The 115343-nt window shown below is 42.1% G+C and carries 122 protein-coding genes (2 of these 122 cut by a window edge); 77 read left to right on the top strand and 45 right to left on the bottom strand.

The features are described from left to right. From ACFSJY_RS18940 to ACFSJY_RS18915, 6 genes are all read left to right on the top strand, one after another. Positions 1-256, top strand: partial view of an aldehyde dehydrogenase gene (locus tag ACFSJY_RS18940; protein WP_386038188.1) — the final stretch only. The gene continues 1193 nt to the left of window position 1, outside the view; the window shows 256 of its 1449 coding nt (coding positions 1194-1449); the start codon falls outside the window, past its left edge; the stop codon is at positions 254-256. Positions 257-527: 271 nt separating this feature from the next. Next, positions 528-971, top strand: coding sequence for a RidA family protein (locus ACFSJY_RS18935; RefSeq protein WP_386038185.1), 444 nt, complete (start codon positions 528-530; stop codon positions 969-971). Positions 972-980: 9 nt separating this feature from the next. Next, positions 981-1517 (top strand): 3-hydroxyanthranilate 3,4-dioxygenase, encoded by a 537-nt coding sequence (locus ACFSJY_RS18930; RefSeq protein ID WP_386038182.1) that lies wholly within the window; start codon positions 981-983, stop codon positions 1515-1517. A 7-nt stretch (positions 1518-1524) separates the two neighbouring features. Next, positions 1525-2361, top strand: a complete 837-nt coding sequence (locus ACFSJY_RS18925) for a cyclase family protein (RefSeq protein ID WP_386038179.1) — start codon at positions 1525-1527, stop codon at positions 2359-2361. Positions 2362-2386: 25 nt separating this feature from the next. Then, a complete protein-coding gene (gene kynU / locus ACFSJY_RS18920) occupies positions 2387-3658 on the top strand; it encodes a kynureninase (protein WP_386038176.1) in 1272 nt (423 codons plus the stop codon). Beyond that, a complete protein-coding gene (locus ACFSJY_RS18915; RefSeq protein ID WP_386038173.1) occupies positions 3655-5007 on the top strand; it encodes an FAD-dependent oxidoreductase in 1353 nt (450 codons plus the stop codon). The genes kynU and ACFSJY_RS18915 overlap by 4 nt, the downstream gene beginning before the upstream one ends. Before the next feature lie 17 nt (positions 5008-5024). Here ACFSJY_RS18915 and ACFSJY_RS18910 read toward each other — a convergent pair whose 3' ends face one another. Together ACFSJY_RS18910 and ACFSJY_RS18905 are read right to left on the bottom strand one after the other, a co-directional pair. After that, positions 5025-5390 carry an MGMT family protein gene (locus ACFSJY_RS18910; RefSeq protein WP_386038170.1) on the bottom strand — a complete coding sequence of 122 codons (366 nt, stop codon included), beginning with the start codon at positions 5388-5390 and terminating at the stop codon, positions 5025-5027. 7 nt (positions 5391-5397) lie between these two features. Further along, a complete protein-coding gene (locus ACFSJY_RS18905; protein WP_386038167.1) occupies positions 5398-6072 on the bottom strand; it encodes an SDR family oxidoreductase in 675 nt (224 codons plus the stop codon). Positions 6073-6129: 57 nt separating this feature from the next. Here ACFSJY_RS18905 and ACFSJY_RS18900 point away from each other — a divergent pair, with 57 nt between their 5' ends. From ACFSJY_RS18900 to ACFSJY_RS18880, 5 genes are read left to right on the top strand one after another with little or no spacing between them, the layout of a single operon-like run. Further along, on the top strand, positions 6130-6681 hold the full coding sequence (locus ACFSJY_RS18900; protein WP_386038164.1) for a GNAT family N-acetyltransferase: 552 nt from the start codon (positions 6130-6132) through the stop codon (positions 6679-6681). Positions 6682-6727: 46 nt separating this feature from the next. Then, positions 6728-7141, top strand: coding sequence for a DUF4019 domain-containing protein (locus tag ACFSJY_RS18895; protein WP_386038161.1), 414 nt, complete (start codon positions 6728-6730; stop codon positions 7139-7141). A gap of 9 nt (positions 7142-7150) precedes the next feature. Next, positions 7151-7471, top strand: coding sequence for an antibiotic biosynthesis monooxygenase family protein (locus ACFSJY_RS18890; RefSeq protein WP_386038158.1), 321 nt, complete (start codon positions 7151-7153; stop codon positions 7469-7471). Continuing rightward, positions 7446-7889, top strand: a complete 444-nt coding sequence (locus ACFSJY_RS18885; RefSeq protein WP_386038155.1) for a DUF3291 domain-containing protein — start codon at positions 7446-7448, stop codon at positions 7887-7889. The genes ACFSJY_RS18890 and ACFSJY_RS18885 overlap by 26 nt, the downstream gene beginning before the upstream one ends. A gap of 31 nt (positions 7890-7920) precedes the next feature. After that, positions 7921-8706 (top strand): spermidine synthase, encoded by a 786-nt coding sequence (locus ACFSJY_RS18880; RefSeq protein WP_386038152.1) that lies wholly within the window; start codon positions 7921-7923, stop codon positions 8704-8706. An 83-nt stretch (positions 8707-8789) separates the two neighbouring features. Here ACFSJY_RS18880 and ACFSJY_RS18875 read toward each other — a convergent pair whose 3' ends face one another. The 6 genes from ACFSJY_RS18875 to ACFSJY_RS18850 form a co-directional block, all read right to left on the bottom strand. Continuing rightward, positions 8790-9632 carry a histone deacetylase family protein gene (locus tag ACFSJY_RS18875; protein WP_386038149.1) on the bottom strand — a complete coding sequence of 281 codons (843 nt, stop codon included), beginning with the start codon at positions 9630-9632 and terminating at the stop codon, positions 8790-8792. Between the two features lie 91 nt (positions 9633-9723). Beyond that, a complete protein-coding gene (gene kdsB / locus ACFSJY_RS18870; RefSeq protein WP_386038146.1) occupies positions 9724-10488 on the bottom strand; it encodes a 3-deoxy-manno-octulosonate cytidylyltransferase in 765 nt (254 codons plus the stop codon). A 1-nt stretch (position 10489) separates the two neighbouring features. Then, on the bottom strand, positions 10490-10669 hold the full coding sequence (locus tag ACFSJY_RS18865) for a Trm112 family protein (protein WP_386038143.1): 180 nt from the start codon (positions 10667-10669) through the stop codon (positions 10490-10492). Between the two features lie 10 nt (positions 10670-10679). Beyond that, positions 10680-11699: a tetraacyldisaccharide 4'-kinase gene (lpxK, locus tag ACFSJY_RS18860; protein WP_386038140.1), complete on the bottom strand. Its 1020-nt coding sequence runs from the start codon at positions 11697-11699 to the stop codon at positions 10680-10682. A 2-nt stretch (positions 11700-11701) separates the two neighbouring features. Continuing rightward, entirely contained in the window at positions 11702-13444 is a 1743-nt protein-coding gene (gene msbA / locus ACFSJY_RS18855; protein WP_386038137.1) for a lipid A export permease/ATP-binding protein MsbA, read from the bottom strand. 74 nt (positions 13445-13518) lie between these two features. After that, positions 13519-15906 (bottom strand): DNA internalization-related competence protein ComEC/Rec2, encoded by a 2388-nt coding sequence (locus tag ACFSJY_RS18850; RefSeq protein WP_386038134.1) that lies wholly within the window; start codon positions 15904-15906, stop codon positions 13519-13521. A 38-nt stretch (positions 15907-15944) separates the two neighbouring features. On the opposite strand from ACFSJY_RS18850, the gene ACFSJY_RS18845 reads away from it, so the two are divergent. The 6 genes from ACFSJY_RS18845 (at position 15945) to ACFSJY_RS18820 (ending at position 20433) form a co-directional block, all read left to right on the top strand. Then, entirely contained in the window at positions 15945-16454 is a 510-nt protein-coding gene (locus ACFSJY_RS18845; protein ID WP_386038131.1) for a DUF2062 domain-containing protein, read from the top strand. A 218-nt stretch (positions 16455-16672) separates the two neighbouring features. Then, positions 16673-17401 carry a 16S rRNA (uracil(1498)-N(3))-methyltransferase gene (gene rsmE, locus ACFSJY_RS18840; protein ID WP_386038128.1) on the top strand — a complete coding sequence of 243 codons (729 nt, stop codon included), beginning with the start codon at positions 16673-16675 and terminating at the stop codon, positions 17399-17401. Positions 17402-17426: 25 nt separating this feature from the next. Then, positions 17427-18377, top strand: coding sequence for a glutathione synthase (gene gshB, locus ACFSJY_RS18835; protein WP_386038125.1), 951 nt, complete (start codon positions 17427-17429; stop codon positions 18375-18377). 29 nt (positions 18378-18406) lie between these two features. Further along, positions 18407-18961: a YqgE/AlgH family protein gene (locus tag ACFSJY_RS18830; RefSeq protein WP_386038122.1), complete on the top strand. Its 555-nt coding sequence runs from the start codon at positions 18407-18409 to the stop codon at positions 18959-18961. A gap of 2 nt (positions 18962-18963) precedes the next feature. Continuing rightward, positions 18964-19407 (top strand): Holliday junction resolvase RuvX, encoded by a 444-nt coding sequence (gene ruvX, locus ACFSJY_RS18825; protein ID WP_386038119.1) that lies wholly within the window; start codon positions 18964-18966, stop codon positions 19405-19407. An 87-nt stretch (positions 19408-19494) separates the two neighbouring features. Next, on the top strand, positions 19495-20433 hold the full coding sequence (locus tag ACFSJY_RS18820; protein ID WP_386038116.1) for an AEC family transporter: 939 nt from the start codon (positions 19495-19497) through the stop codon (positions 20431-20433). A 69-nt stretch (positions 20434-20502) separates the two neighbouring features. Here ACFSJY_RS18820 and ACFSJY_RS18815 read toward each other — a convergent pair whose 3' ends face one another. Both ACFSJY_RS18815 and ACFSJY_RS18810 read right to left on the bottom strand, forming a co-directional pair. Further along, complete coding sequence (locus ACFSJY_RS18815) at positions 20503-21642, bottom strand: PilT/PilU family type 4a pilus ATPase (RefSeq protein WP_386038113.1); 1140 nt, start codon at positions 21640-21642, stop codon at positions 20503-20505. Between the two features lie 44 nt (positions 21643-21686). Further along, entirely contained in the window at positions 21687-22730 is a 1044-nt protein-coding gene (locus tag ACFSJY_RS18810) for a type IV pilus twitching motility protein PilT (protein ID WP_386038110.1), read from the bottom strand. A gap of 35 nt (positions 22731-22765) precedes the next feature. Between ACFSJY_RS18810 and ACFSJY_RS18805 the strand changes: the two genes are divergently transcribed. The 4 genes from ACFSJY_RS18805 to ACFSJY_RS18790 all read left to right on the top strand — a co-directional run bounded on the left by ACFSJY_RS18805 (position 22766) and on the right by ACFSJY_RS18790 (position 25408). Beyond that, positions 22766-23437 (top strand): YggS family pyridoxal phosphate-dependent enzyme, encoded by a 672-nt coding sequence (locus ACFSJY_RS18805; RefSeq protein ID WP_386038107.1) that lies wholly within the window; start codon positions 22766-22768, stop codon positions 23435-23437. Between the two features lie 35 nt (positions 23438-23472). Further along, a complete protein-coding gene (gene proC, locus ACFSJY_RS18800; RefSeq protein ID WP_386038104.1) occupies positions 23473-24285 on the top strand; it encodes a pyrroline-5-carboxylate reductase in 813 nt (270 codons plus the stop codon). Positions 24286-24368: 83 nt separating this feature from the next. After that, on the top strand, positions 24369-24917 hold the full coding sequence (locus ACFSJY_RS18795) for a YggT family protein (protein ID WP_386038101.1): 549 nt from the start codon (positions 24369-24371) through the stop codon (positions 24915-24917). Positions 24918-24967: 50 nt separating this feature from the next. Continuing rightward, positions 24968-25408: a DUF4426 domain-containing protein gene (locus ACFSJY_RS18790; RefSeq protein ID WP_386038098.1), complete on the top strand. Its 441-nt coding sequence runs from the start codon at positions 24968-24970 to the stop codon at positions 25406-25408. 41 nt (positions 25409-25449) lie between these two features. On the opposite strand, the gene ACFSJY_RS18785 is transcribed toward ACFSJY_RS18790, so the two are convergent. Continuing rightward, positions 25450-26361, bottom strand: a complete 912-nt coding sequence (locus tag ACFSJY_RS18785) for an EamA family transporter (protein WP_386038095.1) — start codon at positions 26359-26361, stop codon at positions 25450-25452. A 194-nt stretch (positions 26362-26555) separates the two neighbouring features. Here ACFSJY_RS18785 and ACFSJY_RS18780 point away from each other — a divergent pair, with 194 nt between their 5' ends. The 5 genes from ACFSJY_RS18780 to ACFSJY_RS18760 all read left to right on the top strand — a co-directional run bounded on the left by ACFSJY_RS18780 (position 26556) and on the right by ACFSJY_RS18760 (position 31456). Then, on the top strand, positions 26556-27140 hold the full coding sequence (locus ACFSJY_RS18780) for an XTP/dITP diphosphatase (protein ID WP_386038092.1): 585 nt from the start codon (positions 26556-26558) through the stop codon (positions 27138-27140). 16 nt (positions 27141-27156) lie between these two features. Further along, positions 27157-28308, top strand: coding sequence for a radical SAM family heme chaperone HemW (hemW, locus tag ACFSJY_RS18775; protein WP_386038089.1), 1152 nt, complete (start codon positions 27157-27159; stop codon positions 28306-28308). Next, positions 28309-28830, top strand: coding sequence for a tRNA adenosine(34) deaminase TadA (tadA, locus tag ACFSJY_RS18770; RefSeq protein WP_386038086.1), 522 nt, complete (start codon positions 28309-28311; stop codon positions 28828-28830). After that, positions 28808-29290, top strand: coding sequence for an arginine repressor (locus ACFSJY_RS18765; RefSeq protein WP_386038083.1), 483 nt, complete (start codon positions 28808-28810; stop codon positions 29288-29290). Before tadA ends, ACFSJY_RS18765 begins: the two co-directional genes overlap by 23 nt. A 204-nt stretch (positions 29291-29494) precedes the next feature. Further along, positions 29495-31456 carry a YHYH protein gene (locus ACFSJY_RS18760; RefSeq protein WP_386038080.1) on the top strand — a complete coding sequence of 654 codons (1962 nt, stop codon included), beginning with the start codon at positions 29495-29497 and terminating at the stop codon, positions 31454-31456. 383 nt (positions 31457-31839) lie between these two features. On the opposite strand, the gene mltF is transcribed toward ACFSJY_RS18760, so the two are convergent. Continuing rightward, a complete protein-coding gene (gene mltF, locus ACFSJY_RS18755; protein WP_386038077.1) occupies positions 31840-33195 on the bottom strand; it encodes a membrane-bound lytic murein transglycosylase MltF in 1356 nt (451 codons plus the stop codon). A gap of 241 nt (positions 33196-33436) precedes the next feature. On the opposite strand from mltF, the gene purL reads away from it, so the two are divergent. Beyond that, positions 33437-37363, top strand: coding sequence for a phosphoribosylformylglycinamidine synthase (purL, locus tag ACFSJY_RS18750; protein ID WP_386038074.1), 3927 nt, complete (start codon positions 33437-33439; stop codon positions 37361-37363). A 151-nt stretch (positions 37364-37514) separates the two neighbouring features. Here the strand turns inward: purL and ACFSJY_RS18745 are convergent, their stop codons facing one another. Next, on the bottom strand, positions 37515-38477 hold the full coding sequence (locus tag ACFSJY_RS18745) for an integron integrase (RefSeq protein WP_386038071.1): 963 nt from the start codon (positions 38475-38477) through the stop codon (positions 37515-37517). Positions 38478-38715: 238 nt separating this feature from the next. On the opposite strand from ACFSJY_RS18745, the gene ACFSJY_RS18740 reads away from it, so the two are divergent. The 17 genes from ACFSJY_RS18740 (at position 38716) to ACFSJY_RS18660 (ending at position 48949) form a co-directional block, all read left to right on the top strand. Beyond that, positions 38716-38952, top strand: coding sequence for a hypothetical protein (locus ACFSJY_RS18740; RefSeq protein WP_386038068.1), 237 nt, complete (start codon positions 38716-38718; stop codon positions 38950-38952). Positions 38953-39116: 164 nt separating this feature from the next. Then, positions 39117-39476, top strand: a complete 360-nt coding sequence (locus tag ACFSJY_RS18735) for a hypothetical protein (RefSeq protein ID WP_386038065.1) — start codon at positions 39117-39119, stop codon at positions 39474-39476. A 112-nt stretch (positions 39477-39588) separates the two neighbouring features. Beyond that, the gene (locus tag ACFSJY_RS18730; protein ID WP_386038062.1) at positions 39589-39903 is read left to right on the top strand and encodes a hypothetical protein; all 315 of its coding nucleotides are present in this window, start codon (positions 39589-39591) and stop codon (positions 39901-39903) included. A 111-nt stretch (positions 39904-40014) separates the two neighbouring features. Further along, positions 40015-40410, top strand: coding sequence for a hypothetical protein (locus ACFSJY_RS18725; RefSeq protein WP_386038059.1), 396 nt, complete (start codon positions 40015-40017; stop codon positions 40408-40410). 99 nt (positions 40411-40509) lie between these two features. Next, positions 40510-40884 (top strand): hypothetical protein, encoded by a 375-nt coding sequence (locus ACFSJY_RS18720; RefSeq protein WP_386038056.1) that lies wholly within the window; start codon positions 40510-40512, stop codon positions 40882-40884. 563 nt (positions 40885-41447) lie between these two features. Further along, positions 41448-41771, top strand: coding sequence for a hypothetical protein (locus ACFSJY_RS18715; protein ID WP_386038053.1), 324 nt, complete (start codon positions 41448-41450; stop codon positions 41769-41771). A 123-nt stretch (positions 41772-41894) separates the two neighbouring features. Beyond that, on the top strand, positions 41895-42158 hold the full coding sequence (locus ACFSJY_RS18710) for a hypothetical protein (protein WP_386038050.1): 264 nt from the start codon (positions 41895-41897) through the stop codon (positions 42156-42158). Between the two features lie 127 nt (positions 42159-42285). Continuing rightward, positions 42286-42723: a hypothetical protein gene (locus tag ACFSJY_RS18705; RefSeq protein ID WP_386038047.1), complete on the top strand. Its 438-nt coding sequence runs from the start codon at positions 42286-42288 to the stop codon at positions 42721-42723. Between the two features lie 494 nt (positions 42724-43217). After that, complete coding sequence (locus ACFSJY_RS18700; protein ID WP_386038044.1) at positions 43218-43691, top strand: hypothetical protein; 474 nt, start codon at positions 43218-43220, stop codon at positions 43689-43691. Between the two features lie 116 nt (positions 43692-43807). Continuing rightward, positions 43808-44206 (top strand): hypothetical protein, encoded by a 399-nt coding sequence (locus ACFSJY_RS18695; protein ID WP_386038041.1) that lies wholly within the window; start codon positions 43808-43810, stop codon positions 44204-44206. Between the two features lie 111 nt (positions 44207-44317). Further along, entirely contained in the window at positions 44318-44833 is a 516-nt protein-coding gene (locus tag ACFSJY_RS18690) for a hypothetical protein (protein WP_386038038.1), read from the top strand. 125 nt (positions 44834-44958) lie between these two features. Further along, positions 44959-45333 carry a hypothetical protein gene (locus ACFSJY_RS18685; protein WP_386038035.1) on the top strand — a complete coding sequence of 125 codons (375 nt, stop codon included), beginning with the start codon at positions 44959-44961 and terminating at the stop codon, positions 45331-45333. A 106-nt stretch (positions 45334-45439) separates the two neighbouring features. After that, the gene (locus tag ACFSJY_RS18680) at positions 45440-45874 is read left to right on the top strand and encodes a hypothetical protein (protein WP_386038032.1); all 435 of its coding nucleotides are present in this window, start codon (positions 45440-45442) and stop codon (positions 45872-45874) included. A 496-nt stretch (positions 45875-46370) separates the two neighbouring features. Beyond that, complete coding sequence (locus ACFSJY_RS18675) at positions 46371-46688, top strand: hypothetical protein (RefSeq protein WP_386038029.1); 318 nt, start codon at positions 46371-46373, stop codon at positions 46686-46688. 496 nt (positions 46689-47184) lie between these two features. After that, positions 47185-47709, top strand: coding sequence for a hypothetical protein (locus ACFSJY_RS18670; protein ID WP_386038026.1), 525 nt, complete (start codon positions 47185-47187; stop codon positions 47707-47709). Positions 47710-48257: 548 nt separating this feature from the next. Continuing rightward, positions 48258-48590 carry a hypothetical protein gene (locus tag ACFSJY_RS18665; protein ID WP_386038023.1) on the top strand — a complete coding sequence of 111 codons (333 nt, stop codon included), beginning with the start codon at positions 48258-48260 and terminating at the stop codon, positions 48588-48590. A 20-nt stretch (positions 48591-48610) separates the two neighbouring features. Beyond that, positions 48611-48949, top strand: coding sequence for a hypothetical protein (locus ACFSJY_RS18660; protein ID WP_386038020.1), 339 nt, complete (start codon positions 48611-48613; stop codon positions 48947-48949). A 155-nt stretch (positions 48950-49104) separates the two neighbouring features. Here ACFSJY_RS18660 and ACFSJY_RS18655 read toward each other — a convergent pair whose 3' ends face one another. The 3 genes from ACFSJY_RS18655 to ACFSJY_RS18645 are packed head-to-tail and all read right to left on the bottom strand — an operon-like array spanning position 49105 to position 55398. After that, positions 49105-50334: a DUF1552 domain-containing protein gene (locus ACFSJY_RS18655; RefSeq protein ID WP_386038017.1), complete on the bottom strand. Its 1230-nt coding sequence runs from the start codon at positions 50332-50334 to the stop codon at positions 49105-49107. Positions 50335-50357: 23 nt separating this feature from the next. After that, positions 50358-53567 (bottom strand): DUF1592 domain-containing protein, encoded by a 3210-nt coding sequence (locus tag ACFSJY_RS18650; RefSeq protein WP_386038014.1) that lies wholly within the window; start codon positions 53565-53567, stop codon positions 50358-50360. Between the two features lie 4 nt (positions 53568-53571). Beyond that, complete coding sequence (locus ACFSJY_RS18645) at positions 53572-55398, bottom strand: cellulose binding domain-containing protein (protein ID WP_386038011.1); 1827 nt, start codon at positions 55396-55398, stop codon at positions 53572-53574. A 297-nt stretch (positions 55399-55695) separates the two neighbouring features. Here ACFSJY_RS18645 and ACFSJY_RS18640 point away from each other — a divergent pair, with 297 nt between their 5' ends. The 7 genes from ACFSJY_RS18640 (at position 55696) to ACFSJY_RS18610 (ending at position 59099) form a co-directional block, all read left to right on the top strand. Continuing rightward, positions 55696-56037, top strand: a complete 342-nt coding sequence (locus ACFSJY_RS18640; RefSeq protein ID WP_386038008.1) for a Fis family transcriptional regulator — start codon at positions 55696-55698, stop codon at positions 56035-56037. A gap of 35 nt (positions 56038-56072) precedes the next feature. Then, complete coding sequence (locus ACFSJY_RS18635; protein WP_386038005.1) at positions 56073-56612, top strand: DUF998 domain-containing protein; 540 nt, start codon at positions 56073-56075, stop codon at positions 56610-56612. A gap of 54 nt (positions 56613-56666) precedes the next feature. Further along, entirely contained in the window at positions 56667-57050 is a 384-nt protein-coding gene (locus ACFSJY_RS18630) for a DUF6559 family protein (RefSeq protein ID WP_386038002.1), read from the top strand. Between the two features lie 33 nt (positions 57051-57083). Next, the gene (locus ACFSJY_RS18625) at positions 57084-57533 is read left to right on the top strand and encodes a GNAT family N-acetyltransferase (protein ID WP_386037999.1); all 450 of its coding nucleotides are present in this window, start codon (positions 57084-57086) and stop codon (positions 57531-57533) included. A 105-nt stretch (positions 57534-57638) separates the two neighbouring features. Then, the gene (locus ACFSJY_RS18620; RefSeq protein WP_386037996.1) at positions 57639-58115 is read left to right on the top strand and encodes a DM13 domain-containing protein; all 477 of its coding nucleotides are present in this window, start codon (positions 57639-57641) and stop codon (positions 58113-58115) included. 36 nt (positions 58116-58151) lie between these two features. Then, positions 58152-58523: a hypothetical protein gene (locus tag ACFSJY_RS18615; protein ID WP_386037993.1), complete on the top strand. Its 372-nt coding sequence runs from the start codon at positions 58152-58154 to the stop codon at positions 58521-58523. Between the two features lie 186 nt (positions 58524-58709). After that, positions 58710-59099: a hypothetical protein gene (locus ACFSJY_RS18610; protein ID WP_386037990.1), complete on the top strand. Its 390-nt coding sequence runs from the start codon at positions 58710-58712 to the stop codon at positions 59097-59099. On the opposite strand, the gene ACFSJY_RS18605 is transcribed toward ACFSJY_RS18610, so the two are convergent. The 5 genes from ACFSJY_RS18605 to ACFSJY_RS18585 form a co-directional block, all read right to left on the bottom strand. Beyond that, on the bottom strand, positions 59083-60450 hold the full coding sequence (locus tag ACFSJY_RS18605) for an ATP-binding protein (protein ID WP_386037987.1): 1368 nt from the start codon (positions 60448-60450) through the stop codon (positions 59083-59085). The genes ACFSJY_RS18610 and ACFSJY_RS18605 overlap by 17 nt on opposite strands. A 25-nt stretch (positions 60451-60475) precedes the next feature. Beyond that, positions 60476-61201: a response regulator gene (locus tag ACFSJY_RS18600; RefSeq protein ID WP_386037984.1), complete on the bottom strand. Its 726-nt coding sequence runs from the start codon at positions 61199-61201 to the stop codon at positions 60476-60478. Between the two features lie 89 nt (positions 61202-61290). Next, the gene (locus ACFSJY_RS18595) at positions 61291-61998 is read right to left on the bottom strand and encodes a hypothetical protein (RefSeq protein ID WP_386037981.1); all 708 of its coding nucleotides are present in this window, start codon (positions 61996-61998) and stop codon (positions 61291-61293) included. Between the two features lie 157 nt (positions 61999-62155). After that, positions 62156-62584: a DUF3019 domain-containing protein gene (locus ACFSJY_RS18590; RefSeq protein WP_386037979.1), complete on the bottom strand. Its 429-nt coding sequence runs from the start codon at positions 62582-62584 to the stop codon at positions 62156-62158. Positions 62585-62592: 8 nt separating this feature from the next. Continuing rightward, positions 62593-63426, bottom strand: a complete 834-nt coding sequence (locus ACFSJY_RS18585; RefSeq protein WP_386037976.1) for a MipA/OmpV family protein — start codon at positions 63424-63426, stop codon at positions 62593-62595. A 211-nt stretch (positions 63427-63637) separates the two neighbouring features. On the opposite strand from ACFSJY_RS18585, the gene ACFSJY_RS18580 reads away from it, so the two are divergent. The 4 genes from ACFSJY_RS18580 (at position 63638) to ACFSJY_RS18565 (ending at position 65341) form a co-directional block, all read left to right on the top strand. Next, complete coding sequence (locus tag ACFSJY_RS18580; protein ID WP_386037973.1) at positions 63638-64087, top strand: GyrI-like domain-containing protein; 450 nt, start codon at positions 63638-63640, stop codon at positions 64085-64087. A gap of 41 nt (positions 64088-64128) precedes the next feature. Beyond that, positions 64129-64386: a hypothetical protein gene (locus ACFSJY_RS18575; protein WP_386037970.1), complete on the top strand. Its 258-nt coding sequence runs from the start codon at positions 64129-64131 to the stop codon at positions 64384-64386. A 42-nt stretch (positions 64387-64428) separates the two neighbouring features. Beyond that, positions 64429-64794, top strand: a complete 366-nt coding sequence (locus ACFSJY_RS18570) for a hypothetical protein (RefSeq protein ID WP_386037967.1) — start codon at positions 64429-64431, stop codon at positions 64792-64794. A gap of 154 nt (positions 64795-64948) precedes the next feature. Continuing rightward, complete coding sequence (locus tag ACFSJY_RS18565) at positions 64949-65341, top strand: hypothetical protein (RefSeq protein WP_386037964.1); 393 nt, start codon at positions 64949-64951, stop codon at positions 65339-65341. A gap of 146 nt (positions 65342-65487) precedes the next feature. Here the strand turns inward: ACFSJY_RS18565 and ACFSJY_RS18560 are convergent, their stop codons facing one another. After that, entirely contained in the window at positions 65488-66189 is a 702-nt protein-coding gene (locus ACFSJY_RS18560; protein WP_386037961.1) for a response regulator, read from the bottom strand. Between the two features lie 257 nt (positions 66190-66446). Beyond that, on the bottom strand, positions 66447-66743 hold the full coding sequence (locus tag ACFSJY_RS18555) for a DUF2845 domain-containing protein (RefSeq protein ID WP_386037958.1): 297 nt from the start codon (positions 66741-66743) through the stop codon (positions 66447-66449). A gap of 327 nt (positions 66744-67070) precedes the next feature. Here ACFSJY_RS18555 and ACFSJY_RS18550 point away from each other — a divergent pair, with 327 nt between their 5' ends. Together ACFSJY_RS18550 and ACFSJY_RS18545 are read left to right on the top strand one after the other, a co-directional pair. Further along, a complete protein-coding gene (locus ACFSJY_RS18550; protein ID WP_386037955.1) occupies positions 67071-67850 on the top strand; it encodes a substrate-binding periplasmic protein in 780 nt (259 codons plus the stop codon). A 62-nt stretch (positions 67851-67912) separates the two neighbouring features. Continuing rightward, positions 67913-68587 (top strand): nitroreductase family protein, encoded by a 675-nt coding sequence (locus tag ACFSJY_RS18545; RefSeq protein WP_386037952.1) that lies wholly within the window; start codon positions 67913-67915, stop codon positions 68585-68587. On the opposite strand, the gene ACFSJY_RS18540 is transcribed toward ACFSJY_RS18545, so the two are convergent. From ACFSJY_RS18540 to ACFSJY_RS18530, 3 genes are read right to left on the bottom strand one after another with little or no spacing between them, the layout of a single operon-like run. Next, positions 68561-69166, bottom strand: a complete 606-nt coding sequence (locus tag ACFSJY_RS18540; RefSeq protein WP_386037949.1) for an acyl carrier protein phosphodiesterase — start codon at positions 69164-69166, stop codon at positions 68561-68563. The genes ACFSJY_RS18545 and ACFSJY_RS18540 overlap by 27 nt on opposite strands. Before the next feature lie 4 nt (positions 69167-69170). Then, on the bottom strand, positions 69171-69380 hold the full coding sequence (locus ACFSJY_RS18535) for a hypothetical protein (protein ID WP_386037946.1): 210 nt from the start codon (positions 69378-69380) through the stop codon (positions 69171-69173). Next, complete coding sequence (locus ACFSJY_RS18530) at positions 69380-69736, bottom strand: ribonuclease E inhibitor RraB (RefSeq protein ID WP_386037943.1); 357 nt, start codon at positions 69734-69736, stop codon at positions 69380-69382. The genes ACFSJY_RS18535 and ACFSJY_RS18530 overlap by 1 nt, the downstream gene beginning before the upstream one ends. Positions 69737-69809: 73 nt before the next feature. Between ACFSJY_RS18530 and ACFSJY_RS18525 the strand changes: the two genes are divergently transcribed. Continuing rightward, a complete protein-coding gene (locus tag ACFSJY_RS18525; protein ID WP_386037940.1) occupies positions 69810-70679 on the top strand; it encodes an RluA family pseudouridine synthase in 870 nt (289 codons plus the stop codon). Here the strand turns inward: ACFSJY_RS18525 and dapA are convergent. The 4 genes from dapA to ACFSJY_RS18505 all read right to left on the bottom strand — a co-directional run bounded on the left by dapA (position 70676) and on the right by ACFSJY_RS18505 (position 73618). After that, on the bottom strand, positions 70676-71584 hold the full coding sequence (gene dapA / locus ACFSJY_RS18520) for a 4-hydroxy-tetrahydrodipicolinate synthase (RefSeq protein WP_386037937.1): 909 nt from the start codon (positions 71582-71584) through the stop codon (positions 70676-70678). The two genes, ACFSJY_RS18525 and dapA, sit on opposite strands and share 4 nt — an antisense overlap. Before the next feature lie 21 nt (positions 71585-71605). Continuing rightward, positions 71606-71989: a hypothetical protein gene (locus ACFSJY_RS18515; protein ID WP_386037934.1), complete on the bottom strand. Its 384-nt coding sequence runs from the start codon at positions 71987-71989 to the stop codon at positions 71606-71608. A 5-nt stretch (positions 71990-71994) separates the two neighbouring features. Further along, positions 71995-72744, bottom strand: a complete 750-nt coding sequence (locus tag ACFSJY_RS18510; RefSeq protein ID WP_386037931.1) for a hypothetical protein — start codon at positions 72742-72744, stop codon at positions 71995-71997. A gap of 115 nt (positions 72745-72859) precedes the next feature. After that, the gene (locus ACFSJY_RS18505; RefSeq protein ID WP_386037928.1) at positions 72860-73618 is read right to left on the bottom strand and encodes a DUF4097 family beta strand repeat-containing protein; all 759 of its coding nucleotides are present in this window, start codon (positions 73616-73618) and stop codon (positions 72860-72862) included. Positions 73619-73709: 91 nt separating this feature from the next. On the opposite strand from ACFSJY_RS18505, the gene ACFSJY_RS18500 reads away from it, so the two are divergent. The 5 genes from ACFSJY_RS18500 (at position 73710) to ACFSJY_RS18480 (ending at position 78580) form a co-directional block, all read left to right on the top strand. Continuing rightward, on the top strand, positions 73710-74996 hold the full coding sequence (locus ACFSJY_RS18500; RefSeq protein WP_386037925.1) for a CinA family nicotinamide mononucleotide deamidase-related protein: 1287 nt from the start codon (positions 73710-73712) through the stop codon (positions 74994-74996). 151 nt (positions 74997-75147) lie between these two features. Then, positions 75148-75474 (top strand): hypothetical protein, encoded by a 327-nt coding sequence (locus ACFSJY_RS18495; RefSeq protein WP_386037922.1) that lies wholly within the window; start codon positions 75148-75150, stop codon positions 75472-75474. Positions 75475-75518: 44 nt separating this feature from the next. Further along, positions 75519-77216 (top strand): DUF342 domain-containing protein, encoded by a 1698-nt coding sequence (locus ACFSJY_RS18490; protein ID WP_386037919.1) that lies wholly within the window; start codon positions 75519-75521, stop codon positions 77214-77216. A 27-nt stretch (positions 77217-77243) separates the two neighbouring features. Then, a complete protein-coding gene (locus ACFSJY_RS18485; RefSeq protein ID WP_386037916.1) occupies positions 77244-78044 on the top strand; it encodes a YggN family protein in 801 nt (266 codons plus the stop codon). 134 nt (positions 78045-78178) lie between these two features. After that, positions 78179-78580, top strand: a complete 402-nt coding sequence (locus ACFSJY_RS18480) for an ExbD/TolR family protein (protein WP_386037913.1) — start codon at positions 78179-78181, stop codon at positions 78578-78580. A gap of 207 nt (positions 78581-78787) precedes the next feature. Here the strand turns inward: ACFSJY_RS18480 and ACFSJY_RS18475 are convergent, their stop codons facing one another. The 3 genes from ACFSJY_RS18475 to prmB are packed head-to-tail and all read right to left on the bottom strand — an operon-like array spanning position 78788 to position 81990. Then, complete coding sequence (locus ACFSJY_RS18475) at positions 78788-79936, bottom strand: MFS transporter (protein WP_386037910.1); 1149 nt, start codon at positions 79934-79936, stop codon at positions 78788-78790. Positions 79937-79975: 39 nt separating this feature from the next. Continuing rightward, entirely contained in the window at positions 79976-81064 is a 1089-nt protein-coding gene (gene aroC / locus ACFSJY_RS18470) for a chorismate synthase (protein ID WP_386037907.1), read from the bottom strand. Continuing rightward, positions 81064-81990: a 50S ribosomal protein L3 N(5)-glutamine methyltransferase gene (gene prmB / locus ACFSJY_RS18465; RefSeq protein WP_386037904.1), complete on the bottom strand. Its 927-nt coding sequence runs from the start codon at positions 81988-81990 to the stop codon at positions 81064-81066. The genes aroC and prmB overlap by 1 nt, the downstream gene beginning before the upstream one ends. Positions 81991-82088: 98 nt before the next feature. Between prmB and smrB the strand changes: the two genes are divergently transcribed. Beyond that, the gene (gene smrB, locus ACFSJY_RS18460) at positions 82089-82619 is read left to right on the top strand and encodes an endonuclease SmrB (protein WP_386037901.1); all 531 of its coding nucleotides are present in this window, start codon (positions 82089-82091) and stop codon (positions 82617-82619) included. 3 nt (positions 82620-82622) lie between these two features. On the opposite strand, the gene sixA is transcribed toward smrB, so the two are convergent. Then, on the bottom strand, positions 82623-83099 hold the full coding sequence (gene sixA, locus ACFSJY_RS18455; RefSeq protein ID WP_386037898.1) for a phosphohistidine phosphatase SixA: 477 nt from the start codon (positions 83097-83099) through the stop codon (positions 82623-82625). Positions 83100-83314: 215 nt separating this feature from the next. Between sixA and ACFSJY_RS18450 the strand changes: the two genes are divergently transcribed. From ACFSJY_RS18450 to ACFSJY_RS18440, 3 genes are all read left to right on the top strand, one after another. Continuing rightward, entirely contained in the window at positions 83315-86101 is a 2787-nt protein-coding gene (locus tag ACFSJY_RS18450) for an insulinase family protein (RefSeq protein WP_386037895.1), read from the top strand. A 114-nt stretch (positions 86102-86215) separates the two neighbouring features. After that, the gene (locus tag ACFSJY_RS18445) at positions 86216-90757 is read left to right on the top strand and encodes an EAL domain-containing protein (protein WP_386037892.1); all 4542 of its coding nucleotides are present in this window, start codon (positions 86216-86218) and stop codon (positions 90755-90757) included. 209 nt (positions 90758-90966) lie between these two features. After that, positions 90967-91191: a hypothetical protein gene (locus ACFSJY_RS18440; protein WP_386037889.1), complete on the top strand. Its 225-nt coding sequence runs from the start codon at positions 90967-90969 to the stop codon at positions 91189-91191. 161 nt (positions 91192-91352) lie between these two features. Here ACFSJY_RS18440 and ACFSJY_RS18435 read toward each other — a convergent pair whose 3' ends face one another. The 3 genes from ACFSJY_RS18435 to fadI form a co-directional block, all read right to left on the bottom strand. Next, positions 91353-91553, bottom strand: a complete 201-nt coding sequence (locus tag ACFSJY_RS18435; protein WP_386037886.1) for a hypothetical protein — start codon at positions 91551-91553, stop codon at positions 91353-91355. A gap of 211 nt (positions 91554-91764) precedes the next feature. Beyond that, positions 91765-93906 carry a fatty acid oxidation complex subunit alpha FadJ gene (fadJ, locus tag ACFSJY_RS18430; RefSeq protein WP_386037883.1) on the bottom strand — a complete coding sequence of 714 codons (2142 nt, stop codon included), beginning with the start codon at positions 93904-93906 and terminating at the stop codon, positions 91765-91767. After that, on the bottom strand, positions 93906-95210 hold the full coding sequence (fadI, locus tag ACFSJY_RS18425; RefSeq protein ID WP_386037880.1) for an acetyl-CoA C-acyltransferase FadI: 1305 nt from the start codon (positions 95208-95210) through the stop codon (positions 93906-93908). The genes fadJ and fadI overlap by 1 nt, the downstream gene beginning before the upstream one ends. Positions 95211-95438: 228 nt before the next feature. Here fadI and ACFSJY_RS18420 point away from each other — a divergent pair, with 228 nt between their 5' ends. The 10 genes from ACFSJY_RS18420 (at position 95439) to ACFSJY_RS18375 (ending at position 106733) form a co-directional block, all read left to right on the top strand. Further along, positions 95439-96395: an AAA family ATPase gene (locus ACFSJY_RS18420; RefSeq protein WP_386037877.1), complete on the top strand. Its 957-nt coding sequence runs from the start codon at positions 95439-95441 to the stop codon at positions 96393-96395. A 40-nt stretch (positions 96396-96435) separates the two neighbouring features. Further along, positions 96436-97443 (top strand): DUF58 domain-containing protein, encoded by a 1008-nt coding sequence (locus ACFSJY_RS18415; RefSeq protein ID WP_386037874.1) that lies wholly within the window; start codon positions 96436-96438, stop codon positions 97441-97443. Then, positions 97431-97934: a DUF4381 domain-containing protein gene (locus ACFSJY_RS18410; protein ID WP_386037871.1), complete on the top strand. Its 504-nt coding sequence runs from the start codon at positions 97431-97433 to the stop codon at positions 97932-97934. The genes ACFSJY_RS18415 and ACFSJY_RS18410 overlap by 13 nt, the downstream gene beginning before the upstream one ends. After that, on the top strand, positions 97931-98935 hold the full coding sequence (locus ACFSJY_RS18405; RefSeq protein ID WP_386037868.1) for a vWA domain-containing protein: 1005 nt from the start codon (positions 97931-97933) through the stop codon (positions 98933-98935). The genes ACFSJY_RS18410 and ACFSJY_RS18405 overlap by 4 nt, the downstream gene beginning before the upstream one ends. Continuing rightward, positions 98932-100776, top strand: coding sequence for a VWA domain-containing protein (locus tag ACFSJY_RS18400; protein ID WP_386037865.1), 1845 nt, complete (start codon positions 98932-98934; stop codon positions 100774-100776). The genes ACFSJY_RS18405 and ACFSJY_RS18400 overlap by 4 nt, the downstream gene beginning before the upstream one ends. Continuing rightward, positions 100770-102428, top strand: coding sequence for a BatD family protein (locus ACFSJY_RS18395; protein ID WP_386037862.1), 1659 nt, complete (start codon positions 100770-100772; stop codon positions 102426-102428). The genes ACFSJY_RS18400 and ACFSJY_RS18395 overlap by 7 nt, the downstream gene beginning before the upstream one ends. Before the next feature lie 74 nt (positions 102429-102502). Next, positions 102503-103069, top strand: coding sequence for a sigma-70 family RNA polymerase sigma factor (locus ACFSJY_RS18390; RefSeq protein WP_386037859.1), 567 nt, complete (start codon positions 102503-102505; stop codon positions 103067-103069). Beyond that, positions 103062-103775, top strand: a complete 714-nt coding sequence (locus ACFSJY_RS18385; RefSeq protein WP_386037856.1) for a DUF3379 family protein — start codon at positions 103062-103064, stop codon at positions 103773-103775. Before ACFSJY_RS18390 ends, ACFSJY_RS18385 begins: the two co-directional genes overlap by 8 nt. Before the next feature lie 112 nt (positions 103776-103887). After that, positions 103888-105348, top strand: a complete 1461-nt coding sequence (gene putP / locus ACFSJY_RS18380; protein ID WP_386037853.1) for a sodium/proline symporter PutP — start codon at positions 103888-103890, stop codon at positions 105346-105348. 164 nt (positions 105349-105512) lie between these two features. After that, a complete protein-coding gene (locus tag ACFSJY_RS18375; protein ID WP_386037850.1) occupies positions 105513-106733 on the top strand; it encodes an EAL and HDOD domain-containing protein in 1221 nt (406 codons plus the stop codon). A gap of 68 nt (positions 106734-106801) precedes the next feature. On the opposite strand, the gene galE is transcribed toward ACFSJY_RS18375, so the two are convergent. From galE to ACFSJY_RS18335, 8 genes are all read right to left on the bottom strand, one after another. Continuing rightward, positions 106802-107812, bottom strand: a complete 1011-nt coding sequence (gene galE, locus ACFSJY_RS18370) for a UDP-glucose 4-epimerase GalE (RefSeq protein ID WP_386037847.1) — start codon at positions 107810-107812, stop codon at positions 106802-106804. Between the two features lie 24 nt (positions 107813-107836). Next, positions 107837-108796, bottom strand: coding sequence for a DHH family phosphoesterase (locus tag ACFSJY_RS18365; protein WP_386037844.1), 960 nt, complete (start codon positions 108794-108796; stop codon positions 107837-107839). A 5-nt stretch (positions 108797-108801) separates the two neighbouring features. Then, positions 108802-109401 (bottom strand): adenylyl-sulfate kinase, encoded by a 600-nt coding sequence (gene cysC, locus ACFSJY_RS18360; protein ID WP_386037841.1) that lies wholly within the window; start codon positions 109399-109401, stop codon positions 108802-108804. Between the two features lies 1 nt (position 109402). Next, complete coding sequence (locus ACFSJY_RS18355) at positions 109403-111136, bottom strand: SLC13 family permease (protein ID WP_386037838.1); 1734 nt, start codon at positions 111134-111136, stop codon at positions 109403-109405. Positions 111137-111239: 103 nt separating this feature from the next. Continuing rightward, positions 111240-112655, bottom strand: a complete 1416-nt coding sequence (gene cysN, locus ACFSJY_RS18350; RefSeq protein ID WP_386037835.1) for a sulfate adenylyltransferase subunit CysN — start codon at positions 112653-112655, stop codon at positions 111240-111242. Between the two features lie 54 nt (positions 112656-112709). Then, on the bottom strand, positions 112710-113609 hold the full coding sequence (gene cysD, locus ACFSJY_RS18345; protein WP_386037832.1) for a sulfate adenylyltransferase subunit CysD: 900 nt from the start codon (positions 113607-113609) through the stop codon (positions 112710-112712). A 137-nt stretch (positions 113610-113746) separates the two neighbouring features. Next, positions 113747-114643: a UTP--glucose-1-phosphate uridylyltransferase GalU gene (gene galU / locus ACFSJY_RS18340; RefSeq protein WP_386037829.1), complete on the bottom strand. Its 897-nt coding sequence runs from the start codon at positions 114641-114643 to the stop codon at positions 113747-113749. A 32-nt stretch (positions 114644-114675) separates the two neighbouring features. Continuing rightward, a protein-coding gene (locus ACFSJY_RS18335; protein ID WP_386037826.1) for an NAD-dependent epimerase crosses the window boundary here: on the bottom strand, positions 114676-115343 show its 3' portion. The gene runs 340 nt beyond the window's last position; 668 of the gene's 1008 nt are visible here — the last part of the coding sequence; its start codon lies off the right edge, out of view; it ends in the stop codon at positions 114676-114678.

The raw sequence follows: 115343 nt of genomic DNA, 5'->3' as shown, positions 1-115343 counted from the left end.
CGAACAGGCTTTAGCACTTGCCAATGGTACAAACTACGGGCTGGCTTCTACCCTTTGGACAGAAAACATCAATCGCGCTCACCGCATTGCAGAACAAATAAATACAGGGATTGTGTGGGTGAATTGTTGGCTGCACCGTGATCTAAGAACACCGTTTGGTGGTATGAAAGCATCAGGACTCGGACGTGAAGGTGGCGAAGAGGCGATGCGCTTCTTTACCGAACCGAAAAATGTCTGTATAAAATATAACGATTAAGCAAAATACATCTATAAAAAATGAGCTTAACTTGCTACAAATTTAAATCATCAGGCGCCATATTTGCCAGCCAAGAAGGCTGCAAATGGACCCTAATTTAGCCACTTCCTATCCTTTGCGCGGATGCATACGTAGTCTGCGTAAGTTTTTGTGCAAACTGTTTGTGCTTCTAAGCGCAACATCACCTATTTTTCGACAATAATTATGATAATACGCATGACGTGCATCTGTACGACTGCAAACCGTGATAAAAATCACTCAGGAGCGTTTCGTGGGCGAACAAACATCAAATACACCAAAGGCGGTTAACACTGACAATGCGCCAAAACCAGTAGGGTTATATCCGCATGCAAGAAAAGTTGGCAACTTATTGTTTTTATCGGGCGTAGGTCCAAGACAAGCGGGAGTCACCAAAATCCCGGGTGTTGAATTAGACGAGCAAGGCAACATTAAGAGCTATGATATTGAAGCGCAGTGCCATAGCGTATTTACCAATGTAAAAAACATTTTAGAAGCGTCTGGTGCTAGCTGGATGGACCTTGTCGACGTTACTGTATTTCTAACCAATATGGATGACGACTTTGCGACTTACAATAAAATCTACGCACAATACTTCGCCGATAATCAGCCCTGTAGAACCACGGTTGAAATCAATAAGCTGCCAACGCCTATCGCTATAGAACTCAAATGCATTGCTGCATTTCCAAATGAGTAAGGAGTACTTATGTCATTTGCACTGCCGTTTAATTTACAACAATGGATAGAAGCTCACCGGGATGCACTAAAGCCCCCAGTGTGCAATAAGCAAGTATTCGAGCAAGATGACTTTATTGTCATGATCGTTGGCGGCCCTAACAATCGCACCGACTATCACTACAACGAAACACCAGAATTGTTTTATCAATTGGAAGGTGAAATGGTCTTGAAAATCATAGACCAAAGCGGTGAGCAGGATGAGTTTAAAGATATACCTATCAATGCTGGAGAAATATTCCTGCTTCCACCAAAAGTTTTGCACTCGCCGCAGCGAATGGCAGGCAGCATCGGTATGGTAGTAGAACAGAAACGCGCCGATGGGCAGCTCGATGCCTTGGAATGGTTCTGCGCGAATTGCAATACACCGCTATATCGAGAAAGCTTTGCATTAGCGAATATAGAGCAAGACCTACCGAAAGTGTTTAACAATTTTTATCAAAACCCAACCAATTGCACGTGTAGTGAATGTGGCACTATTGCAAGCAAAACAACGGCAAGTAAATAGGCATAACATGGAAGTACACATTCAACTTGGGACAATGCGTTTTTCAGTAAATACCGAATTTGGTCATAACTGTGCAATTAGCCAAAACTTCAATGAAAATCAACCTAATCATTTTGGCGCACAACATGCCTTAAAGGAGAGTATGGTTGCAGGCAGCTTTATTGGTGATACCGAAAAAGGTGGTTCATGTAATGTCAGTACAATAACACTTAACCCCCATTGCAATGGCACTCATACGGAGTCAATAAGGCATATTTGTGATGCGAGTGCGCCCTTGTCTGTCGCGATTGGAGATATCGCCCTGCCACCGATGTTACCGTGTGTGCTGATTAGTGTTGCGCCCGAATCTGCACGAGATTGCGGTGACGACTACACGCCTGCATTTGATGAAGGTGACAGTGTCATCACACGCCAAACACTCGAGCAAGCACTTTCTCAATACAACAACGATCAACTTACCGCAGTTGCCATCCGGACATTACCTAACAACGCAGAAAAACAGAACGCTGTTTATGATGAAGAAAATCAGCCTACGTTTTTTACACGTGATGCTATTTTATACCTTAATGAACGTGGCACAGAGCATCTCATTGTAGATATCCCATCTATTGATAGATTGCATGACGATGGTCTGCTCACCTGTCATCACCTATTTTGGCAAGTGTTTGAAAACACGCATCACCCAGCACAGCATAGCCTAGTCAATAAAACCATTACCGAAATGGCGTATTTTGACAACATGCTGGTAGATGGCTTTTATATGTTGAGCCTGCAATTTCCGGCCTTTGACCTAGACGCAGCACCATCAAAACCCGTGTTGTTTCCAACCAATCGTATCGATTAAATAAAAAGAATTAAGAAGAGTCATCATGAATAACACCCTAGCCTACGCCCAAGCGCTCGATACACAAGACCCGCTTAAACACATGCGAGATCACTTTGCCATTCCTAAACAGCCAAACGGCGACGATGAATATTATTTTACCGGCAACTCCCTTGGCTTGCAGCCAATACTCGCAAAAGAAGCTGTCATGGAAATGCTTGATGCATGGCAAACACACGGAGTAAAAGGCCACTTCGAAGGCGAATACCCGTGGATGCCCTATCATGAATTTGTCACAGAGTTTGCAGCACAAATCGTTGGTGCCCAGCCAAACGAAGTTGTCATGATGAACTCACTTACCGCCAATCTGCACTTGATGATGGTCAGTTTTTACCAGCCTCAAGGAAAACGCACAAAAATCGTGATTGAGGATCACGCGTTTCCATCTGACCACTATGCGGTTGAATCACAGCTCAAGCACCACGGCTTAAACCCAGAAGAACATTTAATACTTTGGAAGCCAAAAGCTGGCAACGAACTGTTAGATCACGACGACTTATACCAATTGCTTGAAGCGCATGCCGATGAAATTGCCCTCGTCTTATTGCCCGGCATTCAGTATTACACTGGACAAGTTTTAGATATGCCACGTATTACCGAAAAAGCACATAGTTTAGGTATGACGGTAGGATTTGATTTAGCTCATGCAGCGGGCAATATTGAACTGGCACTTCATGATTGGCAAGTCGACTTTGCTTGTTGGTGTAGCTACAAATATTTGAACAGCGGCGCGGGCTCAGTAGCGGGATGTTTTGTGCACGAGAAACATGCAACTAATACCGAGCTTAACCGATTCGCTGGTTGGTGGGGACATGACAAATCGACCCGCTTTAAAATGGGCAATGAATTTCAGCCAATCGCAACAGCAGAAGGTTGGCAGTTATCAAACCCACCAGTGCTCAGCTTAGCGGCGGTTCGTGGCGCATATGAAACGGTAATGCTAGCTGGCGGTATGACTAAGCTGCGCGAAAAATCACTGGCGTTAACCAGCTATTTGCGCGACCTACTCAAACATGAGTTAGGTGACGATATTCGCATTATTACACCAGAAGCAGAAACGGCGCATGGCAGTCAACTCTCCATCATGATCAACAAACCCGGTCTTGATGGAAAAAGCATGTTCAGTGCCATTGAAGCCAAAGGCGTGACCACAGACTGGCGAGAACCAAACGTAATTCGGGTGGCACCTGTACCACTGTATAACCAATTTCAGGATTGCTTTCACTTTGTACGCATATTAAAGGAATGTTTGGCATGAATAAGATTACCCTCATAGGCGGTGGATTAGTCGGCTCATTGCTGTCCGTTATTTTGGCGAGAAAAGGCTATGACGTTGACGTTTTTGAGTCGCGACCAGATATGCGCAAAGCAGACATATCTGCAGGCCGTTCAATTAACTTAGCTCTCGCCAATCGCGGTATTAAGCCTCTCGCAGATCTCGGCTTGATGGATGAACTTACCCCTATGCTGATTCCAATGAAGGGTCGAATGGTACACCCTGAAGCAGAAGGTGAGTCAGCAAATTTTCAAGCATACGGTAACAGTGCCAGCGACGTGATTTATTCCGTATCACGAGCACACCTTAATTGCTTTTTAATGGATAAAGCCGAAGCAACAGGCAAGGTGACGTTCCACTATGAACATAAAGTATCAAATATTGATTTTGATACTAATACATTCACGGCTGATTTCTGTGGTCAGCGAAAGAGAGTGCACTTCGAGCAAATTATTGGCACCGATGGCGCTAACTCGCCGGTACGAGATGCAATACATGCACAACCAAGCACACAACACAGCATAGAAGCCCTAGATCACAGCTACAAAGAGCTCACCATAGCGCCAGATGAAAACGGCGCTCATAAGCTTGATAAGCATGCTTTGCATATTTGGCCCCGTGGCGACTTTATGCTGATTGCCCTGCCCAATACGGATGGCAGCTTCACGCTTACTTTGTTTATGCCGAATAAGGGCTATACCAGTTTCGATAGTGTCGAAACACCAGACGAAATCACCCACTTTTTTGACAGTCACTTTGCTAGCATTAAATCTGATATCGATAATTTACTTGAGGATTTTCAATCAAATCCAACTGGCAAATTGGCCACTATCAAATGCGCACCTTGGCACTTCGAAGATAAGGCACTTATCATTGGCGATGCCGCACACGCAATTGTGCCTTTTCACGGCCAAGGCATGAATTGTGGCTTTGAAGATTGCCACACTATTGCGAGTTTATTTCCGGTTGTTGATAGCGCTGACGATATTGATTGGCAACAACTCTTTCAACGCGTTGAAGACGAACGTAAAGCCAATGCCGACGCCATTGCAGATATGGCATTAGAAAACTATGTTGAAATGCGAGACAGCGTTCGCCAGCATGAATTTTTATTGCAGAAACAGTTCGCCTTTAAAATTCAACAATGGTTCCCAGAGCGCTTTACACCGAGATACGCGATGGTGATGTTCGAGCATAGACCTTATGCAGAAGCCTACGCTCTGGGTAAAAAACACAAATTGCTGCTTACCGAATTGTCAGATCGCTACAGTTGCCCAAGCCAACTTAATGGCGATATCGTCAAAACATTGCTTGATAAATACGAGCTGTGAGCGTCAAGCTACACGAGTTAATATTCAAGCAGAAAAACAAGCTCCGCTAAATCTGGCTGCCACTGAAAGTCAGCCAGTTTTATTCGACTGCCAATAACCACTACCTGCTCTTCTTGCAGTAAACCTTTTTGCCGCTCGAAATGCTCAGAGCCAGGAGGAAAAGAAATCTTACCGGCGGAATTTATAACGCGAAACCACGGCACTTGCTGTCCATCAATGCCGCCATCAGGTACCAACCCTAAACACTTCCCTACCAGTCTGGCTCGGCCAGGTAAGCCAGCTAAATCTGCTACTTGCCCATAGCTAGCGACTTTTCCAGCAGGAATTTTTTGCACCGTACGCCAAATTTTGAGGTGCTTTTCGTCTATTTTAGGCGTTACCATGTATGACTTACCAAGGCAGCACTTCACCATTAGAGTGTTTAAAAACGCCGGTTTCACTCATATCTAACGCATTAATTAGCCCAACAATACGACCCGCCGCTTCCTCAGCAGGTATATCACCACGACCACCGACCATGTCTGTTTGCACGTAACCAGGGTGATATATGCCTACCGCTATTTCTCGGTGCGCTAAATCTTTGCTAAGCGATACAGATGCGATGTTTAATGCAGCTTTTGACATACGGTAGCCAAATCGTCCGCCTGACCCATTATCGGCAATAGACCCCATGCGTGAGGTAATCATGGCAATTTTGCCACCATCGTTGAGTTGCATCTGAAGCGCATGAACCACTTTTAGTGGGCCTAATGTATTAACTTCGAATTGCTCACGCATAGTGTCTAAGTTAAACGATAATAGGTTTTCATCACGTAAAATGCCGGCGTTACAGACAAGCACATCAACAGCGACTCCAGCCAATGCTCGCAGCATCATCTTAATGCCAATGTCGGTTGCAACATCAATATTTTCTATGACTTCGACGCCTGAAGAGGTTAGTGCATCCAAATCGTTCGAGCTTTGACGACAAAGCGCGTATACCTTATCACCTTGTGCACTAAATAGTTGCGCCATAGCTAATCCAATCCCGCGATTAGCGCCGGTGATGACGACATTATTTGTCATTGTATATATCCCTTATTTTTTCTACAGTTAAACGCCAGACAGTATAGAGTGTTTTGAATGGAATTAGCTACGCTTACCCCAGAGAATTTGACTTTTAGCACTGCGCGATTTTTCGTCCGGCCAATGACGACAAAGGACTTTACGTATTTTCACGCAATGCAAACATCAGAACAGCTAATGACGTACGTTGGCGAATTACTAAATGATGATGACATACGCACCAAATTTGATGCTCGATGTGGTTGTTTTTCTGAGTACCAGCAATGGTTTACCTTACTTGTCTTCGAATTAGACACGCAGGCTTTTGTCGGTAGCATAGGTTTTCATTTGGCCGATTTACATAGTTATCGCGTAGAAGTTGGCTTTGTTGTTATGCCCAACGCACAAGGGAAAGGCGTAACAACAGAAGTTGCTCAGCCATTGTTGGATTTTATTTTTCTAAAATTAAACGCTAAGAAGGTTATTGCTCTTTGCTCAACCGATAATATTTCTAGTCAACGGGTGCTTGATAAATTAGGCATGAGACAAGAAGGGTTGTTACGAGCAGACTTTCGCATTGGTAACAGTTGGCAAGATAGCTATACTTACGGTCTCGTCAATCCCTATTAACCTTAAACATTTACGCGAAAATGAGCCCGCTAGAAAAGGACATCAGATGAAACCGCTAGTCGCTATATTTTTTATTGTTGCCTCAACATTTGCATATGCCACCAGCGAACCGGCTACAGATAAAGCAGCGGCTAAACAAGCAGCATTAAGCTGGTTAGCGCTTGTTGATCAAGGTGAGTATGAAGCAAGCTGGCAACACACAGGTGATGTGTTTAAACAACAAATAACACCACAGAACTGGGTTAAAGCCCTTAACGCAACACGCGCCCCACTAGGGCATTTAACCTCAAGAGAATTAGTTGTATCGAAAGCGACAAAAGAGTTGCCGGGAGTACCCGATGGTAATTACATCGTTCTGCAATTTCAGTCTTCTTTTGGAAATAAGAATAGAGCCATTGAAACGTTAACGTTGCAAAAGAATGCCCAGCACTGGCAACCCGTAGGTTACTTTATTAAATAAGGAATATGGATGTTCGTTGTTATTTTTAGAGCCAAAGTAGTGGAATTTACACCAGAATACAGTGAACTTGCAGCCACCCTAAGACAGCTGGCTTTCGATAAGTACAACTGTATTGATTTTTCTGCGGTAACTGAAGGAAAAGACGAAATTGCCGTTTCATATTGGCACACTCTTGAAGACATAAAGGCATGGAAGACGGATACCACACACAAGTACGCACAGAGTAAAGGCCAAAAGCATTGGTACAGTGACTACCAAGTAGATATTTGCGAAATTAACAGAACCTATCAGCAAGGAGAGCATTTTGGAGAAAGTATTAGCGCAACTTAATATCGCGACCGCGCTTGCCCCCCTAGAAAGTGAGCAACTAAAAGAGTTTGTCGACAACCTTGATAGAATAAATGGCATTGCCGAACAATCTCCGGGCTTTATTTGGCGACTAAAAGATGACTCAGGCAACGCCACCAATATTAGCTATTTCGATAACCCCAATACCATAATCAATATGTCATTATGGGAATCTATCGGCGCATTGAAACACTTTATGTTTATGACTGACCATTTAGCCATTATGAAACAAAAGGCAAAGTGGTTCGAAAAGCCAAATAAAGCGACATACGTTTTGTGGTGGGTTGATAAAGGACATATACCAACCATTGACGAAGCCCTGACGCGTTTAGCCTTATTACAAGAGAGTGGCGATACACCGCAAGCTTTTAGCTTTAAAAAGCCTTACCCCGCCAATTAGCTTTGTTAGAGAAACTATTACTAAAAGCAATATGAAAAAACTATTGAGTGCAAAGCACTTAAACGCATTGACAGGCCGAACAATTGACAGTGAAACACTTGATAACACTCTGTATTCGGTGGTAGAAAATAGTGATTATCGCTGGCTTGCATCTGATATTAACGGTGTGCAATCACTAATGCAGCTTGATGCGCCCACTCAAATTCTCTCTCCGGTCGTCAGTGCACTTTTACTTCCTTTGTCCAAGCGGACTGCAAAAAACACGGTGGGTAAATCAAACGCTATATTAGAGGTGCTCAACTTAGGGCTTGGCGGTAGCGCTATCGAACGTTACTTTCTTCAGGACAAAAACACCACCGTTATCTCGGTTGAACTTTCTAAGCAGGTGATAAAACTCAACCGACAGTACTTTCATATCAACGATGACGCAGAACCTAACTTAACAATCATCAACCAGTGTGCGAATCAGTTTTTGTCTGGCAATCAGCAAAGATTTGACTTGATCACATGCGATATATTTACTGGCGAAGCACAGCCAGACTTCCTGTTTGATATTTCTTTCTATAAAAACCTTAGTCGAGCATTAAAAGATTCAGGTTACATCGCACTGAACTTAACAATCGCCAATCAAGAGCAACTAGTTACTTTGCTCAACACCACCCAACCATTCTTTAATCATCGAGCCATTGTCGACTTTTACCATTTTAAGAATATTGTATTTTATCTTAGCCACACGGCGTTCAATAAAGAGAAAATGGCTATGACAATGAATGACGAAATGGGTAACGAGGTAAAGCAGTTTTTGGTGATTGATTAACGTAAACGCTAGGCAAAAAAACTGTCTCTTTCTTTACTTTGGCAATTGTATTATTTCGAGTAGACAGGCAAGTGGAACTATTATTAGCGTTTGCGATATATCGCGTTAGCTGCCTTTACGACAATAGCGTGTCGCTCAGCAAGACGAGCATGGTCTTTGTCATAACCACCACCAATAACTGTGGCAACGGGAATACCACGACGAACACACGTGCCGATGACATTGGTATCGCGATCGAATATACCTCGCCAGCTAATATCTAACCGACCCAATACATCATCTTGCCAAACATCTACACCAGCATCGTACAGCACTAAATCAGGCTTTTCTTCATCTAACAGTCTTTCAAGTGTTTCTTGCACAACGTGTAAATAAGGTTGGTCAGCTAGCCCAACATCTAATCCAATATCTAAATCGCTATTAAATTTACGAAAGGGAAAGTTTTTTTCGCAATGAATAGAGCAGGTAAAGGCATTAGGTTCATCAGCAAGAATTGACGCAGTACCGTCACCTTGGTGAACATCTAGATCAAAAATTAAAATTTTATTTACGCGTCCTTCCGCCAACAAACTTTTAGCGGTGTAAGCAAGGTCGTTAACCATACAAAAACCAGAACCAAAATCTCTGTGGGCATGATGAGTACCGCCTGCCAAATGACAAGCGATACCTTTTTGCAACGCTATTCTTGCTGCCAGCAGCGTGCCGTTTGGCGCTGTAAAAGTACGGGTGATTAAACCTTCACTCCAAGGCAGCCCTACACGTCGCCACTCCTTTGCATCAACACTATTGTTATGCATCTCTGATAGATAACGTGTGCAGTGGGTAATGCTTAAATCTTCTATAGCTGCACGCTTAGGACGCACAATGTTAGCTTTTGCTATGCCCTCTCTCCGCAAATGCTCATATAGACGCACGAATTTAGACATAACAAATCTGTGGTCGGTTGGGAACGGACACGAATAATTGTCATGATAAACAAGAGGAAGCACTACAAGGTATCTTTAGACTAATATGTGACTATAGAGTCGCAGCAAATACGCGCGCCTTTTCTAGGTCTTCAGGTGTATCAACACCCTCAACTGGCGTACGACTTTGAGCTACCGCAACATGAATTTTTTCACCTTGCCACAACACGCGAAGTTGCTCCAGTGATTCAATTTTTTCTAAATCACTCGCCGGCCAAGAAACATATTCTTGAATAAAGCCTGCGCGATACGCGTAAATGCCAATGTGTCGCAGGTAAAAATCACCAATATCACTGGCTTCACCCGCCGCTAAAAAGCGATCACGATCATAAGGTATCGTTGCGCGCGAAAAATATAACGCTAAACCATTTTTGTCAGTCAGCACTTTAACAGCGTTAGGGTTAAACGCTTCTTCCGCGTCATGAATATGAACAGCTAACGTCGCCATTCTCGCCTGGTTTTGCTGCGCTAGGTTGTCAGCAACTTGCGCAATATTTTCCGCAGGAATAAAAGGTTCATCACCTTGTACATTGACAATAATTTGATCGGCAGTGAAATCGTATTTACTCACGACCTCAGCAAGACGTTCTGTACCCGATTGATGATCGGCTCGAGTACGACAAACTTCAGCACCAAAGCCTTCAACCGTTGCCGCGACGTCATCATTGTCTGTAGCAACAATAACGCGCTGTGCGCCGCTCGCTTGTGCTTTTTCAACAACCCACTGAATCATAGGCTTGCCATTGATGTCGGCAAGCACTTTACCCGGCAATCGTGATGATTGGTAACGCGCTGGAATAACGACGATAAACGACATACTAACTCTCTTGCTCTATGCGACGCGCTTCATTTTCAAGCAATACAGGAATGTCGTTTTCAATAGGGTAAGCAAGTCGGTCAAACTTACAGATTAACGCATTGTTTTCTCTGTCTAGCTCTAACTTTCCTTTGCACACGGGGCACGCAAGAATGTCCATTAATTTGATATCGAAAGCCATAGGTTACTCTTTATATTCTGCCCGCGACTGCAAGCAATAGATTTTCTAATTGTTGTTTATTATTGTCAGCAAAATCAGCGGAAACAGCAAGGTACCACCACTGTTCACTTGCGAATGCTTGACACTTAACTGCGTCTTTTTCAGTCATCACGAGGGGAAGCTCGCCCAATGAAGATAGCTCAGCTTCGCTGTATGCATGATGATCATCAAAACCAACGCATTGATTTGTCTTCAATTGATGCTGATGTAACGTAGTAAAGAACCGTTCAGGGTCGCCAATTGCTGCCACAGCATTGACTGACGGATACTGAGTGTTGAACGCTTCAATACTCAGCTTCTCTCCTGTTTTTATATTAATTATTTGTTGCGGTAAAAGTGACATATCTAGCTGCTCTGTTGCCACTTCACTTGTTCTATCTGTTTTTCCGTTGACAACTATTAAGTCAGCAGTAGGAAGTCGCCATTTTCCTTCCCTGAGCGGGCCTGCCGGTATAAGCAAACCATTGCCAAACTCTCGCTTGCCATCAACAACGATGATCTCAGCTTGGCGTTTCATTTTGTAGTGCTGTAAGCCATCATCAGCCAATACTAATTCACACCCCTGCTGTGCAAGTTTCTCAACCGCAGCAAGTCTATCGGGACCAACCGCAACAGGCACATGACAGCGAGAATAAATCATCATTGGCTCGTCACCCGCAAGCGCTGCAGTACTCGTATTATCAAGCAAATAAGGGTAATGTGGCGCTTTGCCACCATAGCCCCTGCTCACGAGCCCAACCTTAATGCCGAGGACCTGACAGAGTTCAATCAGATAAATGGCTAGCGGCGTTTTTCCATTTCCACCTACCCCGATATTCCCAATCACAATAACAGGGCATGCAGGTGGTTTTGAGGCTAAAATGCCTATTTGAAAGAGTATTCGACGACATGCGGAAAGCAATGCAAACAATAACGTCAACGGAAATAGTAAAGGCACCAAAACGTATTTAGCAGGATGCCCCTGAAACCATACTCGCTCAATCAGCCGCATAATTACTGACCAAATTGAAATTGGTGCAACTGCGCGTATGCACCTTCTTGTGCAAGCAGTGATTCATGGTTGCCTTGCTCGATGACTTGTCCTTGGTCGAGCACTAAAATTTTATCAGCATTCTCAATGGTTGATAAACGGTGAGCAATGACAATACTTGTTCTATTCTTACGCAAGGTTTCCAATGCGTCCTGAATATGACGCTCAGACTCGGTGTCCAACGCACTTGTAGCCTCGTCGAGAATCAAGAATGGCGCATCACATAATAACGCTCTAGCAATCGCTACGCGTTGGCGCTGACCACCAGATAATAAAGCACCGTTTTCACCAACGTCACTGTCTAAACCATCGGCAAGCTGTTCTGCAAATTCCGTGACATGTGCTTTTCGAGCGGCTTCTTCAATTTCTTCACGTGTCGCGTCTGGTTTACCATAAGCAATGTTGTTAGCGATACTGTCGTTAAACAAAACAACCTGTTGAGACACATAGGCAAACTGGTGACGAATATCCTTCAAGTGATATGCGTTTATATCTACGCCATCAATAAGTACGTTGCCGTGGGTGGCTTTATAAAAGCGAAGCAATAGCGAAATAGTGGTCGATTTACCACTACCTGAACGCCCTACTAACGCAATAGTTTCACCGGGCTCAGCAGTAAAATTTAAGTTCTGTAGTGAAGGCGTTTCTTCACCTTCGTAATAAAAATCAACGTTATCAAATGTGAGTTGGCCCTTTGATCTTGTTAATGTTTTCTCGCCAAGATCTTCCTCTATTTTTTCATCGAGAACGGCGAAGATGCTGGAACAAGCCGCCATACCGCGTTGAAATTCGCTATTTACCGTTGTGAGTAATTTCAACGGACGTAACAACATAATCATGCACGTTAACACCGTAGTGAAAGTGCCGGGCGTAAGGCTATCTTTCATGCTATCCAAATTGGCAACATAAAGCACAAAGCCTAGTGCGAAAGAGGCGATAATCTGAATAATCGGGACACTGGCAGACTTTGTCGCTACCATTTTCATACGCTGCTGGCGATTGCGATTATTGATGCCTTGGAAACGCTCGCTCTCGCGCGCTTGACCACCAAAAGTTAACACCACTTTGTGGCCATTAAAGGTTTGTTCCGCAGCGCTAGTTACTTCACCCATGGTATTTTGGATGTGCTTACTGACTTTTCGAAAGCGCTTGGATACATAGCTAACAATAACCGCAATTACCGGTGCTAACAGCAAAAAGATGGCAGAAAGCTGCCAACTGTTATAAAACATAACTATCAACAAGCCGATAACAAAAGCGCCTTGCTGTACCAAAGTTAGCAACGCTTTACTCGTTGCACGCAACACTTGTTCAGTATCAAACGTCAACTTTGAAATTAACGTACCGGTAGACTCTTTATCATGATACGCCACCGGCATATCCATTACGTGCTCGAACAAGTTCTGACGCATGTCAGTCACCACATTATTACCCATCCACGCTAAGCAATAATTGCCGACAAAGTGACAAATCCCTCGGACTATAAACATGATGACAACAAAATAAGGCGCTAGCGCCATAAATTCTGGATCTTTACCCGATAAGCCCTCGTCAATTAGCGGTTGGAGCTGAGAAAAGACAAAGCTGTCAATTGCGGCATAGCCTAGCATGCCTAAAATCGCGACAATTAATCCTGCTTTGTATGGTTTGGCATAGCCCATAAGGCGTTTGAAATCTTGCCAAGTTGAAGGCGTCGAAGAGGACATTCACACACTCATTTTTTTACAGTGGCGCTATTCTACCTTTTATTGCCACGGTTAACCAATTGATAAAGCGATTGTTAATTTGAAGTCCAATACGGCCTAACATCTTGCCGAAAGCGCGTAACCGACATTTTCTCATCGGCAAAGGTGATAGACACCATACCATTGTCGGCAGTGTTGTATGTTTGAATGCCAAAATGTTGGTAGCGAGCTTGCACTTCAGGTCGGGGCATTCGCCATTGATTAAATCGCCCTGCGCTATATATCGCTACCTTAGGTCGTAAAGTTGAAAGAAAAGGTTTCGACGAGGAAGACAGTGAACCGTGATGTGGGATGACAAGCACATCGACCTTGATATTTGGATATAGTGACAACAGTTGTTTTTCGACTTTCTTGGAAATATCCCCTGTAAGTAATAAAGACTGCTCCCCATCTGAAATGTGTAACACGCAAGAGTCATCATTTTCATCAGCCTTTTGTGCTAAAGGCCACAATACTTTCACCGTTAAGTCTTGCCAGTTAATTACATCACCGGCAATACAATTCTGCGGCATTTGTTTTACATACCCAACGCCCTGTTCAATAGATATCTTTTTAAATAGCTTTTCACTATAAGCACCGTTGAACATGACATTTGATATCTTGTATTGACTATTTATCACGTCCATACCGCCAGCATGATCACTATCATCATGGCTGACAACAAGCCAATCTATATGCGCTACTCCCAAATGCTTTAGATATGGAATAATATCTCGCTCTGCTGCGCTAAAGCCATTTGGAAACTTATTTCCAGTATCGTAAAGCAAGATCGTATTGTTTCGTCGAATAACCACAGCAAGGCCTTGACCTACATCGATAACATCTGCATACCATGTACTTGATTGTTGGCCGAACTTGAAGCCTGAGGCTGTTCCTAGTGTCAGTAAAAGTGCTCCGCTAGCCAGTAGCTTTTTCCGAGACACTGTTGGTTTAAACAATGTCGCTAGCAGTATCACCAAGACAATGAAACTGATAATAAGCACTTTATTGCTGCCTGTCGTAAACGCACTAAGCTGGTAACTGCTCAGCCATGATAGATATCCCCAAAGCAGGTTAAGTAAACCGTCAGCTAACTTAAATACTTCTAAACCTGCGCCAGACAACAATACCTCCATTATAAGCCCCAAAAACAGCAGCGGCATAACGAGAAAACTAACAACAGGCAAAGCGACCAGATTTGCCGGCAGCGACATCAAAGAAGCCTGTTGAAACAAAAATGCTGAAACAGGCGCCATAAAAACTATCAATCCCAATTGAAGAAGTACAAGATTAACAATTGGCGCTAGCCAACGATTACCTCGATAGATCGCATGTTTGAATCGCCAATAAAGGAAGCCAATAATAGAAACCGCTATATAAGACAGCCAAAAGCTCGGACTGTAAATGCTGGAAGGAATTAAGAGCACCGTTACAGATGCTGCAATTAATATCACTTGTCGCAGTGATAACCTTATTGCGCTCAGGTTTGCTAAAGCCAATACCACAACGAAAATGAGAGACCTTATGGTAGGAAGAGAAAACCCAGCTAAATAACTATATCCCCATGCTGCACAAATGCTAAAATACCATAAAAAACCAATCACATTTCTGCTTTGTAACGGCTGTTTTTTAGTATCAAGAATAAAGCGCGGTAAAATTCGCAGGGTTATCAAGCCAATAGTAAATACAAACCCAACAACTAAACCAATATGTAAGCCAGAAATTGCGACTAAATGGGCGGTGCCTGTTTTTTGCAGCACTTGCCATGTCTCGTGAGAAAATCCTGCTCGCTCCCCGAACAATAAGGCCAGTACTAAATGCCGCTGTGATATATTTTCAGTAGCACCTTCTATGCCGTGAAAAAGCGATGTCCTGAGGTTTGAACCTTTGTGCTCAATCGAAATGTCTGAATTTCGTTTGATGTGACCTGTAGCATGAATGCCCTGCTCCTTTAACCAACGAATGCGATTAAAGTTACCCGGATTTGCCGTGCCATGCGCTGGTTTTAGTTTAATAACGGCGTGAACAATTGCCCCTTGTTCAAGCGTGTTTGTGCCAGACGTTTTATCCGGTTGCCAATAAAGGCGAGCAATAATAGGTTCGTTAAGTGGTTTTGTATCGAGATGAGTTACTTGAGCAGTAAATTGCCACGTATCACTTTTTAGCGCGGGAATATTGATAACTGTCAGTTTTGCATCATACTTTTGATAACTGACAGAATTTACGTTTAACTGATTGTTTGACCATATCTGTTGATATTGATGGCCACTAAACCACAACCAAGTGACCCCCATTAAAAAGCAAAAAATGTTTCGCAATGTGTGATATTTAATTGCACCAATCAACAATACGATCAATAAACATTCATAAAAAAGCGCTGGCACTTTTGGGGTTAAAAGTGACAAAATAGCACCCATTAAAAAGCTTATTAGCCACCGTTCCATAGTGTTCAGCTAAAATTTCCTTTTTGTTGTAGAAAGTTATGCCTAAAAAAGCCATCAAACGCATCATGCCTGATCACCAAACGATCAAGTCCAATAAACACCTTCAAATTTTTGGTGACTTATTGCATAACCCCAACCTTTGGCACTTGAATCGAAAAAGTGTTGCCAAAGCATTTGCTGTCGGGCTGTTCTTTGCGTTTATCCCAGTACCATTTCAAATGGTATTAGCGGCTGGTACAGCTATTATAGTACATTCAAATTTGCCGCTATCTATTGCGCTCGTTTGGATAACCAATCCACTTACCATGCCAGCTATCTTTTATTTTTGTTACGTAGTGGGTACCTGGATCGTCGGTTCAGATAAGCAACCCTTCAATTTTGAGCCATCCTGGCAGTGGGTTGTCGATAGCGTTTCTACTATTGGCCCAGCATTTATCGTTGGCTGCGCCGCACTCTCGGTATTATTTGGACTGATTGGTTATTTTGGCATCCAGATTTTGTGGCGCCACTCAGTCGCAAAAGAGTGGAAAAAAAGGGCATCACGCTAAAAAGAAGGGTTAGACATCCTAATCGCTGCGCGTATATCACTAACGGCGCTGTTCATAGAATGTATACCCTTCGAATGCTCAATTAGTCTCAGATCCAGCTCGTTGCAATGCAATTAAAAGCATTTAGGGAAAATAGCACTGCTCCACCTTGTTTTTTATCCGTCGCGCCCCTATGTTCTAACTATCTAACAAACTGATTTTCAGGTATTAAACGCGGAATGCGCAATCCTCGAATTTATCTAGATTCTCCTTTAACCGCCAATACACAAGTTCAGTTGTCTGACGACGCTTTCGGGCATGTTGTACGTGTATTAAGACTAAACCAAGGCGACGCTATCACGCTATTCAATGGCTCAGGCAGTGACTTTCAAGCAACACTGACAGAAGTGAGTAAGAAAAAAGCGTTTGCGCAGGTCAATTCAGAAGAGCAAATTGAAAATGAATCTCCATTAAGGATTCATTTAGGTCAAGGTATTTCTCGTGGCGACAGAATGGACTTTACACTCCAAAAATCTGTCGAGTTGGGTGTATCAACTATTACACCATTGTTTACAGAGCGATGCGGCGTCAAACTTTCTGGAGAGCGCTTAGCTAAAAAACATGAGCAATGGCAAAAAATAGTAATTAGCGCCTGTGAACAAAGCGGCCGTAGCATTGTGCCTGAAGTAAAAGCACCTATTTCTCTTGAAGAATGGCTAAGCCAACAGACAAATGCGCTTAAGCTAAACTTACACCCTAGGGCTGAGCACTCAATTATGACCTTACCAGTTGAATCTACTAATGTAAGGTTGCTTATTGGCCCTGAGGGTGGTTTAAGTGATAAGGAAATTGAAGCAGCTTCCGAAGCAGCGTTTACTGGTGTATTGCTAGGGCCTCGTGTGTTAAGAACAGAAACCGCCGCGCTTACTGCAATCACTGCGCTGCAATGCCGATTTGGCGACCTATAGAATTTGACGATTAGCAGGAACTGATATGACGATTAAAATTGGCGTTGTGATGGACCCCATCTCACAAGTAAAAGTACAAAAAGACTCTTCCATGGCAATGATGTTTGAAGCACAGCGCCGTGGTTATGAGATTCATTATATCGAAATGAATGATATGTACTTAATACAAGGCCAAAGTCGCGCGAAAACCACCCTACTGACGGTTTTTGACGATACTGAAAAGTGGTATGAATTCGGCGACACACAAGACATTGCTTTAAGTGAATTAGACGCGATTTTAATGCGTAAAGATCCGCCATTTGATACTGAGTTTATCTACGCAACATATATGCTAGAGCGAGCAGAGCTTGAAGGCACACTGATTGTAAACAAGCCGCAAAGTTTGCGCGACTGTAATGAAAAGCTCTTCACTGCTTGGTTCCCAGAGCTCACTGCAAAAACACTTGTTACCCGTAATAGCCAACAAATTCGCGATTTTCACACAGAAAACAAAGATGTCATTATCAAGCCACTTGACGGCATGGGTGGCTCGTCCATTTTCCGCATAAAAGAAGGTGATGCCAACATCGGAGTGATCATTGAAACGCTGACAAATCATGGCAATCAGTACGCGATGGTACAAGAGTTTATGCCAGCGATTAAAGATGGCGACAAACGTATTTTAATTGTAGATGGCGAAGTCATGCCATACTGCTTAGCTCGTATCCCTGCAAAAGGTGAAACGCGCGGTAATCTAGCAGCTGGTGGTAGCGGCGAACCCCGCCCGCTAACGGCAAGTGATCAATTAATTGGTGAAACGATTGCACCGGAACTGAAAAAACGCGGTTTAATATTTGTTGGGCTAGATGTTATCGGTGATAGAGTGACAGAAATTAATGTGACAAGCCCTACGTGTATTCGCGAAATCGAAGCAGCATTTCCAATTAACATTGCCGGTAAATTGATGGATGCGATTGAAGAGCGTATCGGTAAATAGCTGAATAGAAATTCCAGAAAGAGGTATTAATGGAAAGTTTAGAGAACCAATTATTGATTGCTATGCCTTCGATGGAAGACTCCTTTTTTCATCGTACCGTGACCTATATCTGCGAACACAATGATGAGGGCGCGATGGGCTTAATCATTAACTTGCCTGTAAACTTAACCTTAAACGAGTTGTTAGTACAAATTGAAGCAGACAAGCCGAAAATACCATCGCTAGAGCAACTCGTGTTAACTGGTGGGCCTGTAGCTCAGCAACGGGGTTTTGTGCTTCACAGCCCTCAAAGTGGCTGGAGCAGCTCTCTCGCACTGAGCGATGAAGTTATGATAACCACGTCAAAAGACATTCTCATGGCACTGGGCACAGAACAAGCGCCACCAGAGTTTATCGTAACGCTCGGCTACGCTGGCTGGGGACCAGGACAACTTGAGCAAGAAATTAGAGACAATTCTTGGCTTACCACTCCTGCTGACAACGAAATATTATTCCACACGCCCGTAGAGCAACGTTGGCAAAAAGCGACGGAGAAGCTCGGCATTGACCTGGCGCATCTATCGTCTGATATAGGACATGCATAACCTTGGCAAAAGTTACTAAACCGCTGGGACAGCGCACTGCGATTAGTTTTGATTTTGGCATGAAATATATCGGTATAGCCGTTGGCCAAGAAATAACAGGCAGTGCGAGTGCATTGGGTAGTGTTAAAGCCAAAGACGGCATACCGCATTGGGATAATATTGGTAAATTCATTAATGAATGGCAGCCAGATTATTTAGTGATCGGCTTACCACTCAACATGGATGGTACAGAGCAACCGATAACAAAGGCGGTGAAGAAATTCGGCAACCGCCTATTCGATAAGTTTCATATCGCCATCGAATACAAAGACGAGCGGCTCACGACCGCATCCGCAAAAGAGCAACTGTTCGCACGTGGCGGTTATCGTAACCTAAAAAAAGACAATATCGACGCAGAGTCTGCAAAGCTAATTTTAGAAAGTTTTTTCGAACAACTTTATGACTAACCCTGTAAGCCAAATACGCATGAGCTTATCTGTAACTTCCGCCAAAACTAAACCATTGTGAAGCTTTACTAAGGTGCGTTTTAGTCAATGAATCTTATCCCTATTATTCTGCCGCTACTGCTAATCGCCTTGCTTGGCTTTGTTGCAGCTAAGAAAACTTGGCTTAGCCAAGAACAGTTCTCTGGGCTGAGTAAAATTACCTTCAGTATTTTTATCCCTGCATTTTTGTTTTATCGAATGGCGCAGGCTGACTTGTCAAATAAGCTAAGCCTAGATTTATTTGCATCTTTCTATTTGCCCGTGCTGCTATGCTTTGGCGTTGGCTTTGTATTCAACTATTTTCTTCACAGTGAGTACAAAAAACACTTTGCAGGTTCTGCCGTATTTGCTTTAGGCAGCAGCTACTCAAACAATGTGATTGTGGGCCTGCCGGTGCTGCTGCTGGCCATTGGCGATGATGCTTTGCCGATAATTTTCGTCATAGTCACTTTTCACAGCGCGATGTTGTTTGCGTTAACGAGTGCCATTGCCGCCATTGACGAAAAACAGTCCGCTGGATTCAACTGGTTTGGCTTTATCAAGCAGACACTTTCCAACCCTCTAGTAGCGGCAATATTGTCGGGGTTGGTAGTAAATCTTGCAGATATTGAGATTCCCTACACCGTAGGCAGATCCTTAGATTTATTGGGGCAACCGGCTATTACACTCGCTTTGCTCGCATTAGGCGCCTCTATTGCACGATATGATATTCGAGGCGAAAGACAGTTTATTGCGCTAGCAAGTCTAATAAAGCTAGTGCTGCTTCCCGGATTAGTATGGCTGTTTGCGACGAAGATTTTCATGCTTTCAACATTAGAGACTAGCGTGCTAGTTGTTCTAAGTGCCTGCCCAACCGGCGTTAATGCCTATTTGATTGCGCAAATGCACAAAGCACATCGAAAAGCAGTAGCAAGTACAGTGGTTGTCAGTACCATTGCGTCAATTATTAGCCTTCCTCTTTGGCTAATAGTGATGAACCTAGCTTAACCTTAGCTTCATTAAAAAAGGCCGCATTAAGCGGCCTTTTTTGTGTTTCATTATTGATTTGATTCTGTGCTATCGAAGATCGTCTTCTTTATCGTCTTCCATACCCGCAAGAGTCACACCCTGTAGGCCGCCTACACCACCTTGGTCGTTTGAACGAAGTTTAATCATCAAACGTAAATCGTTTGGTGAATCGGCATGATGCAGTGCATCTGCATAGTTGATTAGGCCTTGCTGATAAAGGTTAAACAAGGCTTGGTCAAAGGTCTGCATACCCAGCTCGTTTGATTTCTCCATCACCTCTTTAATACTACCAACATCACCTTTCTTGATTAGCTCTGCTATGTACGGTGAGTTAAGCAATATCTCGATTGCGGCAACACGACCATTACCATCTTTTGTTGGTACAAGCTGCTGTGCAATGATGCCTCGAAGGTTCAATGCCAAATCAAATTGGAGCTTCTGATGCTGCTCTGCCGGTACTAAGTGCATAATACGGTCAATGGCTTGGTTAGCATTGTTAGCATGCAGCGTCGCGATACATAGGTGACCGGTTTCCGCAAACGCTAGTGCGTGTTCCATAATCTCTTGGCTACGAATCTCACCAATTAGGATAACGTCTGGTGCTTGACGTAGAGAGCTTTTCAGCGCTGCGTCAAAGCTTTCAGTATCCAGCCCCACTTCACGTTGGGTGATCATGCTCTTACCGTGCTCGTGGACGAATTCCACAGGATCTTCAATCGTTAAGATATGACCGCGCGCGTTCTTATTTCGATATCCAATCAACGCCGCCATCGAGGTCGATTTACCGGTACCCGTACCACCCACGAATAGCACTAATCCACGTTTAGACATCACCACGTCTTTAAGCACTGGTGGTAAACCTAAATCATCCGCATCCGGAATGTCGGTGACGATTCGGCGAATAACCATACCCGCCATGTCACGTTGCCAAAACGCCGAGACACGGAAACGACCTATACCGTCAATTGAAATCGCGAAGTTGCACTCTTTCTCCGCATCAAATTCAGCTTTGTGTTTTTCGTTCATCGCATCATGAACCAAACCTAGTGATTGCTCAGGAGAGAGCACTTCACTGTCAATCGGTTGCAGTTCACCGTTAATTTTTGCACTCACCGGCAACTTTGCGGTGACGAACATATCCGAGGCATCTTCCTCGACCATCTTCTGTAGTAATTGATGAAAATTCATTTGAACTCCTTACAGCAAAAAGCCGGCTACTGCCGGCTATTTCCTTAGAAACCTTGGAATTGGTTTTTGTCTGCTGCTTTTGCTGCTGCGTCTTGTCTTGTAATCAATCCACGGTTAACCAGGTTAAGTAAACACTGATCCATGGTTTGCATGCCATGCGACATACCCGTTTGTATAGCAGAGTACATTTGCGCAACTTTGTCTTCACGAATCAAGTTACGAATGGCTGGAACGCCAATCATGATTTCGTGTGCAGCAACACGACCGCCACCGACTTTCTTCACTAGGGTTTGTGAAATTACGGCTCGTAGTGATTCTGACAGCATTGAACGTACCATCGATTTTTCTTCTGCAGGGAATACGTCGATAATACGGTCAATGGTTTTAGGCGCTGACGTGGTATGCAGCGTACCGAATACCAAGTGACCTGTTTCTGCCGCTGTCATTGCTAAGCGAATGGTTTCAAGGTCACGCATCTCACCAACTAGGATAACGTCGGGATCTTCACGAAGCGCTGAACGCAATGCCGCGTCAAAGCTTAAGGTGTCACGGTGCACTTCACGTTGGTTTATCAAACACATTTTGTTTTCGTGCACGAATTCGATTGGGTCTTCGATAGTGAGGATATGATCGTATTTGTTTGAATTAATGTAATCGATCATCGCCGCTAGCGTTGTCGACTTACCAGAACCTGTTGGCCCTGTTACCAGCACTAGGCCACGTGGGTTATCAGCAATGTCACGGAAAATATCAGGACAACCTAAATCTTCAAGCGTAAGAACCTTACTCGGGATAGTACGGAAAACCGCAGCTGGACCACGAGACTGGTTAAAGGCATTTACCCTGAAACGCGCGAGATTGGGTACTTCAAAAGAGAAGTCAACTTCCAAGTTTTCTTCGTATTCTTTACGTTGACGATCGCTCATAATGTCGTACACAAGTGCGTTCACGTCTTTGGCGTCGAAAGCTGGAATATTTAATTTACGAACTTCACCATCAACGCGAATAGATGGCGGAGTACCTGTCGATAAATGCAAGTCAGATGCATTATGATCAACACTAAAGGCTAATAATTCGGTAATATCCATAACAACCTCTTTTATTGGGTAATTTTATAGTTACGATGAACATTAAAGACAACTTGGTACAAATTCACCAACAAATTCAACAAGCATGTGAACAAGCAGGTCGTCACAGCACTGACGTGCAGTTGTTGGCGGTCAGTAAAACGAAGTCGGCGGACATGGTGTTGCAAGCTTATCAAGCTGGCCAACGCCACTTTGGTGAAAACTACGTACAGGAAGCGGTAGATAAAATCGCTCAATTGTCCCATCTGTCAGATATTTGCTGGCATTTTATCGGCCCTATTCAATCAAACAAAACAAAGCTTATCGCCGAAAATTTTGCTTGGGTTCACAGTGTCGACCGAGAAAAAATTGCTTCGCGTCTCAATGATCAACGGTCTAGCCAAGATACTCCCCTCAATATTTGTTTACAAGTAAATATTAGTGAAGAAGAAACAAAATCAGGCGTAACACCTGATGCATTGCCAGCACTTGCTGATTTTGTCGCCAACTGTGAACATTTGACGTTGCGCGGCTTAATGGCAATTCCACAAAAAGGTGCGACAGAAACCGCATTTAGTCAGATGAATCAACTATTTAATGACTTGAAAAAGAGGTATTCAACCATAGATACACTATCAATGGGCATGTCGAACGACTTAACCGAAGCAATAGCCAATGGTTCAACAATGGTACGCATAGGTACCGCTATTTTCGGCGCACGTAACTAACCCAGAGAGCTCTGTTTTACACTCTAGAGAACACTATGAATAAAATTGCATTTATCGGCGCGGGCAATATGAATCGCGCGATTATTCTCGGCGTCATCAATAATGGCTTCGACCCAGAAAACATTATTGTTTCCAACCCTTCACCTGAAAAACGTGAAGCTATAGCAAAAAGTCATGGTGTCAAACACACGCCTGACAATATTGAAGCCGCTGAGTTTGCTGACGTTATTGTATTGGGTGTAAAACCACACTTTATCGCACAAGTGTGTGAAGAAATAGCGTCTAAAGTTGACGTCTCTAATAAATGCATAATCTCCGTTGCCGCAGGGACAACAATGGCACAAATTCAAACAGCATTAGGTGGTGATAAATCTGTTATTCGCACGATGCCAAACACACCATCACAGCTTGGCCTTGGTGTAACTGGCGCATATGCTTCACCACAAGTTAGCCAGCAACAAAAAGCTTTTGCCGATGACATGATGAAAGCGAATGGCATTGTGAAATGGTTAACGAGTGAAGATGAAATCGATCATATTATTGCGGTTTCTGGCTCTGGCCCAGCTTACTTCTTTCTCTTTATGGAAGCGATGGCCGCTGAAGCAGAGCGCTTGGGCTTTAATGCAGACGAAGCACGCGCGCTCGTTCAGCAAACAGCATTAGGTGCTGCTCACATGGTCGTTGAAAACGACATCCCCATTGCAGAGCTTCGCGAAAATGTCACGTCCAAAGGTGGAACAACGCAAGCAGCACTAAACACCTTTACGCAAGGTGGCTTACCTGAACTTGTGAGTGATGCAATGCAAGCAGCTATCGCACGTGCCAAAGAGATGGCAAGTAACAAATAAATTTACAGTTTTTACTGATTTAGACTCGATCATCAGGTGCCAGTCACCTATGATTGAGCTGTTTTCCCTATTAGGAGTGTTTGATGGAAGCAATTAATTATTTGCTGAGATTCTTTTTCGACGCCATTGTTATGGTCTTAATCCTGCGCGTTTGGCTGCAGCTGGTTAAAGCTGATTTTTATAATCCTCTCAGTCAATTTATTGTGAAAGTAACTAATCCTCTTGTTATTCCACTTCGCCGTGTTATTCCAGGTTTTGGAGGCGTCGACTTAGCGACAATTCTGGTTGCCATCGTCTTTTCCACGCTAGAGTTTGTTGTCATTCCGGTTATCAATGGTGGCCCTGTAGATATACTCGCCGCGGCTTACTTCGGCATGCTAGCGCTTATTAAACAAGTAGGCTTCTTGTTATTTATCATTATGTTAGTAATGGCATTAATGAGCTGGGTGGTGCAAGGTTACAACCCTACCATGGTGATTTTCCAGCAACTAACAGAGCCGTTCTTACGCCCAATCCGCCGAGTGGTGCCAGTAATTGGGGGCTTAGACTTATCTATTTTGGTGGCGTTCTTGATTTTGAACGTCATTAACATTTTGTTAGGTAGCTCAATTCCTTATTGGCAAATGCTGTAACAAAGCCTGTTGACTATAATCAATAAGCCACCAACAAGAGTTTACAAGTGATGAAATTGAAAAAACTTTGGCTAGCAGCAATAACCTTAATGTTAGCCTTTATAAAAACCACTGCACACGCTGAAAATATGAAATCGATGGGTAGCATGGATATTCATTACATGGCAATTGGTGCAACCTTTTTGACCCCTAAAGTTGCACTAGCCTATGGAATTCAGCGCAGCAAATACAATGCGCTTATCAATATCAGTGTGTTAGACAACACTAAAGAAGGTAAGCCCGCAAAATCTGTTGGCATAAGTGGAACGGCACAAAATCTAACGGGTCAGTTTAAACGTTTGGATTTTGAAGAAGTACGCGAAGGCAATGCCATCTACTACTTAGCGCAAATTAACTATCGCGATAAAGAAAAAATTAAATTTGAAATAGACATTACCGACGGTAAAGAAAGGCACACACTTCAATTTAATCAAACCTTTTATGTCGATTAGTTAACGCAATATCGACAAGATAACCTTGCAAAGAGTCATCATTACGATGACTCTTTTAGTTTTCGTCCGCCAATAAATCGCTTGAACCAGCTCTCCCCTTTGGCGTTAATCACTAAACCAAACATAACCATGGCAATGCCAAGCCATTGCCCTTGAGTTATTTGTTCATTGAGAAACCACATGGCACATAAAAGCCCAACAATAGGCACTGCAAGCGTCAAAGGCGCCACTTGTCCTGCCGGGTAATGTGTCAGAAGATAGCTCCACAGGCTATAGCCTAGCATAGATGCACAAAGTGCTAGGTAAACTAAAACACCGAGTGACACTAGATTGAAATTCACTATGCTTGCCCAAATAGCGTCCTGTCCTTCAATAGCAAAGCTAGCAATAACAAAGGGAGGAATTGCGAACCAAGACGACCAAACCACTAGACCAAGGTTTGCGCGATAGCCTTTATTGTTTATAGCGCGGTTGACGACATTGCCCAGTCCCCAGGAAGCGGCTGATGCTATCGTTAAACCAAATCCTAGTGCGGTCATTTGCGTCGCTTGCTCACTTGACCCAATTACCGCAAGTCCAACGCCAGCGAGCATCATGGCCACTATTTGTGGAAGCTTTATCGCTTCTTTTAGAATCAGTGCTGAAAGAATAATGGTAAACAACGCCTGCGATTGCAGTACTAACGACGCTAACCCTGCCGGCATACCAAAAGCAATAGCAGAGAACAACAAGGCAAATTGTCCAAAACACAAACTTAATGCGTAGGCAGCCATCCATTGCCAAGGGATATCTGGCCTTTTAATAAACAAACAGCCCAGCAAAGCGACCATAATAAACCGCCCTGCTCCCATCATAAGTGGCGGCATATGCTCTACCCCCCAGGCGATCACGACAAAGTTGAAACCCCAGATAGATATAATGACTAACGCTAACAAGCTATCTTTTAATGACATTCGCTCTCCTTGAATAGATACATCTGTGGGAATGAAGGGGCAACTAAAATATCAACAAAGCTGACCAAAAAAAATACACAGTTACGCATCTAATTGCTGCTCAATCTGTGTAGGCTGGAATGCCGCGCTTTGCTATTCAGTGATAACGAATCGCTGTATAATGCGCGACAATTTCATTCCACAAAGACATCTTCATGACAACAATCGTTTTAGCGACAGGCAATCAAGGTAAAGTAAAAGAGCTTGGAAACCTGCTTTCCACACATAACATTGAAGTGGTTGCACAAAGTGAGTTCAACGTGCCAGATGTGCTGGAAACCGGCACTACCTTCGTTGAAAATGCGATTATTAAAGCACGTCATGCAGCAAAAATAACGGGTAAACCTGCCATAGCTGATGATTCAGGGTTAGAGGTAGATGCGTTGCAAGGAGCGCCTGGCGTCTATTCAGCCCGTTACGCTGGAGATAATGCAAGTGATGCAGACAACAATGCTAAGTTACTCGATGCGTTACAAGGTGTTGAAGAAGCAAAACGTACCGCACGTTTTCATTGTGTATTGGTATATATGCGCCATGCTGATGACCCAACACCTGTGATTTGCCATGGTGTTTGGGAGGGCTCAATGTTAACTGAGGCGCGCGGTGAACAAGGCTTTGGTTACGACCCTCTATTCTGGGTCGCATCAGATCAATGCTCTTCTGCAGAGCTTAGCCGTGATCGTAAGGGCCAGTTGAGCCACCGCGGTAAAGCCTTAGCTGAACTCGTTAAACACTTCTAAGCGTGTCGCTATTACTATGAGTTTATTGTCTGCACCACCACTTTCCCTCTACATCCATATACCTTGGTGTGTAGAGAAGTGCCCTTATTGCGACTTCAATTCGCACGCCTTGCGTGGTGACATTCCCGAAGACGAATATGTCACAGCGCTCATCAAAGACTTAGATGACGATATCACTCGGTTTTCGCTACAAGGTCGCACGTTACATAGCATTTTTATTGGTGGTGGTACGCCAAGTTTGTTTTCACCTGCAACGATTGAGTCTTTACTATCACAGGTATTTGCGCGTTTTGATAAACAAGAAAATATCGAAGTCACCCTAGAGGCAAACCCCGGTACAGTTGAAGCCAAAAAGTTTGATGGTTTCGCTAAGGCAGGTGTTTCTCGTCTGTCTATCGGCGTGCAGAGTTTTGGTTCAGATAAACTTATTCAACTTGGTCGTATTCATGACCCCAAGCAAGCGATTAATGCCGCTAAATTGGCGAAAAATTGCGGTGTAAAAAGCTTCAATTTAGATTTAATGCACGGATTGCCGTCACAACACGTTGGCCAAGCACTTGACGATTTAAAGCAAGCAATTGCATTAGAACCAGACCATATTTCCTGGTATCAACTCACTATTGAACCTAATACATCGTTTTATTCAAAGCCTCCTCAGCTCCCAGAAGATGAGACCTTGTGGGATATACAAGAGCAAGGTCAAGCATTACTGGCTGAAGCAGGATATACCCAATATGAGATTTCGGCATATAGTAAAACCAACAAGCAAAGTGCACATAATCTTAACTACTGGCGCTTTGGTGATTACCTAGGCATTGGCTGTGGTGCGCACGGTAAAGTCACCGACGTTAACACGGGCAACATTTACCGAACGGTAAAAGTGAAGCACCCCAAAGGTTATTTAACAAAAGGCAGAGACGCACTGGACCATTTAAATACCGTGAGTGATGATGAGCTTCCCTTTGAGTTTATGATAAATCAGTTGCGACTACGCGAGTCCTTTTCACTTGAACAATTTGAGCAAACCACAGGCTTAGCCTGTGACGTTATTTTGCCAACGCTATCTACCCTTGCTGATAAAGGCCTAATGTCGAATCAGAGTGAGCAATGGCAAGTCACTCAATTAGGTCACCGCTACTTAAACTCTGTGTTAGAGGCTTTTCTATAAATGACTGAGTTAACCGAACAAGACCGTAAGTTCATGGCAAGGGCGATGGAACTTGCTACGGAAGCAGAAAAGCACAATGAAATTCCTGTTGGCGCTGTTGTCGTTTATCAAGGAGAGATTGTCGGCGAAGGTTTTAATCAATCAATTATGCTCAACGACCCTTCTGCTCATGCTGAAATGTTAGCGATTCGCCAAGCCGGTCAAGCGCTTGATAATTATCGACTGATTGACTGCACCTTGTATGTGACACTAGAACCTTGCCCAATGTGTGCGGGTTTATTAGTCCACAGCCGTGTAAAACGCATCGTGTATGGCGCAAACGACGAAAAAACAGGCGCAACAGGTACAGTATTCAACCTCGCGCAAAGCCCGTTGCTAAATCATCAAATAGATGTTGATGCTGGCTTGATGCAAGACGAATGTTCCTCTATGCTGTCTTCTTTTTTTAAGCGTCGAAGACAAGAAATCAAAGCCGCCAAAAAGTTAGCTAAGCAAGAACATGACACAAGCGAAAACCAATAGCGAACAGCAGTTACTGCAAGTTTTTAAATCGTTAATCAAACAAGGTACCTACCGCTCACAAGACGAGCTGGCGCAAGCTTTAGCACAGCAAGGTTTTGATAACGTATCTCAATCTAAAGTATCTCGAATGCTCGCTAAGTTAGGCGCGGTGAAAACCCGTAATAGCCAAAATGAGATTTGCTATAACTTACCGGATGCCTTGATTATCCCTAAAACCAAGCACCCTATTGAAACTATCGCGCTTGATTTAAAACACAACAATTATCAGATCATCTTAAAAACCGGTACTGGCGGTGCGCCATTAATGGCACGTGTTTTAGATTCATTAGAAGAGTCTATCGGTATCATGGGTACTATCGCTGGCGACGACACCGTACTTATCATTCCAGAAGACATCGAAAACATTGAAGAAATATCTGCTGCCATCATTGATATGCTAGGCATTCCAACCAAGCGCTAGTCGCTTGGTTGCTTGAAAAACATTCTCCAACACCGATTCAAAAAACTTCCTCATTATTTGCACATTCCCGTAACCCATTAAATAGTAAAAGGTTTTAAGGAAAAACAGGCGTTTTTCAATATTACGTGAATTTCCCCCTATTCATTTTTCTGCACATTCTGCGCACTATACTGATATACCAAAGACAAAGATGTAGGGGTAGCTATGACACTTTCTAAATTTGCCTTATCAGCAATCACTTCGGCAATTATTTTAACGGGCTGTGGTGGCGGTGGCGGCGGCTCATCAAGCAGCTCAACGAATGATTCAACAACCACACCTACGCCGACGAATAACGCTCCTGTAGCGAACGCAGGACAAGATCAAAGCGTAGTGGCTGAAACTCAGGTATCGCTCTCTGGTGCAGCAAGCAGTGATGCCGATGGCGACTCGTTAACCTACAGTTGGGCAATCAACTCTGCACCTTCTGGCTCTGCAGCGGCATTGAGCAACGCCACCAGCGAAGTCACAACGCTGACACCTGATGTTGCTGGGGAATACCAAATAGCCTTAACCGTCAACGACGGCACTATTGATTCTTCTCCCGATATAGTCGTTATTACCGTGAGTGAACCGACAACCAGTGAAAATAGCGTCCCTATTGCTAATGCTGGTAGCGACCAAGCGATTAGCCTTGGTCAATCGATAACGTTGGACGGAAGCCAAAGTACAGATGCTGATGGTGATGCATTGTCTTACTCGTGGCAAATAGCGAGCAAGCCTGATAGCAGCGCACTCGTGTTAACAAACAACACCAGTGCAAACATAGACATTACACCGGATATTGCTGGCACTTATAGCTTTTCACTTATCGTGAACGATGGCCAAATAGACTCAGTGGCAGACAGCGTTTTAATTAATGTGTCTGAAGCTTCCGCCGGAAACAATGCCCCTATTTCAATTGCGGGCAACGATCAAACAGTGAATGTAGATGAAAGTGTTGCCCTTGTTGGCAGCAACAGTAGCGATGCTGATGGCGATTCACTCGCGTTTACCTGGTCGATATCGTCTTTACCACTTGGCAGCAGAGCAGAACTTAGTGATGCTTCATCTGCTGATACCTCTTTTACGCCGGACACCAGTGGTGAGTATGTGCTTACCTTGCAGGTAGACGATGGAGAATTAACGGATTCATCTCAAACAACTATCACTGTGCAAGCAAATAACCTCGATATTACAGACAAGATATTTGTTAAACGCTCGGACACATGTGCTGATTATGTTGGCACTTACCAATCAACGGTAGAAGACATTCGCCGAAGCATGTCTTTTTCTGGCTCGGTCGAAATCACAGCAAGTGCTAGCGAGTGCACTGTGGTGATGAACCAGATCCCAAATCATGATTTCAATGACAACTCAGGTCGCTTTGCGACTGACGTTAGTGAGCTCAATGAGAACTACCGCTTAACAGTGAACCCCACATTTTCGGGTACTGAACGTTATCTAGAACTTGGGGTAACCGAAGGTGTCATGCTTAACGGTGTAACCTTAGATATATTGCCGGCCGCATGTTATGCCGTTGGCTCTGAGCCACTGGGCGAAGAGAAAATTGGTTGTGGTCAAGACCAAATTGATAACCCTTGGCGCTACGACCCTATGTCGCCCTTAAACACATTCGGTACTGACGCACATAACGCCCATACCCAACCAACAGGAAAATATCACTATCACGCGAACCCTGTTGCTATGTTCAGCCAAAATTGCGCAGATGGCAGCCCATCAGCCGTTATTGGCTTTGCCGCGGACGGATTCCCTATTTTTGGTAGCTGTTTTACCGACCCATCAACTGGCGAAGTTCGCAAAGCAACTGCGAGCTATCAACTGAAAGACAATGGTGGTCCTCGCCAAGACGTAGCAGGCTACACTACACCTGTTGCAGGTGAAGGAGCTATTGCCAGTGCGAATTATGATGGCCAATTCCGTGGTGACTGGGAATACGTAGACGGCACTGGCGATCTCGACGAATGTAACGGGATGACTGTTGAAGGACAATATGGCTATTACGTCACTGACAGCTATCCATGGGTGATTAACTGCTTTAAAGGCTCAGTAAATAATACGTTTGGGCGCAGTGAAGAACTTGAGCGCCGAACACACAGCCATGGCGATGTAACGCACAGCCATTAAATTTCCTGCAGTAGTAACGACAAGGACGTCGACCTTCTGCACACAGTTTCACAGGCAAAGCATGTCGTAAACAAAAAACCGCGTAAGTGTTGAGCTAATGGTTGTGTGGGTTGGGATATAGGTAAGTAAAATTATCGATTAACAATAAAACAGGCAACTGCCTGATGGCATTAGGATTCCATCAGGCACTGTTTGAAATACGTCTGGCGACGATTACAGATCTTACGTTGTGTATCACGTAACATCTTCTTGCGTTGAACGCTTAGCTGAATTCTGCGGCGATTAAGCGGCATAAACAACCTCCTTTTAGTCATTGAATATCAAACTCCGTCATTATGAAAAAGAAATATTACCCTTTCATGACAATTAATGACAAAACCTGACTATTCAGTCAACTGTATATCAGGTTCCTTATTTGTAACAGGTTTTTTCCGTACTTTTTCGTCAAAGTAAGAGAGAGTGTGGTAATAGCGACGAATGTTTTCGACATAATGCACGGGCTCGTCACCACGGGCATACCCGTATTTTACCGTTTTGTAATATTTCTTTTGTTTAAGAAGCGGTAGGCGTGATTTCACGTCTACCCAGCGATCAGCATCACCACCTTGGCGTTGCGTGATGATGCGCGCGTCGTTAACGTGACCAAAGCCAACATTATAAGACGCTAATGCAAACCACATACGATCAGGGAAAGGAATACGATCAGGAATTCGACCAATAAGTCGCTTAAAATATTTAGCACCACCACGAATACTCTGCTCTGGATCAAGACGAGACTTCACACCCATTTGCTTCGCAGTCGGCAGTGTTAGCATCATCATGCCACGAACGCCCGTCGCAGAACGTGCCTTGGGGTTCCAGTGTGATTCTTGGTAGCTGATTGCCGCCAACAACTTCCAATCTAGGTCTTGGCTATACTTTTCAAATAGGGGCTGATAAGTCGGTAAGGTATTCTCGATTGCCGCCAAGAAAGCATGCGTGTCGACGTAATTAAATTTCTCTACGTGGCCGTAGTACTTATCATCCAGCGCTAGCAGCGTACCGTCATGATGTACTTCACCAAAAAACTCTATCAAGCTTCCTAAAATAGAGTCATCACTATGTTTGCTGGTCAGCCACGCTAGGGGTTCAGGCTTTTTGATAGTAAAGCCAATACTAACGTCGGGGTAATAACGACGGTTAATCGCCAGCACATGACTATCAACCACGGTGTAGTCAATTTCTCCGCTTAGCACTTTAAGCAATAACTCTTCACCGTCGAACTCGCTCGTCTCTTGCCAACTCAACGTTTCATGTTGCTGCTGTAAGCTATTCAAATTCTCGACATGGCTCGAGTTGGCGGTCACCATTAAGTTACCCGTTAAGTCTTTGATGGTTCGCGGACGTTTATTTCCCTGCTTGAACACTAACTTTTGGCTGATCGCGTCATAACTAGGAGCAAAGTTGTATTGGTCCAGACGATTTGGCGTCACAGCTAAACCTGCCGCCAAAAAGTCTACTTCTCCAGAATCAAGCCGTGGAAAAAGCTCATCTAGGCTATAACTTGGCAATACCTTTAGCTTTACACCGATATAGTCGGCATATTTTTTCGCTAATTCATACTCAAAACCTGCCGGTCCTTCCGCACCTAAATAGTAAGAATTCGGTCCGTAAAGCGTTCCAACGGTTACGTAACCTCGCTCTAAAATTCGATTTAGACTTGGATGGTCAGGTTCTGTTTTACAACCAGAAATAGACAAAACAACTACTAGAAAGAACAACTGAAAAAAGTTGAACATCTGGTTGGTTTTTATATTTTTTGCTCTCATACCAAACCATTGTGTCGCGATTCGTATGTCAATTAAAGTGTTTTTTTATGAAGGCGACGCAGCGCCCAATTTTTCTGGGGTTTTCAAAGATGTTTTGCTTATCATCGCTCACCTTTTCCACTATAATACGCGCGATTTTTTTCTGATAAATCCAACCTTGGTGACTACACATATGGCGATGTTGATTCAAACCCTTCGCGGTGCTCCAGCACTATCTGAATTTCGTATCAATAAATTACTTAATCAGTGTGCTGAATTAGGCCTTCCTGTTAGCGACATTTACGCAGAGTTTACGCACTTTGCACACTTAAATGCTGAACTTAGTGAAGAAGAAGCAAACGTTTTAGCGAAACTTCTTACTTACGGCCCAACTATCGAAGAGCACGAGCCATCAGGCACATTGCTATTAGTAACACCTCGCCCTGGTACTATTTCTCCTTGGTCTTCTAAATCAACTGACATCGCTCACAACTGTGGCCTAGCGAAAGTTGAACGTTTAGAGCGTGGTATTGCTTACTACGTAACGGGCGAAACGTTAAATGAAGAACAAGAGAAAGCATTAAACAACTTAATTCATGACCGCATGATGGAGTCAATTTTCGCTGACTTCAACGACGCACAAGCATTATTCGCAACCGCTGAACCAGGTGAGTTCGGCAGCGTTGACGTGATGGCAGGTGGTCGTGACGCACTAGCAAAAGCAAACGTTGAACTAGGTTTAGCACTTGCAGAAGACGAAATTACTTACCTTGCTGAAAACTTTGAAAAGTTAGGTCGTAACCCTCACGACATCGAACTATACATGTTCGCACAAGCTAACTCTGAGCACTGTCGTCACAAAATATTCAACGCTGACTGGACAATCGACGGCGAGAAGCAAGAAAAATCATTATTTAAAATGATTAAAAACACCTACGAGACAAACTCTGACTACGTATTATCAGCGTACGCTGACAACGCAGCAGTAATGGTAGGTTCTGAAGGTGGTCGTTTTTACGCTGAACCTGACACACTAGAGTACGGTTACCACCACGAAGATATTCAAATTTTAATGAAGGTTGAAACGCACAACCACCCTACGGCAATTTCTCCATACCCTGGTGCAGCAACAGGCTCTGGTGGTGAAATTCGTGACGAAGGTGCAACCGGTGTTGGTTCTAAACCAAAAGCTGGCCTTGTTGGTTTCTCAGTTTCAAACTTACGTATTCCTGGTTTTGAACAGCCATGGGAATCAGATTTCGGTAAGCCAGACCGCATCGTTAACGCATTAGATATTATGATTGAAGGCCCATTAGGTGGCGCTGCGTTTAACAACGAATTTGGTCGCCCTGCGATCAACGGTTACTTCCGTACGTACGAAGAAGAAGTTAACTCATTCGGTGGCGTTGAAGTGCGTGGTTACCACAAGCCAATTATGATTGCAGGTGGTTACGGTAATATCCGTGATGAGCACGTACAAAAAGGCGAAATCAATGTTGGCGCAAACCTAATTGTATTAGGTGGCCCAGCAATGAACATCGGTCTTGGTGGCGGTGCAGCTTCATCAATGGCATCTGGCCAATCAGCAGAAAACTTAGACTTTGCTTCAGTACAACGTGAAAACCCAGAAATGGAACGCCGTTGTCAGGAAGTTATCGACCGTTGTTGGCAACTTGGTGAAGACAACCCAATTCTATTTATCCACGACGTGGGTGCTGGTGGTCTTTCAAATGCATTCCCTGAATTAGTGTCAGACGGTGGCCGTGGCGGCAACTTCGAATTACGTAACGTACCAAACGACGAGCGCAGCATGGCACCACACGAAATTTGGTGTAACGAATCTCAAGAGCGTTATGTATTAGCGGTTTCTGATGAGCAATTACCATTATTTGAAAAAATCTGTCAGCGTGAGCGCGCACCGTTTGCAGTAGTTGGTAAAGCAACAGAAGAAGAGCACTTAACGGTAACTGACTCACACTTCGAAGGCACTGATAAAGACACGCCTATCGATTTACCACTAGACGTTTTATTAGGTAAAACACCTAAGATCAAAAAAGACGTTCAATCAGTTGCTACTCAAGGTAGTGATTTAGACTTCTCAAACGTTGATGTTGCGGAAGCGGCAGATCGTTTATTACGTTTACCAGCTATTGCTGAGAAAACATTCCTTATCACCATTGGTGACCGCTCGGTAACCGGTATGGTTAACCGTGACCAAATGGTTGGTCCTTGGCAGGTGCCAGTAGCTGACTGTGGTGTAACGGCAGCAGCACTTGATTCATACCACGGTGAAGCAATGGCAATGGGTGAGCGTACGCCAGTAGCTCTTCTTAACTATGGCGCATCAGCACGTTTAGCTGTAGCTGAGTCATTAACGAACATCGCAGGTACTGATATTGGTGATTTAAACCGTATCAAGCTTTCTGCAAACTGGATGTCACCAGCAGGTCACCCAGGTGAAGATGCTGGTCTTTACGAAGCTGTTAAAGCAGTTGGTGAAGAGTTATGTCCAGCATTAGGTCTAACTATTCCAGTTGGTAAAGACTCAATGTCGATGAAAACCAAGTGGGAAGACAACGGCGAAGAGAAATCTGTTACATCTCCAATGTCATTAATCATCACAGCGTTTGGCCGTGTTGAAGACATTCGTAAAACAGTAACGCCAGAGCTTCGCACTGACCAAGGCGAAACACGCATTGTTGCAATCGACCTATCAAAAGGTAAGAACCGTTTGGGTGCTTCATGTATTGCTCAAGTTTACAAGCAACTTGGTAAAGAAACGCCAGATGTTGATTGCCCTGAAACATTAAAAGGTTTCTTTAACGCAATGCAAACGCTAGTGCGCAAAGAAATGCTTGTTGCTTACCATGACCGTTCAGATGGTGGTTTATTCACAACCGTAGCTGAAATGGCATTTGCTGGTCACACAGGTGTAACCGTTGATATCGACAAGCTTCCAGGTAACGACTTAGAAGTATTATTCTCAGAAGAGCTTGGCGCAGTGATTCAAATTAAAGAATCAGACGTTGATGCAATTCACGCTATTTTTGAAGAACATGGCATTTTAGATTGTTGTGCTGATGTTGGTCGCTTAAACGATGTTGATATGATCACTTTCAAGCGTGGCGAAGACGTTGTACTTGAGAACTCTCGCACTTACTTCCGCACAGTATGGGCAGAAACAACGCTTAAGATGCAGTCTTTACGCGACAACTCAGAATGTGCACAAGAAGAATTCGACGTTAAATTCGATACTGAAGATCCAGGTCTAAACGTTGAATTAACGTTCGACATTAACGAAGACATTGTTGCTGATTTAATTGCGAAAGACGCTATTGATGAAACTAACCCACGCGTAGCGATTTTACGTGAGCAAGGCGTTAACTCTCATGTTGAAATGGCAGCAGCGTTTGATCGTGCAGGTTTCATCGCAATTGACGTTCACATGTCAGATATCTTAGAAGGCCGTGCTGATTTAGCTGACTTCCAAGGCCTAGTGGCTTGTGGTGGTTTCTCTTACGGTGACGTTCTAGGTGCTGGTGAAGGTTGGGCGAAATCAATTCTATTCAACCCGAAAGCACGTGAAATGTTCAAAACATTCTTCGAGCGTGAGAATACTTTCTCATTAGGTGTGTGTAACGGTTGTCAGATGCTTTCTAACTTAAAAGAAATCATCCCAGGTGCTGACTTATGGCCACGTTTCGTTCAAAACGAATCAGAACGTTTTGAAGCCCGTTTCTCATTAGTAGAAATTCAAGAAAGCCCGTCAATCTTCTTCAAAGGTATGGAAGGTTCACGTATGCCGATCGCGGTTTCTCACGGTGAAGGTCGCACTGAGTTTGTTTCTGACGAAGCAGTTGATGCAGCAAACAACTCAGGTACGGTTTCAATGCGCTACGTAAACAACTACGGTAATGTGACAGAAACATACCCTGCTAACCCGAACGGTTCACCAGATGGTATTACGTCATTAACAACAACTGACGGTCGTGTAACGATTATGATGCCTCACCCAGAGCGTGTATTCCGTACGGTTGCCAACTCATGGCACCCAGATTCATGGGGTGAAGACTCTCCATGGGTGCGTATGTTCCGCAACGCCAGAAAGTTTGTTGGTTAATTCTGTCACCAAAGAATGTAATTACCACGTTGGTTAAGCTCGCATAGATTACTATGCGTCGCTTAATCCGCCTTGTACTAACAGCTTTGATTTAAGAATTACCTCAACATAAATCATTTTGAAAGCCCGCTTAATGCGGGCTTTTTTGTTGCTATAAATCAGACAATGGGCTGCGAACGCCATTTGCGCCAGCTTGCAGTATATGGGTATAAATTTGTGTAGTTTTAACATCACTGTGACCCAGCTGGTCTTGAACCGTTCTAATATCCGCGCCCGACTGCAACAAGTGCGTAGCAAAAGAATGCCTTAATGTATGAGGTGTAACGTGCTTTTCTATACCAGCTTTTTGAGCGGCTGCTCTTACTGAGCGCTGAATTTGCTTTTCGTTTATGTGGTGGCGTCGAAGTAAGTTTGATTCAGGGTCTATACTTAACTTCATAGAAGGAAAAAGATATTGCCAAACTAAGCTCTTATTCATTTCGCCGTATTTTTCGCGCAGTCTGTGCGGCATCCAAACGCCACTATAATCTTCGTTCTCTATGTCTAAAGACAAGTAATATCGCGTTTGTTCAATTTGCACTTTAAGTGCAGGAATTAACTCTTCTGCCAACGTAACAACTCTGTGCTTACCGCCCTTTCCATTAAAAATGCGAATGCATTTAAAATCCAAATCAATATCGGCTACACGAAGCCGAACAGCTTCCAAAAGCCTCAAACCGCTGCCATATAGCAAACTGATAATTAAGTGATATTGAGGTGAGACATTTTCCATGAGTTTCTTTACTTCTGGACGAGTAAGCACAACGGGCAACTTAGTTTGACGTTGGCTTTTTACAAAGCCTAAATCAACATCTAAAGGCGATGCTATAACGTCTTTGTAGAGAAAATTTAAAGCATTCAATGCTAACGCCTGTGTCTTGGGCGCAACATTTTTAACTAACGCTAGATGATCTAGAAACTGTTTCACTTCATCGTTGTGTAAATCTTTTGGATGAGCCATATCATTGTGTCGAATAAAATTGGCGATCACTCTTAAATATGACTCTATCGTTCTTTTCGCATACCGGCGAACGTACATGTAATCGTGAATAGATTGTAAGAAGGGAGATTTCATTGTTATTCCTTTAACATTTACAAACCACTGTTAATATTTACATGCTTTTGTGATTTTGCAAATTTTCAGGATCGCGGACACTTTGTCCAATTCTGGAGAATCAAAAACGATACGATTAAATTAACTATGAAAAATTAGGGAGTTAAGCTATTGTTCGAAATTATTTAAAATACTACACGACAAATTAGAGTCAGAAAGTTGGACAATTTGTCGTCTAATAAATTGTTATAGGTAAGCCATGGATTACCAACAGATAGTAAAACTTGAAATAGGTGATGAGTTGTCTATCGACAACAACAAACACGGAAAGGTACTTGCGAATATAGAATCAGGTAAGTTCTCCGAAGCTTATAGAAAAGAAGATTGGGAATATTTGCAAAGTGGTTTACTAATTTACACAGATTTTGGAGGTGTAATTCATTATTCTAGCGAACAACTCACAACCGAAAATTTTAACACCAAGAATCAAAAATAGGGCTTTGCGTAATAAACCTATAACAAATTGCTCAATGCTCATTCCGGCACCTTTGGTGCCTCCATTGGACGCCTGCTACGCAGGCGCCCATTAGCAACGCGTTATATTGCCAAAGGATTTCTGTGAATTATTCAAGGATAGTAATATTTTCAATAAGTAATTATTTGCTGCTTGTACTTGCCTCAACAATCGCAACACTTATTGTAGGTGCTGGTAATGCTACTCAAAGTTATTCATTTATCGTCGCACTAGAGGTTGTGGGTTTCATTATTTCACTAATTCTATTTACTTACCTTGCATACAAACAAATAAAACAACCGTATAAACACGCATTTTATGTTGCTATTCTTTATTGGTTAATTAGCCTAAGCATGGGTTTACTAATGGAAATATTTCTTAACGTGCCTGTAGTTCCATTGGCCTTTTTATTTCCATTTTTACTAAATGTTATAGCTGTATTGTTAGGTACGCTAGGCGGTATTCAATTACGCCAAAAACTAAGCACACGTATAAAGGCAATATAACAAGCCAATTAAGCGCGGGACTGCTAAAGCTTGGCTCAGTTCCACTTCGCTACACAGTTTAGCCAAGCATTATCAGCCCCTTATTGGGGCGTTATGTTTTTCGGTGGTATAGGTGAAATTAGCAAAATACCAAAAAGTAGAAGTTGCTATTTTTGGAGTAGTCGCGCCAACTTTGCTTCTTATCCATACGATCCTTTCACTTCTGTCAGGTGAAGCTTTTTTCTGGGGGCGTGGGTTAACAGTAATCTATCATGGCAACGAAGCGTATTATGTTTCCTTGCTTTGGTTTGGCGTAAGTGTTGCTATGTATGCTTTCTTCTTTTTGCGCCCATTAAAATTACTAAGTTATTCCCAACGTAAATTGCTAATTTATTTATCATTAGTACTAGGCTCTATTGGTTTACTATCAACATTTGCTTATGTATAAAAACATAACAAGCCAATTAAGTGCGGGACTGCTAAAGCTTGGCTCAGTTTCGCTTCGCTACACAGTTTAGCCAAGCATTTACCAGCCCCTTATTGGGGCGTTAGCTAGCACATGAGACCTCTATATAAATTCTTAATCATTGTTGAAGCCATAATTGGGTTTGGTCCTCTAGTCTTATTGCTAGGGCTTGGCTTGATCACTATTCCCATTTCAATCATGGGTATTTTAGATGGTTATTATGGCGCACTGATTATGCTACTAATAGAGGTCGGCGGATTTTTAGGTATGTTCGCGTTTATCTCCGTTTTAATGCATATACTAGAGCCTAATAGGTATTTTTTATCTTTTATTAAATTACGTTTATTTATAATCTGCGGCTTTTGCTCAATTTTGGGATTTGTGTTTATGTCAGGTATAAATATAGAGCTTATTTGGCTTTTAATACCTGTAGTTGTAGCCACACATTTTATTTATTTAGGCCGCAAATATGTGTTTGCTGCTAGCTAACAAGTTACTCAAAAGGACGCAAAACGCTTGGCTTGCGCTCCTTCGTCGCTAATTTTAGCCAAGCATTTATGCGCCCATTAGTAAGGCGTTAGGGCTACTATGAAATTCGCTTTATACATTCTGGCTTTCATTATTACTGGATGTGCATCAACATCAGAAAAAAGCATGGACGAAGTTAGACAAGAATTAAGACTAAATGCATTATCAAAAATTGATGTTCTTGCATGTCTTGATAGCGGTGGCGTAATTCAAAGCGTTTGTATGTTTGGGGCACCGTCTTGCGTATATCGCTATATGGATGCGGGTAAAGAGTGCAGCGATAGTTCTGAATGCCAAGGGGATTGCCGAATTGAAGATGAATTTTTAGAAGCCGGAACAAAAACAACTGGCCGATGCAGTGTAGACAGCGATCCTTGCGGTTGCTATCAGCTTATTGTTAATGGTAAAGCGGAGCATGGTTTGTGTTCTGATTAGCCCTAACAAGCTGTTCATGGATGGGACTCGTAATGGCTTGCTCGGGTTCGTTCCTCACCAAGTTTAGCAAGCCAACACTCGCCCCATAACAGGGCGTTAGTTTGCTATGTAAACTGAGGTTGTCAATTAGATATGGAAGTTAAACATTGAAGCCAAGAAAAACTGATCCAATGTCCATTAATACTTTGCCCAAAGCTTGCAAACATCCGATATTGAGGGCTTATTCGATTATTTTTGGTTTATTAATTGAAGGAATAGTTGTATTTAGTCTGATTAAAGGGGAACTGCCCTCTAGGTATGAACCCATATCACAACAAAATGCTCCTGTCTTTTTCTATTCTGGCATTGTAATGATTTCAGTTTCCGGACTTTATTTCATATTTCCAATAACTTATCGTAAAGTAAGAAACACAATTAAAAGGTTTCACATTCGCCTCGTGCGCAAACTAACAAGCCAATAAAGTAACGGGACTGCTAAAGCTTGGCTCAGTTCCGCTGCGCTACACAGTTTAGCCAAGCATTTATCAGCCCCTTATTGGGGCGTTATATTGCTATGGAAAGCTATGAAGTACCTTCTAATTATTTTTGCACTGCTTGGTTCAACTATTTACGCCGATGAACTAAGTGAGCAAGTGTTGAAGATGAAATCTGAACTAAACGGCTCATGCAATTACATTCCTACAGAGAAATTAAAAAATAACAAGGAACTCAGTTGTGTTGTTTCAAAAATTGCTAATCGGTGTAATAAAATAGATGATTGTTATTCATATTGTTTAGCTACTGATTTGGATGAAAAAGTCGGTGGTGGCTGTGCTCATATTTGTAATTACTCTAATCAGGAAAATTGGTGGTTGCCTGATGAAGTGAAAGACTGTCCTTTGAAGTAAACGCAACATAACAAGCAAATTAACGTTCGGACTAATAAAGCTTGGCTTAGTTCGCTGCGCTCACAAGTATAGCCAAGCATTATTAGCCCATTATTTGGGCGTTAGGCGTACAAGGAGTAGCCAGTGAAAGCCAAGTTGTTTTTTTCAATTATGGGCGTGATTTGTTTCTTTTTAATTGGCTGGTTTAGCGGTCATGTTAGGTATTATTTTCATGGTGCAGAAATGGAGTATTCGCATAATATATACTCAGTTAGTTTTGGTGTTTTATCTTTTGTATTCTTATCTATTGCACTATTTTTGCTAGTGAAGTCGCACATTAAAAGTGGCTCTAATACACAAATAAAGAATACACCTTACTCTTTAGCTAAAGAAAATTCTGACGCCTAACAAGGCAATTAAGTCACGGACGCAAAACAGTTGGCTGTGCTCGTGCCTCGCTTATTTTAGCCAACTATTTTTCGCCACTTATTGAGGCGTTATGTTTTTCGTCAACCGCAAGGAAGTCAATTAGTAAATGAGCTCAGAAAAATTCAATAAGTATGAAATTAAGATGGCAATTCCCGAAATGGAATTTCGTAAGACATACACCTTCCGTATTCGAGTTTTATCGTTAATTCTTTTCTTAAACTATTATCTTATTTGGTTTGGTTTATACAACTTCGTCGGTGAAAATGAAGCTATATGGTATCAAAGATCAGGTTCGTTAATTGTGTTTCTCAGCGTGTTAGCTGAGTATTTTCACTTAAAAATACAAAATATGGTGAACAACACATTGATTGATTATGGGGATGGCAAATATATGACCAGAATGCAAAACTTCAAAAGTAAAAACTTACCATCATCATATTCAGACCCAACATTTAATATCATATTTTCTCCACAAATAGTTATTTGTGGTTTACTCGGTACTGTTATATGGGGATATGGTGACCTTTTTTATAACTACTTATAATCAAAACATAACAAGCCAATTAAGTGCGGGACTGCTCAAGCTTGGCTCGGTTCCGCTTCGCTACACAAGTTTGGCCAAGCATTATCAGCCCCTTATTGGGGCGTTATATGCACAGGGAACTATGTGAACTCTTCAGATAAAAATTTGCTTGCAATACCACTAAGAATATTCTGCATATTGTTCTTGTGTTATTGGTTGCCGAACACGTATCAAAGTTTTATTAATTCAAAACTTTCTTTTCGTGGCATAACTGTAGTTCAAGCTCAAGAACCAAGCTTATATTGGTTTTGGTTTACTGTTCAGTGTCTTGTATCTTTGTTTTTTATTTACCTAATTATAAAGCCGCCAATTAATACAAATTGGGCAAATGAGTAACGTGCATATAACAAGTTACTTAAAAGGACGTAAAACGCTTGGCTTGTGCTCCTTCGTCGCTAATTTTAGCCAAGCATTTATGCGCCCATTAGTAAGGCGTTATGTTTTCAAGGAAGATTGTGCACGCATTTAAATCTTTAGCCATATGGTTTTATACCGTCTTTGGTGGCGGACTGCTTTTAGCGTCGATTATATTGACATTAATGCACCCTTTAAAAGATATCTCAGAGTTGGAACGTGCTACAGGCATAATTTCAGAAGTTCGCCATAAAAATTACCGTGGTGACAAAACATATTTTAAGCTCAAATCCATAGAAGATAGTTACTTTTTGTATTTAGTAAAAAACAAAAGAAATAAAATTAAAAACAGTTATTTAGCGGATATTTGGTATGAGCCAAGCTTTGATAAAGTACATAGAATTAAACAATTAAAAATTAATGGAGAACTCTTAATTGAATACGATTATATTCATTGGAAAGGTATTCGAAATAAAACTCTAACACTTATCGGGGTTTTATCCTTAGGGTTTATATTCTTATTTAAGAAGTACAATACACGTATATTTTCGATAAAGAAGCTATTGAAAACATAACAAGTTACTTAAAAGGACGCAAAACGCTTGGCTTGTGCTCCTTCGTCGCTAATTTTAGCCAAGCATTTATGCGCCCATTAGTAAGGCGTTATATACCTAGGGATAACCTGAGTTAAATGGATGCATTGAGCAAGCTTCAAGAAAAAAATAAAATCCACTCTAAGCATCAGCGCAATGCTAGCTGGAGCACTGTTTGGATGTTTTGTCTATTGAGCCCTTTGCTATTTAGCTATGGCTACGAATTTTATTTTTCGGTTATACGAAATACTGAATTTGAGCCTATTCACCCAGCTATAGTTTTAGTCGGCTCACTAGGCTTTGGTTTACCGTTAGCAGCTATAGGCGATCTAATGCTTTTTAAGCGCGTCATGAAATTGCTTTTGCTAATTGCTGCAGAATCATGGTTCATTTGGTTTTGGGTTGTTTCTGAATTATCTTGGTTAGCGTTTTTGCCACTAATTCCTGCTTTTTTCATGTTGCAAATTCAGTTACCCAAAATAAAGGCTGGTAAGTAAACGGTATATAACAAGCTGTTTAAAATGGACGCCTTACTGCTTGGCTGGCGCTCATTCTTCGCTAATTATAGCCAAGCGTAATCCGCCCATTAACAGGGCGTTAGAGTACTCATGAGATTAGCATTCGCTTTAATATCAATATTTCTTTTAAGTTCCTGCTCAGGTGAGGCAGAAAAATACTTAGACTTCAAAAACGCTTTCAAATTCTCAGACGATGTAGGGCACTTTAAATTTATTGAAACAATCGATTGGGAAGTCAATGGAAAGCAGTGCAACTGGCCTATCCGAAAGTACGAAGTAATTGAAAGCTTCAAGGGTAGCTTAAAGGCCGGAGATACTATTGAGCTTCACGGCGACGTTGATTCATATAAAAATATGGAAAAAGAACGTATCTTGTTTATTCGAAAGACAACCCGAGAAGATACATTTTCTACTGAAGAATGTGACATAAAAATGTTTACAGATTTCAAGGGGATCTCACTTTCATGTTGCACAGTTGAAATAGACGCTAAAACTAATAAAAAGATGGTCTTATTCTTCGAGATGATAAACTCAGAACAAAGAGGGCCAGATATTCCAGTTGCATTAGAAAGTGTTTATGAAACCTTAAGAAAGTATGGAGACTAGTACTCTAACAAGTCAATTATGGATGGGACGTCTAAAGCTTGGCTGGCGCTCATTCTTCGCTAATTATAGCCAAGCTTAATACGCCCCATATTGAGGCGTTATATTGCTAATGGAGTCAGCATCTCTTGATACACTTTTCGTTTGTAGCATCTGATTCGATCAAGCCAGAATTCCTTAATGATCTTGAAGCAAGAATTGGGCTTCAAGAAACAGTAGCTCTAGAATCGTTTGATGAACTGGTAATATTACTAAAGCTATTTGGAACATGTTTAAAATCAGTGGATTTACCTGACATTGATGATGTAGAAAATTCTTGGGTGTTATCGCAGGGAATTAGGCACTTCGAAGATTCTGAGTTCGACGTTTTCTATCAAGAGTGGTTAAAACAAACTGGTCGCGACAATAATCTGGATGAGTATGCTCAATTACTTCATCTTAACAGCTTTGGTGTTACACTAAATCAAGCTAATCATAAGGTTGTGTTGCAAGAAGCAATATAACAAGTCGTTTAAAAGGACAAAAAACAGTTGGCTTTTGCTCCTTCGTCGCTAATTTTAGCCAACAATTTTTTGCCTCTTAACGAGGCGTTATGTACCTAGGTCGAATATGAGAGTATTTATATTTATTTTTGCTGTGATGATATCTAGTTTTGCCCACTCAAATTCTGAGTTAGATGCTGAAAATGAAGGTGAAGCAGTAGGAATCATATATGGTTACATTAAAAAAGTAGATGTTTTAAAGTTCATGTGCGAACGGAAAGTACCAGAAAAAGGAGTTCTACTTTCAGAAGCTATTGATAAATGGATGACTAGAAATAGTTCTGTGGTCGCTAATTTAACTGATGGTCTAGATAGAACTCCAACAGATATGCGTGAGCAGCTATTCGAAATGGCGAAGCAAGTTTCAAATAATAGAATCATTCTATTTAACAAAATGAGTCTGTCCGAAAAAGAAAATGCTTGTGTCTCATTAGCTGAACATTTGAATTCTGATTCTTACAAAAATGAGTACCCATTGGCCTATAAGATCATGAGTGAATAGGTACATAACAAGCCAATTAAGTACGGGACTGCTAAAGCTTGGCTCAGTTCCGTTCCACTTCATAGTTTAGCCAAGCATTTATCAGCCCCTTATTGGGGCGTTATATGCCTATGGAGTCATAAAGTTGAAATGGAATTTAGTGTCAAAAAAGGCTTATTCACGGTTTGATGCTGTAATTGTTATTTGCTTGTATTTTTGTTCTGATTATCTTGCTAACGCATATTTTGATGGTGAGATTTATTTGAGAGCTATATCTATTTCTCAAAACTTAAATCCTATTGGTTATTGGATTACTCTTTTATTTTTCGCTGCAACTCTTTGTACGGCATTGTTTTACTTTATGTTTTATGACTTCAAAGCCAACAAATTTTACTTTGGTAATAAAGGCATATAACAAGCCAATTAAGCGCGGGACTGCTAAAGCTTGGCTCAGTTCCGCTCCGCTACACAGTTTAGCCAAGCATTTATCAGCCCCTTATTGGGGCGTTAGGTGTTTATGAGAATTTTGATTCTAATCCTCCTACTTTTAACTTTTTCCACATTCGCCAAAGAATGTAAAGTGGAGGGGAAAGCTATTTGGTGGTCTTATGATCTTTGCCTAACAAATTATGAAACAGATGACACACTGCACCCTGAAGTGTTGAAGTGTGTAGATATACTTGAAAAAGAAATTGAAACATTAGGCGCGTGCAAAGCTAAAATGCAATTTAAATCGAAACTATGTAAGCAGTATTCAAACAACGAAATAGAACTCAGCCACTGTTTAAATCACAATATACATTTAGGTCCTACAGTTCAGGATGGTGGTATATAAACACCTAACAAGCCAATTAAGCGCGGGACTGCTAAAGCTTGGCTCAGTTTCGCTCCGCTACACAGTTTAGCCAAGCATTTATCAGCCCCTTATTGGGGCGTTAGGTACAAGCGCTAACTTAGATATGGCCCTAAATATAATTTTCTTTTTACTCGCAGTTATATTTTCAGCACTAGCTTTGCTGAATGGTACTTTTTGTATTTGGGATTACTGTACAAACCAATACAAATTGTCATTAGAGTCTGTATTTTTCGGTTTCTTAGCGCTCTTGTTTTTAATAATTTGCTTAAAAAGGCTCTTTTCAAAAGTGGATTTCACGTCTAAAAATGAGCTTCAATTAAAGGACGTGGTATCCAAAGACGTGGATATTTAAACTTGTACCTAACAAGTAACTCAAGCGGGACAAATAAAGCTTGGCTTTTGTCACTGCGTTCCAAAATTATAGCCAAGCATTAATTTGCCCCTTAGTTGGGCGTTAGCTTTACAGGGGAATCTTTTGACTATTGAAGCTTTTGAATTAGCTCAAGCAATCCTAATTTCTATTGGAGGTGGTTCAGTAATCATTTTTGCGCTTTCAAGTTTTCTAGCTAAGGTTTGGGCTAAGCGCATCCTTCAAAATGAAAAACAAAAACATGATAAAGAATTATCTGAATACAAGGCTCAATTAGAGTCTCTAATTCAAAAAGACAACCTAAATTACCAACAAAAGTTGGATCTTTATAAAGTAGTTTCAAACCCATTAATTGAGCTCGTGGCACTACTCAGTAAAAACGGTTTAACAGCTGAACATGTACAAGAGTTTGACCGCCAAAGGTTGCATATAACTGCTCAGTTAGCTTTGTTTGCACCACAATCTGTCTTTAACGCGTTCAGTGATATGGTTGATTACCTTTATAATTCACTGGAACAAAATAACTACTCTTTCTTTGTATTTAGAGACAAAGCACTGTCATATTTATCTGAAATGCGAAAAGATATCGGTATTTATACAGATGAAGTTACATACAACGGTGACAGGTAAAGCTAACAAACGCATCAACGCACTGGACTAATAAAGCTTGGCTTGGTTCGTGCCTCATCAATTTTAGCCAAGTATTATTAGCCCGTTATGCGGGCGTTAGCTACCTAAAGGAGTCCTACCTTGCTCTTCGCTGTTTTATTTATTCCTTGTTTAATTTGGGTATTGATAGATCAAAGAATAAAGAGGAAGCTTTGGAACAGTCGTGGTGGCGATAAGCTTAGAGTTTTTAAAACACGCTATAGCTCATATAAGGAATTCAATAGCACCTTTAATCTATTGTTCTATTTTAACCTTTTCGATTCTAAAGTTATGGCTCAAGTGCGAAACCCTGAGCAAAAGAGGTTACTGAAAAAGTTAAAGGCTAATACCGTCATAGCATTGGTCAATATGGTTATAATATTTGCCGCTATCGACATTACTCGTGCATACGGTAGCTAACAAGTTACTCAAAAGGACGCAAAACGCTTGGCTTGTGCTCCTTCGTCGCTAATTTTAGCCAAGCATTTATGCGCCCATTAGTAAGGCGTTAGAAGTACCAAGGAGTTTCAATGGATACCGTAATCAAGGAAGAAATATCAAATACAGGCAAGAAAACTGGTTTTAAGTTCTTTTTCAAAAATTTTCACCTACTTTTTTTTAAGCCAAGTACTTTTTTTAAGGATTTGGATTTACTTAATATTCCTCTGTTAGTTCATATCTCTCTATGGCTAATAGGAATATCAAATGCTGTGGATCGAATTGATCAAAAGTTAATTAAAACTGATTTAGGGACTGCTACTAGTTCAAACCAAATGATGCTGGATGCAATTTCAGGAGGTTGGTTAGTATTTTTTCTTTTGGTTGCAGGGTTGGTACCTTTGGCGCAATCTTTGTCTGGTTAATTGGCGGATGGTTTTACAATTTGCGCCTATCTTGGAGCGGCGCAGGAGATTTTGATAAAGTAAATGGTAGGCTTATTTATGTATTTTCCAGTCTAGTATTCGCTATACCTCATATAGTAATTTTATTAGTGAGTGCTTTTTTATATCAAGATTACATCACTGCGTTTAACGCTGACGAGTATTGGTCTTCTTTAATAATTATTTTCCCATTTTGGGCAGTCTTTGTAAGCTATAAAGCAATATTAGCTAACTTCACTGTAGTAAAATGGAAAGCGCTACTTTGGTTTGTCATTTTGCCAATAGTATTCTACTTATCAGCTTTTGGTGTAGTTGTATGGGCATATTCAGTCATGGCGTAGAGGTACTTCTAACAAGCGCATAAAGCAACGGGACACGTAACGTTTAGCTCGGTTCCGCTTCGCTGCACATTTAGCCAAACATTACTTAGCCCCTTATGCGGGCGTTATCCTCCAACAAAAAAGGGCCTTTCGGCCCTTTTTTATGTAGTTATGCTTTAAGCGATTACGCCTGGTATTTCTTTACCGAAGCCAATATCAACACCACATGCTTGAGCGGCGGTATACAGCACATCGTGATGGTCATAACCAGTACCAGCGTTAGTCACAACGCCATGGTTAATTCTGGTGCCTCCTCCAGCAATGGTATAGGCTACAGGGCTTGCCGAGTGAGTATCAGCGTGCCCCATGTCTGTGGTTTCCACTACAACGGTACTATCTAGAATACCTGCAGACCTTAACTGTTGGATTAAATACGCGTTATAACTTGCCATATGGCTGCGCATTTCAGTGTAATACGGGTAATTCACTTTTCCGCCACCGCCACCATGAATCGACTGGTGATAGACACCCTGATAACTAAGCTCTGGAATTCTGAAGTCACACTGGCTGTTTCCGTACGCTAAAGACACTGAGCGTGTTAAGCCGCATTGCAGGGCAGCTACGGCAATATCTGCTTGTAATCTAGCTTGTTGCGAGAAGGTCTCGTGGGTGAGTGCAAATTCAGTATTGTCTGGTGCTATGCCGCAACTTGAGCCACCGGATAATTCATCCAAACGACGTTGTGTATCGGCGATAGCATCTAAATGGTCATCCATTCGTTGTACTTCATAACCCGCCAATTTACTTCGAATGGCATTAGCAGCAGACACATGCGCATTCATAATAGGTGTTTTTGCGCTGCTGCCCTGACTAGAACCAAAGACTAAATCAAACACGGTAAAAGGATTGTCCTGAAACGGTATTCTGTTTTTATTGTCCTTCGTCATGTAGTTAGCACCGTTACTGTGTACACCTAAGTTGATGTAACGAAACGGCATATCAGGCCCTAATGCATTACCCATGATGACGTCGTAACTGTCGCTGTTCCATTCCTTTGCCCAGATGATAGGCATTCGACCGTGACCGGCATTGCCGTGTGCCATATTCACTAAAAAGTTACAGTCGTTTTTTACCGAGTCGTATCCTTGTGACATTGCGCCCATGACCATGTCGTTACCCGTTCCAGTTGGGTTCCACAGGTCGGCAATAGCGCCACCAGGCGTGAAAATGCTGATGGTTTTATTCGGCAGCCCAGACTCTTGTGCGTCGGCATGACGCGAGAACAACATACCGGCGACAAGTGGTGAGGTGCGAATTAATGTGCTTGATATCCCAGAGGCTGCAACCATTTTTAACAAGCTGCGGCGCGACATAGCTAATTTATTTAATTGATCTTTATTCATCATAATTTCCTTTGCAGCTCAAACGATTACTCATCTCTTGACCACGCTTTGCGATATCTAACCGATTTTAGATAACCAAAGTTTTCTAACATGGCTCTTGGACTTTCGTTTTCCATCTTGTTTTTAAGCGTGTCGATTTCACATAAATAACCCGCTTGTTCCGTTTCCGATAGATTCGCATCTTCAGGATTATTTGGATCAATTTCGTCATGTCCCACGCCCATTGTGTAGCGGAACATTTGCTGTGTTAAACAATTTTGCGCTGAATTTAGTCCTGCCATCAGGTTAGCTAACCCCTGAGTGCCATTGAATTGCAGAACAGAATCAAGGTCAGCATAGCTCTCAGGAGCATACAAAGCACCCGACGCGTCAACCTGATTTCCTTTGTTGTCGCTGCTACGAACATTACCCACCGCGTCAAAGTCTTCCATACCAAATCCTAGCGGATTAATGTACTCAGCATGACAACTGCTACAAGGGCTGTCTTCTGTTAATGCGTGATACTTCATACGGTTAGTGGTTGTTGGGTCTTGCAGGAATTCAGATAGCTCGGCAAGTTTTTCATCACGCGCTTCAAAGGTACCTGCAGGTGGATCTGGCTGGTCTTGACATAACATGCGACGACGAACACGAACCGAACGAAGCACAGGGTGAGATTCAGCGGGCTCTGCCCAACGCGCCATAAACGCGCCGTTAGCTAAAATACCACCACGGTCTGCAGTATCGGTTTTTTGCATCTCTTGGCCTGTGACGCCAGCAATACCATAGTGGTTCGCGAGCGTTTCATTTAAGAAGGTGTAATTAGCGGTGTAGAGCGATGCAAAACGTTCATCCTGCTGCATCATGATCCAAGCAAACGTTTTGTTTAGTTCTTCTTTCATGTGCGGCACGAGATCTTGATAGTTTGGATACAAGGTTTCGTCTTTTGCTGCCACTTCTAAATCTGCTGTACCTAGCCAGCTACCGATAAAGTCGGCCAGCACCCCTTCTGCGCTTGAGGCCAAACGAGCAGTGTGCTCCATGATTTTTTCTTCATCGCGAAGTTCATCATTTGCCGCCGCTGCTAGTAATTCATCATCAGGTGTAGAACCAGTGAAAGTATAAGCAAGGAAAGTCGCCATTTCGTATGACGTTAACTCAAAGGCATCGCTGTCCAACTCTGGGTTTGCTGGGTTGGCTTCACCCAACTCATGACGGTAGATAAATTGTGGCGATGACAATAGGCCTTCTAGCGCCAACTGCATGCCTGCCCCTATATCACCACCATTAAATGTACCTAAAGCAATTGATTCATAGGTCGTAGCTTCATCCGATGTTAAAGGCCGCCTAAATATTTTAGGGGCTACATCAGTAATCAGGGCGGTGGCACAACTGCTATCCAGTGCCGAACACGATAGGACATTAGAGAAATTCTTATCTGCCGACCATTGTGCGAGCTCTTCCGCCACCAACAAGTAGTTGTTATAAGTAGTGGATAGTACGCTCGCATGTGTGTTGTTTGTGAAGAAGCCGACTTGGCTATCTGGCGACAATCCGTCAGCAACGTGATAATCAACATTTAACAAGTCTTCAACGGTATTTTGGTATTCTCGTTGTGTCAGGATTTTAAGTTGTCTTGCGCCATAGGCAACAGGTGTAACACCGATATCACAGGTTAATGTAGCTGGCCATAGTGTTTGAATAAACGCAGCGATGTCTTCTGCACATTGCTGACCACAAGACGCTGGATTGCTGTAGGGCATGGTACGGACGATAGCATCTATCATTGCGTCAACATTTCGTTCAGTGTTTAACGCTGGGAAGCTGCCCAAGCCGCCGCCCTCTGAACCATGGCAACCAGCACAGTTAGCGTTAAACAGTTCCATACCTCTGGCGACAGCATTGGTTTCGGTCACGGTTACTGTGACCGCTTCTGTTGGCAGCGACGGTACGCTTTGGTTAAGCGCAATGACTTTATAATTAAACTCTCCGGTATCAGGCAGGCCTTCAGACATTAAGGTTGCACTAGCAGCAAGTTCAGCAACCGTGTGCCAATCACCACCTAAGGTTTGGCGTCTAACAAGATAAGCGGTTTCATTATTGCTGTTATCACGCCAATTTAAGTGCGCTTGGCTGTCTGACGGTTCATATTGCACAACCAAACTGTCTGGCGCCATTGGCGCCTCTGCTTTCTCTGTTTCGACAAAGTTATTTGAGCTGACAGAGGTAAAGTGCAAGTCAAAGTAAACCGGTACTGCCTCACCAATGCCTGACAGCCCAGCGACAACACGCAAGGCTTCAATGCCATAGGCCATATCAAAGCTATTACTGTCTACAATAAGTGGTCGTAACGTTGAGACCTTCACAGTGCCTGCACCCAGTTTCGCCACCAATAAGTCTAGTGACATTGGCTGGCTTACACCGTGAATGGTTAACTCACCAGTCACTGTTTGCGTAGCAATATCGCCCGTTTGCATGGCAGATATTTCAGAGGTATCTACTTGCGTGGTGAAATAAGCAGTCGGTAAAAGCTCAGTAGCAAATAATAAATCGACAACGCGGCTGTTTCGAATATCAATGCCCGTATCAATGTTGTTTAAGTTAACCGCTAATACCACATTCCCACTAGCATCAATACTGCCTGATAGAGCGTCACCGTTAACATCATCACCTTGGAATGCATTGACTTCTGCGGTATGCAGTTTTTTCACCGAAACATAGCGCAGTGATGACGTATCACTATTTAATGACCACAAACCAGTATCGGTTTGATTGTCGCCGCCGCTATTATCATCACCGTTGCCTGAGCCCGGCGGCGTACCAACAACGCCATCACAAATATCGCCACTTAGCGTTAATTCAACTTCGCCTTCGTAGCCATTTTTACTGGCGACGAATCCCAGCCCTAACCTTTCATTTGGATTTAGGACTGAATTCGCGTTTTGCTTGGTGATCGTACATCCCGTACTCGAACAATCATAACTGGCATTCCAACCATTATTAATTGAAATTCCGTCAGGCCAAGTTAGGTTGAGTGTCCAATCATTTTTAGCAGTTTCATCATTTTGAATGACTATTTCGGTTTTAAATCCGCTGTTCCAATTATCGGGTATGGAGAATTCGCATGTTGCTGCATAAGCGTTCTGCGATAGCAACCCCACTCCAGCAAGCAACAAAAGAGATACACGAGGAGACGTCAAACTAGAAGCATTGTTTAGGTTACAGTTCAACAAGTGGTGAAGGTTAAATAATTTCATTGTTTTACTCCTCGCCTGCTTGTTCTTGTGCTGGTACGTCTGTACTGAACACTAAGTTAAAGTTGACTGGCACCGCATAACTAATTGACGTTAAATTGGCTAACGTTCTTAACGTTTCAATGCCCGCTTCAAGCCCAAAGTCAGTTGCATCTAGCAAGATAGGTTGACTGTTTTGAACCAAAATACGCGATGAAGATAAGCGGCTTACCTGCACTTGCGTATCTATTTGGATATCAGCGCCATATAAATTTAACACCGCGCTAATGCTCATTGCCTGCGTCGTACCTGTAGGTACTGCTTTAAGTGTCTCGTAGTCTAACGACAAACTCACCTGCGCAACTGGATAGGTATCAACAGCAAATAGATGCTCAGTCATTCGAGTATCACGAGTGTCTACCCCTGTATCGACGCTACTTAAGTCAATTTGTAAGGTTGCTTCTCCTTCAATTGATATGTCGCCCGTTAAGGTGCGGAATGTATGTGTTTCGACCGTGTGTTCCTTTTTTGTAGAAACAAAGTAGAGCGATGAGTTGTTGCTGTCTAACAGATAAGGTAGGCTTATTTGAGGCTCTGAAACCGAAATCGTTATCGGCTCGGCACTTGAACTGGCAGCGCCATCACTCACGATTAACGTTACCGAATAATTGCCTTGCTCTTGATAAATATAGGTAGGCTGAATATCTGTTGATGAATTGCCATCACCAAAATCCCAAAGATACGTTAACTCATCACCATCAATATCGACCGACTGGGCAGCATCGAAGGTAACACTTAACGGCCCTTCGCCAGAGGTTACGGAGGCAATCGCAACTGCCGTTGGTGCATTGTTAATGGTGCCATCGAACGAACATAGGCCGCCTAATGCTGGAATTGTAGGTGCCGTATCAGGTGCAGATTTTTCTGCATTAAAACCAAAATTAATGGTTTGCCCAGCGGCAATGGTTGAATTGTACTGCTCGTTCACAACAGTATAGGGGTTGTTCCCTGTATGGTTACCATGCCATACGCCGGTAATTCTCGTGGCGTCGTCAAACTGCATAAGCACTTGCCAGCCTTCAATGGCTTGATTCGCGGTATTACTGATATCAACACGCGCTCTAAACCCAGAGTTCCACTCTTGCTCAATGGTTAGTTGACATTGCGCTGATTCTGGCTGTGGCTCTTCAACGGTGATGGTTAACTGTGACTCCAGCGTTTGCTCACCACTTGATGCGCTGAACGTAACGGTATACTCGCCCGCAATATCAAATGTGTGCTGTGCATTTTGAGTATCAGCGATAGATTCGTCTTCAACACGCCAAACATAATCCACGTCGTCATCACCTGCCCCTTCCAATTGCGCGGTGAAGTCGACAGTTAAAGGTGCTACGCCTGATAATACGGAAGCGTCGATGTCAATAGAAAATGGACTTTCGTCGTTGTCACCACCTGAGCTGTCACACACACCACTTAGCGTAGGCTGCGAGACAAGTGAGCCATTAGGCTTTGTTCCGTTAAAACCAAATGATTTTGAAGCGCCAGGATTGATCTTGCCATTCCAGCCTTTATTAGTCAGCATGTAAGGGTTGCTTCCATTTAAATTCGCATTCCATGCACTACCAATGGTCTCGTTCTGGCTGAATGCTAGGTCAACTTGCCAGCCATCAATAACTTCAGTGGTGTCGTTGGTAATAACCAATTGACCTGTGTAACCGTTTTGCCATTCATTCACTACGGTAAATTCACATTGTGCTGCTTGTGTTTGAAAGGCCCAGAGAGGAACCGTGATAAGCAAAAATGATGTTGGCTTAAACCAACATTTTTGCCTGTTAAGGTGGGGACAGCTGCTCATACATATATCCTTATTATGATGTATTCAACATAGTCAAAGAGTATAGTTATGAATTGTGCAAGGATTATGGACAAAAATTGAAACAGTAAAAATTTATGATTTACGGGAGTACGGAAAAATATAGCAAACAAAAAAACTATTTGTTTTTTAGTAAGCTACACGTTAAATATCGAACATGTAATCACATTTACATAGTGATAAAAAATTAAGCGATTTTTCAATGGGAATGCTCAGTTCAGACTATTTATTCTTTTCAGCGTGCTTATAGCAACCCATTAGTTAGGTGTTCATGACGACATGCGTAAATCAGATAAAAAACTCGATAACCAGCTTCGCACACTGCTCACTGACGTCTGCGAAACGGCCTTGAAAAACATTCATGGCTTTGAATGGCTGACTCACGTTGTCAATTATTCAAACTTCCCTGCTAGTTTAAAAATTGTCTGCGTATTTGATACGAATGAAAATCTTGATGCTTACCTGCAATCAGACATAAAAACCTCGCTGCAGTCGTTAATTCAGCACGAGTTGAGCAGCATAGGAATTAAAGTTAAAAATTTGGCAAAGCATATCGTTTTTGATACCGAGGAAAATTGTGACATTCAGCACAATGGCAACTGGGCCAAGCGCCTTGGTTAGTGAATCTACTCAGTGAATAACACGTAGACGTCGACATGATAATTTTATTGATACTGCTTTATGTTTTTCTCTGGGCTGGCATTTTTTATTTTGGACACAAACGCCCCAAATACAGCCACATTAAGCACTCTATCAGTGAACTAGCAGAAACTGGCTCTACCTACGAAAAACAAGTGTCATACGGGCTATTTTTCCCCTTTGGTGTTGGCATAATGATACTGGCATATTCGTCAGTTCAACAAAATAGCGCCCCACACGCGACATTCCTGCTATGGGCGGTGGGGCTGAGTTATCTACTTTCTGCATTTTTTCCATGTGATCCAGAAACACCAGCCATTGGTTCTTGGAAGAACATTATTCACAATATTGTTGGTGCTGGCTGTTATGCGGCAATGCTATACCAGCTAAATGATATGATTGATGTTCAAAACAGCTGGATAGCAAATATTGCGTTTATTTCACTATTATCGCTACTCGCCACCTTTCTTATAGGTTGGCCTAGAGGCTTGTTGGGAATTGTTCAACGAATTGCAGAAAGCAGTGTTTTTTTAACGATATTGTTAGGGCTACTATAGAGCGCACAGTAACAAAAACTGATGATGTAGGTTGGCAAAAAGGAGCGAGCCAAGATGTTAGATACTTTTCAAAACAAAGCTTCAATTAAAAATATTGCGAGAACGATTCCCCGTCAGCTCATAAAGCACGCGTCAAAGAAAACGCATTACACCGCTAAAGAAGTTGAGTTCGTTTTTTTAAAGCAATTTGAGTCTGCTACGAACATTCATTACGCGTACGCCATGTTTTGTGCAGCGGGGATATATACTGAGGTGGCAAATAAAAACAACTTTCAAGCCACGTACAAAGAGCTCCGTAGTGAAGTTTCAGATGCTTGTTTTGAAGGTTGGCCGCATTTTAATTTCGATTCTTTTCTGAGCGATTTAGACGACACCTCGCTTCCAGAGACAATAGCTGATGTTGTCGAAATTGGTGCCGACTTTCTTAAAGGGCTTTAGCTTTTTGCTCTTATGAACAAGGACGATAAAACAATGATAATTAGGCCTTACAGCCAAACTGATTGGGCTGCGCTTTGTGCAATACACGACCCAGCGCGCATAGATGAACTTAAAGCGGCCAATTTAGAAGCCGCATTTTTACCACTAACTATTGCGGCAGAGCGCGAAGCACTATTCGAGTACGATGTATTGGTTGCAGAACAAAATGGTAAAGTAAAAGGATTTATAGCGTATGATGATGCAGAAATTGCTTGGCTGTATGTGCATCCCAACAGCTATCGCCAAGGTATCGGAAAAGCTCTTATTCGTCATGTATTATCGGAATCAATAACGCCGTTTAATATCGAACTGTTAAAAGGTAACGGACGCGCATTACAGTTTTATCAAACCTTTGGATTTAAGATAAAAGGCACCTTTACTGGTGACATGCCGGGAAATGAAGCCTTTAAAGTCACGGTCTATGAACTAAGCAATGCGTTGTAATACAGCTGACGGTTATCGCCAATAGGTTGAGCTGAAATGCGCGGTGAAAAAATACCAATTGAGGGATTCAAGTAGCCGATTATTCTTACCAACTAGAGTATTTTTATGAGTATACGTAAATTAATATTTTTATTGCTGTCACACGCAGCAGCTGTTTTTATTGGCTTTGCGGCCGGTATCTATGCCTTACCTATACTCACCGCCCCGCCTGCACCAAGTGCGGAAATGATTTCCCAACGTTCAAGCAATGCCATGTTTACAGCTAAGTTCGTAAGAGAATTGGCAGACAGTGACGCCCTGCACTGGGGCGAAGGCAACGTTTCTATTGCGAATGACTATATTACCTTGATGGGCGAGATTGCTCCTGGCCCTGAATATAAACTTTACCTTTCACCAGAATTTATTGAAACAGAAGCTGATTTTGAACGTGCAAAGCATACGATGGTGCAGGTTGGTGATATCAAAACATTTGAAAACTTCGTTGTGCCCGTGACCGATGGTGTCGATGTCGCTAACTACAATACGGTTATTGTGTGGTGTGAAGCGTTTGGTGAGTTTATTACATCTGCAAAATACCGTTAGATAGCAATGAAATAGTGACAACAAGGAGAACCCCACATGGCAGTTTGGCTATACCTAGCAGCAACTCTTATAGTCTTTATTGGTATAGCCCATTCATACTTAGGTGAGCGCTATATACTTATTCGCTTATTTAAGCGGGATAATTTACCCAAGTTGTTCGGAAGCGACAGGTTTACTATTCAAACTCTGCGTTTTGCTTGGCATATCACCTCGCTTGCTTGGCTTGGTCTTGCGGCTGTTTTGATACTACTTGCATCTCCCAATACCAAGCCATATCAACTCGTATTAATTATTGCAGTAACATTTTCCATTCATGGTGTCATCGCATTAGTGGCCTCTAAAGGCAAACACCTCTCTTGGGTAGTGTTCTTTGCCATAGCGTTTGCTTGTTTCCTAGCTGTAAATTGACAGACCATTTGTATAAATCTGTCAACAGCCAAAGCAACAAAACCCATATATATCAACATATTAAATACTTGACGGTTGTTTACGCACACCTATTAATCTGCCGTTATAAACATTTATACAAATCCATACAGCAACTGACAGGTAATGAACGCACTATTTCCTCACTAAATGAAGAGGAGAGATACCATGTTTACTACATCAAAGATGGCTACAGCAGCTACAATTCTGACACTAACTTTAAGCGCATGTTCTAATACAGGTGCATCACACCGCCCTATTGTGGACGGTGGTGACTTAGCGAACTACGAAAATGACTTACTCGCTTGCCAAGAAGTGGCAAAACAGCGCGGCTATATCAATGCAGATACACAAACGGATATGGCTATTGGCGCAACTGCCGGGGCTTTAGCAGGTGCAACAGAAAGTGGTGAAGATTTATTGGCTGGCGCTGTTATTGGTGCAGCGATAGGCGCTGCTGGTGGTAGCTACAAAGCCAAGGACGAACGTAAGTTTATCGTGATTAAGTGTATGCAAAATCGTGGCTACAATGTCGTTGAGCCTACGACTTCTCACTGATTACTTTGTTAGTTTTCAAAGACAAATGATGGGGCCAAGCCAGTATAAAGCTTGCCCCTCCTTTTTTTGACTGTCCGATTTTAACACTGCCCTGATGAAGCTCTATAAAACGCTTTACTATTGCTAAACCCAAACCAATACCACCCGATTTGCGATCTCGGCTTTGATCTAGTCTAACAAAAGGTTCAAAAAGCGCCTGCCACTGACTTTTTGGAATGCCAGGACCATCGTCATTCACAGCGACCACCACATCTTTACCTATAACGCTCACATCAACGTCAATATGTTTGTTTGCGTAACGTACAGCATTGCGTAACAAGTTATCGACCACTCGAGAAATCGCGTCTTTGTCGATCTGACAGTCGTTCAGTTTCTCGCTGCCTTCAGAATCAACATGTACATGAAAGTGTAAGTCCGGTTCAGTCACCACAAAACGCTCGGTGACCTCTTCTATCAATTCAGCTAGATTGACTTTCGTAATGTTTAGCTGCGGCTCTTCACGGTCAAACCTTGCGTAAATCAACAGCTCATCAACCAACGCATCTAGCTCTTCAATATTTTGGTCCATGGTATCGATATATTGATGAATAAGTGCTTTGTCATCTTCATCACGAATGATTTCCATCGCAAAGCGAATACGCGCAATTGGTGTACGTAGCTCATGCGATACAGCATGTGAAAGTTCTTTGTGAGATTTGATTAGGCGCTGAATGCGCGACGCCATTGAATTGAAGCGCTCAACTAAGTTGAGCATTGGACTGGGTACTTGAGTGCTTGCCCTTGCGCTGAAGTCACCTTTACCAAATGCGGTAGCTGCCCGAGTCATCGACATCAAGCCTTTTGAGATAGGCCACACCCAAATAAATACAATAAACGCGAGAGCGATAAACAAAATCAACGCATAAACTACATCTGATTGGACGAATGGCTCACCGTAGATAGGCCCCAATACCATTATCTGGTCGGTATTGGTAAGCCGCTTGAAAAACCAACTTTCGCCAGCAATATCATTGAACAGCGGTACAATACCGCCAGCGCTCAAATACTCAAGTTGTTGAGAGGAAAAAGCGACTTCACTCGCTTGCTCTATCACTTCCAGTGAGTTGATTTCAACTAACTGCACTTGGTAACCAAAAGAGGTGGCCAGCGCTTCTAAATGCGATGGACGCTCATGTTCTGGATGTCTTCTGAGCTCGGTGTCTAAAAGGAAGAAAGTGCCTTTATGTAGCTCGACGTCTGAGGTTAGCTGCTCTTCAGTAGAAACCGTATTATATAGCTTGTCGATGCTCCAGCCGAGACCGACTAGCGTAAGAATCAACAATAAATATAACCGAAAGAACAGCTGCTTCATTTAAAACATCTTCCTACACACATGACTACCAAGCGTCAGAAACAAATAAATACCCTTTTTTCCACACCGTTTTTATTTTTTGTGGCTTAGTCGAATTGTCCCCTAGCTTTTTGCGTAAACGCGACACCAGCATATCTACTGTACGGTCGAGTCCGTCATAACCAAAGCCGCGTAAATTATTCAAAAGATCATCACGCGTTAAAATGCTATCGGCATGAGAGGCAAACTGGAACAATAAAGCGATTTCATTAGTAGTAAGTTCTACCGGTTCATTCGCCAAATGCACTTCTTGTTTGCCTTTATCTACACGTAAATCACCGTGAACAATAACACCGTTTTGGTATATTGGTTTGTCTGACGCTGAGGGCTGACTATGTGTGCGTCGAAGCGTGGCATTAACTTTGGCTAACAGCAAACGTGGTTTGACTGGTTTACAAATATAGTCATCCGCGCCCACCTCAAGACCAATAATTTGATCAATGTCGTCAGTACGGGCGGTTAGCATTAAAATAGGGGTATCTATTTGCGGCCGCAATTCGCGACAGATATCTAAACCATTCTTACCTGGCAACATAATGTCAAGAATAACAATATCGGGTTTTGCACTTAGTATCCTTTCTACTGCATTATCACCATGCCCTTCAACAGATACCGTAAACCCTTGTCGTTGAAAATAATCTTGAACTAAGGATGCCAAACTTTCGTCGTCTTCAACGAGGAATACATGTCCTTGATTTGCTTGTGTGGTCAATGAATCTCTCCCGGTTCATTTTAAACCTCGCACTCAAGCGTCATGCTCAAGTGCGATTTTGATAAAATGACAATAATGTCATTGTACAACTAAAAGCGAGTTGCGAAATAAATTCCTGCACTTTTTTCAAAGATATCATCAGCTTTGTAGCCATTGTCTTCAGCATCAAAGTCTGAATAACTAACAAACATGCCAACATCCATTGTTTTTGACAAAGCGTAGTTTAACCCGACAGAGCCAGCATTTGCCGAATCATCTTCAAAGTCTCGTAAATCGCTGTATGTGTAGCTAGCAAAAGCGCTAACATTGTTTATTAGGTTTTGTTGAATGCCAACGGTGTAGCGAATTTCTGAGCGATCATCTCGTTTATCTTCTCCCCAATGAACATAAGCGGTAGAGAAGTACGCCGCTGTATCACGATTAAATACATACTTACCGGTAATATCAGCATAAACGCCGTTTGAATCATCTGCACCACGAACCTCTCGCTGGCCTTCAAAACCAATACCAAATGTAAGCTCTAAACCTTTACCGTGCCCGTTGTTCTCGCGTTCCATAAAACGGTAGCGTAAATCGCCTAAGCTGATACTAAAATCGTCTGTAACACCATATGCAATGCCTGGCGCAACAATCCATTCATCTTCACCATCAGTTTGCTCGCCAAACATTAATGCACCAGAGAACATAAGTTCACCGTCCGCTAATGTTATAGGACGTTCAATAACATTTTTGGGCGTTTGTGCCATCGCTGTAGATGTAAGACCAAGTAAAAGTAATGTGCTCGCTAATTTTTTCATGTTTATTTCCTTTAACAATTTATGTGAGTGACTTGTTGAGGAAAAGGATAATCAGCGGTTGTGTCTTAATCTTTAGTGGTTCTGTGGGTTTGTGTGGCTTTCTGTCAAAAACTTTGGGAGTTGTCAAAAACTGTCAAGACGTTGAAACATTTAGGCGCTAGAAAAAGCGTAGGAATCGACGGCGACGCTTTGCTCGAATACGTTGTTCTAATGTGCCAATCACATTCACTGTCGCTTCAATTACCACCGTGTTGTCTCCAAATGGTTTGAGCACGTAAGTGATTGGTTTATCCGACTGGAATGTCAAAACATGACTGCCTGACCAATTATTGTCCCAGCATTGCAAAGGCACGGTTTCTTCGGCTTCATACAAACAATAATGGCCTGCAACAGGCATTTCCCAAATCAACGCTGCTTTCACCTCACACAAGTAGCTATCTTTCTCTAGCTCACACACATTGGGGCTAGCGGTAAGAATAGGCTGTTTCATGGTCAGCGAAGCTTGCGACGGTGCCTCTGTTTGCTGAGCGTGCAACAAGCTAGGCATGCTAAATACCGCAAAGAGGGCCAATAATAGTCGCTTCATTGCGTGGCTTAGAACGTCCATAACACCCCAACACTGATGTTATAGGCTTCGTTCCGATTGTTAACAATTGGACTGTCATTAATGGCATCACTGAATGCAGAGTAGCTCGCGGCAGCAATAACTGACCAATCTTCGTCAATAGGTCGTTCAACATAAAGCCGAGCCGTCGTGATTAAAGCGCTATCTGCTTTGTATGCCGGACGATAACTGGTCGCCTCTTCAGGGCTTACCCCGTAGTAGTAGTCAGTGGCATTTTCATCGATATAGGTGACAGAAATACCCGGCACGAACATGACGTACTTAGTGAAATAAGGGCGCGATATGTCAGCTCTGGCAATGGTACCGTTATGTTCATTCAACGCATCGTGAAGCAAGGTCAGACGGAAATCATACTTTTTCAAAATACCAAAGTACTCAACCCCCACTTCCATTGAGCTTTCACGTGTGTTGATGCCATCAAGCAGGTTTCCGTTTTCTTGCTCTTCTTCAGATATTTCAAAGAAATGAGATTCTGCCACAAGGTTGAGTTGTCTAGTCTCACTTTTGTGAAGGGTGTAGCCGAAGGTAAACGGCCTACCAGAATATGGGGCAACTTCTGCGAAAAAATTATCAAAATAGATGCCTCCAGATGCAACGACATTGATACCAATTTCTTTGTCATATTCCGCAAGGCTCTCGATCAAGCTTTGTTGATAAAAAGCGACGACGCCAAGATCAAGTTCCCAGTGGAAACCACTCTCTTCATCGTTGTCTAACTCTTGATGCTGTGTCTCATTAGCGTTGGTAAAAAATGACGTGGATATTATCGCCATTAACAAGGCTAACCGTTTTATTATGTTCATAGCTTTCCATGTTTTCCTTGGCGATGAATTCTTATCGTTGTTGTTTAGCCAAGGTTAATAAAGTGTAAAGTTTAGCTCTTCATATTTCTAGCGCCAAAGCGCTAAGAAACTGACTTTTAAATACATTCTTACATTTAATTTTGAACAAATCTTGTCTAAGCTAACGCAGCAATTCCCCTAGTCAGTAAGCAACATCAAGTTTGGAGAAGCAATGAAAGTAAAGCACTTTGACGGACAGGTAGTTCATGGACTTAGCGCACGCACCAACAATGCTAATGAATTCAATCCTGAAACAGGAAAAATTCCAGCTTTGTGGCAGCAATTTGACCTGCATGTACCTGTTAACTATCAAGCTGGAGAGCGCGTATATGGTGTATACGACGATTACGCATCAGATTTTCAAGGAGACTTTACGGTGTTGGCCGGCTTTGACGGCCGTGAGTTACCCAAAGGTATTACGCTCGAAAAGCGGAATATTCCCGCCGGTAAATACCTCGCTTTTTCAAAATCTGGTGACATGCCACAAATAGCCATTGATGCTTGGACAGACGTTTGGCAGTACTTCACCAGCGACAGCTGTGCACACGAAAGGCTATACAAAACAGATTTCGAATATTACCCAAACGGAAACACCATCGAGGTGTACATCGGTATCAAGTAGTAAAATAAAGCAACGACCCACTGCATTTCAAGGAAGAGCTTATGGATTTAGACACTCACCTCGCCAAGCTAGAAAAACAAAACAGAGACTTATTCGGCCCCGCGCATCTATTCGCCATCATCGTGATTTGTGCCGCTGTGACGATTACATTGGTTGTCACAGTTGACCCTGTATTCGGATTAAGTAGTGCTTGCTTTTTGCTCTTTACTAGTCACTACTTTTACAGCCAATATGCGATAAAAAAGCTAAATAACCGCATTACCCTCTTGCAAACAAAACTAGAACAACGGGATAATTGACGGGTTAACACAACTCAAGATTTTGATAACAAGGATCGTTTGATGAAATACCTATTTGTGTTGGTGCTTGCTTTGTGCGCCTACAAATATTTTGAAGCTACAAAAATAGAGCAAGCCCAACAGTCCATGCCTATAAAAACATACAAAGATGTTTTCGATAAGCTGCAAGTGGCCGATGTGAGCAATCATGAGCTTTTAACGGCTGCCAGCCACTTCGCCCTAAACCTATGTGACGACGACAGCTATCAGTCAGCCGGTGGAGAGACTAAAGCATCCTGTATCGCTAAATTTGAAGCGTTTAGAGAGATGTGTGCGGAGCGTATTTTCACGCAACCAATATTCACACAACAAGATGAGCCGCAAATTAAACAACTCACAAAGCGCTTTGTTAACTGTGTCGGCACTTAACCAATCACCCAGTCGTTAGATGCGCATCAAATCAGTTTGAATAAAACTAATACGCATCGGCGACAAATAAACATAGTCGAGATGTAGTGCGTGAATATAAATGCCTTTATCATAAGTTAATTACGCACTAACACATCTAGAAGGCAAAAAATTCATGTTAACTGAAGCTGCACAGTCAGAGTGGTTATTACAACAAAAGCAATACGACAGCTACGAAAAATGCTCCCTTGGCATAAAGCTTATATCCATAATCATCACGGCCGCATTTTTTGCTTTTGATCAAGCCGGTTTTCTCTCTCAAGCGATTTTGCTGATACTGTGGTTCCAAGACGGCATATGGAAAACATATCAAGCGCGTATTGAGGGACGTATTTTGTCTCTTGAGCAAGATACCGAGCCTTTTCAGTTTCACACACAATTTCAAGAAAACCGACCAAGCACAGGGAGTCTCATAAAAGAATATGCGCGAAATGCATTTAAGCCGACAACAGCATTTCCCTATATCGTGCTAATGATTTTAGTTTTTATGAGCGACTTTGTTTTTTAACAATCAAGGACGTTTATTAGACGAGCGGGTGGAAATACAAGGATATACAACAGAGAAAGGCAATGATGATATGAACTAAAAAAGCACCTTTACGGTGCTTTTTTAGTTTAAACAACTCGTTTGGTTATGTTAATTGAAGGATGTAGCTATGCAGCATCATCTTCAACAAATCGATAACCAACGCCATATACTGACTCGATAGAAGCACGGTCAGCGCCTATAGCAACAAGCTTCTTACGTAAGTTTTTAATGTGGCTGTCTACAGTTCTATCACTGATATCTCGATATGTTTCGTACACCAAGCTAATTATTTGTTCCCGATTGTAGATGCGATTAGGGTTGCTAGTTAGCAGCTTGAGTAAGCTAAACTCAACAAACGTGACCTTTTCTGTCTTTTCTAGGTACTTAACAACGAGTTTATTCTCGTCAAGTTGAAGCTGATTTTTTTGAATTTCTGGCTCTGCATCTTGGGCATTAATTGCGGCAGTTCTTCTTAATATGGCTTTAATACGCAGAATTAGCTCTGGTGCAGAAAAAGGCTTACATACATAGTCATCAACTCCCGTCTGCAAGCCTATCAACCTGCTAACCTCATCTGACTTTGCCGTTACCATAATAATAGGTACCTCAGAAAAGGTACGGATTTGCTTTGTTAACGTCACACCATCAACTACAGGTATCATCACATCCATTAGTATAAGGTCTGGCTTTGCATGACGCACGGTAGACACAACATCTTCACCTGTTTTAAGCCACTGCGTGTCGAATGCAGACGCTTCCAAAAACTGGAACATAATTTGTCCCAAATCTTCGTCGTCTTCTACCATCAAAATTCGTTGTTGTGTCATTGGTTGTTTACCGCACCTGCTCAGCAAAATTTAGTATATATGAAACCGAAAATAATCAGCGTCAGATATCCTATTCAGTGGAAAATAAACGTAAATCTTCTACAAAAAGCACATAAATCATACTTTATTTTTATTCAAATAAACCAATAAAAACAAGCACTATGCAAAACAAAGACGCCCTTTCCACATTATTTCCGTAATTTTGCACAATTCACCTTAATTTACCACATTGGTTAACACCTTTTTCACCTATCGATTCACGACGATTCAACAATGCTAAACAATCTGCCACCTTTAAATGTGAAGATAATCAAAGGTGCTGAGGGTGACTTTTTCAATTTATACAGCAGCTTTTCAACTTTTACTTGGTCGGCCCCACTCACCACATCACTATCGAGCGGTGTTCCGCAAATAGACATGACTTTAAACTTTTCCATGCCTCCTCGAACATGACCACCTTTACACCGGATAGTCGCTCGTTCTCGTTCAGCTGCTGCAATCGACTCTGTCCACAAAGCCAATACACAAAGTGTCACCAAGGTATATTTCATCATGTTGCTCTCTACTGCTACTTGCCTTACTTTGATATAGAACAGATTTTTCCATAAATCTTTCTCTCGCGTACTTTCATACTAGTTTACATTTACACGGTGAACATTCGCTGAATAAACTAAACCACGACATTATTCGTTTTTGTTCACGCACGCGGTACAGGCACACATCAAAACAATCACGAAAAACTACTAAACCATTAGTAGACACGATTGTATAAAAAACAGCTAACACCTTGTTAAATAGGTTCTTTATTGTCATTGATAATGGATGTTTTCATCGAATTTTCATGCTAAGTTCGTTAGTGGTATTTCACACGAACATAGGTTTTGATTATTTTTCGCCCGTTGGTATTTATATTGGTTTTGCTTGGCTCTGCAACTGCCGTTGCTCAACAGCTAAGTAATGCGCCTGTCACTATTACAATTGCGAAGCCTGAACAGGCCTATCCGCCATATCATTGGTTAGAAGATGGCGAAGTAAAAGGGCTAGTGCCTGATATTATCGCAGCAACATCCAAAGCGATCGGCAACGTAAAAGTGGAATATAAAGTTATGCCATGGAAACGCATGTTTGAGTTGGCTAAATCGGGCACTATCGATGCCATTATGCCAATCAACCTGAATGCCGAACGTCAATACTATTTAAATTTTGTATCAGAGCCATTGATTATGGAGCGAATGAACTTTGTTACCACCAATGCTTTCGATGTCGACTTTTCAGGTAACTTAAACGACATTTCTCAATTCGATGTTGCTGGTATTGCCGGTTATTATTATGGAGAGGCGTATCAAGCAGCAAAATTCAATACTATCGAGCTTCCAAATGAAGAAACTCAGGTAAAAATGCTACTTGCAGGACGATTTCCGTTAGCACTATTAGATATAAATATATTGCCTTTCTACATCAATAAGCTAGGCGGAGAAAAAGAGCACCAAGTCAAAGTTCTAGAGCCACACTTGTATGAAGCAGCACTGCACTTAGCTTTTGCTAAAAATGGTAAACACGCGTTACAAGCAGAGACATTTTCTCAGGCGCTTGTGAAGCTAAAAAGTTCTGAACAATATCAAGACATCTTATCTACTCACTTAACAACAGCCGTTGATTAGGGCTTGCATCATTTTGCGACTCAAAGGATACTCGTGCCAAACAATAAAAACGAGATATCTTTATGAAAGCACATGATTGCTCTCCTTTAACCGACTTTGTCGAATATCCACCAGAAGAAATGCTGTCCCGCTCAGAAGCGTTTTATCAAGATATTAAGCGTCGTCACAGTATTAGAAAATTCAGCGAGCGTCCTGTCGCCAAAGAAATTATCGAAAACTGTATTAAGTCCGCAGGTACAGCACCAAGTGGAGCTAACCATCAACCATGGCAATTTGTTGCTATCGAAAGTTCAGACATTAAAAAACAAATTCGTGAACAAGCAGAGTTGCATGAACAGGGTTTCTATAGCGGTCGCGCGGGTGAAGAATGGCTTGATGCGTTAAAGCCACTAGGTACAGATGCACAAAAGCCTTATTTAGAAATTGCTCCTTGGCTTATTGCCATTTTCAGTGAAAAGAAAGGTGGCATTTCTGCTGAAGAAAAAAACACTAACTATTACGTGCACGAGTCTGTTGGTATTGCAACAGGATTTCTGATCAGCGCGTTGCACAATGCCGGTTTAGCGACATTAACTCACACGCCAAAGCCAATGTCTTTCCTAAACAAAATTTGTGGCCGAAGCGACAACGATCGTGCGTACATGTTATTGATAGCAGGCTACCCTGCTGAAGATGCTACTATTCCTGCACATGCGCAGGTGAAAAAGTCACTAGATGACATTGCGACTTTCCTGTAATTGCTGATACGTATTCAGAGAAAAATCAATAAGCTCAGGAAAGAAATCTAAGAATGCCTGTTCATACACCTGGTATGCAGGCATGACTTCTTCACCAGCACCCATCAGTTTGTTTTCAAAACGTATCCGTCGACTAATGCCATTAAGCGCATCTGCAATAGCGACAGGCTCTCTGTAGGCAAGTAACCAGTTGCCTGAAATCATACGAGTAACCATTAAGGCCATTTTCTCCGGCATATGTGTCTTATTTGCAGCTAACTCTTCGTAACATTGCTGAGCAAAAACCTCTAAGGTATCACTGGAGAATTTCTCAAAGTGTTTCGCGAGAAAGTGATCGAATGTGACATCAGCAATAATGCCACTAAAACGTCTACGTTCTTTTGACAACAGGCTTTTCAATGGTTCTACGCTAGGGTGTTGATCTGTGAATTTATCGATATGGCGATGCAAGTAAACACCAACTTCCATTGGTGGAGGCAAATAATCAAGCTTGTTGCCTTTGACGAAGTCTCCCATCAAATTGCCAACGCGCACTTGCGACTGGTTAGGGGATAAAAACAGATGGGCCAGGTAATTCAAAAGTTTACCCAATATCTAAAGCGATATCTGTGCACCCTTTTTTGCAAGATACCTTAGCCCGCTGTTCGTCGTTTGAAGATACAAAGACAAGCATATCTCTGCATTGTTTGCAGTTCACGCGCTTACCCGCAAGTACTTTTTTGATAGTCGCTTTTTGGTCGTTAAACGACTTCTTACTTTGCTGTTGCAGCGCCCCGAGCGATGTTAGATCCACTAGCTTAATGCCTGACAATACCAACCATCATATTGCCCTTGGAAGTGTTCACTATGTTCGATAAGCAATGCCTGGTATGCAATGATGTTATCGTACGACAACAACATTCTTGGATAAGCAGTAATTTCCCATGGTAGCTGGTCGTTACCTTGGTAGGTGCAAAATGAAAGCTTCTGTCCATGTTCGAGCAATAAGTGGCCGAATTTCAATGCTAATTCTTGGCTCGGAAATATAACGGAAAACTCAACCTCGTATTCTTGTTCTAAATCGATACCTTGCTCAACCATTTGTTCAAGTTGGCGCGCAATTTCATCTTGCTGAATATCGTCTTGCAAATCTGTAGGCTGCTCACTCATGTGGACTTCCAATAGGTAAATATACGTCTACCTGATATTATTGGGCACAATTAAGAAAAATAAACTCTAATCTGTGAAAACTTTCGAAATTCATCACCATCATCAAGGTCCCAGTGAGAAAGCAATAGATATTCTCAAAGCACTTACTGATTTATCTACCTCAGAACTTAAATCGGCTATTTCGAAAGGCGCATTATGGCTTGAGCAAAAAAGCAAAGTAAACAGGCTTCGGCGGTTCAAGAAAGAAGTTTCTGCCGGTGACTCATTACACTTTTATTTTAACGAAAAAGTGTTGAGTGAAGTCCCACCAACAGCAAAATTAATTGAGGATTGTGGCAACTACAGTGTGTGGTATAAACCCTATGGTATGCTTGCTCAAGGTTCAAAGTGGAGCGATCACTGCACGATAATGCGATGGGCTGAACAGCATTTACCTAATGATAGAGTTGCCTTTCCTGTACACCGATTAGATCGCGCTACTTCGGGTATTATTGTTATTGCCCATGCAAAAAAAATAGCACGAGCATTCGGAAAGTTATTCGAAACACATGATTTGGTAAAACAATATCAAGCGATTATTCATGGCAAATTATCAGCATCTCCATTGACGAGTGTTGCTCCTGTCCATGATAAACCTGCCAAAAGTACCTTTAAAGAGTTGGATTATCAAAGCGGAACTGATGTGAGCCTAGTTGAAATAACGATAGAGACTGGTCGTAAGCATCAAATAAGGCTGCATAGTTCAAGTATGGGACACCCGATTGTTGGTGACCGTTTATATAATCCACATTTTAGGTCGCATGAAACGCTGAATTTGCAACTTTGCGCGACCTTTTTATCGTTTGTCTGCCCTACTACTCATCAAGAAAAACAATATACGCTCCCGAATGAGCTGCAGTTAGATTTCCTAGGAGTAGCAGCGCAGCTTACAGCTAGCAATTAGCTTGCGTAAATAAAGTCGCTATCGGACAACAAAGACAAATTTTCACCGACTAAGTCGGCTGACTCAAACGCTTTTAGTAACGCAAGTCCTTCTCGACGTTGAACCTCAGTTAATGCTTGATAAGGCAGTCTAAACACTTTTTCTACGGCATTGGTCATCATTAAAGCGGTATTAATCGCAATCGGGTTAGGTTCGCAAAATAGCCATGACATTAATGGTTGAAGGCGCTCATTTAATGCATCATCTTTATTGTCCATTAATGAGCGCATAAGCTCCGGTACAATATTAGACGTCACAGAGATTACGCCATGCGAGTCAACATGATGTCTACCATCATGAGACTCATCGTCATTACCTGACCAACACGCTATCCCTCGTTGTTCGTAATACGCAATACGTTCATTACCAGCACACTCTTTAACACCAACGAAGTTTTCCAAGTCTGCGAGAGGCTCAATGATATTTGGCGTCAAATCCTGCCCCGTGCGTCCAGGTACATTGTAGATAAATGCAGGACCAATGTTTAATACTTGCTTGAAATGCTCAATGACACCACGTTCAGACGTACGGCCGTAGTATGGATTTATTTGAAGCGCCGCATCCATTCCGGTAGCAAAGCCATTTTCAGTGGCTTTTATGGCCTCACGTGTATTATTACTCCCCGTATTTCCGACGATAAGTAAATCACTACCGAATTTATGCGCACTGTGGGCTATTAGCATCAAATGCTCTTCCCAACTCAAAAGGTGCCCTTCCCCTGTCGTACCACCAACAATAATACCATCTACACCAGCCTTTATTTGGCGCTCAACGAGCTTGTCATAGGTGTCTAAATCAATATCACCTTTGGCATTAAAAGGCGTTTTAATTGCAGTTATTAAACTAGCATTTTTAATGGTTTGCATTACGGGGTCCGCTACAGTGATTTAACAGTGCCCGATATTATCAATTACCCTTTTTAGGATAAAGCTCTCTTTTGACAGGATGTGTTCATAAGCAAAGCTGTCTGCGGTTAATTGTGTAACTTTGTAAGCATGGTAATTATCTGGATTTGCTAAATCAGCAGACATCATCTTTTCATCAAGCACTTCATTTTTGGTCATTGTGAAATGAATATCACCAACAAGTCCCCAATCACCTAGCTCGATTTCTTGTTGAAGAATATCGCCACTGTTAGACATTGTCATAAAGCAAAATTCAAAACTGCCATCACCAAAAAACTCAGCATGTTCTACAAATGGATTACCACTATCGTCAGTATCATTCCTGACCCACTGACCAATCAACATATTGCGATTAAAGTTGCTCACCTTACCTACTCTTCAATTTGGTATTTCTTTTTCAACGACTGAATTAAATTCTGATTGTCACGAAGAAATACGTTGAATTTTTCAATCACTTCAGGGTATCGAATTGACGAAAAATGATAATAGTAACGTTGATTATATATGTTTTCTGCCAATACAAGCTGTTCATTCGAGGACAATTTTTGTAACGAATGACGAATAACATTTTTATCTATGTTGGTGGCTTCTGCATTACCAGCTATAACATGCTTAACAACTGAAACTGGTGAAGATTCCTCGACTATTTGTAGCTTTCCAGCTCGGACTTCTGTTAGCCACAGCGTTGGATGAAATCCACGTATAGTGGCCAAACGAGTGACATTGTTTCGCGTATACGCTTCATTATTTTTCAATACATAAGTGCCTGCTGTCAGCTGAATGATGGGCTCAGAAAAATGAATACCAAGCTTATTGGTGTGATCTTCCCGCCATCGAAAATTGTCGGGAAACTTAAAGTCAATATTATGCTCGATGTACCATTTATCAAAGCGCTTCACCGGCAATGCAACAAACTTATACTTGTAGTTGTTCTTTTCGAAAAAACTAGCGAGTAAGTCTCTAGCAAAACTTGGTTTATTGACATTTTCGCTCTCGAAATCGAATAACGGATAATAGCTAACGTCTTCGACCCCAACGAGATACTCCTTATCCTGCCCAACTGCGTGAAAAGCTGCGCAACAAGTAGAAAGAAAAAACAGCAGGAATAGTTTTTTTTGCATGAAATATTTATATTTTTTTAATCACCTAACTTGTTCAGTCTAGTCACTTTATTTGCAACAAGCATAAAAAAGCCGCGTCTTTCTCAAAACGCGGCTGTAAACTTTAGCCCGAGATCTAATTTTCAAAGACTTTAATACCACCATTAACGCTTTCAAGTGACATAGATGTAGTGCCGTTGCCAACAGTGCCTGTCATACTTCGACCTGAGAACATACTTTTTTCAATATCAAAGCTAAAATCTGATTTGATGCTGCCGTGCATAGTTTCAGCGTCTACACGAATGTCAGGGTTACTTGGCAAAAATACCTTGATACTGCCATTGACGGTTTCTATCTCAATATCTTTCACTGCAGTTAAGCTAGTGTAACGCGCTGTGACACTGCCGTTGACTGAATTTAGTTTTGCGTCTCCGTCCAATTCAGAGACATCAATAGAACCATTGACTAGATCAGCATCCAACTCACCCGATACTCCCTCTATTTTTAGAGAGCCATTAACTAAATCAACATCTGTTTCAGACATGTTGTCAGGTAACCAGACATCATAATTGACATCACCCGAGTTATTGTTACCCCAACTACTTTGCTTGTACTTAGTTTCAACGTCCACTTTATTGCCATTTTGAACCATATCAATTTTGATACGTTCAAGTTGAGATTCAGATTTTGCACTTACAGTGGCGATAACTTTTATTTGGTCGTTGTCCGATTTATAGATGTTGATTGCACCGTTAACATTATCAATATCGAAAGAGGCGCCTTGCTGGACATCAAACGTTTTCTCAATCACTTTTTCTTCATCTGCCATCACCAGTGGTGATACTGCAAAACTTGTTACAAATAAAGTAGCTAGCGTCTTAGTTGCTGTCTTCATGTTTGTTCCCTTGCTTGTTATCTTTTATTGAATTCATAGTTTATGATGCATGCACTTTGCAAAAGGTTTAAACGTTTTAAGGAAAAATTTAATGTTAAATATTCAGCTGCTATTGACTGGTGATGAGCTAATGTCTGGCGATATTGTTGATAGTAATTCGGCAATGATAGCGCAAGAGCTTGCCAACATTGGTTTAGCCATTAAAAAGAAAGTCACCGTAGCTGATGACATCCAAGATCTTATAGGCGAGATTGAACGTTTAAGTAGCAATGCTGATGTACTTATTATCAACGGTGGACTTGGTCCTACCATTGATGACCTTACAGCCGAAGCGCTCTCGCAAGTGTCAAGCAAACCTATCGCTCAACATCCTGATGCGTTAGCTCACATCACCCAATGGTGTGAGAAGCGAGGTTTCGCGTTAAATAAGCCAAATTTAAAGCAAACCATGCTGCCGTCAGGTTGCAGCATTATTGCTAATGCGATTGGCAGTGCGGTTGGATTTGGGTTAGTTCATAACAATTGCCACATTTATTGCACGCCTGGCGTACCTGCGGAACTGAAGAAAATGGTTCGGGATGAGATAATTCCGATGCTAAAAAAACAGTCGCCAGATACGAGTCATCACCATGTAACACGTTTTCAAGTGTTTGGCGTTGGAGAATCTAGCCTACAAAAAATCGTAGATGAAGAATTGCCAGATTGGCCTGATGATATTGAACTTGGCTTTAGAGCATCCATGCCGCTACTGGAATTGAAACTAACCACGAAAACTACCAAAGCACTGGCGAGCAAAGCACTCTGGATAGAGAAAATTAGCCATTTGTTAGGCGACCATCTTGTTGCCGAGATCGTAGACGGTCCAAAACCATTTGGTGAGCATGTTCAATTACTGCTAAAGGAACAAGGCAAGAAGGTAACATTTGCCGAGTCATGTACGGGTGGAATGATAGCCAGCAACATGACCCGTGTAGCAGGCTCCTCTGCAGTATTTGACGGCAGCTTTGTAACATATGCCAATCAACAAAAAACTGACATGGTTAATGTTTCTCCAGAGACACTAAACAAGCATGGCGCGGTATCGCAGCAAGTGGTGATAGAGATGGCAAAAGGCGCCCTTGCCAAAACAGGTGCCGATATTGCTGTAGCTGTTTCAGGTGTAGCAGGCCCAGACGGCGGAACAGGGGAAAAGCCTGTTGGTACGGTTTGGTTTGCATGGGGAGACACAACTGAAATAAAGACCGTTTGCCTATTACTTCCTGGAAATCGTTATTATTTTCAACACTATGCAACCGCTGTCGCGCTCGATCTCGTGAGACGTAAGTTAATAAAAAGTAAACAAGAGCCAAGATACGTCAAAGAAAGACGAAAAACCTGATAAATAGGTTAAATTACCGTTATAAAATTTGCGTGTTTCGGCGAAAGTATAATATATTCAAAGAATAGGATTTTAGGTATATGAGACAGCAGTTTAGTTATAACTGTAGTAACTGCTACATACCAACGACATTAAATAACGAGGTTACGTTTTGATCGAGAAAAATTATATTACCAGTGGACGCAACACGGTGATCCACAAAGTGAGAAAAATTGACTTGATAATCGTGAACGGCTCTCACCAAACTGTAGTGGTCGGCCACAGAGGCATTGAACCCTACAATGGCGTTGTACCTCGCAAGAAGTCAGAAGCGAAGAAAGCATACCAAGAAGTTATTGATCTTGGATCAATTGAAGTATTTGGTGAAGAGAAGAAACTTTTATTTGTACAAGCACTCGACAATAAAGAATACAAAATCGATTACACCAAAGAAGGCACAGCTAACTTTATTAAAATTCATCAAGAAAACTATATTTAAGTACAGTGCCTACTTGAAGGAATATGCAGTAATTAGGGCAATCCATGACAAAAGCAAGTTTAGTTGCGAACAATAAAAATAACGTAGACTTACTTTTAGAGCCGATTAAAGGTGGCGACTCAATAAACGACGCTTCAGTGCTAGATCTGATACAGGCGTCAGAATACAGTCATCTTGTCGTTAATAAAGCTAATATCAAAAACGCTATTGCCGAGCTTAATTCGGTACTTAAACCTCTCCAAAGTGGTGCTTCCGGTCGTGAAATTCGCTACGAAGTACTTACCCGTAAAGATGCTGAAATAAAAATCAACATTGATAGCGAAGAAATGGTCGCCGAGGCTGAAATTACTACTGCTATCGGTGGTCAGCACCTAAGTGCAAAAGCCATTCTTGATGCATCAAAGGCAGCTGGTGTTGCTAAAGGCTTTAGCAAAGAGCAATTGATAAAGCTGGCACAAACGGCTGCTAAAGCTGAGCCAGGTAGTATTGTCAAAGAAATCATTGCGAAAGGACGTGAAGCGCAGAACGGTAAAGATGCGCGTATCAAGCCCTTAGTGCAAAGCGCACAAGAACGTATTCTCCGCCCTAAAGAAAGAGAAGACGGTAGTGTTGATATGCGAGACCTTGGCGATATTATTTGTGTAAAAGTGGGAGATCCTCTGGCACAGAAAGTGCCGCTTACACCAGGTGTGAAAGGCTATACCGTAACAGCCAAGCCGCTTGAGCCAACCCCTGGAGAAGACACGCAACTGGTCCCTGGTCAGGGAACGATATTAAGCCCTAAAAATCAAAATGTACTTGTCTCTACCCTCGTCGGTTTACCAAAAATTATCGACAACGGCATGGAAGTTGACGAAGTCTACAAAATTAAAAATGTAGACATCAGTACCGGTCATATCGATTTCAAAGGCAGTGTTATCATCGACGGTGATGTGACAGAAGGTATGCGAGTAGTCGCTACCGGGGACATTACCATCGGCGGCTTTGTCGAATCCGCTCAAATTGAAGCGGGTGGCGATATTACCATCAACAGTGGCATTATCGGTAAGAAACAAGATGTTGAAGATTCTAACATCAGCGATTTTGAGATGAGTGCCTTAATTCGTTGCGGCGGCCACCTTTATGCAAAATATTGTCAATATGCCGATATTGAATGTGGCGGCAATATGCGTATCGAAAACCAACTTATGCACAGCCTTGTTGAAGTGGGTGAAACACTTTGGGTTGGCGAAGAAAGTAAGGCAAATGGCAAGCTAATCGGCGGCCTAGTTAGTGCTGGAATTTCAGTGCATGCAGGCATTGTAGGTGCTACCGCGGGCAGTAAAACACTGGTTAATTTCAATAAGCCTTTGGAAGCCTTTGAAGTGCAACTCCAAGACATTGAAGCGCGCGCAGCTATTGAAGATGAAAAAACCAATGAACTGAAAGCAGCCCAGACTAAGCTAAAAAAATTGCCACCAGACCCTAAATCAAAAGCCATGTTACAAAAAGTTGTTACAACTTATCAGTTCCATGCAAAGAAACTAGGTGAGATACTGGCTGAGAAAGAGCAAATAGAAACACAGCAACAGGAGTTTATGGCATCAGTGTATGTCGAAGCGACGGAAAAGCTGTATCAAAGTGTTGAGCTCACCGTTGGCGATTATCACGACAAAACCAAACGTGAATACCCGCCAAGCAAGATGATCTACAAAGAACGTAAGATCATTATTGATCCGATTATTAATAAACAAAGCAACTAGAAGTAGCTGCTTAGCTCAAGGTCTATTGTGAACAAACGATCTATCGCTGCCCTATCTGCGTTAAGCTTTTCTGGCCTTTTTAGCAACAGTGCTCTTGCTGAGCACTGTAATGTCAACTTCAACTACGGCGTAATCATTGATCCGAAGCACATTCGTATTCTTGATGAAGGTCAAACCCAATTTCAAATCAATCACGACAAACAGCTTTTCGTGCTAGGCCGAGAGGTTGAATTGGATGACCAGCAAGGTGAACTAATTTCCACGTTCAGCAAAGGCATTCGTGCACAAGTACCTGAAATAGTGTCAATAGCGATTGAAGGTGTCGAAATTGGCCTGAAAGCGGTAAACAAAGTGATTGGCGGTTTAACCGGTGAAAACAGCGCTTCTCATCGTAAATTGCAAGAAAAGTTCGATGAGATGCAATATCGCTTACGTAAGAAATTTAATCATAGTGATGAAAGCTACTATATTGCTCCGCAAGATTTTGATGATTTTGATGAGATTTTTGCCGGTGAATTTGAGCAAGAGATCGAAGAGATCGTTTCTCAATCTATTGGCACGATCCTTATGGCTGTCGGCGATGCTATGGCAAGTAAGGACGAAGATACCATAGAGCAACGTGTCGATGCTTTTGGTGACAAGCTGGAGACCATGGGTGAAGAGCTCGAAGTAGAGATTGGACAAAAGGCCAATAATCTTGAGCAAAAGGCAGCGTTATTTTGCCAAGCATTAATAAAATTAGACAAGACAGAGTTTGAGATTCAAACCTCAATTCCACAGCTTTCTGGTTACAATCTAATTTCTGCTCAGGCTGGCGAACACCAATAGCGTTCTGTATAATCAGGCACTTTACAAATAACACTAACGACATATCCGTCGTATTGTTGCAAAAACGCATTTTTAGATTGCCCTTACGAGTATATTCGTATATTTTGTAGCATCAACGATATTAGGAGGGGAAAATGAGTCGTAAAAGAAAACATGAAGACGGCCAAGAAGCAGATGTAGATATGACACCGATGCTAGATATTGTTTTTATCTTGCTTATCTTTTTCATCGTAACAACATCTTTCGTTAAAGAGCTTGGTTTAGAAGTGACTAAACCTAAATCAAACAAGTCTAACGCTAAATCTAGCCCAACGATCGTTGTGAAGATCTCTGATAATGGCTTAGTTAACTTTAACGGCAAGGCAGTAGATATTGAGCGTCTTCCGGCTCGTATTGAAAACTTCCTAGCGAAGAACGCTACTTCAACAGCAGTTATTCTTCCTAGCTACAATACTCGTCACGAAGACGTAGTAGCAGTAATTGATCAAGTGAAGACATTTGATGAATTAACAATTGCTTTTGGTAAGACCGAGTAATTCGGATAACCAAAATAAAAAAGCTCCTATATGGAGCTTTTTTTGTGCCTAATAAAAATGGGCGAAAACATCTACACAGCTATCAATATCCGTACTTACTGATGATGTCAGATCAATAATCAAATTCACATGTCAGTAATAAAACTGCATTTGAAGGCTATACCGGTAGGCTTTATCTCTTCGTTTTTACAGACTTGCACATGTCGATTATTTTTTAGCAACCATCAACAACCCAGCAAAAAAAGCTCCTGTCAGAGCGCACACGCCAGCAGCAATATAGCTTAGTTCTATTCCGGCGCCATCTTGCCAGAGTAATCCAGCAATATAAGCGCCCAAAGCACCGCCAACACCGTATACACCACTTATATAAATAGCTTGTCCACGATTATGTTGGCCGAATTTGAAATGCGATTGAATAAACTGCATTGAAGCACTGTGGTACAGGGCATAGCTAGCAGCATGCATCACCTGAGCGATAATCAGCAAAGGCAAAACCTGGCCAAGCTTAGCACTTATCAACCAGCGGATACCCGTAATCGCAATACTGAAGGTCAATACTTGGAAAACTGAGAATCGTTTAAAAACACGTCCCATCAGCACAAATATCAACACTTCTGCAACCACCGAAACGCCTATCAAGGCACCAACCGCATAGCTTGGGTAGCCTAAATCCCTTACATAGAGAGCAAAGAAGGAATAATATGGTCCAAAGCTAATTTGCAGCAACAATCCCGCTAGAAAAAAGTAAACGAAGGGCAAATTAAAAATCCGCTCACTCATGCCTTTCACTTCGTTGCGCGCTTTGCGACCCCCTTCTCTTTCTTTCATCGACAACGTCGACAACCATAAACCAAACAGTACCGCTAAACCCAGCGTTAAAAAGCTCTCACTTCCCAAAGAGGCTATTACTTCGCCTCCGATAACAGCAAGTGCAATAAAGCCGATACTGCCCCATAGGCGAATGCGTGCATATATCTTGGGGTTATTACGAAACGAATTTAAGGTAAGCACTTCGTACTGAGGGAGCACACCTGTCCAAAACAAGCTAAATGCGGCTAGAAACAGTGTGATCGGCCAATACCCATCAACAAAGAAAAGGCCAATAAAAAATATTAGCGATAAACTAGCACCAGCCCGAATGACGCTCAATTGTCGACCAGACTTATCCGCAAAAAACGCCCAAAACGTTGGACCCACAATTTTGGTCGCGGTGAAAATGGCTAGCATCTCCCCCATCGACTGTGAGCTAAACCCCCTTCCCTCTAACCAAACAGCTAGAAAAGGCATCGCTAAACCTAAAACGGCGAAATACCAAAAATAACCATTAGAGAGTCGCGTAAAATTACTGATGTGCATGAGATAAAAAAGCTCGCCGTAGCGAGCTCGTATTCGTCCTTATTCGATTATTGGCGTCTGGCAATGTACGTCTGCGTTTTGCGCTCGATGTCTCATAAAGTGATCCATCAGGGTAATTGCAAGCATCGCCTCTGCGATAGGCACTGCACGAATACCAACACATGGGTCATGACGCCCCTTAGTGATAATATCCATTGGTTCACCTTTCTCATCGATAGTTTGACCGCTGACACCAATACTTGACGTTGGTTTTAGGGCTATCTGCGCGACGATAGGCTGGCCAGATGAAATACCACCCAACACACCGCCAGCATGGTTTGTTGAGAAGCCATCTGGAGTTAACTCGTCACGATGCTCAGAGCCTTTTTGATTTACCACTTCAAATCCATCACCAATTTCAACACCTTTAACCGCATTAATGCTCATTAAACTGTGTGCAATATCAGCGTCTAATCGGTCAAAGATAGGCTCACCTAGACCAACAGGGACGTTAGTCGCGACAACCATAACTTTAGCGCCAATAGAATCTTTTTGGCGAATAATACCGCGCAGGGTTTCATCCAACTGCTCTAGTTTATTTTCATCAGGGAAAAAGAATGGGTTCTCTTCAACGATATCCCAATTGAACTGCTCTGCTTTGACATCCGCAATTTGGGACACACAGCCCTTAATTTCAACCCCCAATTTCTCTTTTAAATATTTTTTGGCGATGGCGCCAGCAGCAACTCGCATTGCCGTTTCTCTAGCAGAAGAACGCCCACCACCTCGGTAATCTCTGAAGCCATATTTTTGCGTGTAGGTGTAATCTGCATGACCGGGGCGAAAACTCGTTGCAATGTTGCCATAATCTTTTGAACGCTGATCAGTGTTTTCAATCAACAAACCAATTGTTGTACCTGTCGTTTTCCCTTCAAAAACGCCAGACATGATTTTCACTTCATCGGCTTCTCGGCGAGCTGTTGTATATCGAGATGTACCCGGTTTTCTGCGATCTAAATCTATTTGAAGATCTGCTTCACTCAATTCAATACCCGGAGGACAGCCATCAATAATAGCGCCTAAGCCTAAGCCATGGCTCTCTCCAAATGTAGTGACTGTGAATAATTTACCGTATGTATTTCCCGACATTAGCGTTGTACTACCCGTTGGTTAAAAATTACTTGATGTTCGTCTAATTGTGCTTTTGTCAGCACAAAAACGCCGTGCCCACCTCGTTCGAACTCTACCCAGTGAAATGGCACCTCTGGGTATGCCTGTTCTACATGAATTTGAGAATTACCTACCTCACACACCAAGACACCGTCATCTGTCAGGTGTGCAGCAGCTTGTGCAAGGATTTCTCGTGTGATATCCAAACCATCGTGCCCAGAACCAAGGCCCATTTCAGGTTCATGTGTGAACTCTGCTGGCAACGTGCTAACGTCTTCGGCGTCAACATAAGGAGGGTTAGTCACGATTAAATCATATTTTTCTTGCGCGATAGAAGCAAAAAGATCAGATTGAATAGGAATAACTTGTTCCATCAGCCCGTGACCTTCAATGTTGATTTGAGCGACATTAAGCGCATCTACTGATAAGTCGACAGCATCTACTTCGGCAAGCGGAAACGTATATGCGCAGGCGATAGCAATACAACCACTGCCTGTGCACAAATCGAGCACGCGATTCGGCGATTGGCCAACAAAAGGTGCAAACTTTTTATCAATAAGCTCAGCTATCGGTGATCGTGGCACAAGTACGCGTTCATCAACATAAAAAGAAAGCCCAGCGAACGTTGCTTGATTGGTTAAATAGGCGGCAGGAATTTGCTCAACGATACGTCGCTCAATCATCGCTAACAAATCGTCTTTCTCTGAGTCCAGTAGTTTTGCGTGCTTACTTTGTTCGAATAATTCGCGTGGCAAGGACAATACATTCATCACCAAGTTTATTGCTTCATCCCATGCGTTATCTGTGCCGTGTCCAAAATAGAGATCTGCACGGTTAAATTCACTGGCACTCCAACGTACCCAGTCTTCGATAGTCAGTAACTGTGATTGCACAGACAACGTCATGATTATTCCTATGATAACGCCAATTATATGGCGAGTTTGAGAGACAAAACAAAGCAAATAATATATCATTATTCGCCCTGAAAATGTCGACCTTTGTCATGAAATTTAAAGATTTATTATCGCAAGAAGAAAAAGCACTGTTTAAGGAATCAATTGGTAAAGTTAAACCTATTGTTCAGGACAAAGTTCGACATGAACGCAAAAGTACACCAAAGAAAAATAACGCCAATACACTCACCACGCAGCAAGGCGCTGAATTTTACTTTTCAGATGAGTTTGAGCCGGATTTAAACCACCAAGGCCCAATGAAATATGTAAAAGACGGAACAGATAGCTTCGAAGCAAAAAACTTAAGGCGTGGTGTTTATCTACCCGATTTAATTCTAGATTTACACGGCCTGACACAAGAACACGCGAAGCGAGAAATTGCCGCACTATTAAAAGCTTGTCACAAAGAACACGCTAGGTGCGTATGCATTGTGCATGGCATAGGAAACCGAGTGTTGAAGACAAAGGTGCCACACTGGCTAGTGCAGCACCCCGACGTGTTAGCATTTCATCAAGCCCCTCTTGAATATGGCGGTGACGGAGCCCTTTTAGTGCTTATTGATATCAAAGATAAGTATTGATCATCAGCACAAGTCGATTGGTGCAACCATACGAACAAATTCACCAACCATCGCATCTTTATTGTAATTAATTTCAACAACACCCGCTGTTTGAAAAATTGGCGAATGTTCTTGCTGAGTAAGTTCACTGACTATATAGCTAACAAAAGGCATATGAGAAACAAGCAAGAGCTGTTCAACCGGCTCTACTGTTAGTTCACCGTCAATAATATCTCTCACATCAGTTGCGTTGCCAGATGGTGTAATAAAAGATTGCGTAACTAGCTGCGAAGTACTTGAAAGTTGTTCAACTACCGCGTTCGCTGTTTGCTGAGCGCGAACATAAGGACTCACCCAAATTTTTTCAGGTTTTATGCTCATTTTTTCCATCCATCTTCCCATTAACTCAGCTTCGAGCTTTCCTTGCTCTGTCAGCTTTCGTTGCGCATCGGACTCAGCCTGAAAACTTGCTTGCCCGTGGCGCATAATGAAGATTTGCATAATGTTACTCCCGCACTTCTAAATTCGCGGATATCAGATGAAAAATTCCGGCTATAGTAAAAGAAAGCGCCAACTATTTATAACAACAGTTAAGAATAAAATAGACTGATGTTATTCCTTCGGGTAATTTATAAAGAAAACAAGCCTATAATAATAAGAATAAACACGACTTACTGATGGTGCGGTTCGTAAATTAGTGTTTGATAGGAGTTAATTTGTTAAAGCAAAGCCCTAACGACAAAAAACACTACCTACCCATTACGCTCGACAATGGCATGCGTGTGTTGTTGATTCAAAATTCTGAATCAGACCGAGCTGCAGCTGCACTAGCAGTCAATGCGGGGCATTTCGACGACCCAAAAGACCGCCAGGGACTCGCCCATTTCGTCGAACACATGCTGTTTTTGGGTACAGAAAACTACCCCGATGGTAGTGAATACCAAAAATTTATAAGCCAACATGGCGGCCATAATAACGCCTGGACCGGTACAGAGTTCACCAGTTACTTCTTTGATATTCACTGTAACTTTTTTGAAGAGGCATTGGCTCGATTTTCAGACTTCTTCAAGGCGCCTTTATTGAGTGAGTCATTCGTTCAAAGCGAGCGAATGAATATCGACTCAGAGTTTAAGCTAAAGTTAAAAGACGATATCAGACGCCTTTACGACGTTCATAAAGAAACCGTAAATCAAAACCACCCTTTCGCACAGTTCTCCGTTGGGAATATTGACACGTTAGGTGATCGAGATGGTCAAAGTATCCAGCAAGAAATCGAGTCTTTTTATAAAACTCATTATTGTGCTAACTACATGACGTTAGCGATAGAAGGACCGCAACCACTTGACCAACTCAAATCATGGGCGCATCAGTTTTTTGATGATGTAAAGTCAGCCAAAACGGAAAAGGCGCCAATAACGGAGCCGCTATATTTACCTGAACACTTAGGTAAAGAAATTCAAGTAATCCCTGTTAAAAATGATAAACAATTAATTATCAGTTTTGCGCTTCCGAGCATTGACAAATATTATCGTCACAAGCCTGAAGCTGTGCTTGCTTATCTTTTAGGCCATGAGGGAAAAGGCAGTATCTTGTCATACTTAAAGTCTCAACACTTAGCATTAGGTTTAACTGCAGGCTCTGGTGTAAATGGCTCCAATTTTAAAGACTTTAATATCAGCATATCCCTGACAGAAGAGGGAGAACAGCAAATTGATAGTATTATTGATGTGATTTTTAGCTATATCAATTTGCTCAAGGGAGCTCCTATTCCCCATCATTTTTATTTTGAGAAGCAAAAACTAGCTAAAGTCGCGTTTCAGTTTTTAGAAAAGTTAAAACCGTTAGACTCAGTAAATCAGTTAGTGGTGAATATGCATCACTACCCAACTGATGATTATATTTACGGTGATTTTGTCATGGACGGCATACGTGAGCAGTCACTTACAGAATTACTTTCATTTTTCACGGCCGATAATTGTCGTATTGTGAAGATTGGCCAATGTTACGAAACCAATAAAACAAGCCAATGGTATAAAGTACCGTACGCAATTTCAGACATAGACAAAGCTCGAATAAATGAATTAAACAACATCGATGTGATGCAACAACTGGTGCTGCCAGCAGAGAACCCTTACATTCTCGACAAACCAAAAGTTTGGCCACACACACATGAAACAGCGACGCCCACTCAAATAGAGAGCAAAAATGGCCTTTGCATTTGGTTCAAGCAAGATACTACGTTTAAGGTGCCCAAAGGGTATATCTACTTAGGTATCGACTCACCTATTTCGGTCAACAGTGTTGAAAACATAGCCATGACGCGCCTCTTTGTTGACTGTTTCTCAGAGCACGTCATTGAAGAGCACTATGATGCCGAATTGGCTGGCATACACTACAACCTGTATGCGCATCAAGGTGGCTTAACACTTCAGTTATCAGGTTTAAGCGAAAAACAGCCTCTGTTATTAGAGCGGTTGCTGGATAGCCTACTTAGCCCTCAGTTTCACCCAAGCCAATTTGAATTAATCAAAAATCAATTAATGAAACACTGGCGAAATGCTGACAAGAGTAAGTCGATTTCTCAGCTGTTTTCAAAGCTTAGCTCGTTCATGCAACCCAATAGTCCATCATCAAATTCACTATTAAAAGCGATGGAACATATTACCTATGAAACGTTTATGGACTTTTCACGGCACCTATTCGAACAAATTACCTTAGACGTCCTAGTGCACGGTAACTGGCTAGAGAGTCAAGCTCAGTCAATTGCACAAACAATTGGTGAGCACTTTTCACATAGACATGATGCGAGAAACCATGTCGCTTGTCCGGTTATCGACTTAGATGAGCAACCTGAGTTAGTCTTCCCCGTAACGATGCCCAATCACGATCATGCAGCGGTATGCTACTACCCTTGCAGTGATAAAGCAGAAAAAACAACGGCATTGGCTATGTTAACCAGTCATTTGCTAGCGCCTATATTTTTCCAAGAAATGCGCACGGAAAAACAATATGGCTACTTAGTCAATGTAGGTTATATTCCTATCAACCGCTTTCCAGGCATCGCTTTCTACATTCAGTCACCCGATACTAAACCTGAACAATTAGTCTCCGCGATGGATGAGTTTATAGAGCTTGCTCTAGAAAAACTCGCAATGCTTGACGATCAGCAGTGGTTTACTTATCAGCATGGTCTCGCTGCTCAGCTGAAAGAAAAAGACGCAAGCCTGAGAACAAAAAGTCAACGTTTTTGGACGTCAATTACCAATCAAGATTTCGAGTTTAATCGAAAAGCCGTTCTATTAGAGGCGATGGAAAGTATCACACAACACGATGTGACTGGCTTTATAGAGCAACACTTAAAGCAGCAAATGGGGGCTTATAAACATCGCCTTACATTAGTCTCTAACGAGGCCAACACCATTGACCAATATTGGACAGACAGAAACGCGCTTGTCATTGAAGATTCAAAAGTTTTTGCAAAAAACTGTCAAAGAAAATTCTAGTACTGCCGATACAATAGGAAGGCGTTATTTGACTTGGCTTCATGCATCAGATTTAATGGTCGGATAACTTAAATATTACCTTTGTCTGTCTACGTGATAGATAGTGGAAATTTCGTGAAGTATTTGCTGTATTTGCTATCAAGCCTCAAGCGCCAACTAGGCCTCGCTACAATCTGTTCTTTGCTTGTATTGCTTAGCGCAACTGCGCACGCAAATAATAACCTTTCATCGATAAAGCTCGAACAATTCTCCACCCCCGAAGGGCTGTCACAAAGTAATGTTTATTCTATTGTTCAAGATGATCAAGGGTTCATTTGGATTGCTACCGCTGATGGTCTGAATCGATACGACGGCTTTGAGTTTGTTCATTACCGCCACGACCTAGAAGATAAAAACTCTCTTGCCGACAACTTCATTCGGAAATTGTTCATCGATAGTAAAGGTGTACTTTGGGTAGGTACTAGCAATGGATTGAGCCAATATCGGCGAGCATCAGATGACTTTATCAATTTCACTCACAATTCAGGTGACGGGAATTCGTTATTAGATAATGTTGTATGGGATATTTTTGAAGGTGTTGATAAACAAGGTAACGATCAGTTTTTTATTGCTACAGAAACAGGTCTTCAACTTTACAACCGGAACTCAGGTAAATTTGAACAAATTCTTATTCCAGGTTTCGAGCAAAACCTAGGGGAAATTAAGACAATATTTCAAGATGACAAAGGCGATTATTGGCTAGGCACATTCTCAAATGGAATAATTCTCACTAATCAACAATTTACGCTTGCTAAAAACTTAATGACGCAAGAAAGAAAGACCTCCCGTTGGAACTTTGACATTAGAGCAAAAAGTCTCCTTTATGCAAAAAAAGTCGCTGGCAACTACTGGCTAGCTACAACAAATGGCATTTACATCTTGGATGAGAATGTAAAAATCATTAAACACCTTTCATCAGAGAACACCGACGCTGCTCTTTCCTCCAATGAAGTAAGGAGCCTAGTAAACTATAAAGATAAGGTTGTATTTGCCGCGACAAGGAAAGGGTTATCATCCATAGATGTTTTAACATTTGAGACTCGAAAGGTGATACCTGAGCTTTCTGGACAAAAAGAAGAATTACAGCCTTGGTTTATGGCCTCTCTACAAACCATTAATAAAGACATATGGTTTGCGTCAAATGGCGGAGGACTATACTTATACAAACCCCAGACGTCTTTATTGCAACAAAGTATCAAAATTCACAATGATACTAATTTAAACATCACTTCCGTAGAGTACATTGGTTCAGGCCAGCTAATGTACACCGATGAGTCTAACAAGCTGTACATCAGAAATATCGAAACTAATAACGAACAGCTTATCGCATCTCAATTAGGCGTAAATAAAATATACTGGTCTAAAACGGATAAAGTCTACGTTCTTACCTTTAATGGCAGCCTATATAATTTTAATAAGAATGAATTGAGCCTTACAGAAGTCGAAGGGTGGAACAGTGAAAAAACGCCAACATTCGGAATTGACCCGCTTTTAGTCGATAACTACTCTTGCTTTTTAAATTACTCAGGAAAGCTAGAATGTTTTGACTTCGAAAAAAAGCGATACAAAGAGTATAGCCTGGATAATCCCTCTGAACTTTTGTCTTTGTCTTTTGATGAAAAGACAAATCAGTTTTGGTTAGGTGCTAAAGACGGTTCAATCTATACTTTTGACATTCAAAATAAGATATTTAATTTCGAATTCAACCTTTCTAAGTTTGCATTAGAGTCGTTTCAAGTTCGCTCAGTTAATACTACTTCAAATCATATTTTTATGAGCTCTCATGGCAATGGTCTACTGGTCATTGAAAAGGACTTAAAAGCTCACACACTTTTTACCGAGAAGAATGGACTGAGAAATAACTACATAGCGTCACTAACTCAGGATAAAAAGGAAAATATATGGTTTGGAAGTAATAAAGGTATTTCTGTTGTAACTAGTAACGATTTAAATATAAAAATGTTCGATACAGATTTTGGGTTGTTCAATACAGAGTTTTACACCAATTCAAGTACGACTGACGAAAATAGCGGGCAAATTTTCCTAGGAAGCAACACAGGGCTATACAGTTTCTATCCAAATGACTTATTGAATCAAGAACAATCTATTCTCTCACCAACTCTAACAAAGGTTGAAATAGCGAATAAGTCTATAGAGTCCAAAGAACAAAAGGTAAATATAACCGAGAATAATGCTCTTAGCATTACTTACAAGCAATTTCCTTTGAGTATAGAATTTGTATCTCCTAACGCCCTGCTCCCCTCTCAAACCAAATACAGATATAGACTATTGGGATTAGAGGAAGATTGGATAGAGACAAATAGAGACAATAGAAGAGCTACATACACCAATCTCAGTCCTGGCTCTTACGTTTTCGAGTTAGAAGTTTTCGATCTTTTTCAAAACAACATTAAAAAATCAACTTCTTTAAATTTGACAGTAGTCCCGCCTATTTGGCTGACCACTTCGGCAAAAGTTGCTTATGCGCTTGTCACATTTTTGGTACTTGCCTACATCCTTCAGCAATATAGAAGACGTTTACAGTATCACTTTCAAATTAAGAAAAGCGAAGAGCGATTAAAGCTGTCACTTTGGGGAAGTGGTGATGAAATGTGGGATTGGAACATCAAAACGAAAAAGATATTTCGCTCAAATATATGGGGGTTACTAGAGTTCCCACAAGACGGTACGCGAAATGTAGGAACTGAACAAACCAACATACACCCTAACGATATAGAACGTGTCAAAGATGCGATGAATGCGCATTTTGATAACCAAACAGAACACTTCGAAACGACTTATCGCGTTAAAGATAAAAATGATCAATGGATATGGGTGTTAGATCGCGGCAAAGTGGTCGAGCGCGACGATAAAGACAAACCTATTCGTATGACGGGTACGCTCAAAGATATTTCTCATATCAAGAAAGCAGAGGAGCGCCTTAAACTTTTTGCGAAATGTATCGAAAATATTTCAGACGCAGTTGTTATCTACGATCGTCAATTTACCATTGTTGATGTCAACAAAGCATTTGTCAGAATCACCGGTAAATCAAAAAGTGAAATGTTGGGCAATTCGCTAGCGTTCACCCGCTATCCCGAGTCTTTCACTCAATCAATAAAAAAACACTTGATTACCCATGGCAACTGGCAAGGCGAAATTGAAAGTAGACGAAATAGTAATGAACGTTACTTTACCGATTTAACCCTTGACGTTATTCGTGATGAAAGTGGAAATATTTCCCACTTTGTTGGTGTATTTTCAGATGTTACGGCTCGTAAGAAGTCAGAGGCAGAATTAAGAAAGTTAGCCAATTCAGATACACTAACGGGCCTACCGAACCGTTCATTCTTCCAAGCAAATCAAACAAATCTTGTTAAAAACAAAACACCACATGCCCTACTTGTTTTTGATTTAGATAACTTTAAAAAGATTAATGACTCTATGGGTCACCAGGTCGGTGACTTAATACTTGTCGAAGTGGCTAAACGTATTCTGAAAATTGGCTCCAAGCGAAACACTGTTTATAGGCTAGGTGGTGATGAATTTAGTGTCATTATTGAAAATACGAATGATATCCACACGATCACCTCATTAGCGAAAGAAATTTTGCGTATCATTGCGCAACCATTGAAACTTAAAAACCAAGAAATCGTGCTTTATAGCAGTATTGGTATTGTGCTTTACCCTGAAGATGGGGCGAGTCCGCAAGAGCTACTTAAAAATGCGGATACTGCTATGTACCATGCTAAAGATTCTGGTGGTAACCGTTATCAATTTTTCAGTGAATCGATGAATAAACAAGCGGTTAAACGAATTCAAATAGAAAGTTTAATTCGCCATGGCTTAAAAGAAGATCTGTTTTCTGTTTTTTATCAGCCAAAAATTCAAATTGCTTCAGGAAAAATTGCTGGCATGGAAGCACTAGTGCGTTTTGAGACCCCTACAAAAGGAGTTATCAGTCCAGCTGTGTTTATCCCAGTGTCTGAAGAAACAGGTCAAATAATAGATATTGGTGAAATTGTACTTCGCAAATCATGTTATGCGGCTAAACGTTGGGTTGACGCAGGCATGTTTGATGGCCGTGTTGCAGTTAACCTTTCCGCTGTGCAGTTTACACAACCCAACCTACCTAAAATGATTGCCTCAATATTGGAAGAAAGTAAATTACCGGCAAAGTTTCTTGAATTAGAGATTACCGAAGGGACGGTAATGGATAACCCGCAAGCCGCCATTGATACTATGCTTCAGATTCGTTCAATGGGTATTCATTTATCACTGGACGATTTTGGCACGGGCTATTCATCGTTGGCATATCTGAAGAAATTCCCGCTCAATACACTAAAGATTGATAAGGCCTTTGTTGATGATATTGAGGTGTCAGAGCAAGGCCGAAACATGGTAGCTACTATTGTGACTATCGCGCATAATTTGGGCATGCAAGTAGTAGCCGAGGGTGTTGAAAATAATAATCAACTTAATTTCCTTGCTGGTCTTGGCTGTGAGCAGCTCCAAGGTTACTTATATAGCAAACCACTCGCAGAAAATGAGTTCCAAAAATATCTGCTGAGCCATCAAATCACAGATCAATCAACCAATCTTTACTCTAAATCTTAACCTATTCAAAGAGTCAAATTCCTGCCACCTAGCCAAGATGCGGTAAATTACTTCCTCATATTTTTTGACGCCACAAAAAGCCACGCCACAGTCAAAATATTTCATTACTTTTCAGTGACTTAAAACAAAACCCGTAAATTCAACTATTGGCACAATAATAGCTAACACTATGTCTGTCTTTAATAACAATAAAGTAATAGGAAAACATAATGTTAACTTCGCTAATCATGTCAATTCTTGTATCTTCGTCATCACCAGAGCAAGCAGTTGAACCGAAAAATATAAACGATTTTACCAGCACAAGCTCAATAAAAATGCTTATTGCAGATAAAAAGCCTAGAGTAAAAATTGCAGACAAAAAGCCTAGAGTAAAAATTGCAGACAAAAAGCCTAGAGTGAAAATTGCAGACAAAAAGCCTAGAGTAAAAATCTAATGCTGGCTATCATCAAAGCGTGGCTAGGCCATGATATCAAAGAGAATCCGATAGCCTCTAAAATCCAAATTGAAGAGGTAAATGCTGCTGACTGGTGGCGTTAAATTTGAAATAGGCTATGCAACACGGAAGTTTGCATTTCTTCTCAAGAGAAGCGAGTACTAGGCTCTAAACAATAAATAGTTAAACCCAAACGCACGATTAACTTTCATACGTTTCTTCATACAGAACATAGGCCAAATGAAAGGCCCCATCAATAAACCTGCAAACGCCCAACGTCTGCGCCCCATTCCACTTGAAATTGCCTGACAATAGAAAAACAAAGAACACACTAAGCTAACGGTAACTGCAAGTAACAACATAAATACTATACCTTTATCTGAGGAACGAGTAGTAAATGAAAATGGGTACTAAATTTACGGCGCGTAATATATCAAAACTGATTACTTTTTAAAAGAAAATAGAGCAATTATTCAACAGTGTTATTTTGACTTTATTGCCATTACTTATCAAGCAAACTGATATGCACAAAAAAGGAGGCATACGCCTCCTTTAATTCAGCGTATTTAGCTTTTACTTATGACACTTATCGCCGCTCTCAGCTAATTTAATAAGCGCATCGCACGGTTCAAAACGATCACCATGTTGCTGCTTCCACTGATTTAACTGGCTCACAATGTTTGTCGCGCCAACTTTGTCAATGTAGCTATATGGACCACCCAAGAATGGAGGGAAGCCAATACCGAAGATAGCACCGATATCACCGTCACGAGCGTTACGCACAATTTCTTCGTCCAAGCAACGCATCGCTTCATTCAACATCATGTAAACACAGCGTTTCGCAATATCTTGTTCTGATAACTTACCTGATGGGGTTACACCAAGCAGATTATAAACGGTCTCATCAACCGTCTTCTTACCTTTCTTCGCAGCTTTACCGTATAAGTAGAAGCCTTTATTCGCCTTTTTACCTAAACGGCCATCATTGATTAAGCTTTCGAATGCTGCAGGTGTTTCAAAGCGATCGCCTAGTTCGGCTTTAAGAATTGGACCAATTTTCGCCCCAATATCAATACCAACTTCGTCAAGCAATTGCATTGGACCTACAGGGAAACCAAACTTAACTAGTGCTTTGTCTAACTTTTCTACTGGCTCGCCTTCAAGAAGCATCATCGCTGCTTCATTCATGTACGGCGCCAAAATACGGTTAACAAAGAAACCCGCCTTATCTTTAACAACTATTGGGGTCTTACCTTGTTTTTTAGCAAAGGCTACGGTCGTTGAAATTGTCTCATCTGACGTTTTCTCATGAGCGATAATTTCTGCCAACGGCATCATATCTACAGGTGAGAAGTAATGAAGACCAATGACGTTTTCTGGACGTTCAGCGTTTGCTGCAATCTGGCCTATGGGTAGGCTAGACGTATTACTCGCGAAAATAGTGTCGGGACGACAGTTAGCTTCTACATCCGTTACCATTTTTTGCTTTAGAGACAAGTCTTCAAATACCGCTTCAACTACAATGTCTGCATCTTTAAAACCTGTGTAATCAAGCGTACCGGTAATGTCTGCCAACTGACGTTGCATTTCGCTGTGGCGCATAAAACGACGCTTTACTTTTTTGTTCAAAAGATCGTAGCTGTATTTAAGCGCCGCGTTGATACCTTTATGCGAGATATCTTTAACACGCACAGGCACACCCGCTTTGGTCGCCGTGACGAACGAGATACCACCGCCCATCAAGCCACCACCAAGTACGCCTGCTTTGAGCACTTTTGCTGGCTCTACACCTTCAACACCATGCTCTTTCTTCATGTCTGTTGTTGCGAAGAAAAGGTTGCGTAGTTGTTCAGATTCTGGCGTCATCACAAGGTGACCAAAATGATCAGCTTCTACCTGGTAACCCATAGCAGGAGAACGCTCTACACCAACACGCACACAATCAATAATCTTTAATGGTGCTGGATAGTTACCTTTTGTTTTCGACAACACAGATTTAGTTGCTTGGTCAAATAGCACCTTACGACCCATTGGGTTTTCTTCTAGCGCTTTGTCCATCAAAGACGTTTTGCGTTTCTTTGGCTTTACTTTGCCTTTAAGCGCAATTTCTTCAGCGGTACGAACGAGAATACTGTTAGGAACGACATCATCAACTAAGCCTGACTTTAGTGCTTGCTTAGCACGAAGTTGCTTACCGGTTAGCATCATGTCTAAAGACTTTTGAATACCAACTAGTTTTGGTAGTCGCTGTGTGCCGCCACCGCCAGGCAATAAACCAAGTTGTACTTCTGGTACACCAAGCGCAGTTTTAGGGTTATCACTTGCAATACGTGCGTGACATGCAAGAGCAAGTTCTAAACCACCACCTAAACAGGCACCATTAATTGCTGCTACGATTGGTTTAGGGAAGTTTTCCATTTGGTCGAAAACCATTTGTCCCTGACGAGAAAGCGTGGTTGCTTCCTCTGCTGTCGTGCAAGCTGCAAGCATATTAATGTCCGCACCAGCAACAAATGAATCTGCTTTACCACTGACAACTACGATGCCTTTGATAGTCGCGTCATCTTTAATTTCTTTAAGCATGGCGGTAATTTCTTCACCAAACTCTGCCTTGAGCGTGTTCATCGTATCGCCCTTCACATCCATAACAAGATGCGCAATACCATTTTCTTGACGCTCTAGTGAAAACACACTGTTATTTGTTTGTTCTGTCATTAGTCTGTCTCCACAATCATTGCTGCGCCTAACCCACCTGCCGCACAGGCTGTTGTGAGGCCTACACCACCACCTCGGCGGTTCAATTCATTTAGTGTTTGCGTAATTAAACGCGCACCGGTTGCCGCGAATGGATGGCCGTATGCTAACGAGCCGCCCATGACATTAAAGTTATCCATATCAATTTCACCGATAGCTTTGTCGCGGCCTAACTTTTCTTGCGCAAACTTTTTCGAGCCAAACATCTTCATATTTGAAAGCGCTTGTGCTGCGAACGCTTCATGCATTTCTACTAATGTTAAGTCTGAAAGTTCCATACCTGCACGCTTAAGTGCTAGTGGTGTCGCATAGCTTGGCCCCATCAGCATATCTTCCCACACGTCAATCGCAGTGAATGCATAGCTTTTGATGTAACCTAATGGCTTGTATCCAAGTTCTTTCGCACGACCTTCGCGCATTAACATAATGGCTGCAGCACCATCAGTAAGTGCAGTACTGTTTGCTGCTGTTACGGAACCGTGCTTACGATCGAACACTGGACGTAAGCGTGCATAGCCCGCTAATTCAGAATTTTCACGAATACAGTTATCTTTATCGATAAACGTTTTATGTGGTTCAGGATGCGCAGCCATTACTTCGCCATCAAGCTTGCCTGCCGCCCAACTCTCTGTTGCTAATACATGAGAGCGATGGGCTAATTCATCTTGAGACTCACGCGATATTTGATGGGTCTTAGCCATTTGCTCTGCCGTTTGGCCCATTGATAAGCCTGTCGAGTACTCAGCTACTGCAGGTGGCACTGGCATTAAGTCTTTTAAGCCAAGTTGGCGGATTAGGCCGAATTTTTGCCCAAAGGTTTTTGCTTTTGATAAGTCGAGCAAGGAGCGTGCTAATTTTTTAGTCACACCAATTGGTGCAACAGACGAAGAATCTGCACCACCTGCAATACCAACATCAACCACACCTGCCATAATTGACTCTGCAACATTTACGGTAGACTGGAAGCTAGTCGCACATGCGCGAGACACGCTGTACGCGTCTGTATGAATATTCATACCAGTGCCCAACACAATTTCACGTGCAATGTTTGGTGCCTCTGGCATTTGAACTACTTGGCCAAACACTAATTGATCGACTATTTGCGGGTCAACGTCGTGTCTTTTCATTAATTCGTTAACTACCATTTTGCCCAGATCAACTGCTGGTACACCATGGAAAGCCGTTGCTTGTTTAGCAAAAGGTGTACGCAGGCCCGCGACTACCGCGATGCGCTCCCCTTTTGGCGTTTTAATTGTGTTTGACATTGTGTTTCCTTTTTAAGAGGTCTGACCTCTGAACTTTTACTCAATTCTAACGTCAATTATTTTTTTTTCAACAAGACGTCGATTTCAGGAGTGTGTTGATCATAGCTTGATAAATTCTTACAAGATTAGCCTTGTAATTAGCTGGTTGAACCTTATATAAAATGCAATGTCTTAAAAATCGACATGCTTTAACACTAGTATATTGATAATAAATAGAAAACATTTCACATGACCATTGAACACTTTTCCGCGTTAAAAACACACCTTGCTGATCAAATCATTGGTCAACATGAGCTCGTTGAAAATTTATTGATTGCTCTGTTGGCAAACGGACACTTAATAGTCGAAGGCCCACCAGGTCTGGCAAAAACGCGAGCAGTCAATGCACTAGCGCAAGGCGTGGAGGCAGATTTTCACCGAGTACAATTTACGCCCGATTTATTACCTGCTGATTTAACAGGAACCGATATTTATCGTCCAGAAGATGGTAGTTTCGTCTTTCAGTCAGGTCCTCTTTTCAGAAATTTAGTGTTAGCCGATGAAATAAACCGTGCGCCAGCTAAAGTTCAGTCAGCATTGCTTGAAGCGATGGCTGAAGGTCAAATAACCGTAGGTAGAAAAACCTATAAATTACCTGATTTGTTTCTTGTCATGGCTACACAAAACCCTATTGAGCAAGAAGGTACTTACCCATTACCAGAAGCTCAACTTGACCGTTTCTTAATGCATCTTGATGTCAGTTATCCAGGTGCTGAGAGTGAGTTAGAGATTCTTAAATTAAATCGTGGTGAAGCGCTGAAAGAAGAAAAAACACCACTTCGTACTCTTTCTCAGGATGAAATTTTCACGGCACGTGAAGAAGTATTAAAAATTCATATGGCGCCAGCCGTCGAGCAATATATCGTTGATTTAATTATTGCCACGCGCCAGCCTGAAAAATATGACGAGAAATTAAAAGCATGGTTGGCATTCGGTGCTAGCCCCCGCGCAACGATTGCATTAGACCGATGCGCACGCGCACGCGCATGGTTACATGGACGTGACTTCGTCAGTCCTGAAGATGTTCAAGCAGTAGTGCATAATGTATTGCGCCATCGCTTACTATTGACCTATCAAGCAGAAGCTGAAGGAATCACCGCCAACCAATTGATTGACCACTTAGTTTCGCTTGTCGCTATTGGTTAATATTGATTTGCAGCAAACAGAGAATATCGAGCGTTAGATAATGAAGTGGTTTTCCCGCTCAAAAGTTGAAAACAATACACCATCTGTCGAACAGGTGTTAAGCCAGCTGCACACGGATGGTGTACACCTGACCATTCAGGAGTTATTGCAGTATCAGAGCAAGGCAGGTTTGATAGACCTAAAAGCCAGTAAAAACCAACAATCTAAGATGGCCGGCAATTACTTAGCGCGATCAAAAGGTCGTGGTATGGAATTTGACGAAGTGCGTCATTATCAACATGGCGACGATATTCGTGCTATCGACTGGCGCGTAACTGCTCGCACAGGTAAAACCCATACCAAACTTTTCCGTGAAGAAATAGAAAGACCCGTGCTAGTGGCAACTGATTTTAGCCAAAGCATGTTATTCGGCACTCGCTTGCTTTGTAAGTCTGTTCAAGCCGCACATCTTGCCTCATTAGTTGCATGGCATGCCAAGCAACGTGGAGACAGACTAGGCGGCATAGTTTTTAACGAATCGGCTCATATTGAATGCAAGCCTCGCTCCCGTAAACAAGGGGTGTTGCACTACCTTCATACATTGCAGGAAATTCATCAACTAAGCCTAACTCAGCAAGAACCTCTCACTCATCAAACGGCAGTGTCTGCTTTTGAAGAAAACTGCCAACGATTACGACAAATAGCAAAGCCAGGCAGCTTGGTTTACCTGATCACTGACGGCAATGGTATTTCAGAGCAAGGTGTACGGCATTTGTCGATAATCAGCCGTCACTGTGAGTTAGTAGTGGCTATGATTGTCGATCCTCTTGAACAAAACCTGCCAGATGTTGGCTACCGTTTAAATGTGGCAATGACAGATGGTGAATCAAGACAGCAATTCACCCTCGGTGACGCAAAAATTAAACAGGCGTATCAGTTAAAAGCACGTAAATTGATGAGTGGTAAGCAAGGCCTGCTGCAAAAAGCAGGAGCACGTGTTTTTACCATATCTACTGATAGCAGCATCGAAGCTCAATTGACGGATGGAGTAAGCCATTGGATCCGTTAGCTCAATTAAATGATATTCATTTACCGCAGCAAATTCACAATTATCCAGTAGCAATTGGCTGGTGGATATTGCTGGCATGCATTATTGCGTTAGTTATCTACATCACAATGAAAGTCAAACAGCATAGACAACGTGTAAAAATCAAAAAACGTATTCTTGTTGAATTGGCAAAATCGACATCACAAGAGCGCAGCAGTGAACTACTAAAAGTAGCACTGATACATTATTTTCCAAGAGCACAAGTAGCGAATCTGCATAGTTCTGGATTAGTGACATTTATGCGTGACCATATTCCAGCTAGCAAAGCTGCAGAATTTGAAACGCTTTCTTCGGACCATTTTTCTTCACTTTACCAAAAAGGTGAGAACAACAATGTTGCCGCCTTCAATAAAGCCCTCATGTATTGGGTTAGTCATGCACTACCAACTAAGAAAAAACATGCCTTGAAAAATGAAGAAGCAATGAAAGGTCACATAGGAGCAAAATCATGATTGAGTTTGCTTGGCCATATTTATTAGCGCTACTTCCACTGCCGCTACTAGTATATCTTTTACCCGCCAAGAAAAATGCCTCAGCTGCCGCACTGCGTGTACCTGCAATCGTAACGGGCAACGATTTATCCAATAACGCGCCAAATAAAAGCAAGCTTTCTTTAGTATTATTGACTCTAATTTGGATACTCGTTGTTATTGCGGCAAGCAGACCGCAATGGCTTGGAGAAGCGGTAGACATCCCCACCGAAGGCCGTGAAATGATGATAGCGGTCGACTTATCTGGCAGTATGCAAGTTGAAGATATGGAGCTTAACGGTGGTACCGTTAATCGCTTACAAATGCTAAAAGTACTGCTTGGTGAATTTATTGAGCGTAGAGTTGGCGACCGACTGGGACTTATTCTTTTTGGCGATGATGCATACATGCAAACGCCCATGACCTTTGATCGCAAAACCGTAGCGCAAATGCTAGACGAGACCGTTCTTGGACTTGTAGGTAAAAAAACTGCCATTGGTGATGCTATTGCACTGGCTGTAAAACGCTTTGAAAGTAAAAAAGAGTCTAATCGAGTGCTTCTTTTACTGACTGACGGGCAAAATACAGCTGGCAAGATCACCCCAGAACAAGCACTTGAACTCGCTGTTGCTAAAGGTATTACTATCTATACTATCGGTATTGGTGCCGACGAAATGTTACAGCGCTCACTGTTTGGTGTGCGCCGAGTAAACCCTTCAAGTGAGCTTGATGAGGAAACCCTAATAAAAATTGCTGATCAAACCGGCGGGCAGTACTTCAGAGCGCGCGACAGCCAATCAATGACACAAATCTATGAGTTGCTCGATAAACTAGAGCCTGTAGAACAAGATCAGCAACAAATGCGGCCCTTAAAAGCATTGTTCTATTATCCAATGACTGCAGCACTTGCGCTCGCTTTTGCGTATTTGCTGTGGCTTAATTTGGGCACACGTTTATTAGACCGACGAGGAGCGATGTCATGATGGAAAATTTCCATTTCATTCGCCCCTTATGGCTATTGGGTTTGCTGGCATTGCCATTATTAGTGTGGTTGATTAAACGCATTCAAGTCAGTCAATCTGGCTGGCAGCGAATTTTGCCTGCTCATCTGTCAAAACAAATGATAGAACCTGGCGCCAATGGTAAATCCCTTTCTGTGTTGCCCGCGGTAGTACTCTGGGTACTAAGCATCGTCGCACTGGCCGGCCCTGCGTGGGAAAAACTTCCACAGCCTGTCTATAACATTGAGCGCGGTTCGGTATTGATCATGGACATGTCTTATTCCATGTTCTCAACAGACTTGTCACCCAATCGTTTAACGCGTGCACGCTTCAAAGCAATCGACCTTCTAGATAATATAAATGAAGGCGATATAGGTCTTGTCGCCTATGCGGGCGATGCCTTTGCTATTAGCCCGCTAACAGAAGACATTAACAACATAAAACTTTTCTTACCTGCTTTGAGTCCTGACTTGATGCCTGAGCTTGGCAGCAACCCACTGGCTGCATTGCATTTGGCGCACGATATGCTGGCTAATGCAGGCCATATTGAAGGGGATATATACTGGTTCACCGATGGCATTGATAGGGAAGACATTGAAGACTTAACCCAGTGGTCAGCTGAGCATCAACATACCGTCAACATTCTTGGCATCGGAACACCATCTGGTGCCCCTATAAAATTGCCGAATGGAGAATTACTTAAAGACAACAGCGGCGCCATTGTCATTCCAAAACTTTCCGAAAAACTACTTTATGGTGTTGCAGTTAACAGCGGTGGTTCCTATCAAACTATTCGTAATGACATTTCGGATATTAAGCGATTGATCACAAAAAATATTGAACAAGCAGAGCAAAAGGCATCAGAAAACGAGCAGCAAGGTGACCAATGGCAAGAAGCTGGCCCTTACCTGCTGTTACTGGCGCTTCCATTGCTACTTCCTTATTTCCGTAGAGGCGCATTAGTCGCACTAGTCCCCTTGCTTCTGCTACAACCGCAACAAGAGGCATATGCGTTAGATTGGCAACAATGGTTCAAAACAAAAGATCAGCAAGGACAAGAAGCATTTAACAAAGAAGAATATGAGAAAGCGGCAAATGCTTTTGAAGACCCTTTATGGCAAGGTGCTGCGCAATATAAAGCTGGAAATTACGAGGCGGCACTGGAAGCCTTCAAACACGGAAGTGACGCTGACGCTTTGTATAACCAAGGTAATGCATTAGCAAAAATGCAAAAGCTCGATGAAGCAATTGAGGCCTACGAGCAAGCGCTACAACAAAACCCCGAACATGTCGAAGCAACAGCCAATAAAGCTTTGCTGGAGCAATTGCGAGATCAACAGCAAAATCAACAAGGTAACGATCAACAACAAAGTGACTCTCAAGAACAACAGGAAAACGAACAACAACAAGGCGGTGATCAAAACCAGTCACAAAATGATTCGCAAAACAGCAGTGAATCTGACGAAGGCCAACAGAATAATCAAGAAAATGGCAGTGCTGACGCTGAGCAAAATCAAAACGATGAACAGCAAAATAACCAAGACGCCACAGATCAACAGCATGAAGAGAACAACACTCAAGAGAATGAGCAGCAACAAAGTGCTGAACAATCTCAGCAAGAAGCAGGTGAAGCTGAGCAACAGGAAAATGCACAACTAACCGAAGCTGAGCAACAAGCGCAGCAAGAGCAAGAACAAAAGCATCAACAACTACTCAAAAAAGTGACTGATGACCCCTACCGACTGCTTCGTGAAAAAATGAAGTTGGAATATCAAAAACGTCGTCATCAAGGCAGTAGTAACGGAGACAAGAAAAAGTGGTAAGAATATTTCTAGGCTTTATTTTATTTATATTTACTTCTTACACTTGGGCCTTAACACAAGTTACCGCAACAGTAGACCGTAACCCGGCGGTGGTTAATGAATCATTTGTACTCACCACTATTGCAGATGATGATGTTGATACTAATGCGCTAGATACGAGTGCATTAGAAAATGATTTTGTGGTGGTGCGTACCTCAGTGAGCACACAAACAAGTATCATCAACTTTAAAACCTCTCGTACGACAAAGTGGCAAACGTTGCTTATTCCGAAGCGAGCAGGCAATATCACCATTCCCGCATTAACAATTGAAGGTAAGCAAACCTCCCTTATTTCTTTGACAGTGCTAGAACCCGGTCAAGCAGGCACTTCTTCACAAAAAGATGTATTTATCACCACCGCAATTTCCAACAACGACGTTTATGTTCAACAAATGGTCACGTTAACCATTAAACTGCATTTTGCAGCAGAACTAAAGCGTGGAAGCCTGACTGAACCGGCACTAGAAGGCGCCTCAATAGAACAGGTGGGTAAAGACAAAGAAAGCGAAACTACCGTCAACGGCAGAAGATACCGTGTCATTGAGCGTTCGTTTTCTATTATCCCGCAGCGTAGTGGAGAGTTTTACCTGAGATCTCCAATGTTTTCAGGTGAAATATTGGTTCGCTCAAATAGCCGCTCTAGTTTTTTAAGTTTTGGCGATAGTAAAGCAATCAGTGTGTTGGGTGAGGAGTTGCCGATCACAGTGAAGCCTAAACCTACAAGCTATTCAGGACACTGGCTACCAAGTGAATTGATGACACTACATCAAGAATGGCAACCTTCAGGTTCCAGCTTTAAAGTGGGCGACCCAATTACCCGTACAATTACATTGACTGCCGTGGGCGTGAGTAAAGAGCAACTTCCAGAGCTCGAACTTGCCCTTCCAACGGGGTTAAAGGTATACCCAGATCAGCAAACAACGCACGCGAATATTACCAATGGACGCTATGTTAGCCAGAGTGTCAGTAACTTTGCAATTGTAGCGACTAAGCCTGGCGAGTTCACACTACCTGCCGTGCAAGTGCCTTGGTGGAATACGATAACCAATCGTATGGAAACAGCAACATTGCCCGCTCAAACGATTAACGTTGAGCCAGGTGAACTATCAGAACAACGCAGCTTTGTACCGCCAACACAAACGCTAGCTCAGCCAGAAAGTTACAACGCGACAGGTAACGTAGAAACCGTTTATGTAACGCAAAGTTCTTGGTTACAATGGCTTTTCTTAGCACTGTGGTTATTAACCAGTCTCGCGTGGTTCATTACTTACAGAGTATCAAACCGTTATGACGCTACTTCAGATAAGCCAGTTGACGCCAGTAGTGCACAATTGTCGCTTATGGCCGCATGTAAAAAGAATGATTCGTCTGCCGTGCTTAGTATGATAGTCCCTTGGTTTAACCAAAAAACCGCTAGCAACGCCAAAACTATCGCAGATGTGATCGCGCAATGTAACAACAAACCTTTGATATTTGAGCTGCAACAACTTCAAGCCAACCTATACAGTAAAAATACTGCTCATTGGCAAGGTACAAGCCTACTCAAAATTATTTCTCAGTTTGCGCCTGCACATTCCGAAAAAGATATTCAAGATATCAAACTAAATCCCTAATTTAGTTTTAATTTTTCTAGTGTACTGTCAGGTAAAGGGTATAATTTTAATGACCCTGCCTGACAGGAAGAAAAATGTTAGAAAAATTTCGAAATAAAAATTCGACTGCCAAGGTCTCTAGTGGCATGAGTACAAAACAAGTTAGATACGAAGCCCTAGTTAAAGCCTTGCACGCTGACTTATATCGTTATGCCTACTGGTTAACGCACGACAAACAAGTGTCGGAAGACTTAGTGCAGGAAACCTTTTTACGCGCGTGGCGTGCCTTAGACTCTCTAAAAGACGAAAAGGCTGCAAAGTCATGGTTAATCACTATTTTACGACGTGAAAATGCTCGCCGATTTGAACGCAAACGCTTTGATATGGGGGAATATGAAGAGTCGTCAATAACAGATTCTGTATCACCTAGTTCAGAACAGGAAATCGAGAATCACTGGCTGCGAGAAAAAATCGCGCAGCTTCCAGAAGAATATAGAGAGCCTCTGGTGCTACAGGTGATTGGTGGTTTTAGTGGTGAAGAAATCGCTAAAATGCTCGATCTCAACAAGAATACGGTGATGACACGCCTTTTCAGGGCAAGAAATCAGTTAAAAGACGCTCTGGATAACGAGCCATTGAAAAGAGGTACATACAATGGATGATCTACAATTTAGACGCAGCTTATACGCAGATCCAAAGAGTAAAGATCCGGAGCTAGCAGATGCAAAAAATGCAGATGCGTCGCGTCAGCAGTTTGCCAAAGAACTTGAACAACTGGATGAAAAGATTGCAAGCGCGCTTGATATTCCAGTACCTGAAGATCTCAGCAACAAACTCATATTAAGGCAAGCTATGGCGAGCCATCGCCAAGATAAGCGGAAGACTCGCATTCACTTAGCTTTGGCAGCATCCGTCGCTTTTGTTGGCGGATTAACATTGAACTTTTTACAGTTTTCGAGTGCTTATAACAGCCTAGGCGATTATGCGTTAGCTCACGTTTATCATGAAGAAGGTGTATTTAGTAATGCTGATGTTAATCGCGTTTCGATGACAACATTGAATACGAAAATGGCTGCCTTTAACGGAAGCTTCACTGGTGCTATTGGTGAACTTATCTCTGCTGATTACTGTCGATTTGACGGTGTGAAGAGCTTACATCTTGTATTTAAAGGTGCTAATTCGCCAGTCAATGTATTTATTGTGCCAGAGCGTGATGGTGTTGCTTTCTCTGAGCAATTTAGTGATAGCCTTTACAAAGGACAATCAATAAACGCTGGCAGTAATCAAGTGATCGTTGTTGGTGACAAGTCAGAGCAGTTAAACAAATGGCAGGAGAACCTCAGTAAAAACGTGCGTTGGTCTACTTAATTAACGCTACCTAACCGTCGTAACATTTTGTAACTCCATCGCCAAATGCTGGCTGTAAAAAATCATTCTTGTTAGCATGTTGTGTTAAATAACACTAGCAAGAATGATTTAAATGAGCATAGCCCTTCCAACCTTGGTTACCTTTATTGGGTACCTCCTCGCCACTTTAGCTATTGGCTTTATTGCTTACCGAGCCACAGACACGCTAAGTGACTACATTTTAGGTGGCCGTCAATTAGGCCCTGCCGTTACGGCACTGAGCGTTGGCGCATCAGATATGAGTGGCTGGCTGTTACTTGGCTTACCGGGGGCTATTTATCTTTCAGGGGCAAGTGAAGTCTGGATAGGCGTGGGCTTAGTTCTTGGTGCCTATATTAATTGGTTACTCGTTGCTCCTAGATTGAGAAAATTTACTGAAAACGCAAACGACTCACTTACTCTTCCTGAGTTTTTTGAAAATCGTTTTAATGACACCTCTCACCTGCTTCGATTTATCTCAGCCATCACCATTATTGTATTCTTCACATTTTATGTATCATCGGGTCTAGTCGGCGGAGCGATACTGTTTGAAAAAGTGTTTGGTTTGGAATACACCACGGCCTTAATCATTGGCGCCGTTGTCATTGTCTCGTACACTTTCCTCGGTGGGTTCTTGGCGGTTAGCTGGACTGACTTTTTCCAAGGCTGCTTAATGCTTGTTGCACTTATTTTGTTACCTATCGTCGCGATAAATACACTTGGTGGTTGGGAATCTACGAACGAAATACTTGCTACTGCTAACCCTGACTATGCAAACTTGTTTAAAGATTTCAGTTGGCTGGGCTTTATATCGCTTATGGCCTGGGGTTTAGGCTATTTTGGTCAGCCGCACATACTGAGTCGCTTTATGGCAATTCGCTCAACAAAAGACATTCCACTATCACGCAACATTGCTATGGCCTGGATGGTGCTATCTTTGTTTGGTGCATTGGCAATTGGTTTAGTTGGTTTGGCCTATTTCGTTGACGCACCGCTAGCTAACCCTGAAACGGTATTTTTACAACTTGCTTCAGCAATTTTAAACCCATGGGTAGCTGGCGTACTGATAGCTGCAATTTTATCAGCCATCATGAGCACGATAGATTCTCAATTATTAGTCTGCTCTAGTGTCATTGTTGAAGATTTTTATAAACACCTCGTGAATCGAGATGCCAGTGAAAAAGAACTTGTTTGGCTGTCGCGTCTTTCATTAGCAGGTATCGCTGTTTTGGCAACGGTAATAGCGACCAATCCAGAAAGCTCGGTATTGGATCTAGTCAGTTATGCATGGGCAGGTTTTGGTGCTGCATTTGGACCAACAGTACTACTTGCACTATTCTGGTCGAAGTTTAATAAGTTCGGCGCTATCGCTGCCATTGTCAGTGGTGCTGCGGTCGTTGTTATCTGGAAACAATTAAGCGGTGGTATGTTCGACTTATATGAAATTGTGCCAGGCTTTATCGCAGCTTTTGCAGCAGGTATTGTTGTCAGTAAATTTGTTGATCGTGATAACGAAGAGCCGGAAAAAATATTCGCCAAACTAAATGCGGAATAATTAACCAATTCCGTAAAAAATCAGACAAACTAATGGCTATCTGACACTGATTATTTTATATTCCGTACATACGGTGTTAGTTAGCCATTTTCTGTTATAACAACGATATACGCGGCAAAACCAATGCGTTAAAAGAAAATGCATCGCAAGGATTTTATCTTACTATGTACTTTTATGCGGCCAGACAGCCCATTTTAGATAAAAACAAGAATCTATTTGCTTACGAGCTGCTGTTTCGTGACAGCATCGATAATATTTTCCCTGATATTGATGGTGACGAAGCAACAACAAAAATGATTGAAGCCAGTAAATTCAACATGGGCATCCATGAATTTACGGGTAACAAGCCTGCTTTTATCAACTTTACCTTAGAAACATTGAGCAAAGGTTACCCAACCATGCTTACCAATGAGGAAGTGGTAGTTGAAGTACTTGAGACAGTAAAGCCAGGCAAAAAGCTTCTTGCGTTGTGTAAAGAGTTGCATGAGAAAGGCTATACGCTAGCACTAGATGATTATGAGCACCAAGCGGTTTGGGCGCATTTTTATCCTTACGTAAAAATTATTAAAATCGATGTACTCGAAACGAGCATTGAAGAAATAAAAGTGATTAAGGAAGCTATTGCAGCTCACCCACATATACAACTCCTTGCTGAAAAAGTTGAAACACACGAGCAGTACAACCAAATGGTTGAGTTGGGTTTTGAGTATTTCCAAGGTTTCTTCTTTTCAAAACCAGAAATGGTTAAAACAAAAAGCCTTTCACCGTCTCAAATGGCAATGGCGGAGCTACTTTACGAAACAAGTAAGCCTGATTTAGATCTAGCAAACATTACTGCTGTGTTTGAACGTGACGTCTCTCTGTCCTACAAGCTCCTTCGCTATGCTAACTCGCCAATTTTTAGACGTCGTAGTGAGATTTCGACGATCAAACAAGCGTTGGTCATTTTAGGGTCAGGAGAATTAAAACGTTTCCTAGGCTTGATGTTCGCCGCAAACGTTAACCCGAATAAGCCTACAGAGCTTATTAATATGTCGATGACGCGCGCTAAATTCTGTGAGCTGGTAGCAACCAAGCTTGGTGGGCAGTACGACGCATCTATCGCGTTCTTAACGGGCTTACTATCGATGATTGATGCAATTCTCGACGAAGATATAGAAAGCGTTCTAGAAAAGCTGCCTCTGGCTCAAGAGATTAAAGATACGTTACTGACTCGCAAAGGCGTGATGGCTGCCTTAATCAAACTTGTAGAGTGTGTAGAACACGCGGAGTGGAGTAAAACCAATATCGTCATAGAAAAGCTTCATATCGATAAAGAACAATTAATTGAGTGCTACAACGAAGCCTTAGCATGGGCAGATGAGCAAGCACAGCAAGTGACTTAGCTTACTAATTGTTATAAATAATAAAAAAGCGCTCAATGAGCGCTTTTTTGTGCGTAACTTTCTATTTTTTATTCATAACCGTTTGGGTTATTTGACTGCCAACGCCATGTATCCTCAATCATAGCGTTTAAGTCTAACTTTGCTTGCCAGTTTAGCGCTTTAGCCGCTTTATCAGCATGAGCAAACACTGTCGCAATATCCCCTGCACGACGAGGCGCTATTTTAAAGGGAATATCTCTACCGCTAACACGCTTGAACGATTCAACAATTTGTAATACGGAAGTACCATTCCCTGTTCCTAAGTTAATCGCATGGCAACCATTATGCGCATCAATTTTCTCAAGTGCTTTTACATGCCCTTGAGCTAAATCAACCACATGAATGTAGTCACGCACGCCTGTTCCATCTGGCGTGTCGTAATCATCACCAAATACGTTCAATTCAGCTAAGCGCCCTACTGCAACTTGTGCTACGTATGGCAACAGATTATTCGGAATACCATTAGGGTTTTCGCCAATCAATCCTGACGCATGGGCACCAATCGGGTTAAAATATCGCAAATTAATGATTGACCAATCACTATCACTTTTCGCTAAGTCGACCAATATATTTTCAATCATCAGCTTTGTTTGGCCATAAGGGTTGGTAGCTGAGGTTGGCATTGATTCATCGAGAGGCGAGACGTTATTTTCGCCATACACGGTAGCTGATGAACTAAATACCAACTTTTTGACGTTATGATCTGACATTGCTTGGAATAGAGTCACAGAACCAGAAACATTATTGTGGTAGTAACTCAATGGTATTTGATTCGATTCACCCACAGCTTTTAATCCAGCAAAATGCACCACTGCTTCAATTTGATGCGCAGTGAACACTTTGTCTAGATCATCTCGATTGCAAATATTGCCCTCAACAAAAGCTGGGCGCTTGCCACAAATTTTCTCAACGCGTTCAAGTACCTTAACAGACGAATTTGCCAAGTTATCGAGAATAACGACCTCATGACCAAGTTCTAATAGCTCTACAACGGTATGGCTACCGATATACCCTGTACCACCTGTTAGTAAATACTTCATAATCCTTCTCTCTATTCGTTGTGGTTAGTTCGCATAGTAACTGACTAACACGTCGATAAATGTATTCAGCTGTGACAACTCTAATTTATTTATGCCTGCCGCTGCAGCTCTGCCACCACCAGTAGCAAATTGAGTCACGACTTTATCTGCACCTTGTTTATTGTTGAGTGGCGCTCGAACACTGACGGTGTATGTATCATCGCTATTCAATGTCAATACGCCATGCGCCTTATCAGGTGATTGATTCGCTAAATCATTTCCCAACACGCCACTAACACGCCTTGCCCATGCTTCATCTGGAAGCTCAATGATCTTAGCAATATCACTGTCATGGTGAATCTTTGCAGCCGACGCATTCAACATATCATATTTATATGATTTTTTCAGCATAAAGAATACGGAATCTTCATTGTCTTTTAATGACAACGGATTTTCATATTGCACTAACTCTTTAAAAAGTACAGCAGGTTCAACATGTAAATCACTAACACTGCGTCCATACCCATTGTAATTCACATAAATTCCAAGCTCTTTAAGGAAAGCTCTGTCTTCAACAGAAACCTGATGTTTATCAGCTAAAGTTTCTGCGGAAGCGGTCATGTTATCGCCATATGCTGCGGCTATTGCCCATAAATAAAAGCGACCGCTTAAATGTTCATTAACTAATAGCGCGGTACATGTATTGGGATCTAAATCGATAGTAGCAGTCAACTGCTCTGAACCTGGAATCTCACCGCTACGGTGGTGATCTATATAGGTTACTGGAATATTGGCAGCTAATAACTCAGACAACGCATCTGCGTTCTTCTCCATAGACACATCTAGCACGGTGACCGATGTTGCTTGCGACACATCGACTTGTTGCAGCAAACTGATGTCGCGTTTAACCCCAGTTATCAGTTGACTAACTTTAGGATCTGCTAGCCTCAACTGAACAAGTGCCAATATGCCATCAGCGTCGCCATTAAAAACATCGTAATGCATTTCTCTTATCCCAAGTAATTGTTATCTTGCAGGTAAGCCACTATTTGCGCAGCACACTCTTCAATAGAGAATTCAGCCGTTTTAATATGAAGCTCAGGCGACACTGGCACATCGTAAGCCGAATCAATTCCCGTAAAGTGCTTTATTTCGCCTGCCCGTGCTTTTTTATATAGACCTTTTGGATCACGCTGCTCGCAAACATCAATTGGTGTATCAATAAACACTTCGATAAATTCTCCGTCAGCTAAAAGCTTTCTTGCCATGTCACGATCTGACGCAAACGGAGAAATAAAAGCAGTTGAGACAATGAGTCCTGAATCAATAAACAGTTTAGACACTTCGCTAATGCGGCGAATATTTTCTACTCTGTCTTCATCACTAAAACTTAAATCGCCATTTAAACCATGGCGCACATTATCACCGTCCAATAGATATGTATGTTTACCTTGCGCAAACAACATTGCATCTACTGCATTTGCCACAGTTGATTTTCCAGAACCACTCAAACCGGTATACCAAAGTAAACAAGGACGCTGTCCTTTGATAGTTGCACGTTGTTGTTTTGAGATATGTTGGTCATGCCAAACAGTATTTTCAGTTTTCATATTAACCACTAAAAGGGAAGATTATCGGGATCATAACAATGACCACCGCTGAATACGTTAACGAAATCGGTAAGCCAAATTTGACAAAGTCCGCTAACCGATAGTTACCCGCGTTATACACCATAACGTTAGTTTGATACCCATAAGGGCTGATAAAGCTGCCACTAGCGGCAAACGCTACCGCCATCACAAAAGGTAATGGGCTGGCATCTAGGCCTATTGCCATATTATATGCAATGGGAAACATTAACGCCGCAGCTGCGTTGTTGGTAACCAGCTCGGTCACGATTAAGGACAAAATAAAAATCAACGCAAACGCGACATAGATACTTTTACCATCAAGCATTGATTCTACATTCGTCGCCATTAGTTCCGCTAAGCCACTGTTTTCCATCCCCTTGGCTAACGTGAGTGCGCTTAACACAATCATCCAAATTTCTAACGGGAACCGTCGCTTTATTTCATTGACGGTTAAACACCCCGTGAACACTAAGATAGCGACAAAAAACATGAGACACTTTAATAGTGACAATGACGTAAAAACAGACAATGCGATGGCCGTAAAGAAGCCAACAACACATAGATTGTTCCGCCAGCCAGACAGCATGTTATCCGGTTGATGACCAGACAATATAAAGAAGTTCTTTGACAAGTTGGTACGGGAGCTAAAGTCGTTACCAACGGCTAGCACAAGAAAATCGCCCGACTGAATAACAATTTCACCCAATTTTCCTGAAAGTGTCTCCCCTTCTCGTCTAATCGCCACAACTGCTGCATCAAAACGAGCACGAAATCCTGCACTTTTGAGACTCTTTCCAATTACTGACGAATCTGGCTTAATGACTACTTCGGTCAAGTTGTCACGCAACAAACCATCTTGCTCAGCGAAAAGCGTCAGGCCATCAAATTGCTGCAACGTTTTCACTTTTGAGATGTCGCCAGTAAAAATCAGTTTGTCTTTGGCTTGCAAGACCTCCTCAGGCGTAACAGGCGAGATTAACCTGCCCTTTCTGACTACCTCGACGAGGAACAGCGAGTCTAGATTACGTAAACCGTTTTCCTCAACGGTTTTCCCTAATAAGCTTGAGCTATCACTCACTTCTGCTTCTAACAGATATTCTTTGGTTTGAAGTGCTTCCTCAGCAATGTTTGGTAAGCTAGGTAAACGTATCAGTATTAACACCAAACAGATTGCCAGCGCCGTTAGCCCAACCGCGGTAAAGTCAAAGAAGTTTAAACTTGTACCACTTTGCTCGATAAACATACTGTTTACCAGTAAGTTTGTCGATGTACCGACTAGGGTTAAGGTACCACCAAGAATAGCAACGAATGATAATGGTAGTAGTAATTTACCTGGATTTATCAAGGTATTGTTTTTAATCGTATTGATCAGGCTAGCAACAACAGCAGTGTTATTCATAATTGCCGAGGCAAACGCTGCACTCAATAGCGTTCGTAAGGTTGATTTAACCTTAGAGCCGCTTATCAATATATTAGATAACTTTCGAAGCAAGCTGGTTCGTTCAAAAGTGAAAGAACAAAACACGAGTAATATTAACGTTACCAAGCCGGGGTTAACGGCATTTTTCAATATATCGTCGGTTGAAACGAGCGAGGCGAGAAGGCAGACCAGAGTAGAAGTAAAAAAGACGCGCTCTGGCACCTTTTGAAACTTTATCAGCCCAATAAAGGTCGCCAAAAATACAGTCAGCATAAACGCTTGCATAGCGGTCATAGGTGAATCCCTGCGAAATGTATTTTAAAAATGGCTTCAATGTTAAGCACTTACTATTGCGCAATGCATACGCAACAGCAAGTGTTAGCACTGAAAATTAAGGCTATTTATTGAAAAGGTTAGAAATGTCTCTCGCACCCCAGTGTGGGAAATGCTTACGTACTAGCGCATTGAATTCAATTTCAAACGCTGAGTATGTTTGAGTATCATCCTGCTCTGTCGCATGGTTTATCATGCCTGCACCAACTGTTACATTGGTTAGACGGTCAACGATGATAAATGCACCTGTTGACGGGTTAACATCATAAGGGTCGAAATGAAGTAGTTCAGAAACTTCAAAGTTAACAGAGCCAATTTCATTTAACGATAACGTATTCGAATCCGACTGCTCCATTGTGTTCACATCGGTTCGATGTACGACTTTAGAAACATGACCTGTAGTGAGTTTACTGCCGTGTTTGATATAGTACTCACGGCCTGTCTCTAACGCATCTTCGTGCATCCATACAACGGAAGCATTGAATTCTTTAGACGACTCGACCGTGCTACCTTTTCGCACAATCATTTCGCCGCGGCTGATATCGATTTCATCCTTAAGTGTGATCGTCACAGCTTGGCCTTGCTCAGCGCGCTCTAACTCTCCTTCGAAAGTAACAATAGAAGCAACTTCACTTTCTTTACCCGAAGGCAGAGCAACAATAGTGTCACCAATACGAACCTGGCCAGAAGCCACTGTACCAGCGAATCCACGGAAGTTTAAATGCGGACGATTCACATACTGAACAGGGAAACGGAACTCATTCAACTGATTTGCTGGCTCAACCTTAATGGTATTTAACAGCTTCATCATTGTCGCGCCTGGGTACCAAGGCATGTTTTCACTTTCTTCAACAACGTTGTCACCATTAAGTGCCGAAATTGGCACAAAACGCACATCATCAAAATTTAGTTCTTCAGCGAATTCGCGGTAATCTTTCTTAATTTGTTGGTAGCGATCTTGATCGTATTCGACCAAATCCATTTTGTTCACTGCAACTAACACATGTTTGATACCCAACAATGAACAGATAAAAGAGTGACGACGAGTTTGTACTTGTACGCCACGACGAGCGTCAATAAGAATAATGGCAAGATCACATGTTGACGCACCTGTTGCCATGTTGCGTGTGTATTGCTCGTGGCCTGGGGTGTCTGCAATGATGAACTTACGCTTTTCTGTTGAGAAGTAACGATACGCTACATCAATCGTAATACCTTGCTCACGTTCTGATTGGAGACCGTCAACGAGCAACGCTAAGTCAACAGCTTCACCAGTTGTACCCGATTTTTTACTGTCTTTTTCGATTGCTGCTAGCTGATCTTCGAAAATCATCTTTGAATCATGCAAAAGACGGCCAATAAGTGTACTTTTGCCGTCATCAACGCTACCACATGTTAAGAAGCGGACAAGCTCTTTGTTTTCGTGCTGTTTTAGATACGCTTGAATGTCTTCAGCGATTAAGTCTGATTGGTGGCTCATGGTGCTTTTCCTAAATAAAGTCCTATCAATTGAAAATATGTGGGTAAATTTCGTTTAGAAATAACCTTCCATTTTCTTCTTCTCCATGGAACCTGAAGAGTCATGGTCGATTACACGGCCTTGACGCTCAGACGTTTTCGTTAACAACATTTCTTGAATGACATCAGGAAGTGTCGCTGCTTCAGATTCGACCGCACCTGTTAACGGGTAGCAGCCCAAGGTTCTAAAGCGCACTTTCTTCATCATTGGTGTCTCACCTTCTTCCAGTGGCATACGCTCATCATCTACCATGATTAACGTACCATCTCGCTCAACGACTGGTCGCTCAGCTGAAAGATAAAGTGGTACTATGTCGATATTTTCTAGATAGATGTACTGCCAAATATCCAACTCTGTCCAGTTTGATAACGGGAATACACGAATACTCTCGCCTTTATTCACCTTACCGTTGTAAACATTCCAAAGTTCTGGACGTTGATTTTTCGGATCCCAACGATGTTTCTTATCACGGAATGAATAAACGCGCTCTTTAGCGCGAGACTTTTCCTCATCACGACGCGCGCCACCGAAAGCTGCATCAAACTGATACTTATCAAGCGCTTGCTTTAAGCCTTGAGTTTTCATGACATCGGTATGCTTAGCACTGCCAAAGTCGAATGGGTTCATACCCATTGCTAACCCTTCAGGGTTTTTGTGCACAAGCAATTCAAATCCGTACTTTTCAGCCATCTGATCGCGGAACTGGATCATCTCTTTAAATTTCCAGTCTGTGTCAACGTGCAACAATGGAAACGGAATTTTGCCTGGTGCAAAAGCCTTGCGCGCAAGGTGAAGTAAAACAGCAGAGTCTTTACCAACAGAGTAAAGCATCACAGGTTTATCAAACTCGGCGGCCACTTCACGAATAATGTGAATAGACTCGGCTTCGAGCTTTTGGAGGTGTGTAAGGTTCATAATAGTCTTTACGTGCTAAAACGTTTAATCACTGTCGTGTATTTTGGCACACACGACATTCTTCAACCATATAACAATAAGCTTTAATATAGCTTTTAGTTATTTAAACTGACAAATCTTCGCTTTATATCACTATTTTAAAGTGACAAGCTTTTGAGGTACTCTGCGAAGCGGTCTTTTAATTCTGGGTGGCGTAAACCATACTCAACGTTAGCTTTCATATAGCCAAACTTTGACCCACAGTCATGTGATTTACCCGTCATGTGAAACGCTTCAACGGTCTCATTTTTCATTAACGCTGCTATTGCATCAGTCAGTTGAATTTCATCACCTGCACCAGGAGGTGTCGCTTCAAGCAGCGTCCAAATTTGAGCTGGTAATACATAACGTCCAACAACTGCAAGGTTTGAAGGTGCTTCATCGACGCTTGGTTTCTCAACAACTTGCGTCATTGGTGCAGCATCGCCAGGCGTTAACACCGCGCCACCACAATCAGCAACACCATAACTACTAACCTTATCCATAGGTACAGGCTCTACCATTATTTGGCTATGACCACTCTTGTTGAAACGAGTAATCATTGCAGATAGGTTTTCTGTTTTTTGATTTGCCGTTGAGTCATCCAGAACAACATCTGGCAAGACAACAGCGAATGGCTCGTCGCCCACCAATGGATGCGCTTTTAATACTGCATGTCCAAGGCCTTTAGCTTCACCCTGGCGCACATGCATAATAGTGACGTCTTTTGGGCAAATGGCTTGTATTTCGTCTAACAACTGACGCTTTACGCGCTTTTCTAATGTGGTCTCTAACTCAAAAGACTTATCAAAATGGTTTTCAATGGCATTTTTTGAGGAGTGCGTCACTAAAATAATCTCTTTTAGTCCGGCATCTACACATTCATTGACGATATATTGAATCAAAGGCTTATCTACAATAGGCAGCATTTCTTTAGGAATTGCTTTTGTTGCCGGTAACATACGTGTACCTAAGCCTGCCACTGGGATTACCGCTTTTTTAATTGAACGTGTCATAAACTTCCTTTCTCGTTATTTTTGATTCTTTCTTAAACGCGGTAGAACTCTCGATACCACGTTACAAACTGATTAACACCATCAACCACATCCACCTGTGGCTTAAAGTCTGTGACCTTATACAAGTCACCCACATCTGCAAAGGTTTGATAAACATCGCCTGGCTGCATAGGCATAAAATTTTTAATCGCTGCCTTGCCTATTGCTTGTTCTAATGATTCAACAAACGCCATTAACTTCACAGGATTACCATTGCCAATATTATAAACACGGTAAGGTGCACTGCTGTTCGCTGGGCTTCCTTTCTCTACCGTCCAATCTTGCTGAGCCTGAGGCACTATATCTTGAATTCTAATAATGCTCTCAACAATATCGTCGATATAGGTAAAATCGCGCTGCATATTGCCATTGTTGTATATGTCGATTTGCGTACCTTCGAATATGGCCTTTGTAAATTTAAAAAGAGCCATGTCTGGTCGCCCCCAAGGGCCATATACTGTGAAGAATCGCAACCCTGTCGTGGGGATATTGTATAAGTGAGAGTAGGTATGCGACATCAATTCGTTAGATTTTTTAGTGGCCGCGTATAAAGAAATCGGGTGGTCAACAGAATCTGACGTTTGAAATGGTATTTTACTGTTTAAACCATAAACAGAGCTAGACGAGGCATAAACCAAATGCTCAACGTTAGTGTTTCTGC

Origin of the sequence: Thalassotalea euphylliae, assembly GCF_042682785.1 — a bacterium.
In the GTDB taxonomy this organism is placed as follows: Bacteria; Pseudomonadota; Gammaproteobacteria; order Enterobacterales; family Alteromonadaceae; genus Thalassotalea_F; species Thalassotalea_F euphylliae.
The sequence above is the reverse complement of the archived record's forward strand: the minus strand, read 5'-3'. Positions and strand labels throughout refer to the sequence as shown.

Coding starts and splice junctions, on each gene's coding strand:
- ACFSJY_RS18930 (WP_386038182.1), top strand. CDS start 981: ATGTCATTTGCACTGCCGTTTAATTTACAACAATGGATAGAAGCTCAC.
- ACFSJY_RS18925 (WP_386038179.1), top strand. CDS start 1,525: ATGGAAGTACACATTCAACTTGGGACAATGCGTTTTTCAGTAAATACC.
- kynU (WP_386038176.1), top strand. CDS start 2,387: ATGAATAACACCCTAGCCTACGCCCAAGCGCTCGATACACAAGACCCG.
- ACFSJY_RS18915 (WP_386038173.1), top strand. CDS start 3,655: ATGAATAAGATTACCCTCATAGGCGGTGGATTAGTCGGCTCATTGCTG.
- ACFSJY_RS18910 (WP_386038170.1), bottom strand. CDS start 5,390: ATGGTAACGCCTAAAATAGACGAAAAGCACCTCAAAATTTGGCGTACG.
- ACFSJY_RS18905 (WP_386038167.1), bottom strand. CDS start 6,072: ATGACAAATAATGTCGTCATCACCGGCGCTAATCGCGGGATTGGATTA.
- ACFSJY_RS18900 (WP_386038164.1), top strand. CDS start 6,130: ATGGAATTAGCTACGCTTACCCCAGAGAATTTGACTTTTAGCACTGCG.
- ACFSJY_RS18895 (WP_386038161.1), top strand. CDS start 6,728: ATGAAACCGCTAGTCGCTATATTTTTTATTGTTGCCTCAACATTTGCA.
- ACFSJY_RS18890 (WP_386038158.1), top strand. CDS start 7,151: ATGTTCGTTGTTATTTTTAGAGCCAAAGTAGTGGAATTTACACCAGAA.
- ACFSJY_RS18880 (WP_386038152.1), top strand. CDS start 7,921: ATGAAAAAACTATTGAGTGCAAAGCACTTAAACGCATTGACAGGCCGA.
- ACFSJY_RS18875 (WP_386038149.1), bottom strand. CDS start 9,632: ATGTCTAAATTCGTGCGTCTATATGAGCATTTGCGGAGAGAGGGCATA.
- kdsB (WP_386038146.1), bottom strand. CDS start 10,488: ATGTCGTTTATCGTCGTTATTCCAGCGCGTTACCAATCATCACGATTG.
- ACFSJY_RS18865 (WP_386038143.1), bottom strand. CDS start 10,669: ATGGCTTTCGATATCAAATTAATGGACATTCTTGCGTGCCCCGTGTGC.
- lpxK (WP_386038140.1), bottom strand. CDS start 11,699: ATGCGGCTGATTGAGCGAGTATGGTTTCAGGGGCATCCTGCTAAATAC.
- msbA (WP_386038137.1), bottom strand. CDS start 13,444: ATGTCCTCTTCGACGCCTTCAACTTGGCAAGATTTCAAACGCCTTATG.
- ACFSJY_RS18850 (WP_386038134.1), bottom strand. CDS start 15,906: ATGGAACGGTGGCTAATAAGCTTTTTAATGGGTGCTATTTTGTCACTT.
- ACFSJY_RS18845 (WP_386038131.1), top strand. CDS start 15,945: ATGCCTAAAAAAGCCATCAAACGCATCATGCCTGATCACCAAACGATC.
- rsmE (WP_386038128.1), top strand. CDS start 16,673: ATGCGCAATCCTCGAATTTATCTAGATTCTCCTTTAACCGCCAATACA.
- gshB (WP_386038125.1), top strand. CDS start 17,427: ATGACGATTAAAATTGGCGTTGTGATGGACCCCATCTCACAAGTAAAA.
- ACFSJY_RS18830 (WP_386038122.1), top strand. CDS start 18,407: ATGGAAAGTTTAGAGAACCAATTATTGATTGCTATGCCTTCGATGGAA.
- ACFSJY_RS18820 (WP_386038116.1), top strand. CDS start 19,495: ATGAATCTTATCCCTATTATTCTGCCGCTACTGCTAATCGCCTTGCTT.
- ACFSJY_RS18815 (WP_386038113.1), bottom strand. CDS start 21,642: ATGAATTTTCATCAATTACTACAGAAGATGGTCGAGGAAGATGCCTCG.
- ACFSJY_RS18810 (WP_386038110.1), bottom strand. CDS start 22,730: ATGGATATTACCGAATTATTAGCCTTTAGTGTTGATCATAATGCATCT.
- ACFSJY_RS18805 (WP_386038107.1), top strand. CDS start 22,766: ATGAACATTAAAGACAACTTGGTACAAATTCACCAACAAATTCAACAA.
- proC (WP_386038104.1), top strand. CDS start 23,473: ATGAATAAAATTGCATTTATCGGCGCGGGCAATATGAATCGCGCGATT.
- ACFSJY_RS18795 (WP_386038101.1), top strand. CDS start 24,369: ATGGAAGCAATTAATTATTTGCTGAGATTCTTTTTCGACGCCATTGTT.
- ACFSJY_RS18790 (WP_386038098.1), top strand. CDS start 24,968: ATGAAATTGAAAAAACTTTGGCTAGCAGCAATAACCTTAATGTTAGCC.
- ACFSJY_RS18785 (WP_386038095.1), bottom strand. CDS start 26,361: ATGTCATTAAAAGATAGCTTGTTAGCGTTAGTCATTATATCTATCTGG.
- ACFSJY_RS18780 (WP_386038092.1), top strand. CDS start 26,556: ATGACAACAATCGTTTTAGCGACAGGCAATCAAGGTAAAGTAAAAGAG.
- hemW (WP_386038089.1), top strand. CDS start 27,157: ATGAGTTTATTGTCTGCACCACCACTTTCCCTCTACATCCATATACCT.
- tadA (WP_386038086.1), top strand. CDS start 28,309: ATGACTGAGTTAACCGAACAAGACCGTAAGTTCATGGCAAGGGCGATG.
- ACFSJY_RS18765 (WP_386038083.1), top strand. CDS start 28,808: ATGACACAAGCGAAAACCAATAGCGAACAGCAGTTACTGCAAGTTTTT.
- ACFSJY_RS18760 (WP_386038080.1), top strand. CDS start 29,495: ATGACACTTTCTAAATTTGCCTTATCAGCAATCACTTCGGCAATTATT.
- purL (WP_386038074.1), top strand. CDS start 33,437: ATGGCGATGTTGATTCAAACCCTTCGCGGTGCTCCAGCACTATCTGAA.
- ACFSJY_RS18745 (WP_386038071.1), bottom strand. CDS start 38,477: ATGAAATCTCCCTTCTTACAATCTATTCACGATTACATGTACGTTCGC.
- ACFSJY_RS18740 (WP_386038068.1), top strand. CDS start 38,716: ATGGATTACCAACAGATAGTAAAACTTGAAATAGGTGATGAGTTGTCT.
- ACFSJY_RS18725 (WP_386038059.1), top strand. CDS start 40,015: ATGAGACCTCTATATAAATTCTTAATCATTGTTGAAGCCATAATTGGG.
- ACFSJY_RS18720 (WP_386038056.1), top strand. CDS start 40,510: ATGAAATTCGCTTTATACATTCTGGCTTTCATTATTACTGGATGTGCA.
- ACFSJY_RS18715 (WP_386038053.1), top strand. CDS start 41,448: ATGAAGTACCTTCTAATTATTTTTGCACTGCTTGGTTCAACTATTTAC.
- ACFSJY_RS18705 (WP_386038047.1), top strand. CDS start 42,286: ATGAGCTCAGAAAAATTCAATAAGTATGAAATTAAGATGGCAATTCCC.
- ACFSJY_RS18695 (WP_386038041.1), top strand. CDS start 43,808: ATGGATGCATTGAGCAAGCTTCAAGAAAAAAATAAAATCCACTCTAAG.
- ACFSJY_RS18690 (WP_386038038.1), top strand. CDS start 44,318: ATGAGATTAGCATTCGCTTTAATATCAATATTTCTTTTAAGTTCCTGC.
- ACFSJY_RS18680 (WP_386038032.1), top strand. CDS start 45,440: ATGAGAGTATTTATATTTATTTTTGCTGTGATGATATCTAGTTTTGCC.
- ACFSJY_RS18675 (WP_386038029.1), top strand. CDS start 46,371: ATGAGAATTTTGATTCTAATCCTCCTACTTTTAACTTTTTCCACATTC.
- ACFSJY_RS18665 (WP_386038023.1), top strand. CDS start 48,258: ATGGATACCGTAATCAAGGAAGAAATATCAAATACAGGCAAGAAAACT.
- ACFSJY_RS18655 (WP_386038017.1), bottom strand. CDS start 50,334: ATGATGAATAAAGATCAATTAAATAAATTAGCTATGTCGCGCCGCAGC.
- ACFSJY_RS18650 (WP_386038014.1), bottom strand. CDS start 53,567: ATGAAATTATTTAACCTTCACCACTTGTTGAACTGTAACCTAAACAAT.
- ACFSJY_RS18645 (WP_386038011.1), bottom strand. CDS start 55,398: ATGAGCAGCTGTCCCCACCTTAACAGGCAAAAATGTTGGTTTAAGCCA.
- ACFSJY_RS18640 (WP_386038008.1), top strand. CDS start 55,696: ATGCGTAAATCAGATAAAAAACTCGATAACCAGCTTCGCACACTGCTC.
- ACFSJY_RS18635 (WP_386038005.1), top strand. CDS start 56,073: ATGATAATTTTATTGATACTGCTTTATGTTTTTCTCTGGGCTGGCATT.
- ACFSJY_RS18630 (WP_386038002.1), top strand. CDS start 56,667: ATGTTAGATACTTTTCAAAACAAAGCTTCAATTAAAAATATTGCGAGA.
- ACFSJY_RS18625 (WP_386037999.1), top strand. CDS start 57,084: ATGATAATTAGGCCTTACAGCCAAACTGATTGGGCTGCGCTTTGTGCA.
- ACFSJY_RS18620 (WP_386037996.1), top strand. CDS start 57,639: ATGAGTATACGTAAATTAATATTTTTATTGCTGTCACACGCAGCAGCT.
- ACFSJY_RS18615 (WP_386037993.1), top strand. CDS start 58,152: ATGGCAGTTTGGCTATACCTAGCAGCAACTCTTATAGTCTTTATTGGT.
- ACFSJY_RS18610 (WP_386037990.1), top strand. CDS start 58,710: ATGTTTACTACATCAAAGATGGCTACAGCAGCTACAATTCTGACACTA.
- ACFSJY_RS18605 (WP_386037987.1), bottom strand. CDS start 60,450: ATGAAGCAGCTGTTCTTTCGGTTATATTTATTGTTGATTCTTACGCTA.
- ACFSJY_RS18595 (WP_386037981.1), bottom strand. CDS start 61,998: ATGAAAAAATTAGCGAGCACATTACTTTTACTTGGTCTTACATCTACA.
- ACFSJY_RS18590 (WP_386037979.1), bottom strand. CDS start 62,584: ATGAAGCGACTATTATTGGCCCTCTTTGCGGTATTTAGCATGCCTAGC.
- ACFSJY_RS18585 (WP_386037976.1), bottom strand. CDS start 63,426: ATGAACATAATAAAACGGTTAGCCTTGTTAATGGCGATAATATCCACG.
- ACFSJY_RS18580 (WP_386037973.1), top strand. CDS start 63,638: ATGAAAGTAAAGCACTTTGACGGACAGGTAGTTCATGGACTTAGCGCA.
- ACFSJY_RS18575 (WP_386037970.1), top strand. CDS start 64,129: ATGGATTTAGACACTCACCTCGCCAAGCTAGAAAAACAAAACAGAGAC.
- ACFSJY_RS18570 (WP_386037967.1), top strand. CDS start 64,429: ATGAAATACCTATTTGTGTTGGTGCTTGCTTTGTGCGCCTACAAATAT.
- ACFSJY_RS18565 (WP_386037964.1), top strand. CDS start 64,949: ATGTTAACTGAAGCTGCACAGTCAGAGTGGTTATTACAACAAAAGCAA.
- ACFSJY_RS18560 (WP_386037961.1), bottom strand. CDS start 66,189: ATGACACAACAACGAATTTTGATGGTAGAAGACGACGAAGATTTGGGA.
- ACFSJY_RS18555 (WP_386037958.1), bottom strand. CDS start 66,743: ATGATGAAATATACCTTGGTGACACTTTGTGTATTGGCTTTGTGGACA.
- ACFSJY_RS18545 (WP_386037952.1), top strand. CDS start 67,913: ATGAAAGCACATGATTGCTCTCCTTTAACCGACTTTGTCGAATATCCA.
- ACFSJY_RS18530 (WP_386037943.1), bottom strand. CDS start 69,736: ATGAGTGAGCAGCCTACAGATTTGCAAGACGATATTCAGCAAGATGAA.
- dapA (WP_386037937.1), bottom strand. CDS start 71,584: ATGCAAACCATTAAAAATGCTAGTTTAATAACTGCAATTAAAACGCCT.
- ACFSJY_RS18510 (WP_386037931.1), bottom strand. CDS start 72,744: ATGCAAAAAAAACTATTCCTGCTGTTTTTTCTTTCTACTTGTTGCGCA.
- ACFSJY_RS18505 (WP_386037928.1), bottom strand. CDS start 73,618: ATGAAGACAGCAACTAAGACGCTAGCTACTTTATTTGTAACAAGTTTT.
- ACFSJY_RS18500 (WP_386037925.1), top strand. CDS start 73,710: ATGTTAAATATTCAGCTGCTATTGACTGGTGATGAGCTAATGTCTGGC.
- ACFSJY_RS18490 (WP_386037919.1), top strand. CDS start 75,519: ATGACAAAAGCAAGTTTAGTTGCGAACAATAAAAATAACGTAGACTTA.
- ACFSJY_RS18480 (WP_386037913.1), top strand. CDS start 78,179: ATGAGTCGTAAAAGAAAACATGAAGACGGCCAAGAAGCAGATGTAGAT.
- ACFSJY_RS18475 (WP_386037910.1), bottom strand. CDS start 79,936: ATGCACATCAGTAATTTTACGCGACTCTCTAATGGTTATTTTTGGTAT.
- aroC (WP_386037907.1), bottom strand. CDS start 81,064: ATGTCGGGAAATACATACGGTAAATTATTCACAGTCACTACATTTGGA.
- prmB (WP_386037904.1), bottom strand. CDS start 81,990: ATGACGTTGTCTGTGCAATCACAGTTACTGACTATCGAAGACTGGGTA.
- smrB (WP_386037901.1), top strand. CDS start 82,089: ATGAAATTTAAAGATTTATTATCGCAAGAAGAAAAAGCACTGTTTAAG.
- sixA (WP_386037898.1), bottom strand. CDS start 83,099: ATGCAAATCTTCATTATGCGCCACGGGCAAGCAAGTTTTCAGGCTGAG.
- ACFSJY_RS18440 (WP_386037889.1), top strand. CDS start 90,967: ATGTTAACTTCGCTAATCATGTCAATTCTTGTATCTTCGTCATCACCA.
- ACFSJY_RS18435 (WP_386037886.1), bottom strand. CDS start 91,553: ATGTTGTTACTTGCAGTTACCGTTAGCTTAGTGTGTTCTTTGTTTTTC.
- fadJ (WP_386037883.1), bottom strand. CDS start 93,906: ATGACAGAACAAACAAATAACAGTGTGTTTTCACTAGAGCGTCAAGAA.
- fadI (WP_386037880.1), bottom strand. CDS start 95,210: ATGTCAAACACAATTAAAACGCCAAAAGGGGAGCGCATCGCGGTAGTC.
- ACFSJY_RS18420 (WP_386037877.1), top strand. CDS start 95,439: ATGACCATTGAACACTTTTCCGCGTTAAAAACACACCTTGCTGATCAA.
- ACFSJY_RS18415 (WP_386037874.1), top strand. CDS start 96,436: ATGAAGTGGTTTTCCCGCTCAAAAGTTGAAAACAATACACCATCTGTC.
- ACFSJY_RS18405 (WP_386037868.1), top strand. CDS start 97,931: ATGATTGAGTTTGCTTGGCCATATTTATTAGCGCTACTTCCACTGCCG.
- ACFSJY_RS18400 (WP_386037865.1), top strand. CDS start 98,932: ATGATGGAAAATTTCCATTTCATTCGCCCCTTATGGCTATTGGGTTTG.
- ACFSJY_RS18390 (WP_386037859.1), top strand. CDS start 102,503: ATGTTAGAAAAATTTCGAAATAAAAATTCGACTGCCAAGGTCTCTAGT.
- ACFSJY_RS18385 (WP_386037856.1), top strand. CDS start 103,062: ATGGATGATCTACAATTTAGACGCAGCTTATACGCAGATCCAAAGAGT.
- putP (WP_386037853.1), top strand. CDS start 103,888: ATGAGCATAGCCCTTCCAACCTTGGTTACCTTTATTGGGTACCTCCTC.
- ACFSJY_RS18375 (WP_386037850.1), top strand. CDS start 105,513: ATGTACTTTTATGCGGCCAGACAGCCCATTTTAGATAAAAACAAGAAT.
- galE (WP_386037847.1), bottom strand. CDS start 107,812: ATGAAGTATTTACTAACAGGTGGTACAGGGTATATCGGTAGCCATACC.
- ACFSJY_RS18365 (WP_386037844.1), bottom strand. CDS start 108,796: ATGCATTACGATGTTTTTAATGGCGACGCTGATGGCATATTGGCACTT.
- cysC (WP_386037841.1), bottom strand. CDS start 109,401: ATGAAAACTGAAAATACTGTTTGGCATGACCAACATATCTCAAAACAA.
- ACFSJY_RS18355 (WP_386037838.1), bottom strand. CDS start 111,136: ATGACCGCTATGCAAGCGTTTATGCTGACTGTATTTTTGGCGACCTTT.
- cysN (WP_386037835.1), bottom strand. CDS start 112,655: ATGAGCCACCAATCAGACTTAATCGCTGAAGACATTCAAGCGTATCTA.
- cysD (WP_386037832.1), bottom strand. CDS start 113,609: ATGAACCTTACACACCTCCAAAAGCTCGAAGCCGAGTCTATTCACATT.
- galU (WP_386037829.1), bottom strand. CDS start 114,643: ATGACACGTTCAATTAAAAAAGCGGTAATCCCAGTGGCAGGCTTAGGT.